Source organism: Cupriavidus necator N-1 (assembly GCF_000219215.1).
Taxonomy (GTDB): domain Bacteria; phylum Pseudomonadota; class Gammaproteobacteria; order Burkholderiales; family Burkholderiaceae; genus Cupriavidus; species Cupriavidus necator.
In genome coordinates, this window is sequence record NC_015726.1 from 1 (window position 1) to 110,596 (window position 110,596).

Below are 110,596 nucleotides of genomic sequence, written 5' to 3' on the forward strand. Positions count from 1 at the left end.
TACGGTAAGGATGGCCCGGATCGCGCGGCGTAGATGCTGCTTGTGGCGTGCCGGGGGAACCGCTTAATTGCGGCCGGGTACGATTACCAAAAAACAAACAATGCAAGATTTCTGGCAGGCGGCAGCAGCGCAATTAGAGCGCGAGCTGACGCCGCAACAGTTCAAAACGTGGATCAAGCCGCTGGCGCCCGTTGCGTTCGATGAAGAAACGCACGCGCTGCGCATTGCCGCGCCCAACCGTTTCAAGCTGGACTGGGTCAAGAGCCAGTTTTCGGGGCGCATCACCGCACTTGCCTGCGAGTACTGGGAAGCGCAGGTCAGCGTCCAGTTCGTGCTGGATCCCGCCGCGTCGGGCCGTGCCGCTGCCTATATGCAGCCGGCCCAGCCCGGCATGGACGGCCACGCAGCACCGGGTACGGGCATGGCCGGCTATCCCGGCGCCCAGCCGATGGGCGGCCAGGTCCCGTTTGCCATGCCCGGCCAGCCTGGCTATGGCGAGTACCCCACCCCAGCCGCGTACGGCATGGGCCAGCCGCAGTACGGCAATCCGGTCGGCATGCCCTCCGCAGCCCCGGTCCCGGCCGGCGCGCGTGCGCAGGCCCCAGGCATGGGCGGCCAGCACCCCGGCCAGCATCACCCGCAGCACGGCGCCGACATGGGCGAGATCGACGTGGTCCACATGGACCCCGCCGAGGCCAGCGCCCGCTCCTACCGCGTGCAGCCGCAGCAACCCCAGCAGCCGCACCCGTCCCATCAGCCCCACCAGCAGATGGGCGGCGCCACGCCGATGCCCGGCCACCAGCCCAGCGACACGGTGCATGAGCGCTCGCGCCTGAACCCGATCCTGACCTTTGACAACTTCGTCACTGGTAAAGCCAACCAGCTGGCTCGTGCCGCGGCCATCCAGGTGGCCAACAACCCGGGCAAGTCGTACAACCCGCTGTATCTCTATGGCGGCGTGGGCCTGGGCAAGACTCACCTGATCCACGCCATCGGCAACTACATGCTGCTGGAGAACCCGCGCGCGCGCATCCGCTACATCCACGCCGAGCAGTACGTCTCTGACGTGGTCAAGGCGTACCAGCGCAAGGCGTTCGACGAGTTCAAACGCTACTACCACTCGCTGGACCTGCTGCTGATCGACGATATCCAGTTCTTCTCCGGCAAGAACCGCACGCAGGAAGAGTTCTTCTATGCCTTCGAGGCCCTAATTGCCAACCGGGCGCAGGTGATCATCACCAGCGATACCTACCCCAAGGAAATCAGCGGCATCGACGACCGCCTGATCTCGCGCTTTGACTCGGGCCTGACCGTGGCCATCGAGCCGCCCGAGCTGGAAATGCGCGTGGCCATCCTGATGAAGAAGGCCGCCGCGGAAAGCGTCAACGTGCCCGAAGAGGTTGCCTTCTTCGTCGCCAAGCACCTGCGCTCAAACGTGCGTGAGCTGGAAGGCGCGTTGCGCAAGATCCTGGCGTTCAGCAACTTCCACGGCAAGGACATCACCATCGAAGTGACGCGCGAAGCGCTCAAGGATCTGCTGACCGTGCAGAACCGCCAGATCTCCGTGGAGAACATCCAGAAGACCTGCGCGGATTTCTACAACATCAAGGTCGCTGACATGTACTCGAAAAAGCGGCCTGCCAATATTGCACGGCCGCGCCAGATTGCGATGTACCTGGCCAAGGAGCTGACGCAGAAGAGCCTGCCCGAAATCGGCGAGCTCTTTGGCGGCCGCGACCACACCACCGTGCTGCACGCCGTGCGCAAGATCGCCGACGAACGCAGCAAGGACGCGCAGCTGAACCACGAGCTGCACGTGCTGGAGCAAACGCTCAAGGGCTGATGCATGGCCGATGCCCGGGGTACCCCCGGGAAGGCGTTTTGAAGGGTCGGCCCCTCGGGGCTGGCATACTGTAGGGTGCGCGCCACGGACATCCCGTGGCGCCTGGGGAATTAACGTCAGCGTCGCCGGGGCAAGTGTCCGGAAAATGGCCACTGATAAGGCTTTGCGGTGAGTCGGGACGGGATGGCAAGTGCGGTTTGCGCCAGCGTGGCTTTTTGGGCACAGCTGGCCCGCCGGCCGGTCCCGCCCCGCTTCACCGCAGCGGCTTATCCTTGGTACAATGGCACATTAACTCCTTGATTCCTAAGTGAATTTGGAGTTGTTTGCGTTCTGCGGTCGCCGATTACAAACGACGAAGGATAAATTCAATGCAATTGGTCAAAACCTCGCGAGACAACCTGCTGCGTCCGCTGCAAATCGTGAGCGGCATCGTGGAGCGCCGCCACACCCTCCCGATCCTGGCCAATCTGCTGATTCGCAAGTCCGGGTCCAACGTTTCCTTCCTCTCGACCGACATCGAGATCCAGATCACCACGCACGCCGAATGCGGCGTTGGCAGCGACAGCATTGCCACCACCGTGGCCGCGCGCAAGCTGCTGGACATCCTGCGCGCCATGCCTGACGGCGACGTGGCCCTGTCGCTCAACGACAAGCGCATGACCGTGCAATCCGGCAAGAGCCGCTTCGCACTGCAGACGCTGGCCGCAGAGGAATTCCCGACCGTTGCCGAAGCCAGCGAATTCAACGCCAGCGTCAGCCTGCCGCAGAAGACCTTCAAGCACCTGCTGGCGATGGTCCACTTCGCCATGGCGCAGCAGGACATCCGCTACTACCTGAACGGCATGCTGCTGGTGGTCGAAGGCAAGAAGGTCATGGCAGTCGCCACCGACGGCCACCGCCTGGCCTACTGCGGCGTTGAGCTGGAAACCGAAGCCGTCGGCGTGGGCGCGCGCCAGGAAGTCATCATCCCGCGCAAGACCATCCTGGAACTGCAGCGCCTGCTGGAAGACAACGACGATCCGGTGCAGGTGCAGCTGGCCGCCAACCAGGTCAAGTTCACGTTCGCCAATATCGAACTGATCTCCAAGCTGGTTGAAGGCAAGTTCCCCGACTTCCAGCGCGTGATTCCCAAGGGCTACAAGAATGCCTTCGCCATCGACCGCGTGCGGCTGCAGCAGGCGCTGCAACGCACCGCGATCCTGACGACCGACAAATTCAAGGGCGTGCGCTGCATCCTCGACACGCACATGCTCAAGATCAGCTCCACCAACGCCGACCAGGAAGAGGCGCAGGAAGAGCTGGAACTCGATTACTCGGGCGACGCGCTCGATATCGGCTTCAACGTGACCTACCTGCTTGACGTGCTTGCCAACCTGAAGAGCGAGCAGGTGCAGGTCAGCCTCGGCGACTCGAATTCGAGTGCGCTGATTACCGTGCCGGAAGACGACAACTTCAAGTACGTCGTCATGCCGATGCGCATCTGATGATCCGGTAACAGGACCAGACCAGACAAGAACCGGAGCAGCAAACGGCACGCAACGACACCTGGCCCAGGCCGGGACGTCCTGGGGATGACCATCCCGCAGCGGGGGCAGGATCGAAACGACGATCCGCCCCTTTTGCCGTTTTTAGTAACCCGCCATGCGGACCCTTTCGCGCCCCGCCGCTATGCCGGCCCGGCCCGAATTCCGCCATTGCCGTGAGTAGAAAGACATGACCGAACAGCAGAACCCGCAGCAGGAAAACACCTACGGAGCCTCTTCGATCCAGATTCTGGAAGGCCTGGAGGCGGTACGCAAGCGCCCGGGCATGTATATCGGTGATACCTCCGACGGCACCGGCCTGCACCACCTTGTCTTCGAGGTGCTGGACAACTCCATCGACGAAGCGCTGGCCGGCTACTGCACCGAGATCCAGGTCACCATCCACAGCGACAACTCGATCTCCATCGTCGACAACGGCCGCGGCATCCCGCCCCTGGTCAAGTTCGACGACAAGCACGAACCCAAGCGCAGCGCGGCGGAAATCGCCATGACCGAGCTGCACGCCGGCGGCAAGTTCAACCAGAACAGCTACAAGGTGTCCGGGGGCCTGCACGGCGTGGGCGTGTCCTGCGTGAACGCCCTGTCCAAGTGGCTGCGCCTGACCGTGCGCCGCGACGGCCAGGTCCACCTGATCGAATTCGCCAAGGGCGACGTACAGAACCGCATCGTCGAGACCGTGACCGGCCCCGACGGCCAGCCCGTTGAAGTCTCGCCGATGAAGATCATCGGCGCCACCGACAAGCGCGGCACCGAAGTGCACTTCCTGGCCGACGAAGAAATCTTCACCAACGTCGAGTTCCACTACGAGATCCTCTCCAAGCGCATCCGCGAGCTCTCGTTCCTGAACAACGGCGTGCACATCAAGCTGGTCGACCAGCGCACCGGCAAGGAGGAAGACTTTGCCTTCTCCGGCGGCGTGAAGGGTTTTGTCGAGTACATCAACCGCTCCAAGAGCGTGCTGCACCCCACCATCTTCTACGCCAACACCGAAAAAGACGGTATCGCCGTGGAAGTGGCCATGCAGTGGAACGACGGCTACAACGAGCAGGTGCTCTGCTTCACCAACAACATCCCGCAGCGGGATGGCGGCACCCACCTGACCGGCCTGCGCGCCGCGATGACCCGCGTCATCAACAAGTACATCGAAGAGAACGAAGTCGCCAAGAAAGCCAAGGTGGAAACCACCGGCGACGACATGCGCGAAGGCCTGTCCTGCGTGCTCTCCGTCAAGGTGCCCGAGCCCAAGTTCAGCTCGCAGACCAAGGACAAGCTGGTCTCTTCCGAAGTGCGCCTGCCGGTGGAAGAACTCGTCGGCAAGGCCCTGAGCGACTTCCTGCTGGAAACCCCGGGCGATGCCAAGATCATCTGCGGCAAGATCGTCGACGCCGCCCGCGCCCGCGAAGCCGCCCGCAAGGCCCGCGAAATGACGCGCCGCAAGGGCCTGATGGACGGCATGGGCCTGCCCGGCAAGCTGGCAGACTGCCAGGAAAAAGACCCCGCCCTGTCAGAACTCTTCCTGGTGGAGGGCGACTCCGCAGGCGGCTCCGCCAAGCAAGGCCGCGACCGTAAGTTCCAGGCCATCCTGCCCCTGAAGGGCAAGATCCTGAACGTAGAACGCGCCCGCTTCGACAAGATGCTGTCCAGCCAGGAAGTGCTGACCCTGATCACCGCACTGGGCACCGGCATCGGCAAGGACGACTACAACCTGGACAAGCTGCGCTACCACCGCATCATCATCATGACCGATGCTGATGTGGACGGCTCGCACATCCGCACCCTGTTGCTGACATTCTTCTACCGCCAGATGCCCGACATCATCGAGCGCGGCTACGTCTATATCGCGCAGCCGCCGCTGTACAAGATCAAGCACGGCAAGGAAGAGCGGTATATCAAGGATGATGTCGAGCTCAATGCCTACCTGCTGAAGCTGGCGATGGAGAAGGCTGTGCTGGTGCGGCCGGATGGGACTGAGATCAATGGGGATGCGCTGACTGAGTTGGCGCGGCAGTATCAGCTGACTGAGGGGGTGATTTCTCGCCTGTCACGGATTGTTGATACCGATGCCCTGCGTGCTATTGCTGATGGGGTGGCGCTGGATCTGGACAGCGCGGCTGCTGCTGAGGCGTCTGCTGTGGCGTTGAAGGCTAAGTTGGCTGAGATGCATGCCAAGACGTTGATTGGGGCGGCTGTTAATGATGATGGCACTGCTGATGTCTATGCGCAGTTTGATGAGAAGACGGATAAGCATCGGTTGATGATTGCGCGTCGTCATCATGGGAACGTGCGGTTGTCGCATCTGGATGCGGACTTCGTCCATGGTGCTGACTATGCTGCTCTCTCCAATGCGGCCAAGACTTTCCAGGGGCTGACTCCGGAAGGCACCAAGGTGCAGCGGGGCGAAGGCGAAAAGCTGCGTGATCAGACTGTCAATGACTTCCACGGGGCCATGCAATGGCTGCTGGCTGAGGCTGAGCGTGGGGTTTCTCGTCAGCGGTATAAGGGGCTGGGGGAGATGAATCCTGAGCAGTTGTTTGAGACGACGCTGGACGTTACTCAGCGCCGACTGCTGAAGGTGCAGATTGAGGATGCTATTGCGGCGGATCAGATCTTCACTACGCTGATGGGGGATGAGGTGGAGCCGCGTAGGAACTTTATTGAGAGTAATGCGCTGGTGGCGAGGAATATTGACGTCTGACATGTAGTGTGTAGATAGCGTCATAACCTGAGAAAAATGGACCCATAAGTTGAGAAATTTATGGGTCTTTTTTCATAATAGTCAAGATTTCCGGGTTACCCGTCGAAGCCCATCGCCACCGAAAGTTTTCCAAGAGGGGATGGGCAACTAAAACGAAAACAGAGAACGCTGAGAGCGGCGGTTGCATCTATATGGCATTGCCAAAACCAATCGGAAAGCAGCTGGAAGTGGTGTGCCTGCCGGCGACCGGGCAGCATGTCGTGCTCGGTACCGCGGGTAGCGGCGAGCCCTTGCGCGCATGATGCCTTGAGCGGTGTAGAACATATCGCTTGGAACTATTGGTTCAAAGGCATGCTCCTTTCGAATCCACATATCGGGTGTGTTGGCGACCCGCATTTTCTTCAGCTTGAAGGAGACGCGGTTGTAGACGTTGTTGCCGATGTACTTTTTCGTTCGTCAGGACCTCCCTCACCGTAGATCGACTCCAAGGCCGACCGAGCTCTGTCTCGATTCGCATGGCGTTCAGTCGTGCTGCGATTTCGTGCTCATTTAGCGACTCCTCGATGAACCACGAGTAAATGAGATTGACAGTACGTACCTCGCTCTCCGGGCCTGGCATCAGGATCACGCGGTCAGTCTGAAAACTCTTATGCTCTCCTCTTGCCAGTGGCCCTTTCATGACTCCGTGCTGGTCCGCGAGGACCGCTGCAGCCCATAGCCCGCTGGACCTCCTTGGCGAAACCCCATCTCGATAAGGCGGCACTGCCCGGCGAAGACCTTTGATGAGAGTTCGCGGCTGTACTCGCCAGCCATTGCGCGCTTCACGCCCTTGACGATGGTTGAGACGGTGGAGCCGTCGTTCTCGAACTGCTCGGCGCAATAGGCGACCTGGAAGCCAGCCCTCCGGCAGATGTACTCGTAGTACGCGCTTTCATCGGCGTCCTGAAAGCGGCCCCATCGACTCACGTCATAGACCAGAATGACCTGGAAATCCGCTGCGCCGGATTCGACGTCATGAATGAGGTTTTGGAGCGCCTGCCTGCCGTCTATGCGTAAGCCGCTTCCACGCGTCCATCTTTGCAACGCGATTCGTGACAGTCCGTCGTTTTTGCCGTTCTCGGTTGCGGGCGGCATACGCGGGGTGGAGCTCGCGGTACTCATGCCTATACTCCGGATGCGCCGCAGCCCAGTTGCGTTGGGCCTGCGCTTGGTACTCGCGGTAGTCGGCGTCGGTCGCTAGCCGCGCGCGGTGGCTGCCAACTGCCGCGCGGCCACAGCTGGAAACTGGCGTCGCCGATGCCCCCAAACCAGCGTTTTCCCCGTCCCGATACTGGAACAACCCGTTTCAGCGCCTCCCTTATTCGGATTCCGTTCGCTTCATAGAATTGCCCCGCAACTGTAGTACCGCGAGGGGCCAGGCTGGCCTCACTCAAATCCGGCTAGCCGCTTGGTCCGCATCGCGGGCCAGCGCGCAATGGGGGGCGATCATGGGGAAAAATGCACTTTTATGGGGAGTGGCGGCAACGCTGCTCACATTGACGGCACCGGCACATGCCGTTGCCGACTGGCAGGAACTGGGAGCGCAGTTCTATACCGGCAACGGTTTCAAGCAATACAGCAACAGCACCGACATGACCACCGGTGCGCCAACCGGCGCATCGACTCATCTCGATATCTTCCAGCTGAACTACAGCAACGGCTGGAAGTACGGTGCCACCTTCTTCTACTTCCAGAATGCCTTCGACCACGGCAACTACCGGATGTACACCCAGGGCTGGGAGTTCCTCAGCCTGAACAAGATCTTCGACGCGGACCTGTCCTTCGGCCCCATCAAGGAGATCCGGCTTGCGCCGGGCTGGCAGTTCGCCACATCCAAGGACTACTACGCCGGCACGCAGAACCAGGGCAATGCCGCCGACTACGGCGCCAAGATGGTCTATCCCGCCGTCGATACCCGGGACCTCTTCCTGGGCCTGGACTTCCCGCTCAAAGTCCCTGGCTTCGACTACCTCGGCGTGAGCGTCGGTGTCTACAAGGACTTCCAGCCCAAGACCCGCTACACGCTGCAGCCCTCCGTCAACTTGTACTACCGCTCGACCTTCTTTATCGGCCCGACCCGCTGGAAGGCCCAGGGTTACGCCCAATGGTACGGGGCGCGCAACGCGCGCGAGAACAGCAACTATGACGCCGTCGCCTACTTCACCACGCAGGATGCCCTGCTGCTCGACACCGGCCTGCTGCTGTGGGACCGCCCCGACCAGTTCTATGCCGGCGTGCAGTTGCAGTGGTCGCACAATACCTACGGCGTCAAGACGATAGAGGGCGTTTCCAAGGCCACCAACGAATTCTTCCCGCAGTTGATGTTTGAATGGATCTTCTGAACTGAACGGAGCGTAGCGCCATGCATTTGAATCGCCAAATCGGAAATTTCCCCCGCGTCCTGCGCGCCCTCGGCTTCTTCTATGCGATCTATGTGGCATGCCTGCCGCCAGCGCAGGCGCAGCCCACCCCCGCGCCCACGCAAGTCAAGATCGCGGCGGTGCTCGGCTCCGGCCCGGACGACCCCTGGAACGCGACCCTGATCTCGACCTGGAAGCAGCTGCGCGCGGCCAAGCCGCACGGGCTTGCCATCAATGATCCGGTCTACACCGAAGGCGTCTTCGGCAGCGCGGCGGAAGCGGCATTGCGCCTTTACGCGCGCAAGGGCTACGACATCATCTGGGCGCATGCCAACTATACCGATGAGGTACGCCGCATCCACGCGCAGTATCCCAACACGCTGTTCGTGCTCACCGGTGCGCCAAACGAGCCGATCGGCGCAAACGTCTATCTGCTCTACAACCGCATCTACGAGCCGTCCTACCTTGCCGGCATCGCTGCCGGAATGCTGACCAGGACCGGCGTGGTCGGCGCCGTCGCCGGCTTTCCGACGGAAGACACCAACGATGCCATCAACGCGTTCTTCGCCGGGGCCAGGAGCGTGCGTCCTGACGTGAAGCAGAAGGTGTCGTTCATCGCAAGCTGGTGGGATCCGCCTATGGCAACCGAAGCCATGAAGGCGCAGGTGGCCGGCGGTGTCGACCAGGAGTTCATGCTCAGCTCAACCTTCGATGTCTGCAAGCAGCAGAAGGTCACCTGCTATGGCGCCTACCGCGACTGGAGCCCGGTGGCGCCGCAGAACATCGCCACCAGCGCCCTGGGCAACTGGACACCGGGCTTCAAGTGGATCCTTGACGAATGGCACGCCAGCCGCGTTGGCGGCAAGCCGTTGGCCGGCAATATGAACAAGCGCTACTTCGGCATGGCCGAAGGCGGCGCGGAGCTGGCGCCGTTCCACGACTTTCCGATGCCGCCGCAGATTGCGGCGCGGATCAGCGAGACCCGCGCCAGAATCGAGGCACGGCAGCAGACGGTGGAGCTCGACGTCAGCAAGCCGGCCTCGTCAAAGTAGAGGGTGCCATGCAAGCCATCCCTCACTTGCGCGTGCGCAACCTGTCCAAGCGGTTCGGCAACTTCACCGCCCTTGGCGACGTCAGCATCGAGATCGCTCGCGGCGAGATGCACTGCCTGCTCGGCGAAAACGGCGCCGGCAAATCCACGCTGACCAGTTGCCTGTCGGGCTATCTCCAGGCCGATGCTGGCACCATCGAGGTCTACGGACAAGCGCTGGACATCCGCTCGCCCATGGACGCCCGCCGTGCCGGCATCGGCAAGGTGTTCCAGCACTTTGTGCTGGCCAATCCCCTGACGGTGGTCGAGAACGTGATCGCCGGCTCGCCGCAGCGCGGCTTTCTGCCGCGCACCGCGGCAACGCGTGCCCGGCTCCATGAGCGGTGCCGCAAGTACGGGCTGAGCCTCGATCTGGATTGCCCGGTCGGCGACCTCGACGTCGGGCAGCAGCAATGGGCCGAAATCCTGAAGTGCCTCAATACCGAGGTCGACCTGCTGATTCTGGACGAGCCGACCGCCGTGCTGACGCCGCAGGAATCCGTGCAGCTGTTCAGCGTGCTGCGGACCCTTACCGGCGAAGGGACGACGGTAGTGCTGATCACCCACAAGCTGGATGAAGTGCTGCAGTGTGACCGCGTGACCGTCATGCGCAAGGGGCGGGTGATCGATACCGTCGAAGCCGCGCGTTGTACCCGCGACGACCTGTCCACGCTGATGGTTGGCCACGCCACCTCCACGCCGCGCCGCGGCGCCTCCAGCCCGGGCGCGCCGCGCCTGGTGCTGGAAGGCCTGTCAGCCTCAGCCGGCCGGCGCCCCCTGCACGGCATCGACCTTACCGTGCACCGCGGCGAGATCGTCGGCATCGCCGGTGTCTCAGGCAACGGCCAGAAGGAACTGTTCGAGGTCATTGCCGGCGCGCGCCGCGCCACCGCCGGCCGCCTGCTGTGCGATGGCGTCGATCTCACCAACCACGACCCGGGCACTATCTCGCGGGCCGGCATCGGCCATATTCCGCAAGACCGTTTTGCCGAAGGCCTAGTCGGTGAACTCAGCGTTGCCGACAACCTGATGCTCGGGCGGCACCGCGATCCGGTGTTCAGCCGCCGCGGCTTCCTGTCGCGCAAGCGGGCCGAGGCGTTCGCGCAGGACTGCATCGACCGCTTTGCCATCAGCACCCGCTCGGTCCACACCAAGGCAGGCACCTTGTCGGGCGGAAATGCACAGAAGATCGTCATTGCGCGCGAGCTGTACCAGGCCTCGAAAGTCGTGCTGGCCAACCAGCCCACGCGCGGCGTTGACGTGGGCGTCATCGAAAGCATCTATCGCCTGCTGCTCGACAAGCGCAATGAGGGCTACGCGATCCTGCTCGCCTCCGATGAGCTCGACGACCTGTTCAACCTCTGCGACCGCATCGCCGTGATGTACGAAGGGCGCATTGCCGGCATCTTCGATGCCACGCAGGTAACCATTGCGCAGATCGGCCACCTGATGGCCGGGGGTGCGCACATTCCGCCGGCGCCAGCGCTGCAGCCGGCACCTTGCCTGAAGGATCTCCCATGAACGCCAGGTTAGGCCGGGCCTTGACGCTCGGCAGTCTGTTGTCTTTCCCCGCTGCTGGCCATGGGCGAACTGTCGCCACGCTGGCGGCGGGCACGCTCGTCGGCCTGTCGGTCTCGGCGCTGCTGCTGGTCGCCGGCGGGTATCCGCTGGGCGCCGCGCTGTCGTCGCTATGGTCCGGCGCCTTCGGCGGCTTCGCCGAAGGCCTTGATACCTTGCGCGATGCCACGCCGCTGTTCCTCGTCGCGCTGGCAACCATCGTCTCCTACCGTGCCCAGCTCTGGAACGTGGGGCAGGAAGGCCAGCTGGTACTCGGGGCCATCTTTTGCTACGGCGCCACCTTGCTGGCAGCCGGCCTGCCGCAGCCGCTGCCGTGGCTGCTGCCGCTCTGCGCCGGCGTCGCCGGGGGCGCGCTCTGGAGCACGCCCCCGGCCCTGGCCAGGGTGCGCTGGGGCGTGAACGAGATTGTCTCGACCATGATGTTCAACTACATCGCCGTGTTCCTGCTGATGTACCTGGTCGGCCATGTCTGGCCGGAATCGAGCGCCACGTACCTGCAGACGGCGCCGATCGGCGCGCCCGCCCATCTGCCTGCCTGGAATGCCGAGGGCACGCTGAACGCGCAGTTCCTGATTGCCGCCGTGGTCGCGCTGGCGCTTGCGGTGCTGTTTGGCAGGAGCGTGCTCGGCTTCGAGATCCTGTCATTCGGGCTGAACGCCAGGACCTCGGCGTTCAAGGGGATCGCCGCCGGGGCCACCTGCCTGAAGGTCTTCGCGATCAGCGGCGGCATTGCGGGATTGTGCGGGGCGGTGATGCTTCTCGGCACGCAGTGGCGGCTGGCGCCGGCAACGCTGGCGAGCGGCGTGGGCTACAGCGGCATCATGGTCGCCATGCTCGGGCGCCTGCATCCGGCCGGCGCCCTGCTGGCAGCGCTGCTGTTCGGCGCGCTCAATACCGGCAGTGCCGCGATGCAGCTCGAAGCGGGCGTGCCCAGCACCATGGCGCGCGTCATGCAGGCTGTGCTTCTTATCAGTTTTCTTCTGGCGCAAGCCATCAACCAGGCGCAACCGGCCAAGCGAGGGCGCGATGCATGATCTTCTTAACAACGCCGTGGCAGTTGGCCTGCTGGCGGCTGCCGTGCGGATGCTGACGCCGCTGCTGCTGGCTGCCGCGGGCGAGCTGGTTGCCGAGAAAGCGGGCATCATGAACCTGGGGGTCGAGGGCACTATGATGACCGGCTGTTTCGTCGCCTTCCTGGTGACGTTCCTGTCGGGGTCGCTGGCGCTCGGCATTGCGGCGGCGGTGCTGTCCGGCGCAGCCCTGGGCGGCCTGATGGCGTTCGCCACTGTGACGCTGCGCATCGAGCAGTTCATCATGGGGCTGGCCATCAACCTGCTCAGCTCGGCGTTGACGGCCTACGGCTTTCGCGCGCTGCTCAAGCAGGTCCCGGCGGAGCAAGCCGTGATCGAGCCGCTGTCCACGCTGCGCATTCCCGGGCTGGCGGACCTGCCCCTGGTCGGCGAGGCCTTGTTCAACCAGACCTGGATGACCTACCTGGCATACCTGATGGTGCCGGCCATTGCCTTGCTGCTGTATCGCACGCGCCTGGGCCTGGAGCTGCGCAGCCTGGGCGAGAACCCCAAGCTGCTCGATACCGCGGGACACAGCGTCGGGGTGCCGCGCTATGGCGCGGTGATCTTCGGCGGCGCCATGGCGGGGCTGGCCGGCGCGGCCCTGAGCGCCGGCTCGTCGATGCGCTTTGTCGAGGAAATGACCGCCGGGCGCGGCTGGATCGTGATTGTCATCGTGGTCGCGGCAAACTGGCGCGTCTGGCGCGTGCCACTGGTGACTGCCGTGTTTGCGCTGCTGCAGGCGGCACAACTGCAGGCGCAGGCGAACGGCGTGGCATTCCCCTACGAGATCCTGCTGGCATTGCCGTACATTGCCGCGGTGGGAATCATGATCGCGTTCAGAAGTTCATCGCGCATGCCCTCGGCATTGGGCGTCCCCTATCGCCGCCAGTAAATGGCCTGTGCGGCTCAGTGCCGGTGCGCCGGGACGCCGTGAGTGCGCCGGCGTCCCGCGCCATCAGCCGGCTGACGACGCGCTGCCGACGAGGTAGTAGCTGCAGGACTCGATCTTGCCGAACGAGTCGACCATCATGTCGATGAAGGCGCGCAGCTTGCGGTTCATGAAGCGCTGGCGCGGATACATGCAATAGACCGGCAGCGACGGCGCCTCCCAGTGCGGCAGGATGGGCTGGAGCGAGCCTGCCGCGACCTCGCCGTGCACGAAGAACTCGGGCAGCAGCGCGATGCCGTGGTGCCGCGCCGCCATCGTCTTGATCACCCACAGGTCGTTGCTCGATGCGGCGATATTGAGTTGCCCGAGCGACTGCCACGCCCCGTCGCCGGTGCGCAGCGCGATCTCGCCGCGTTGCTCGTCCTGCACCAGCAACTTGTGGCGGGCAAGGTCGGACGGCGTTGCCGGCGCGCCGTGGGTGCCGACGTACTCCTGGCTTGCGTACAGCCGGTAGGTCAGCCGCCCCAGCAGGCGCGCGGCCAGTTCGAGGTCGGTGCGCGGCACGGAGCAGACATAGCAGTCGATGTCGTTGCCGATGGCCGCCGACGAATCGCTGACCAGGTCGACATGGCAGACGACTTCCGGGTGGGTCTGCACATAGCGCCGCAGCACGTGATTGACGTACGAGGTGGACAGATGGCTGGTCGCGACAATCGAAAGATGGCCGCGCTCGCCGCCACCCAGCTCGCGCGCGGCGAGGCTGGCCTGCTCGAGCCCGGCCTGCAGTTCACCGAGCAGGCGCGTGCAGTTCGCGTAGAAGTCACGTGCCGCTTCGGTGGGCACCGGCTTGCCCGCCGTACGCACGAACAACTGGACGCCGAGCGCCGACTCCAGCCGCATCAGGTGGCGGCGCAGCGTCGCCTTCGGGACGCCGCTGGCATTCTCCGCCGAAGTCAGGCTGCCATGGCGCATCACCAGCGCGAAGGCTTCGACCATCTTCAGGTCGATCACGTTGGTGGCGCCGTCTCCGGCGGCCTGCAGGTCCAGCAGGAAGTTCATCTCACCCGGTCCGCGAGGTTGCCGCGCCACCGGCGATATACACGTGCAGCGCATGGATGCGCGTGAAGGCATCGGCCATCAGGTCGAGCAGCGCGCCAAGCTTGCGTCCGATCTGGCGCTGCGCGTGATAGGTGCAGTGGACCGGCAGCGCCGGCGCTTCCCATTCGGGCAGCACTACCTGCAGCATGCCGCCGTCGACCTCCGGCTGCGCGAAGAAGTCCGGCAGCACGGCGATGCCGTAGCCGTCGATGGCCATGGACTTCAGGATCCAGTAGTCATTGGTCGACGACGCCACCGGCACGAGGCAGGATTCCGTTACGCCGTCGCGCGACAACTGCAGCGCGATGGTCGGTGCGTGGCGCCGCAGGATCAGCGCCTTGTGGCGCGCCAGGTCCGCGGGCGCCGCCGGCGCGCCGTAGCGTGCGAGATAGCCGGCGCTGGCGAACAGGCGCAGGCGCAGGGTACCCAGCTGGCGAGAGGCCAGATGCGGCCCCAGCGGAGGCCTTGAGGTGACGTAGCAGTCGATGTCTCGCGAGATATCGGTCACCGGATCACTCACCAGCGTCAGCCGGCATACGATGTTCGGGTGCAGCTGCATATAGCGGCTGACCACATAGGTGACGAATGACGAACTCAGGTAGCTTGGCGTCGCAATGCAGAGCTCGCCGGAAATATCGCTTGAGAGGTTCTGCACCGCGGCCGCGGCGGCCTCGTACTCTGCCGAGACCGCATCAAGCATGCGCTGCGCACGCACGTAGAACTGCTGGCCGGCCTCGGTCGGCACCGTGCCGCGCGCGGACCGCAGCAACAGCTCGGCGCCCAGCGATTCTTCCAGGCGTGCGATCAGCCGCGACAGGGTGGCCTTCGGCACGCCGCTCTGCGCCTCGGCCGCCGACAGGCTGCCATAGCGCATCGCGAAGACAAAGGCTTCGATCAGCTTCAGGTCTGGCATCGTGGCGTCCGTTCGGGCCGGTGGCATTGCAGCGCATGGCGCCTGGGAAGACGCGCAGTGGGAATCCTGCCACTATTGTTTTTTCACTGCGCTGCAGCTATCCGTGATTTCCCGAGTCGTGGCCGCGGCCAGGGCCGGTGGCATCAGGAGGGGGCAGCGTACCTGTCCAGCTGCTGCAGCCATTCCCGCTTCAGGTGCTCCGGCACGAACGCCGCGCGCATGCCGTTGCCCGCGAGCCGGACGAGATCGTCGCGCTGCAGGTGGTAGGCGCGGGCAACGTCAATGTAGTTCGCCAGCAGGTCCTGGCCAATCATCATGGGGTCGTCGGAATTGAGCGTGACCGCAGCGCCACGCCGCCACATCTCGCGCAGCGGGTGTGCGGCCAGGTCGGGATAGCGCCCCGGTTCGACCGCAAGGCTCGACAGCGGGCACAGCGTCAGCGGAATCTGCCGCTGCACGAGCACGTCGATCAGCCGCGGGTCCTCGACCGCGCGAAGGCCATGGTCGATGCGTTCGAGCGGCAAGGCATCGAGCGCTTCCCAGATGGCTTCCGGATCTTCATCCCAGCCCAGGTGCGCGGTGGTGTGGAAGCCGAGCTCCCGTGCACGCAGGAACGCGTCACGATGCGTGGCCGGCGAGATGCCGACTTCCTGCCCGTCCATGCCGACCGCCACCACGCCCGCGCTGAGGCTGAAGGTGGCAAGGCTGTCGACCATGGCGCGCGCCTCGGCGGCAGACATGGTGCGGTCGATGTCGGCAATAAATGCGATCTCCACGCCATGCTGTTCGCGGCAGCGTTGCCGGCCGATCTGCAGGCCGGCAACCACCGCCTCCAGCGGGATGCCGCGCCGCTGGTGCTGGGCCAACGTGAACATGACCTCGCGGTAATGGATATTCTGGCGCCTGGCATCGGCGCCCAGGTCGAGTACGGCGTCGGCGAAGTCCTCGCTCGTGTTCAGCACCGAGCACACCGCGCCGAAATGGCCAAGGAACTCGTCGAGGTTGCTGAAGGCATGCGCGGCCCGCACCTGCGCAACGGTGTCATAGGGAAGCGCGATGCCGTTCCTGCGGCCAAGCATCAGCAGGCGTTCCGGCGCAATGGCGCCCTCAAGGTGCACATGAAGCTCTACCTTGGGCAGGGCATGGATGAAGTCGAGGCGCTTGTGATCGTCCATGATCGGAAAGGATAGTTGAGTATGCCGGTGCTGGCCGCACCGTGCCATGATGCCGCCATGCGGTGTTCGCCGCTGCGGAAAATAAAAAAGGTCCTTGCAGCAAGGACCAAGACCCAGCGACACAGCCTTGCGCACGGAGTTACGCAAGGCGTACCACAAGCCATGTTGCCCAGCTGTCCGTTGCGCTACAGCTGCGCCGCATGATGCGCGATATGGTCCCCGATGAAACTCATGATGAAGAAATAGCCGTGGTCGTAGCCCGGGTGCCGGCGCAGTTCGAGCGGCTGCCGGGCCTGCCGGCAGGCGTCTTCAAACGACGACGGATGCAGCTGGCTGGCCAGGAAGGGGTCATCCATGCCCTGGTCGACAAGAATGCCCTGCGGATACGGCGTGCTGGCGGCGGCCATCAGCTGCGACGCGTCATGGTCAGCCCAGGCCGCCACGTCGCCGCCGAAGTAGCCGGCAAACGCCTTGCGTCCCCACGGGCATTGCGTCGGTGCAGCGATCGGCGCCAGCGCGGACACCGAGCGGAACCGGCCGGGATGGCGCAAGGCCAGCATCAGCGCGCCATGCCCGCCCATGGAATGCCCCATGATGCCGATGCGGCCCCTGGCCACGGGCAAGGCGCTCTCGATCAGCTCGGGCAATTCCAGCGCAATGTAGCTCTCCATCCGGAAATGGCGCGACCATGGCGCGGTGACGGCATCGACATAGAAGCTGGCCGCCAGGCCGAAATCGCTGTCGGTCGAGGCCTGCTCGATGCCGGCGCCGCGCGGACTGGTGTCCGGGGCAATCAGCATCAGTCCATGCCGGGCGGCAAAGCGCTGAGCGCCCGCCTTGATAACGAAGGTCTCCTCGTTGCAGGTCAGCCCCGCAAGATAGATCAGCGCCGGCACCGGCCCGTGCGCCGCCGCGGGCGGCAGGTAGGCCGAGAACCGCATCGGCAGGCCGGTGGCGGCGCTGGTGTGCGAGTACAGTTGCTGGCGTCCGCCATGGCACATGTGCTCGGAAAGCAGTTCGATCATGGGCTTGCACTCCGTGAATGGGATATGTCGTCGGCGGTCGTAGGCGATCGCCGGCGCCTGCTCAGACATCGAGCACCAGCCGCGCCGTCAGGGCGCGCGAGCAGCACGGCATGACGACGTCGCCGGTCGCCTTCTCGGCCTCGGTCAGGTAGACGTCGCGATGGTCGGGCGTGCCTTCGAGCACGCGCGCCATGCAGGTGCCGCACACGCCCTGCTCGCACGACACCTCGATCTCGATGCCCTGGGCGTACAGTGCCTGCACGATGGACATGCCGGGCGGCACCATGCAGTGCACGCCGCGCCGCGCCGCGACGACTTCAAACGGCGCGTCGGCGCTGCCCTGGCCGGCAACATTGGCGGCGGCCTGGAAATACTCGTAATGGATCTGGGTGTCCGGCAGCACGCGGCGCGCCAGCTGCATGACGCCATCCATGAAGGCCGACGGGCCGCAGCTGTAGACATGCGTGGCGGGTGTCGCCTGCGCAATGGCGCCGCGCAAGGCGTCATGCGTCTGCTCGGGCGAGAGCCCGAAGTGATAGTGCACCTGACCGGCCTGCGACGCGTGCACCAGGCGCTCATGGAATGCCACATGGGCGGGTGAGCGCGCGAAGTAGTGCAGCGTGAACGGACGCCTTGCGGCCCTGAGCTGCAGCACCATGGCGAGCAGCGGCGTAATGCCGATGCCCGCGCCGAACAGCAGCGAAGGGCCGCCCTCAGCCAGCGCGAAGTGGTTGCGCGGCATGCCGATCGTCAGCACATCGCCTTCGCGCAGGTGGTCGTGAACGGCCAGCGATCCGCCCCGCGAGCCCGGCTCGCGCTTGATGCCGAGCAGGTAGCAGCCGGCCTCGTCAGGCCCGTTGCAAAGGGAGTACTGCCGTATCAGGGGCTTGCCGCCGCCACGGGCCGGCAAATGCAGGTCGATATGCGCGCCGGCGGCGAAGGCGGGCAGGGCGCCGCCATGCTCCGCGACAAGTTCAAGCGCAATAATGTCTTCGGCCACCGGATACTTCCGGCGGATAACGGTACGGATGGTGTCCATGACGGAATCGGCCTCCGGAGACTACAACGCAATGGCGAAGATGCCGGGCATGCCGATAAAGCCGTCCAGGCGCCGGACGCGCTCGATCCAGCGCCGCAGGGCCGGGTAGCTGTCGCGCGCGATGCCGCCTTCATGCGACAGCGCCACATAGGGAAAGCAGGCAATATCGGCGATCGTGGCGGACCCTCCCACCAGCCAGCCGCGCCCGGCGATCTCGGCTTCGGCAAGATGGTCGTCGATTCGGCGGAACAGCACATGCGCATCGCGCCGCGCGGTTTCCACGTCGAGCTGGTAGCCGAGCGCGTCATGCAGCCGCGCCGCGGAGGCCGTTCGCGTAATGTCGTCGGCGACTGCCAGCCAGCTCACGACCTGGCCGCGCGCTTCAGGATCCATGGGAAACCACGACAGGGTCTCGTCGTAGCGCGAGGCAAGATAGACCAGGATGGCCTGGGCGTCGCGCAGCCGGTAGTCGCCGTCTTCGATGACCGGCAACTGCCCGAAGGGATTGATCGCCAGGAACGCCTCAGACCTGTGCTCGCGGCCCGGATGGAAATCGACGGCCACGCTGGTGTAGGCAACGCCGAGCAAGTGCATCATCAGCCGTAGCTTGTAGCAGTTGCCGGACAGTTCGTAGTTGTAGAGTTTGATCATGGGGTAGGTCTCGGGTATGAGGGACGCTCAGGCGTGGACGCCGAAGCGCAGGCGCTTGTCCCGCAGCCAGCGGCGGTAGGCTATGGACATGGCATCCGCGCGCGCGGGCACCTCGGTGCGCGGATCGAGCGGCAGGCGCCTGGGCACCTGGCTCTCAAGGATGGGCTTGTCCTGCGCGAAGATCAGCTGCATGAACGAAATCATCTCGGCGTTGCTGCTGACGTCGTCGAAGTAGCCAAGCAGCGAGTACACCAGGCTGTGCTCCTCGTCCTGCGGCTGGACCTGCAGCAGGATGAAATCAACATCGCCCGGACGCGTGGGGCATGACTTGTAAAGCATCGTGGTGAACGGCTGCATCACGCGGTAGGTGTAGACGATGTCCAGGCCACCGTCCGCCGAGGGCGCCGCCCTGGGCTGCCAGAAGCGGCAATCCGTGGCCCACAGCTCGTCGGTGGCCTGGCGCCATTCGACCTTGTACTCGGCCACTGCGCTGTGCGGCTCCTTGCCAAGCCAGTCCGTATGCACATACGGAAAATGGGCCATGTCGAGAAAGTTCTCGACGATGCGCAGTCCCGAGGTGTGCACGCCGATGGCGCCGCAAGGGATGATCCGGCGGCCCGGCTGGTCGAACTCGTCGATGGCGAACAGCGGCCGGGTCGGGGTTTCGAACGCGATCCAGATGGTGGCGTACTGCTCCAGCACACGGATCTCTTCGGGCTGCGCGCTGGCGTCGTCGTGGCGCACCTGCGCGCGCAGCCCGCCGGCCATGTCGCGTGTGACGGCGATCGCCTGTCCCAGCACACAGGCCTGGAAAGTCTGCCCGGGCGCCACGGACGCGCTGGCGGCGGCGACCAGCCACTCCCCGGCCAGCGCCGGGTCAATGTACGGCTTCATCATCAGTTTCTCCGAAGGGGGCACCCGTATTACCGGCCGGGCGCGTCAGCACGCGTCTCGCAGGTGCCGTAGCGCACGTTGCGCGCGCGCAGCCAGCGGCGGTACGCACTGGAGGACGCATCCGCGCGCGCGGATGTCTCGACGCGCGGGTCCAGCGGCAGGCGCGCCGGCAGCTGGCTCTCCAGGATTGGCTTGTCCTGGCCGAAGATGGTCTGCTGGAAGTCGATCAGCTCGCTGTCTCCATGGGTCTCGTCGAACAGCAGCATCATCAGGTGCGCGCGGCTCTCGCATTCGGTCAGGGGCTGCACGAACAGCGCGATCACGTCGCGTGCCGGCGCGCACGCCGGGCTGGTCTTGTACAGCAGCGCGGCATACGGCTGCACGACCCGGTAGACGTAGTCGACATCGATGCCGGCCGCCGCAGTGGCCGCGGCCCTGGGCTGCCAGAACCTGCACTCGGTGGCCCAGAGTTCGTTGGCATCGTCGACCGCCACCCGGTACTCCTTCACTTCCGTATGGGGCTCCTGCCCGAGGATGCCGGTGTGCACGTAGGGGAAATGCCCCATGTCAAGGAAGTTCTCGATCATGCGCAGCCCCGAGGTCTTCACGCCGATGGCGCCGCAATCGACATGGCGGCGTTGTGCCTCGCCGTACTCGGGCCACGCGAACAATGCCTGCTGCGGCGCGCCCAGTGATACCCAGGTGAAGCCGTAGCAGTCCATGGCCCGGTATCGCGCGTGCGGGGCGATATCCGAAGCCGCCACCGGCTGGCCGTGCTCGCGCCAGATTGCGATCGGCTGGCCCAGCAGCATGGTCTTGCTGGCCGCGGCGGTCACGCGGCTGGCCGCGGAAACCACGAACCAGTCGTCGCGCAGGGCCGGGTCGATATTGTCCAGGGTCGGGCGGTTCATGGCCGGTTCTCCAGGCCCGCGGCCTCGACATAGGCGCGCCGGGGCTTGAAGGACCGTGCCGCGCGCAGGCGCTCGGCCACGCCGGGCGCCGCGGCACCCGGGCCCGACAGCACCAGATGGACCAGGGTGCGCTCTGGCGACATGGGGGTGAGATAGGCCAGCGTGGCATGGCCGTCGGCGTCGGTGGCGCCGACCACCGACGCACCGATGCCGCGGTAGCCGTAGGCCGGATGTTCGAGCAGCCGCTCGCGCACCGTCTGCGCCGCAGCTTCGACCACGAACGCGCGGCAATGCGCCGTGGCCGTGGCCGCGGCGGCGGGGACGGCCGGCGACCATGGCGCGGTCCCGAGCGTGGCCCAGACGAAGCCGCCTGCCTCATGCGTGCCGAACACCTTCGCACAGGCGTTGCGGGGCGGCGTCAGCGTGGGATTGGCCGGAATCAGCGTGCACTGGCCGCTCGCCTCGAAGCGCCAGCCGTGATAGGCGCAGGACAGGGTATCGTCGATGATCCGGCCCAGCGTAAAACGGGTCCCGCGATGCGGGCAACGGTTTTCCCAAGCATGGACCGTGCCGTCGGCAGAGCGCCAGAGCGCCAGTTCCTGTCCGTCGAGAAAGGCCTGGGTGATCTCGCCCTGCCGGATGTCGCCAGACACCGCCACCGGGAACCAGTGCGCGCTGGCTTCGAAATCGCTTCCAACCGTGGTATGCATGTTCGCCCCTTATTGCTTGTCGTTCAAACCAGGCGCCCGCAGGCGCCAACGGCGATGCATGACGTCTCGGTTCGCGCCTGGCAGCTTCTGGCAGCGCCTGGCTGCCGCGGCGGACGACCGTCTCATCGGTGGGTCTCCGAGCCCTGGCCGGCATGCTGCCGGGCCGGGCGCGGGAGACTTGCAGGCATTCTAGGAAGCGCGCCGCACCCGGATAAGGGGCGCAATAACCCGGTGCGTACCAGTTTTGAAACGGCCTTGCCGAGACAAAAAGAGCCCTCGCGAAGAGGGCTCCCTGGGCAGGCCGTGGCGCCGCGGAACGCGGCCTCAGTACAGGATCACGGAGCGGATCGACTCGCCGCGCTTCATCAGGTCGAAGCCCTCGTTGATCTGGTCCAGGCGCAGGGTATGCGTGATCAGGTCATCGATATTGAGCTTGCCTTCCATGTACCAGTCGACGATTTTCGGCACATCGGTGCGCCCGCGCGCGCCGCCGAAGCCCGAGCCTTTCCACTCGCGTCCGGTGACCAGCTGGAACGGCCGGGTGCTGATTTCCTGGCCGGCGGCGGCCACCCCGATGACGAACGACTGGCCCCAGCCCTTGTGCGTGCATTCCAGCGCCTGGCGCATCGTCAGGGTGTTGCCGATGCATTCGAATGAGTAGTCGGCGCCGCCGTCCGTCAGCTGGACGATATGGTCGACGACATTGCCGACCTGGTCGTCCAGCGGATTGACGAAATGCGTCATGCCGAACTTGCTGGCCAGCGGGACCCGGGCGGGATTGATGTCGACGCCGATGATCTTGTCGGCGCCGACCATCTTCGCGGCCTGGATCACGTTCAGGCCGATGCCGCCCAGGCCGAATACCACCACGCTGGCGCCGGCTTCGACCTTGGCCGAATAGACCACCGCGCCCACCCCAGTGGTGACGCCGCAGCCGATATAGCAGACCTTGTCGAACGGCGCGTCCTCGCGGATTTTGGCCACGGCGATCTCGGGCACGACGATGTAGTTCGCGAACGTCGACGTGCCCATGTAGTGGAAGATTGGCTTGCCGTCCAGCGAGAAACGCGAGGTCGCATCCGGCATCAGGCCCTTGCCCTGCGTGCCGCGGATCGCCTGGCACAGATTGGTCTTGCGCGACAGGCAGAACTTGCACTGGCGGCATTCCGGCGTATAGAGCGGAATCACATGGTCGCCCTCGCGCAAGCTGTTGACGCCGGGCCCGGTATCGACCACGATGCCTGCACCCTCATGGCCGAGGATGGCGGGAAAGATGCCTTCCGGATCAGCGCCGGACAGGGTGTAGTAATCGGTATGGCAAATGCCGGTGGCTTTGACTTCGATCAGCACCTCGCCGGCGCGCGGCCCGTCCAGGTCGACCTCTTCGATCGTCAACGGCTTGCCCGCTTCCCATGCAACTGCTGCCTTCACTTTCATGGACCACTCCTCCTGACTGCCCACACGCCCGGAGTGGGCGATGGATTCGCAGGGGATTCTAGGGCGCGGGCGTGCGGCGATTAAGGGGAATGGCGCGCACCTGCGTCCCAAAACTGGAACATGTACAGCGGGGGTGTGCCTGCTTGTCAGGCCGAAGTCAGCCGAACAGCCGCCATACGTCGCTATCTAACTGGGGGCCCCTATTGAGGATGGCGAGCGGGGGTTTACATGCACCTGACGGAGACGAAAGCAATGCTTGGTGACAGCGAACCCTGCCCGCAGAGCGTAGCGCGGGAGCACTTGGCCATGGTGCTCTTGGTCGATGACCAGTTTATGGTTGGCGAAGCGGTGCGGCGGGCGCTGGCAATGGCGGGCGATATCGACTTCCACTACTGTGCAGAGCCAGACGAAGCTGTCGCAGTCGCTGAGCGCACTAGACCCACCGTGATCCTTCAGGACCTGGTGATGCCCGGGGTTGACGGGCTCACGCTAGTACGGTGCTACCGCGCTAATCCCGCCACGCGCGACGTTCCGATCATCGTCCTTTCCACCAAGGAGGAGCCAGCTACGAAGAGCGCCGCCTTCGCCGCCGGCGCCAACGATTATCTGGTCAAACTGCCCGACAGCATCGAACTGGTGGCGCGCATCCGCTACCACTCACGCCCCTACCACAACCTACGACAGCGTGACGAGGCATTCCGCGCGCTGCGGCACAGCCAGCAGCAACTACTCGAATCCAATCTACAGCTAGAGCGGCTGTCCAACTCTGATGGCCTTACCGGTTTATCCAACCGGCGCTACTTCGACGAATATCTAGGCGTACCCAGCGACAACAAAGCCAGCTCGCGCTGCTGATGATCGATGTCGACTTCTTCAAGGCCTACAACGATACGTATGGCCATGTGGCAGGCGACCATGTGTTGCGCCGCGTGGCCGCTGTGATTCGTGAGAACTGCGTGCGTCCGGCGGACCTTCCCGCACGCTTCGGTGGTGAGGAGTTCGCCGTGATTCTGCCATCTACTTCACCGGGCCCCACCCGTTTGCTGGCGGAGAAGATTCGACGGTCGATCGAGAGCTTGGAAGTGCCGCACATCGGCTCGGCCGTAAGTTCCTTTGTCTCTCTAGTATCGGATGCGCGGTGCTGGTGCCGCGCCCCGACACGGTTTTAAGTCACCTGATAGAAGCAGCGGACGCCAGCCTTTACCAAGCTAAGGGCAGGCGTCGGGTTCCTTGGCAGCGATAGCCAAAATCAGCTCAAAATTCTTCTCATCTCCACCAATGCCGTGATGGATATGGCGATGGCAGGCAGGGCATATGGCCGCAACATAGCGCGGGTGATCAAGTCCTCCATCGGACACGCGTGTTGTGTGATGTGGTTCTAGATAAGCTGAGCCATCTTTTCGCTTGAACGGTGCTGGCTGCTGGCATGACTCGCAAATGCCTTCCGCACGCAGCAGTACGTAGTCCTTTACTCGCTTGCTGCGCCGATAGAGCTTTCGTAGTGCCGCCTTGCCCATTTCGTCGCTCGAATTGTGAATGGCCTCAATGGCGCGCTTGCGAGCCTCCTCCAAGCTGGTAGGCGCTGGATCATCCGTCGCCTCATCTTCGGGCAACGTGTTGCTCTCCTCGTCCAACAGCGCGACCGGAACCAGTTGAAAGACGATGATGTTTCTCTGCGCCCCTTTCCTATCGGGGCCACGGCGAATCGAGTGACCGCCGTAGGCATGCTCGCCCAGATATTCCTGTCCCTTGCCTTTCCCTAGCGCCTTGAAAAGGTGCAACGCTTGTCCGTTGGCGGCGTGCTCACGGATGGCAAGGTTGCCGCGTTTGAACTCCATATCGCCGACTTGCCCTTCTCCCGTGTACGAGAACATGCCTAGCTCGTCGCGGCCGTCAAAGTAGCCATACTGCTCGCCGCTTTCGCCGGTGAAGATGAAGACGGCTGGTACTTTGCTGGACGGAGCTATGCCGCTTTGGCGGCTTCCGCCAAAGCGATCGTGAATTTCCGTCTGCCGATGGTAGACGCGCCCTAGTGCGAACTTTGGAGGTTCGAACCCCGCGAACGGAGGGCTCCCGCCAGGGAGCCGGACAATGCTGAAGCCCAGGTTTTCAAGGTAAGCGTTTGTTTGCTCGCCGCCGCTAAAGCGTGACACGGGCACGCCTGTCGCCATCGATAGAATTTGCTTAGGCGGATACAGCTTTCCTTGATCGGAGATCGCGTAAAGCTGCGACTTCTTGATTTCCCAATCTTCCCATTTCTGCGTACCACGCAGCACCCGATCGAACTCGTCCAATGCCGACCTGATGGTCGCTTGCGTGACATTTGGAATGCGCAATTTTTCCCCCGCGACTGCGACGTCTCTACCGATGACTGCAATCAGAAATTTCTGATATTTTTGGTCATTATGTAGCGCACGACGCCTGCAAGCAATGGCTTGGAGGGCTTCTCGAATTGGAGGAGTCGGGGGCATGTCTGCTGGGCGACTGAACGGCCCAGGGGTTCTTCAGTGCTTGGCTGGTAGTGGAGTTCGTGGACGATCTCTATGCCGCAGGTTAGGAACACACTGATGCGGAAACCGTTTCGCTTACCGGGTACGGGTGACGCCGGCGAGTCGTGACATCAAATCCAGCCTATCCCATTCTCCACGTAACGAATCCTGCAGTTGGGTTCGTTCTGGCACAGCATATGCAGGCATGTACTTGGGCTTTGCCAATTGCGGCCGAAGGGAGCTTTGAGAATTGCAGCATTGGTCCGGAAGCTCTGTCGGCGGAGACTGGTCGCGTCACCAACACGATGGTCGACCAGGTTTGACAGCCTGACCCTTGTACACCGGACGAGGAGCGAAGCGGTATCCTCTCGTCTTTCGCCTATGTACGCCCCTATGGGCGGGCCGTGGCGGGGGAGCCTTCGCGCTCGCCGGTTCGTACATGCCGGTCTGTCAACCCTGCCTTGTGCTCGCCCACCCGGTTGACAGCGGATGGTGAGCCTCCATAACTCATGTACGGAGGTCGCAATGACTAGCACTACCCCAGCTCCCCAAGAGCCCACCCTCGCCCAAAAGCAAGCCCAACTAGCCGAGAACCTGGCCAAAATCGACCGCGCCCAGGCCCGCCGCCACGCCAAAGCCGCCCCACCCCCGCCCAGCAAAGCCGTCACCCTCGAGGACCACATCCTCGAAGCCACTGACGACATCCTGCGCGTCAGCGCCGGCCTTCAGTCCTTCCTGACTTTGTTGGAGCTGCAGAGCGACACCATCCCCCAAGGCATCGGCCTCCACGCCCTGCTTTTGCCGCTCAAGCAACAGCTGGTCGACACCGCTGACCGCCTGCAGGCATTGGTCTGACGAGGGAGAGCCTGCTTACCCGCCCAACGGATGAGCAGCGCTGAAAAGCAAACGGCGCGAGCCAACTGGTCTCGCGCCGCTCGCATTCTGGTGCGGTGGCATTCAAGTCACGGCGCTCACGTAGGCCTCGAACGCGCTGGCCTCCACCGGCGGACAGAAGTAGTGGCCTTGCCCGTAGTCGCAGCCGGCAGCCACCAGGATGTCGCGCTGCGACTCGGTCTCGACGCCCTCGGCAATCACGCGGATGCGCAGCGCATGCGCCATGCTGATGATGGCGCGGCACAAGGCCACGTCGTCCGGGCCCCGCGTCAGCGAGCGGACGAAGGACTGGTCGATCTTGATGTAGTCAATGTCCAGGCGCCGCAGGTACGACAAGGACGAGTAGCCAGTGCCGAAGTCGTCGAGCGCGATCTCGATGCCGGCCGCCTGGAAGCGGGAGAGCTGGTCCATGACATCGGCGTTCTGCTCCATCAGCGAGCCTTCGGTGATCTCGATGACGAGGCTGCCCACCGGCACGTTCCTGCGCTCGATCATGCTGGACCAGGACTCGGGCCCGCTCGCAGGCGCGCTGAACTCCACTGGTGATTTGTTGACCGAGATCTGGAAGCCATTGCCCAGCAGCACCTGCCAGCGCGCAAGCTGGTCCAGCGCTTCCGTCAGCACCCAGCGGCCGATGTCGATGATGAGGCCGGATTCCTCCGCAACGGCAATGAAATCGGCCGGGTGGATCGGCCCGCGCGCCGGATGGTCCCAGCGGATCAGGGCCTCGGCCTTGCAGACCTTGCCCGTGCGCAGATTGACAATGGGCTGGTAGTGCAGCGCGAACTGGCCGGACGCCAGCGCCGTGCGCAGGTCCTGCGTGATGCGCAGGCGCTCCCTCTCCGCATGCAGCAGCGCCTGGGTGAAGACCTTCCAGCGATTGCGGCCCTCCTCCTTGGCGGCAAACATCGCCTGGTCGGCGCACACCAGCAGGTCCTCGGCGTTGTCGGCGTCCTTGGGGTAGGTCGCCACGCCGATGCTGGCCGACACCACCACCAGCTCGCCGGCCAGGTGGTAAGGCGCGGCAATCCGCTCCAGGATGGCCTCGGCAATGCCCCCGGCAACGCCGGCATCGCCCACAGCGGACAGGATCACGGTGAACTCGTCGCCGGCCAGCCGCGCCACGGTATCCGACGCGCGCACCGATGCCGCAATACGCCGCGCCGCCTCCAGCAGCAACAGGTCGCCCTGGTCGTGGCCGAGGGTATCGTTCACCTCCTTGAAGCGATCCAGGTCGATGAACAGCAGCGCCAGCACATCCTGCGTGCCGCGCGAACGCTCGATCTCCTGCCTCAGCCGGTCGAAGAACAGGCGGCGGTTGGGCAGATCCGTGAGCGCATCGAAATTCGCCTGGTGCCGGATGACTTCCTCCGCCTGGCGTTTCTCGGTCATGTCATGGATCAGCGCAACGCGGCGGCGCTCGCCATACGCGTGGGCCAGGTAGGTATCCACGGTCAGGTAGGCGGGAAACTCGCTGCCGTCCTTGCGGCGGATCGAGAATTCGCCGCTCCATCTGCCCTTGGCTGCCACGGTGGCCCGCAGGCGCTCGACCAGCCCTGCCACATTGCCTGCCCCGCTGACGATATAGCCCGGGCGGCCCTTGACCTCCTTGGCTGTATAGCCGGTGGCGGCGGCAAAGGCCGGATTCACGTCGATGATGGTGCCATCGAGCGACGTCACCACCATGGCCTCGCTGCTGGACGAATAGACCAGCGAAGCCAGCCGCATCTCCTCCATATGGCGCTGTCGCTCCCCCATGGAGCGGCGCAGGCTGTAGTACAACAGGCCAAGCAGCAGCGTGGAAGCAATGGCACCGGCCAGGGCAACGCGGCGATAGACCTCGTAGGGCGCCAGCACCAGGCCGACCGACTCGCCCACCACGAAATTGAGCCCGAACTCCGGCAAACGGTAATAGCCGAAGACCCGCTCCACGCCTTCGGAGCCCGACACCGCCCGATAACTACCAGACTGGGGCGACCCGCTGGCGAGGTACGGCCTGTTGCTGACCGCCCTGGCCAGCGTGCCCTCCATGGCCGGCACGCGCGCAAGGACCTGGCCGGAAGTCTTGATGACCGACGCCACTTCGCCATCGCGGTTTGTGAACGACTGCGCAAAGCTGGCGAACTGCTCCGGACTGACCGAGACCACGATGACCCCGTCGAAGCTGCCCGCGCGCAGGATGGGGCGCGTGAACTGGATCGACCATTTGCGCGAGACCTTGCCCTTCACCGGGTCGCTGATGAACAGCATGTCGCGCCCGCCCGCGTTCTGATGGACCCGGAAATGCTCGCGCCCGCTCAGGTCGACCTTCTGGCCGGGCGCGGGCGGGGCGATGGACGAGTAGATGAGCAGGCCATGCTTGTCGATCACCGACACCTGGAACGACAGGTCCACCACCAAGTTCTCCCGCTCACGCACCATGTCGATGAATCCCGGCTGGCCGACCAGCCAACTGGCCCGCAGGTCGAGGAGGAACTCGGACAGCCGCAGGATGCTGGATCTCGAGTACGCGCCGAACGCCTGGGCCTGCGCCTGGGTACGCTCCGCGGCGTCGTGCAGCAAGCGGTCCCGCTCGCTCACGAGCTGAAACGCCGCGAACGCCCATGTTGCAATCAGCCACGCCGCCGCCGCCAGGTTCAACGGGGAAAAGACCTGGTGCAGGCGCTGCAGCGCCTTGCCATATCGGGTGGTCGAGCGTTCTGGCATCAAATGGGTATCGCAGCGCAGCGAAGAATCGACATCGATAGCAGGCTAGTCGAGGTCAGCGAACCCGACAAGCAGCAGCACTCCAGTCCCGTGCTCACCGCGCGGAGCCGGGCCGGCGTGTGCCGAAAGCGGCACGTCGTGATCATGCCCCGCTCGACTCGTGGGCACGTGGGCGACTATGTGCCATTCTGGCCTGATTGACGCCCCCCAAAAGGGGGCTAAGGCATTTTCGCCACAGACATTTCGGCGCCGCTGTCGGAGCCAGGGCGCATACGGCGATAGCCTGATGTCGCTGGCAGACGTGTTGCGCCAGAGGCTCGCTGGACCGCACGCGGCGCAAGTGGTCGAACTGTCGGAACTGGCGATTGCCGGCGCGGAAAAAAGTCTCGAGCAGATTGACGATTCCGGCGGCGGGGTGATGCCTGCCATCCTCGCGCTGGCGTCTGTCCATCTCGACGCATGCAAACAGACCGGCCCCGATCCGATGAAGCTCGCGGAGCAACTCTTCCGGCTGCAGGCAGAGGGAGGATGGGACACCTTCTAGGATGTCCTGCCAGCGTATGCAGAACCTCTGGGCGAGAGCGGGTTGCGTCGCTATCGTCAACTGGCTATCAGCAGCTACTGCCCGTCGCTGTAGATAGCGGTGCACGCAACGCGCGCTATGACGAAGCACTTGAAATCGTACGCGCTATCGGCAGTCTGCGGATAAAGCTGAGGGAGCGAGCGGAATTCAGCCGCGAGCTGGAGGAGATTCGCGAGACCTATCGCGCAAAACGCAACTTCAACAAGTTGCTCGCCACATTGTCTTGAGGGCCGGGCTGCGCAGGAGTCAATACTCCCTCAACACCCATCCACTAATAGCCGCGAAGTACTCACGGAGCCAGGCGTTATACCGAAGGTAGAGTGGTGTTCCAGCCCCGGCTCCGGCGACCTCCACGAATCCTGCCTTCCGGGCAATCCGCACCGCCCGCTGTACATGGAAATCGCTGGTCACCACCACAATGGGATCGGTGGCGGCGACGCCCTGCTCTTCAAGCAAGTGCCGGCTGAACATCAGGTTCTCCTCCGTGCTGGTACTGCGCCCTTCCCGGATGACCCTGTCTGCTGCGACACCGCGGGCGATCAGATACTCAGCCATGATGTCCGCTTCCCGGCACCGCAGCCCGAAATCCTGCCCGCCACTGACCGCGACCTTCGCCTGCGGCCACTGCTGAGCGTGCTTCAAGCCCTGATCCAGCCGCGCAACCAGCGTTGGCGAGGCGACGCAGTTTGGTGTGCCGGAGCCGAGGATGATGATGGCTTTTACGGGGGAGTTTCCTGGGATGGCGACTTCGGTGTTGTGGTGGATGTTGTAGAAGAAGACGGCCACTGTCGCCAGCCATAGGGCGAACGCGATCCATGCTGCTTGCCATAGTTGCTGGCGCCTGTGGCTGGCTGCTCGCCAGTGGGCTACGAGGGGCCACTGCCATGCAAGGAGCAGGAATGACGCGCCGATGCAACCTGGCAGGACGATGCCGAAGTTGAACAGGCCTATGGTCATTAAGGCGATGGCGTCGGCGAGAAGGACGGCACCGAATAGCGCCAGGGCGATGCGGCGCCAGCGCGCGCTTGTGTTCATTTCCTGCATTGCAGTCATTGAGTCGTTGGGAGAGCGCCGTGACGCGAAGCGATGCATGTGCTGACCTCGCGCGGCGACCAGCAACATGCGGCGCAAATTGTACCGGCGTCCGTGTGCGGAAGAAGGGCAACTTTAAGGATTGCCTTAGGGACGCGCGCACAAGAGTTCGATACATCTTGGTACTTGCCAGAGCTGTGCGTGGCGTCGGACTGGAGACCATGATGAGGCATTTCATCGCGATCGGAGTACTGTTTTTCACAGCTACGTCGGCCAATGCATGCCGACCGCCCTACCTGGAGTTCAGCGCTGTATTCGAGCCCGGCTCAGCCACGCTATCCGGTGCGGAGGTGAAGCGCCTTGCCGACTGGCGCATCAATTCCCGTCGGGCCTTTCCGGCCGGGTACACCGTCTACATGTACCTGCGTCAGAACGAAATCCTCGGTATTCCACGCCAGCTTGCCGAAGCGCGGCGCGTTCAATGACAGGCTTACTTGAACACCTCGGAATCAACAAGAAGGACATCGAGAGGCCAGAGGTACGTTCCACCGCGAGTGGGCATGTCGCTTCTGAAGTGGAGGGAAGGTTCTTCAATGAAGCAGGCATCTCAATCAACCCCCGTTGCCCGCACGTCTGCTGTGAGAGCTAAGGCTATGCAAAGGACTCTGACCTCGCGTTCACGCATCAAGTGGGTGGCGTGCGGCGTGCTTCTAGCGGTAACGGCAATCATCGCGATTGACGCCTGGCAGGCATGGAATTCACCCCAGCACTATCCATTTGGTGCAGAGGGGCCGGTGGCAAATCTCTGGGCGTACCAGACGCAGCGACACTACCTGATTGCAGCAGGACTTGCGCTAGCTGCCTGCTGCCTCGCGATAATGGGAATCTGGTTGCGCTACGCGTCGAGACGGCTTCGTTGGCTATGTGTTGCACCACTTCTCGCCATGGCGATGCTTACGGTCTATGAGTGGCTCATCGCGTTCGACTGAAAACTCCGACCACCGCATATATCACCAAGTAGAGCGAAGCCGTGCCTGCATGGAGTGAGCCCCAGCAATTGGATCCCACATAGGCTTCGCATTGAGTTCATTCCAACCCCACCGAAGCATGGCCCGAGGAGGGTTGGCACAAGCCAGGCCGATCACTACCATTGGCCGCCGGGTCACCGCCCTTCCCATGTTCTCGGATAACGCACCCGTCGCGTTCGCAGGTGCATCCGCCCCTAAAGTTTCCGCAATCGCTGCCGATACTGGTGTGGCGTGCCATTGCGCCTGTCGTTGGACATGGCCGGGCGCTTCAGGAAACACAGGTCGATGCACAACGAGAATAAGACAACGGTCGGCGCGTCACGACGCGCAATAGGGAAGGCAGCGAGGCCTGCTGCAAGCGGCGTGTGGCGATGGACCAGCCTTGCGGTTGCATGTTCGATGGTCACCGGATGTGCCACCGCTCCAGGCGCGTATCTGAAGGAAACGTTCGCCAGTGACGATCCTTGCTCAAACAATGCCCGCAATATCGGGATCGCAGCGGGTGTCATCGCCGGCGCGGTCCTGGGCAATGTCGTGTCTAGCAACAAGAAGGTCGGTACGCTGCTCGGCGCGGGTGTGGGTGCGGCGCTTGGCGGGCTGATCGGGGCGGACATGGACCGCCGCCGTTGCGAGTTGTCGCGCATTGCAAAGAAGCACGGGTTGGATGTCACTGTGGTCGACATCGCCGCGGACGGCAGTGCGTTGGCGCCTGCAACACGCGACCGCGAACAGGGCGGCCTCGGCATGTCTGTGTCGGTACGAGACGCTGGCACTGGCGGCAGTTCTCAGTTTGCTTCCGGATCCAGCGTGTTGGCGCCGGACGCCCGTGTCGCCTTCACGGAGATCGCCCAGCAGTACGCTTATGCGGCGCAGGCCAGGATGCTTGGCCCGAAATCCACGACACAAGAACGGCAGGCCGTTGAGGCACTGAAGTCGCGGCGCATCCTGCTGATCGGGAATACCGACGATACAGGCAGCTCCAGGCTGAACGCAGAGCTGTCGGAGCAGCGTGCGCGTGCCGTCGCTGCACTGTTCCGCGATGCGGGCGTGACGGAGTCGCAGCTCTACTATCAGGGCGCGGGTGAAACGATGCCGCTGGCGGACAACCGCGACGAGACGGGGCGGGCGAAGAATCGTCGTGTCGAGATCGTGGATGTGACCGACGAATCGGCCTTTGCAAAGTATCTTGCCGCTCGCAGACCCAACGTGGCGTTCTATCGCGAGTCTGCCGCTGACAGGACGCAATCCGGCAGGGACAGCGGTGAGGCGAATGGCGCCGCGCAGAAGAAATCGGCAACGACCGCCCGTGCCGGTGACCGGCCTAAAACACAGTCGCCCGTGCGTACCGCTTCCGCAGCGTCGCCGCGCCAAGGCGACGCGCGCAGCGATGCAGTGAAGGTACCGGCTGGCGACCGACCAGTCACGTCCGCTTCCGCTACTGCCTCGCCTGCCCCGGCGCAGAAGCAAGGCCCCGTGACACAGACACGTATCGTCAGCGCCCCGTCGATCGACTTCGGTGGCACGCCTTCCGGGCGCAGCGTGATGGTGCCAGATCTCGGCAAGCTTGATCGGCCCACTGGCTTTGCCTTGATCTCGTCCGCTGTAGCGGACACGCCGCTGGCCCGTTGCGACCAGGACCGGCCGCGTGAGGCGCGTGCCGTGAAATCGCTAAGCGACGACAAGGCCTATCGGACAGCCGATTACATGCCTGGCCTGTACAACACAATCTGGACCGATACCGTCAACGGCCATCTCGTGGCACTGAAAGGTGTAGCGGTGTTGCGCGATGGCGGTGCGCCGGCGCGCAGCCCTGAAGTGCTTGTATATCGCGACTACCACGATGCCGGGCAAGTCGCCGACTTGCGCACCGAGGCACAGGTGAATACCTATCGTGGCGACAAGGGCCTGCTCTACCGCGTCTTTGTCAACAAGGCGCCGCTGCAATGCCTCGATATCGTGATCCCGCACGCCACGCCGGACCAGGCGCGGGGGTCGTGGCTGCGCTACGACAAGGACGGCAATAGCTACTCTGCTGCATTCAGCCCGCGGATGGCAGGCGGCGGCAAGATCTGATCAACAACGAGAAAAGAATAATACGATGAGTCACTGGATCAACGAGAACCTTGCGGCGCTGAATTCTGCGCTCGCGCTTGCCGTGTTGCTGATTGTGTATCTCGGCAACAAGTTTCGGATCGACTTTGCATTGATGAACCTTTGGTACAGCTTGCCGTTGATCGGCAAGATCGCACGGCTGTCCCGCGACACCACACGCTTTGCCAAAGACAAGTCCTGGACGTTGTCCGAGCGCACGCTGTGCGATGACTACAAGCAGTTCATCCATTTCACCACTGAGGACGAGTTCAACAAGCGGCTAACCTATCTATCCAAGGCGCACGACCTGGGGCGCTCGCCGACGCCAGGATGGATGATGGGTCTGCTTTGCGTGCTGGTGCTTGCCGAAGGCCTGGGCTTCTCATACATGCTGGGCACGTGGATGGCAGGCGAAGGCGGCAGCGAAAACGCGCGCCAGTTGCTGATGTGGGCAATCGTGTTCGTACTGTGCGTCATCTTCGTGTTCGTGATGCACAGTGCCGGCCACCAGCTCTATCGCAGCAACCTGATCGCCAAGGCGGACTCGGAGTGGCGCGGCGAGGGGCAGCCGGGCAAGTTTGCCAGCCACAACATCAAGCTGAATGACCCGCAAGACAAGGATGACGCTGAGCCCGAGTACAAGCAAAGCGTGAATCGTGTCGGAACCAGCCGCAGCTATTTCATGGTGGGGGTGGCGGTGGTCATTATCGTGTTTGTGTCGATCGTTTCGACAGTGATGCGCGTCAAGCACCTGGAGACGGAGCGTACTGCACAAACCGCGTTGGTTGCGGAAGGGCCAGGTGCCGGCAATCCGTTTGACAAGCTTGGCCAAGCGCTGCCCGCAGAGCTTGCCCAGGAGCAGCAGAAGGCAGACGACCAGGCCAAGGCCGACGGCCACGCCGCCTATGCCGATGAAGGCCTCGCGGCCTTCCTGATGCTGGCGTTCATCTTTGCCATCACGCAGCTGGTCGGTATTGCCGGCGGCTACAAGTGGGGGTTCGCCGGGAAGGAAAGCAAGGCCGCTTATCGCGGTACGCGTGGGTTCTCTACCTATGACGACTACCTGGCCTTCTTTACGCCGCTGATGCAGGTGGCACAGTCGAAGCTGCAGACCCTGCAGCAAAAGATGAGCGAACGGCGCGCCAATGACGGGCTCCGGCTGGAACACGCCTTTGACGACTACCTGATGGAGGCGAGGGAGTCGCGCACGCGCGTAGCGGCTGCCCGCAATGTTTCGCAGGCAGACATCGCCCCCGCTGTGGAGAGCCTGCCCGCGACCGACACCGCGAGCGTGCTTGCGCGTATCGATGCGATGACGGCTGCCGGCCGAAAGGCGGATGCCGTTGCACTGCTGCAGAGCCTGCCGGACAGTGTGCGCAATGACGTCACGGCGCAGCTTGCCGAGCGCAAGGCAGCGCAGGAAGCAGCGCGGCTTGCCGCGGAACAAGCCCGCAAGGCCGAGGAAGAACAGGACAAGGAGGCTGAACGTGCGCGCCTGGAAGCCCTGCTCTGATATGGCAAGTACGCCTGCCGGCCGGCCCGTGTCAGACTGGCGAGCCGCCGGTTTCGGCAAGCGCTGCGCAGCGTGGTTGGCTGTGGCCACCACAATGCTCTGCGGGCCCGCGTTCGCCGCACCGGAAATACCCAGCTGCTACGTCGCCAATCAGCTCGGCTCGCCGACAGCGGCGCAGCGCGCGCTGTTTCTGATGATCGACCAGACCACCGCGCTGGACGACAAACTGGTTTCGGAGCTGGGCCGGCATCTGCAGGGCTTGCTGCGGCCGGGCACAACATTCCGCGTATACAGCTTCTCGGCCTATGCACAAGGGCGCTACTTGCAGCAGCGGGCCGCCGGAACGCTGGAGGCACCGCTGGTCGACCAGTCGCTGCGCGATGCCACCGCGGTCAAGACGCTGAAGAACTTCGATGCATGCCTGAAGTCGCAATATGCGTATGGCACGAAGCTGGTGGCTGAATCGGTGCGGGAAGCCCTGCAGGGCAGCAGCGAAGCGTTGGCCCGCTCCGACGTATTGGCAAGCATTGCTGCTGTATCCCAGGCGGTACGAGATACAGCAGCGCAGCAGAAGACGGTGCTAATCGTGTCGGACATGCTGGAGAACTCGTCGATCTCGAGTTTCTATAGCCAGGAACGTATGCGGCAGATCGACGCCGTGCAAGAGTTGCGCAAAGTCGAGAAGGCGAATGTGCGTGCTGACTTTGGTGGGGCTTCAGTCTATGTGATGGGCGCTGGGATTGTTCCGGAACCGAAGGGGGCGCGGAGTGCTGCTGCCTCGTATCGTTCGCCACAGAGCATCGAGGCCCTTAGAACGTTCTGGGATGGGTTCTTTGAGCGCAGCAATGCGAGGCTGGTTGGGTTCGGAGCGCCTGCGTTGCTTACACCAATACGTTAGTCCTCGTCCCAGGCCCGTCGTTCACGGCGGCGCCGGCCGTTGCCTGCCGAGCGCCGCACTTGGAATACAGCCAGCACCACCTCCTGTCATGGTGGCGTTCCCGCCTTACAACCCTTCAGCGTTCCTGCCCCTGCCGCAAAAACGGCGCCGCGGCGCAGGCGATCAGCAACAGGCCCGCCATGATGACCAGCCCATTGCGCGTACTGCCGGTCGCCTGTTCGATAATGCCCATCACCGACGGTCCGATGAATCCGCCCACCAGCCCGCAGGTATTGATGAGGGCCAGTCCGCCCGCCAGCGCCACGCCCTTCAGGCGAGACGACGGGAACAGGAAGACGATCGACTGCACCACGAAAAACATCAGCGCGGTCAGCGAGAAGCCGACGAGTGCCATCACCGGGCCTGCGAAGGCGGCAATCAGCAGGCCGCCTGCCATCACGACCAGCCCCAGGCAGAGCAGGCGGCGGCCGCGCCGTGGGGTGTTGGCATGCCGGGGCAGCCATGCGGCGCCAATGGCGGCGGCTATCCAGGGCAGGGAATTGAGCAGCCCGATTTCCACGGGCGTGAGCTTGCCGTACGTGCCGATGATGCCCGGCAGGAAGAAGATCACCGTGTAGATCGAGATCTGATGGCAGAAGTAGATGAAGATCGCCAGCCAGACCTGCGGATCACGCATGGCGCCCAGGAACGAGTGGCCACCTTTGCCGGCGCTGGCATCGGCGGCTTCCGCGGCCAGCCGGCTGCGGACTTCCAGCGCCTGGGCTGGCGTCAGCCATGGTGCGCTGTCCGGACCGTCGGGCAGCTTTTTCCAGACCACCGCGGCAAGGAACACAGCGGGCAGGCCTTCTAGCACGAACATCCATTGCCAGCCCTTGAAGCCCCAGAGGCCATCCATGCCCAGCAGGGCACCGCCCAACGGGCCGCTGACGATGTTGGCGATGCAGACGCCGAGCAGGAAGTAGCCCACCGCCCGCGCGCGATCCTCGCGGCCGAACCAGTACGTGAGATAGAGCATCACACCGGGAAACAGCCCCGCCTCGGCCGCGCCGAGCAGCACGCGCATGATGTAGAAGGAGGTCTCGCCCTGGACAAAGGACATCGCCGCGGACAGCAGGCCCCACGTCACCATGATGCGTGTGATCCAGAAGCGCGCCCCGACCCGATGCATGATCAGGTTGCTCGGGATTTCCAGCAAGGCATAGCTGAGGAAGAACAGACCCGCGCCCAGCCCGTAGGCCGCGGCCGAGATGTTCAGGTCGACAGCGATGTGGGTCTTTGCGAGGGCAATGTTGGTGCGATCGAGAAAGCTGATCACATAGGACAGCACCAGCAAGGGCATGAGCTTGCGGAACAGTAGTGCGGTCAGCGGGCGGTCTGTCGGCGCGGCCAGCGGCGGCGCGCCTGAGGCGGGTACGGTCTGCATGTGCGTAGTCTCCATCGGCGGATATGGCGCCACGCCCTGGGGCCGCGCGTCAGCCGTTCTGCCTGGTTGATGTGTTCAGTGGTCGATGGTTGGGCGGGGCCGGGCCGTGGCGGCCCCGCCTGCTCAGAACGCGGTGCCTGCCGCGCCCTTGAGGTCCAGGATGTCGCGGGCTTCGTCCGGCGTGGCCACGTCGATGTTCAGGGCTTCGAGCACGGTCCGGATGCGCGTGACCTGCTCGGCGCTCGATGCCGCCAGCTGGCCCGGACCGATCCAGAGTGAGTCCTCCAGGCCAACGCGCACATTGGCGCCCATTGCCGCGCCGATAGTCGCCAGCGGAATCTGGCTGCGGCCGGCGCCGAGGATCGACCAGCGGAACTGATCGCCGAACAGGCGCCGGGCGGTGCGGTGCATGTGCATCAGGTCCTCGGGATCGGGGCCAATGCCGCCCAGGATGCCGAAGACGGTTTGGATGAACACCGGGCCACTGACCAGGCCGCGGTCAAGGAAGTGCCGCAGGTTGTACAGATGGCTGATGTCATAGCACTCGAATTCGAATCGCGTGCCGTTGGCATTGCCGATGCGCAGGATGTTCTCGATGTCTTGGTAGGTGTTCTTGAAGATCAGGTTGCGGCTGTTCTCCAGGTGTTCGCGCTCCCAGTGGTGTTGGAATTCCTTGAAGCGGTCGAGCATCGGGAACAGGCCGAAGTTCATCGAGCCCATGTTCAGGGAGGCCAGCTCCGGCTTGAAGGTCGTGGCCGGCAACATGCGCTCTTCCACCGTCATGTGCGGGCTGCCGCCGGTGGTGATATTGATCACGGCGTCGGTCTCGGCGCTGATCCTGGCGAGGAACGGCCGAAACAGCTCCGGGTCCTGCGACGGGCGTCCGTCCTTCGGGTCGCGGGCGTGCAGGTGCAGGATGGCGGCCCCTGCGCGCGCCGCGTCGATGGCGGCTGTTGCGATCTCGTCGGCAGTCACCGGCAGGTGGGGCGACATGCTGGGCGTGTGGATGGCGCCGGTCGGGGCGCAGGTGATGATGGCTTTGGCTCGCTTGGCCATGGTGATTCCTTTGTCGGGTGTTGTCGGACTGCGGGCCGCGGATATCCGGCGGCCCCCGGAATGCGCAGGTCGCGCTAGCTGAGCGCCTGGGTCAGGCCGTCCACGACCATTTCCTGGCCGTGCACATTGGCCGCCTGGTCGCTGCAGAGAAAGCGCACCATGTTGGCGATGTCGCGCATCGTCACCATGCGGTGCAGTGCCGCCTGCGACGTGTAGTCGCGCGTGACTTCCTCAAGCGGCTTGCCGAGCGCCTCTGCCTTTGCGGCAATGACCGCGCGAATACGCGGGCCATCGACCGCACCGGGCAGCACCGTGTTGACACGGATGCCATCCACGCCCAGTTCAAGCGCCAGCGATTTGGTAAAGCCCACCACGGCCCATTTCGATGCGGAGTAGGCGGAACGGCCCGGCATGCCGAGATGCCCGGCAGCGGAGGACAGGTTGACGATCGACGGCGAGCGCCCCTGCCGCAGGCGCGGCACCGCGGCGCGGGCGCACAGGAACTGGCCGGTGATGTTGACGGCAAGAGTGCGCTCCCAGTCGGCCAGGGACAGGGATTCGACACCGCCGGTCGGGCCGGCAACCCCGGCATTGTTGACGAGCACATCCAGGCCGCCAAAGGCGCAATCCACCGCCTGGAACAGTGCCTCGACGTCGGCTTCCTTCGACACGTCGGCCCTGACTGCCACCACGCCGGGCAACTCGGCACAGACACGTTCAAGACTGTCGCCAGCCACGTCGCAAACCGCGGCGCGGGCGCCCGCCTCCACAAAAGCCCGTGTGATCTCCAGGCCAATTCCGTCCGCGCCGGCGGTCACCAGTACACGTTTGCCGGCGAGCGATTCATCCTTCCACATGATTCCAATCCTCTTGGGAACAGGCGGATGCCTGCCTTCCGGACGAAGATTAAAACTGTGATCACAGATCAAATATAGAGAATAACCCTATGTGCTATGCTTCGCGGCATGACCCTGAATGACCTTGTGACGCCCCTTGTCCGCCAGACGCTCAGCCGCGACGTCTACACGCAGCTGCGAGACCTGCTGATCAGCGGCCAGATGATGCCGGGAGAGCAGATTTCCCTGCGCAACATTGCTGCCGCGCTGAACGTCAGCGTCATGCCGGTGCGGGAAGCGGTGCATCGCCTGGTTGCCGAGCAGGCACTTGAGCTCACGCCAAACCGTGCACTGCGGGTACCGAGGATGAGCGTCAGCCAGTTCGAGGAGATCACAAAGATCCGGATTCAACTGGAGGGACTCGCCACCGCGACTGCGGCAGAGCGCATCACCGATGAGGAACTAAAGCAGGTACAGGCACTGCACCGCCGGTTTGCCGACGAGATGTCGAAGCGCAGTCCCGACGGCGCGGATGTCATCGCCGCGAACCAGGCCTTTCACTTCGCTGTCTATGCCGCGGCGCGCATGCCGATCCTGCTGCAGATGATCGAGTCGCAGTGGCTGCGCATTGGCCCGATCCTGAACCACGACCTCCGCTCCGGATCGCGCCGCGTGGAAGAGCGCGTCGCGGTCAAGCATCACGACAATCTGATCGAAGCCCTGCGCAGGCATGACAGCGCGGCTGCATGCGCGGCGCTGCGCGGGGATATCGAGAGCGCGGCGGCCTATATTGTCTCGGCAGGGGTACTGGTCAATACGGACAGGACCGAGGATGCGGCGGTCACGTTGGTGCCCGTGAAGCGGGCCGCGAAGGCGGGGCGTGCAGGGGTGAAGGGCTGATCAGTGCGGCAGACTTGAAGAAGGTCACGGCATTCAATGAGTGGGCTGACATCGATGCCGATATAAAGCGAGCCATCAGGCTCACGGGCATGGGCGGGCCTGTCAGTTTTTATGTGCAGGGCAGGTAAAGACGCTGAACCCGGGCCTGTAGGTCGATTCACGGACTGTCCCAATCGCCCGCAGCGGACTTATCGTCTTCCGACACAAATAGCCGAATGCCTGCACGATTCAGGAGCTTTGGTAGCCCTTCGAGGGCCCGGCTTCATCGACGAGGGCGGTCATGGCCACGCCCAACGCCACAGCAATCTTCTCGATATTGCAGATCGAGATGTTGCGTTCGCCGCGCTCCACCGAGCTGATGTAGTTGACGTGAAGGTCGGCCGCTTCCGCAACCTTCTCTTGCGTAAAACCTTTGTCTTTGCGGATGCGCCGCATATTGGCGGCAAATAGCATCTGCGCCCCACACTTTTGCGTTTGGTTCCCCATGGCGGAAGTTTTTCCGACCCGGGCATTCAGTACCACACACTTTGAGTTTGGTTTGTGGTAACGTTGCCATTGTAGGCAAACGCAAAGTGTGTTTTTTGCGTATCTTAGGCAAAACCAGGGAAGCCATGGGCAAGCGGAGACGTGCTCAACTCTGGCGCACGCCGCTTGTTGTTGCGCGACGGCGGCCCGGAGCGTGCGCCCTGTATCCGCTCGCTTCGCCGTGAAGTGAACCTTCCAGGAGGCAACGACGATGATCCAACCTCTCATCACCGCCGAACAACGCGAGCAGCTGCTCGCAAACGGCCACGCATATGCAACCGGAAAGGCCAGGGATCCACTGCCCGTGGTGCGGCTGTTTACCCCCGATGCGCATGCGACCTGGCTACTGGCCGCGCTCGACCCGGCCGATGGTGACACCGCCTACGGTCTGTGCGACGTGGGTATCGGCATGCCCGAACTGGGCCATGTGAAGCTGTCCGACCTGGCATCCATCGTTGGGCCGCTCAAGAGGCCGATTCTTCGTGACCGGTACTTCCGGCCAACGCGGTCGTTAGGCGAGTACGCCCGGCTGGCACAGTCCAGTGGCTCGATCGTCGATTGATCGAGTGGGCAATCTGCAGAACCCCGTTGTTCGCGTCAATGCGATGCGGCATGCCGCATTTGGGGTCAGACGACCGCGGCTTGCTGGAACGCGAGCGGCGGTCAATTTCCATGTCATAGGAGCACCAGCGTAGCGGCTCATATAGGTCGCGCTTCACCTAGGAGAGAGACATGAACCCGTCAGGGAAAGGGCTGAGCCATGGACTCAAGGCGCGTCACGTCACGATGGTTTCGATTGCAGGCGTCATCGGCGCCGGACTGTTTGTAGGCTCCGGGCGAGCTATCGCCGAGGCCGGCCCGGCCGCGCTGCTGGCCTATGCCATGTCTGGGCTGCTGGTGGTGCTGGTCATGCGCATGCTGGGCGAGATGGCTGTGGCACAGCCGGATACCGGATCGTTTTCGACCTACGCGGACGGCGCCATCGGACATTGGGCCGGTTTCACGATTGGCTGGCTGTACTGGTGGTTCTGGGTCCTCGTGATCCCGATTGAAGCGACTGCGGCGGCGGCCATTCTGAGCGCCTGGTTGCCCGCCGTACCCCAGTGGACGTTTGCGCTGGCGATCACGCTCGCGCTGACCGGCACCAATCTGTTCTCGGTCAGGAACTATGGTGAGTTCGAATTCTGGTTCGCGCTCATCAAGGTGGTCGCCATCGTGGCGTTCATTGCCGTTGGCGGTCTGGCGGTGCTGGGTTTGCTTCCGGGGGCTCAGGTATCGGGCGTGGCGCGGCTGGTTGACTATGGCGGGTTCATGCCGAATGACGCACATGCTGTCATCGCTGTCGTCCTGACAACGATGTTCGCATTCATGGGGGCGGAGATCGTCACCATTGCGGCGGCCGAAGCGGAACACCCGGCCCGGCAAATCGTGCGCGCGACGCGCTCGGTGGTGTGGCGCATTTCGCTGTTCTACCTGGGCTCGATCTTCATTGTTGTTGCACTGGTGCCGTGGAATGACCCGCTGCTCGTCACCCATGGGGCGTACCAGCGCGCGCTGGAGATCCTCGGCGTGCCGCACGCCAAGGCGATCGTCGACGTCATCGTTCTGACAGCGGTAATGAGCTGCCTGAACTCGGCGCTCTACACCGCCTCGCGCATGCTGTTCTCGCTGTCGACGCGGGGCGATGCCCCGAGCGGCCTAAGCCGGACTGCCGCGTGTGGCACACCGCGCGCCGCGGTACTGGTGTCCACCGCATTCGCTTTCGTGTGCGTGCTGGCGAACTACCTTATGCCAGAACGTGTCTTCGCCTTCCTGCTGGCTACCTCTGGCGCCGTGGCGCTTCTGGTCTACCTCGTGATAGCGGTATCGCAGCTGCGCATGCGCGCAGTACTGGAACGACGCGCGGCAGAGCTGCCGCTGCGTATGTGGGGCTACCCGTGGTTGACGTGGTCGGTCATCGTGGTGATTCTCGGTGTCCTCGCGGCGATGGTCTGGCATCCCGCCCATCGCATGGAAATTCTCGCGACAGCGACGCTGCTTGCCGGCGTGCTGGCTGGTGCCTGGCTAAATTCGCGTAACCGAAGCGCAGACGGGCAAGCACTGGCGATGGATGATCTGTGAACAGGTACGTTCGGTCGACGCGGTGGTTACGTGAGTACACAAGTCTGGCGTGGGTCAATGGCTCGAAAGTCGACTGAGCGGACCGCTGAGCGAACCGGATCGCCCATTGTGGCGGGCCCGCCAGACCCACACGAAGCCGGGCTCTGACCGACGGTGTACATACCACTATGCAAAGAGACCTGAACATGAATCCACAACAGGAACCCCATGTGAATCCCCTGAGCGTACCGGGCGGCGTCTTACCCGCACCGGCGCGCACGCTGGCTGCTCGCGACTACAAGACCTTGGGTCTTGCCGCCCTCGGCGGCACGCTCGAATTCTATGACTTCGTCATCTACGTCTTCTTCGTCACGGTGCTGGGCGCGCTATTCTTCCCGCCCAACATGCCTGATTGGCTGCGACAACTGCAGGCGTTCGGCATTTTCGCCGCCGGCTATCTGGCACGCCCGCTGGGCGGCATCGTGATCGCCCACTTTGGTGACCGGCTTGGCCGCAAGCGCATGTTCACGCTTTCGATCTTGCTGATGGCAGCGCCCACGCTGATGATCGGCCTGTTGCCCACCTACGCCAGCATCGGCGTCGCGGCGCCACTGTTGCTGCTGGCGATGCGCGTGCTGCAGGGCGCGGCCATTGGGGGCGAGATGCCCGGTGCCTGGGTGTTTGTCGGCGAACACGTGCCGAGCCGGCACTACGGTCTCGGCATCGGGACGCTGACCTCGGGCATCACGGGCGGCATCCTGCTGGGTTCGCTCGTTGCGGTCGCCATCAATCGACACTACACGCCTGAACAGGTGAGTGATTTCGCCTGGCGCATTCCCTTCCTCCTGGGCGGCGTGTTCGGACTGGTGTCGGTGTACCTGCGCCGGTTTCTGCACGAGACCCCCGTGTTCCGCGAGCTGGCTGACCGCAGCAATCTGGCGCGCGAACTGCCGATCCGCACCGTGCTGCGCGAGCACCGCTCGGCCAGTCTGTTCGTCGCACTGCTGACCTGGGTACTTTCGACCTCCATCGTCGTGGTGGTGCTTTACACGCCAGCCTACCTGCAGAAGATCCACCACATACCCGCTGCGCTCGCGCTCGAGACCAATGCGTTCGCCACCCTCACGCTGACCATCGGCTGCGTGATTGTCGGCTGGGCATGCGACCGCATCGGCACCCGTGCCGTCATGCTGATCGGCTGGGGCGGACTTCTCATGACCGCCTACCTCTTCTACGGCAGCCTGCCCGGCACGCCTGGCACGCTGTTCTGGCACTACGGACTGCTGGGTCTGTTCGTCGGCACCATCGCCACCGTGCCGATTGCCGGCGTGCGCGCCTTTCCGGCACCAGTGCGGTTCACCGGTCTCTCGTTTGCCTACAACATGTCTTACGCAGTTTTTGGCGGCCTCACGCCGATGATTCTCACGCTGTGGCTGCAGCACGACACCATGGCGCCGGCCCACTATGTGGCAGTGCTGGCCGCTGTCGGATCCTTGCTTGCGTTCTGGCCCCTCGCCAGGCGCGGCCATGCCATGCGCAATGGCGTGGCCAGCACGGCTGGCCACGTCAGTCGATAACGAAGGAGCAACGAAATGAATACGACGGAAAACACGCCACCAGTACGCCTGCTGACTCCCGCCGAGCTGGCTGTCTGCATCAAGGTGTTCCGCGACGCCCGGCAATGGACTCAAGAGCAGTTGGCCGTGATCGCCGGGCTCAACGTGCGAACCGTTCAGCGCGTCGAACAAGGCTGGCCGGCCGATGCCGACACCTGCCGGGCGCTGGCCAGCGCGTTCGATTTCCTGGACATCGACGCGCTCAACAAGCCATTCGCGATTCCACCGGAAGACGAACTCAAGGCTGCGCAGGAACAGTTCGACCTCGAGCACGTCACCTTCGCGGCGATTCCGCTGACCACGGGTAAGCAGTTGGCCGAGCTGGCGCAGACCAGCACGATGGACATGTCGGAGCTGGCCTTCGAGATGGGCGGCGAAGCGGACAAACGCTTCGCCGCACTGATGGAATATTTCCGCAACTACCGCGATGCCCTGGACGCCTATACCGAAGCAGAGAAGCGCGAGGCGGCTGACACGATGCAAGCCAACATCGATGTGCTCAAGACGCTTGGCGTTTCGCTCTGCTATGCCGAGCGCCAAGTGCTGCTGAAGGGAAGCTCGGACCCGGACAGGCCAATGCCAGCTAACGTCCTGTACGTGATCGGGTTTCCGCTCGGCAAGGAACCCAAGCTGTTCGCCACGCCAACTTCCGTTGATATCCGTCTGTAGGCTAAAGGGGGCGTTGTTGCATAAATCCGGGCGTCTTGTCGACCGTGATGGTGGACTCGATGGCATCCAGCTTGTGCCTGGCGGCCAGTTTCCAGCGGCCGCCGTCCAGCATCCGGTCGACCACGGCAATCGCGGGCCGCGGCCAGGTTCGTTCGAGCAGTGGCAGCACGGCCTGGCCGATGCAGCCAAGGCCGACGATGACGATTTGTTCGATCACGCAGACCCTTCCGCCCGTAAGCGGCGACGGGCGGCCCGGGGCGCGGCAAGGCGGCCGCGCCAGCGCAGGACTGCCCTCGCATCGCTTTATCAATTCTGATCAGAATCGCTCAATCTAGCGAAGGCAATACTATCGCCGGGCGCCGCGGTTGCCAACTGCGGAGCCGGGGGGACGTGACCTGCTGGTCAGCCGAGCAGGCGCCAGGCCAACCGCGCAGCCACGCGCGCGCCCTGGTGGTCGCGGTCGTACTGCGGGTTGTACTCGGCCAGGTCGGCCACGCGCAGCTTGCCGCTGCGGCGGGCAAGCATGGCCACTTCCTCCACAACCGGCAACGGCACGCCATAGGCGGCGGGTGCCGACACGCCCGGCATCACGGCCGCGGGTAGCGCGTCGAGGTCGATGGTCAGGTACACGTGGTCCGTGGCATCGATGCGCGCCGCCAGTTCCGCGAGGCGCGATGCCAGGTGGCGCTCCTGCATGTCCACGTCTTCCACGTAGCAGACACCCAGCGCATCGGCGCGGCCGAAGAGCGCCGGCGTGTTGCTGAGGCGGCTGACGCCCAGGCAGACATAGTCGAACGGCTGCCCGCGCTCGGCGCAGGCGTTGGCGATCTGGTCGAACGGCGTGCCGGAGCTGGCGGGCCGGCTGGTGCGCAGGTCGAAGTGGGCGTCGATATTGATGATGAGCACGCGTCCGCCATCGTCCTGCACATCGAGGTGCGCGCGCAGGCCTTGCCACGTGCCCCAGGCCACTTCATGGCCGCCGCCCAGCACCAGCGGCAGCCCGCCGCGCGCCAGCACGTCGCGCACGGTGCCCGCCAGCGCCAGCTGGGCCGATTCCAGGTCGCCGTCGTCACAGCTGACATTGCCGGCGTCGTACAGCGCGGGCAGCCCGTGCGCCGGCACGTTGGCCAGCGCCTGGCGGATGGCGTCGGGGCCGTGCGCGGCACCAGGGCGGCCCTGGTTGCGCAGCACGCCGGCGTCGCAACGGAAGCCGAGCAACACCGTGGCGCCGCCGAGACGCGTTACGTCTGCTGTTTCCAGCGTTTGCACGATGCGGAACAGGCGCGTGGTGTCGCCACGCTCACCGTCGTCGACACGGCCCTGCCAGAGGTTCTGGGTCCCAGCCATCGTCACGCCCGCGTCAGCACGGCCTGCAGGAAGCCGCGCGTGCGTTCCTGCGTCGGCGCCGAGAAGATGACCGACGGCGGCCCGGCCTCGATGATGCCGCCACCATCCATGACGACGACCACATCGGCCACTTCGCGGGCGAAGCCCATTTCATGGGTGACCACGACCATGGTCATGCCTTCGGCGGCCAGCACCTTCATCACCTGCAGCACTTCGCCCACCAGCTCGGGGTCGAGCGCGGAGGTCGGCTCGTCGAACAGCATCACGCGCGGCTCCATGGCCAGCGCACGGGCAATGGCCACGCGCTGCTTCTGGCCGCCGGACAGGCTGGCGGGCATGGCGTGGGCCTTGTGCGCAAGGCCGACTTTCTCAAGCAGGCCCATCGCCTTGCGCTCGGCTTCCTCGCGCGAGGCGCCGCGCAGCATGCGGGGACCGACCGTGACGTTGTGCAGCACCGACAGGTGCGGGAACAGGTTGAACGACTGGAACACCATGCCCACTTCGGTGCGCAGCTGGTTCAGCTCGTGCTCGCCGATCAGCTGGCCGTCGGTCACCAGGCGCTTGCCGACGATGTCGATGGTGCCGGCCTCGGGTTGTTCCAGGCCGTTGCAGCAGCGCAGGAAGGTGCTCTTGCCCGAGCCGCTGGGGCCGATCACAACCACGACCTGCGACGGCTCCACATCGAAGTCGATGCCGCGCAAGACGGTATGGCCGCCGAACGATTTGCCCAGGTTCCGGATCCGGATGATTGCGGAATCGCTCATTGCACCATGCCTCCCATGCGCAGCCGTTGTTCGGCGCGCCGCAGGATCAGCCCAGCCGCGCTCGTCAGGATCAGATAAACCAGCGCGATCGCCAGATAGACTTCCAGCGACCGGTACGACACGCTGATGATCTTCTGGCCCTCGTGCATCAGGTCGGCAATGGTCAGCAGCGACACCAGTGCCGAGTTCTTGATGAGGGCGATGAACTCGTTGCCCAGCGGCGGAATCATCCGCACGATGGCCTGCGGCAGGATCACCGCGCGCATGGCCTGGCCGGAAGACATGCCGATCGAGCGGGCGGCTTCCATCTGGCCCTTGTCCACGGACTGGATGGCGCCGCGCACGATCTCCGACACATACGCGCCGGAATAGATGCCCAGCCCGATCACGCCGCACACAAAGGCGGGCAGCAGGATGTTGAACTGCGGCAGCCCGAAGAACAGCAGGAACAGCTGCACCAGCAGCGGCGTGCCGCGGATGAAGGTCACGTAGGCCGTGCAGATGCTGTAGATGACGCGGCGATTCGGGTCCAGCCGGCCGATGCCGACCAAGAGGCCCATGACGCAGCCCAGCACCAGCGCGCAGGCCGTCACCTCCACGGTGATGACGGCGCCGTGGAGGATGTCATGCCAGCCGGCAAAGACAGGAGAAAAATCCAATTCCATGATGATGATCCGCGCGGCTTACTTGGCGGCCGTGCCGAACCATTTCTGGGTCAGCTTGGCATAGGTGCCATCGGCCTTCACCTTGGCGAGTGCGGCATTGAGGGCACGGGTCAGCTCGGGCGTGTCCTTGCGCACGGCCATGCCGTATTCCTCGGTGGTCAGCGGCTGCTCCACCATGCGCAGGCCGCCGCGCGTCTTGACGTATTGCATCGCGGCCGGCTTGCCGGTCACGGCGGCATCGGCACGGCCGATCTCGACCAGGTTGAACATTTCCTGGTTCTTCTCGACTTCCACACGCTGCACTTGCGGGTACGTGTCACGCAGGAAGCTAACCGACTTGGTGCCCACCTGCACGCTGACCTTCTTGCCGTTCAGGTCGGCCGGGGCGTGGACGGTGGTGTTGCCGCTCTTGACCAGCGCTACCAGGCCGCCGGTGTAGTACGGCTCGGTGAAGTCCACCACCTTGCTGCGCTCGGGGGTGATGTAGATGCCGGACACTGCCATGTCGAAGCGGCGCGAGACCAGCCCCGGGATCAGGCCCTTGAAGTCGATGTCGGTCCATTCGACCCGCTTGCCCATTGTCTTGGCCATGGCCTCCACCAGCTCCACGTCAAAGCCGGTGCGCTTGCCGTTCTCGATAAATTCCATCGGCGGGAAGGTGGCGTCGGTGGCCACGCGCAGCACGGCATTGTCCTGCGCGTGCGCGGCGGTGCCGAGGGTCAGGGCGGTCAGGGTTGCCAGGCCGGCCATCAGGCATTTGCGACGAAGGTTCATGGAAGTCTCCTATTCTCGGGAACGAGGGATCTGCCGTCGCATGGGTGTGCCGACGGCGGCGGTAACGATTTGCTTGGTATTCAGTAAGACTGCAGCCGGGCGGAAATCCGCATCGCCGCTGCCACGGTCATGTCGATCAGCGCGGTCTCGCGCCCTTGCCGCCGCGTGGCCGGCACCATCAGCGTGATGGAGCCCAGCGCATCGGCCTTGCTGCGCCGCGAGAAGAGCGGCGCGCTCACGCCCCACACGCCCGGATCCACCTCGCCCTCACTGACGGCGTAGCCGGTCTCGCGAATGGCGGTCAGCTCGGCCAGCAGCCGTTCGGCTTCGCCTGGCTCGCACTGGGCCCGGACCAGGCGCTCGCGCGCTTCATCGCGCATGAATGCAAGCAGCGACTTGGCCGACGCACCGGCGCGCAGCGGCACGCCGCGGCCTTTCTCGAATGAGCAGCGCAGCGACTGGCGGCTCTCCACCATCTCCAGGCACACCGCGTGATCCTTGACGGCGACGACCAGGCCTACGCTTTCATCGGACTGCTGCGCCAGCAGCTGCATGTCGGGCAAGGCTTCGCGCGCCAGGTGCGAGGCCATGTCAAAGCCAAGCGCCAGTTGCAGGCTGATCGGGCCCGGCGCGTATTCGCCGTCGGACTCCAGCACAAAGCCCCAGCGCTTGAGCATCATCAGCTGCCGGTAGAGCGTGCTCTTGGGCAGGCTGGTCTTGGCAACCAGCTCGCGCACCGTGATTGGCGCGCCGTGCTGCGCCAGCGCCGCCAGCACGAACAGCACGCGATCGGCACCGCCCGCGGGCTGGCCGGGTTTGGCAGGCGTGGGTGTCGCGGGCTTCACGGCGGTGGGGTTGTCGACGGCATTCAACATAGGGCCCAAGAATAGGACCTGATTCCCAGAAATCAAAACCTAGAGTCCCGGAAAATGGGAATGAAGGACTAGGGATAACCCTTGATGACTGGCAATTTGATCGGCCAAGTGCGTGGGGCGCCGCTGCGCCGCGATCAGTAGATGCCTGGCAGCATCCGCCAGGTCCGGTCGCAGTACGACGCGTACTCGTCGCCAAACTGGTCGCGCAGCAGCGCTTCTTCCGCCCGGATGCGCGCCAGCAGCACTGGCACCATCAGCAGCGTGAGCAACACGCCCACGCCGGAGCGGAACGCCAGTACCCATCCCAGCGAACTGACCAGGAAGCCGAGGTAGCTCGGATGCCGGATCACGCTATAGATCCCGGTGGTCACCAGCGTATGACCCGGCTGGATTGCCACCAGCCCGCTGAAGCGCCGCCCCAGCACAAACACCGGCCACAGCCGCAGCACGCCGCCGCCGGCAAACAGCGCCACGCCGATCCAGCGCATGGTGTCGCCATCGAGCGTCCAGAAGCCGATGCGGTCGGTAAAGGGCGGCAGGTACGCCGCCAGCAGCCCGAGCACGCCAAAGACTGCCAACACCCAGCGGTTGCCGCGGTCCTCGCGCATGCCGCTGCTGATGTTGCCGCCGGAGAAGAGTGCAGCGACGGACAGGGCGAACAGGACCAGGGTCAGGGCCACGCGCGCCGGGTGCGCGAAAAAGGGGGCGATGCCGCCCCAACCTGCGATGGCGATGGCCAGGTAGGCGAGCGTGCCGGCGAGCGTGGCAATCGCCATGCCGGGAGTCGGGCGCATGGGGAACCTCCGTTGAGACGGTGGATGCACAAGCGAAGGGTAAGCCTCAGGCGGCCCGGGTGTCGAGGGCGGCCGGGTCGTGATTAAATCTGCGTTTTGCGCCGGCGTATGCCGGGGCGCAGTGAACCGCTTTCGTCACAACACCATGCCCCTGATCGACATCAAGAACCTCCAGCAAGCCGCCCAAGACTTCGGCAAGGCCCGCAACTGGGGCAAGTACCACAGCCCCAAGAACCTCGCGATGGCGCTGAGCGTGGAGGTGTCCGAGCTGGTCGAGATCTTCCAGTGGCAGACCGACGCGGAATCGCGCGCCATCATGTCCACTGACGAGCGCGACCATGTGGAGCAGGAACTTGCCGATATCACCATCTACCTGGCGCAACTGGTGACGGCACTGGGCGTGGACCTAGACGCGGCGATCCGCGCCAAGATGGAGATGAACGCCAGGAAGTACCCGCTGCCGGAATGAGGCGCCCGGCGATGGTGTGAGCTCACGACAATGGCCGGCTCCCCGCCAGGACGCACAACAGCAGCACTCCGTTCAAAGCGAGCAGTCCGCTCACCACAAGCACGATGGGCGGCGCATCCCGTGTCCGCTCGCGCAGGCGGGTGACCCCCGGCAGCCACTCGCCGCGCGTACGCCGGGACCAGCAGGCGACGCCCGCGCTGCACATGCCCAGCCACGCCAGCGTGCCCAGCGATGTCCAGCCGCGTGGTTGCGGCGCCAGCGTCGGACGGATGGACGCCTGCTGGGGCGTCGGGCCGGAGGCTCTCTGGATCAATACAGGGGGCGCTTGAATCCCCGGTTCGGCTAACGGCTCTGCCGATGGCGGAGCTGGAAGCTGCTCCGCCGCTGATTGAGTCGCTTGAGGTGGCGCGACCGCTGGCCGCGAGGCATCGACCGTGACTGCAGCTTGCTTGTTCCTCGACACCTCCCGCGCCCGCGCCGCCGGCGGCGTTGGTTGCGGCGCGGCAGCCTGCGGGGGTGGCTTCTTGCCTGGGTGCCGGCGCCAGCTGGCAAAGACCCTGTCCAGGCATGTCACCGACGTGCAGGCGTCCCGGCGCTCCCGCCAGGCGGCGATGTCCCTTCCATGGATCGCGCCGGCGCGTAGCAGGCGCTGCTGGTCCGCATGGATGCGCTCGTGCTCGCGCTGAAGCATCGCGTGATCGCAGATCAGGTCGGCGGCGTGCGGCACTGACTGCAGGCAGGACGTGCCGGCGGCGAGCGGATCGTTGCAGCGGGAAGGACGCAGCGTGGTCTTGCAGGCAATATCCGAAGCCTGCGCACTGGCAGCCAGCAGAAGACCGAACGCGATGCACGCGGCCAGACGGCCCGAAAGCCTTGTCATCCTGTCACCCCGTGATGGTGGGGATCGTCCGGCGCTGAAGCGGGCGCCGATGGACTTCTATTCTGGTACGGCGCTAGCAATCTACAGTTCGATATCCCACAGAACTACGCAGCGAACTTTGGGCGCGGTCTCGGATGCGTGGCCGAGGCCACAAAGCTGGAAAGCTGCGGAGATTCCTCCCGTACCTTGGATCTGACAACGGCAGCCTGCCGCTGTACCCGTTTGTCAGGTCGCGACCAGGCTCACAACCCAACCCGCCGCATAGAGCCCCAGCCCGAACACCGCATGCGTCACCAGGCTGTGCGCCCGTGCCACATTTGGCCGTGGCGTGCGGCTCGCGGCGATGCCGGCACCCATTGCCGGCTGCATCAGCAGGAACGGTGCCGCCACACTGCCGATGCCGACGATCAACGCGGGTGCCAGCGTCGGATGACGCGCCCAGTCGAGTCCCCATAGCCCCAGCAGGATGGCCGCGAACACGATGCCGGTCAGGTAATGCGCGATCCAGCCGATGCCGCGCTCGCGGTGCACCGGTGGCGATGCCGCGATGGGATGGTGGCAAAGGCGTCCTCGCGGCAGCCACGCGAGCCAGCGGCCTACCAGTCCATAGTCCAGCGCAGGAACGCCCAGCAGCCGCTTGCGCAGGATGACCCAGGCGTCCATCACCAGCGTTGCACCGGTGCCGATCACGATTGCATTGAACAGGAGCGCCATCGCTGTATCAGGCATGGGCAGTCTCCCCGGCCCTCTGTGATGAAGCCGAAGCCCTGGCGGTGATCATCCAGCAAGCAGCGGTGTAGCGCACGGTTGCGCCATGAACGTAAGTCTCGAATGCCGCACGAACGGTTTCGATGACGCTGGCGCGTGTGCTTGCATCAGCCTCGCGCAGGGCCAGGCCGACGGGACCCAGGCGGGACAGGTAGTCCACCAGCGCAGGCTCCGGCAGCGTGCAGGCGAGGTCGACCGGCTGGACATCGATCCCGGTCCAGCCGCCCTCTTCCAGGATGGCCTGCACGCGCTGGCGGTCGCCGAAGGCGAACTGTCCCGGCGCACCCGGCTGCCGCGGCGGCAGGTTGGACAGCAACGGCGCGGCCGCGCGCTCGGCGGTGGTCATGAACGGATTCTCTGCGGCGCTGCGCCAGGCGATGCAATGGAGCGTGGCATCCGGTGTTGCGGCCTGGCGCAGGTTGGCAAAGGCCCGCACCGGATCACTGAAGAACATCACGCCCAGGCGCGACACGATGCTGTCGAAGCTTGCTGGCGCGAAGGCGTAGTCCTGCGCGTCGGCGCGAATGAAGCTGGCGGTCGAGCCGTCGTGCTGCGCGCGTGCCCGTGCAGCGGCGAGCATCGGCTCGGAAATATCGATGCCGGTGCACCTGCCCTGTGTGCCGAGCTTACGCGCCAGCGCGATCGTAGTGCTGCCGGTGCCGCAGCCGACATCGAGCACATGCTGCGCCGAGGTCTTGCCGACCGCATCGACAAGCAGGCCTTCCAGCGGCCGGAACATGTCGTCGAGCACCGCCTGCTCCGCGACCCAGGCATGGCCGGACGGGCCGTTCCACAGTGCGGGCTGGTCGCCGCCGTTGCTGCTGGTCTGTTGTTGCTCACCCATGGTCATATCCCCTTGCACGCCGTCCTGGCATGGAAACTACACTGTGCCAGTTCAAGTCGACTTAAGGTCAAGCGGTGACAAGCCTGGATATTGCGGAAGTGGCCCGGCAGGCAGGCGTGCCGGCCTCGACGCTGCGGTACTACGAGGAAAAGGGGCTGATCGCCTCCATCGGCCGGCGCGGCATGCGTCGCGTTTTCGATGCCGGCGTGCTGGAGCGGCTGGCGCTGATCGCACTGGGGCGTGCCGCCGGTTTCTCGCTGGATGACATCGCGCAGATGTTCTCGCCACAGGGCCAGCCGAAAATCGACCGGCAGGTGCTGGCGGCCAAGGCGGATGAGCTGGACCGGACCATCCGCAAGCTGACTGCGATGCGCGACGGACTGCGGCATGCGTCGGTTTGCCCGGCGCCAAGCCATATGGAGTGCCCGACGTTCCAGCGGATCCTGCGGGCGGCGGCGTCGGGGGCGATTGGTGGGAGGAAGCATGCCCACGGGCTTCCAACGGACTGACGTAAGCGTTTCGAATGGCCCCTTTCTTGGGCTCTGCGGAGTCTGGCGGGGCCATTCTCCGCAGGATTTGCGGAGATTAGCTAGGATGGAGCCAGTCTCACCCCAACCTGAACTGCCCCACCGCCCCCGCCAGGCTCCCGGCCTGCGTCTGCAGCGCCGCCGCCGCAGCTGTGGATTGCTCAACCAGCGCCGCATTCTGCTGCACCATCTGGTCCAGCTGGCTCACCGCCATATTCACCTCTTGAATACCGCGGGTCTGTTCCATCGCTGCGTGAGTGATCTCGGAAATAATGCCGGTCACCCTGGAGACGTTGCTGACGATCTCGCTCATGGTGTCGCCGGCGCGGCGGACCTGGCCGGAGCCGGAGCTGACACTGCCCACGGTGGATTCGATCAGGGTCTTGATCTCCGTGGCGGCCTGGGCGCTGCGCTGGGCCAGGGCGCGCACTTCGAGCTGGCAGACTGGCTGACGGTGATGGCCACGCACAGGGCCACGATCCGCGCACGGATGGTAGTGAACATCAGGGGAGATCCGTATACGGAGCGGGTGCGCCCGACTTGAGGCAGGCAGGCGAAAGCCGGTCGAATGTGATCAGGTTGACGACACAACGCGCCAATTGGTGCGCGATAGTGCCCTCGGGCGGCTCGGGAATGCGCACTGGTGGATCTGAAATTCGTAACGTGAATGCACGCAGGAGTGGGTTTCGGCGTGATCAGACGCCTCATCCGATGCGTTGCAATACAAGCGGCGTTGCAACGCAGCGGTGATTGCCGATGCGGGCGCTCATGAGCGTGATGGCAGCCGCAGCAGAACGCTTGCCGCAGCGCATCCGACAGTGGCTCCGGCGAGAATACATCTGTCATCAAGCCTTGCTGATCTGTCATGCAGACAAGCTAACGACTTTTTCACAACGTATTACAAAGACTTACAGCCGTTATGCGATTAGCAACATATCCTCCGATCAACTCACAAATAAACCAAACGGAGAGCCTACTGTGTCAGTCCTTTCGTTGACTTCCGCGCCGCTGCGCGTGCTTGCCCTGAGCGGTGCCCTGGCGCTGGCCGCCTGCGGCGGTGGTGGTGGTGGCGGCGATGATGGTGGCGGGCAGGGCACCCTCAAGGTCTCGATGACCGATGCGCCGGCCTGTGGCTTCAACAATGTCTTCGTGACCGTCAACAAGGTGCGCGTGCACAGCAGCGCCAGCGCCGAGGCGAGCGCCGGGGGCTGGGTCGATATCGACGTCGTGCCCGCGCGCAAGATCGACCTGCTGTCGCTGACCAACGGCGTGCTGACGGTACTGGGCCAGACCGCGCTGCCTGCCGGCAACTACCAGCAGGTGCGCCTGGTGCTCGATGCCAACCGTGGCGGCGGCGCCGGTGCGCTGGCCAACTCGGTGGTGCCCGTCGGCGGCACTGAGCAGGCGCTGGACACGCCCAGCGCGGTGCAGTCGGGCATCAAGATCAACCGGCCGTTCACCGTGGCAAAGGGTACGCTGACCGACCTGGTGCTGGACTTTGACGCGTGCAAGTCGGTGGTCACGCGCGGCAATGGCACCTTTGGCCTGAAGCCGGTGGTGACGGCGATCCCGACGATCGTCAGCGGTGAAGTGAACGGCGTGGTCAGCGGGGCACCGGGTGCGCGCGTGTATGCCGAGCGCAACGGCGTGGTGGTGAAGGCGACGGTGGCGGACGCCAACGGCAACTTCAAGCTGTCGCCGATCGAGCAGAGCAGCACGGCCGGCCCGGTTGACGTGGTGGTGGTGCCGGGTTCTGCCAATGGCAAGGCGGCGGGCATTGTGCGCGGCGTGCCGGTGGTGGTGGGCACGCCCACGGCGATCTCGACCGCGGCGGCGCCGATGTCGCTGCCGGCGTCGACCTATCGCCGGGCTTCGGGTACGGTCACGCCGGCTTCGGCGGAAGCGACCCTGCGCGCGCTGCAACTGGTCAGTGGCGGCAATTTCGAGATTGCGGCGACGGCTGCCGCCAGCGATACCGGCGCCTACAGCATGTTTGCAACCGAACCGGCACTGCCGGTGGCCGCGCCGGTGATCGGCACCTACCAGGCCGCGCTGCCGATTCCGCTGCAGGCGGACGGCGCCGCCGCGGGCAAGTACAGCGTGCAGGCCACCAGCGCCACGGGTACGGTGCAGACCAAGCCGACGGACGTGAACGTCGCCGACGCCGTGGTGAATTTCTCGTTCTGATTCCGGGGGACCGGGAACGAAGCCGGAAGAGGGCCTGGCCCTCTTCCGGCTTTTTTTGTTGGCCAGGGGCCCGGTTGCGCCGCCACCGTCTGGCGCAGTTTCCCGCTAGACTGCCAGTCTCGCGTTTCGGGAGATCGCGCCATGGCAGCACGCACCGCGGCGAAGGCCGCATCCAAGCCTGCAGCAACGTCTGAGGCCACATCCAGGGCCAGGTCACGCAAGGCCGCCACGTCCGCCGAGCCGGTGCGGGTTGGCATCGGTGGCTGGAATTTCGCCCCGTGGCGTGACAACTTCTATCCCGCCGGCTTGGCACAGGCACGTGAGCTGGCCTATGCCAGCCGCCACCTCAGCGCGATTGAAATCAACAGCACCTACCACGGCACGCAGAAGCGCACCTCGTTCGCCAAATGGCGCGACGAGACGCCGGATGATTTCGTGTTCGCGGTGAAGGCCTCGCGGTTTGCCACCAACCGGCGCGTGCTGGCCGAGTCCGGTGAATCGATCGAACGCTTTATCGACAGCGGCATTGCCGAGCTTGGCCGCAAGCTGGGTCCGGTGGTGTGGCAGTTCGCGCCGACCAAGCAGTTCGATGCGGAAGACTTCGAGGCCTTCCTGCAGCTGCTGCCGGACTCGGTGGAAGGCGTGAAGCTGCGCCACGTGCTGGAGGTGCGGCACGACAGCTTCCAGGCGCCGGACTACCTCAAGCTCGCGCGCAAATACAAGGCCGCCACGGTCTTTACCGATTCGCCCAAGTTTCCGTCGATGGCGGATCTCACTGCAGACTTTGTCTATGCTCGGCTGATGGCCAGCAGCGAGAAGCTGAAGGCCGGCTACGCGCCCAGGGACCTGGATGCGTGGGCCGAACGGGTGTGCACGTGGGCGCAGGGCCACCAGCCAGCCGACCTGCCGACGGTGGAAGACCGCAAGCCCGCCGCGCGCAAGCGCGAAGTCTTCGTCTTCTTTATCAACGGCGCCAAGGAACGCGCACCGGCCGCGGCGCAGGCGCTGCTGGAGCGGCTGGACTGGACGCCGCCGGCCGATGACTGACGGATCGACATCCCTGGATCGCTATAATCGCGCATGAACTCGACCCCCGCCCAGCCGCAAGCCGGCACCGCTTTTTCCACCCTGCCGCTGTCGCCCACCATGCTCGCCACGCTGGCGCAGCTTGGCTATGACGAAATGACGCCGATCCAGGCGGCCAGCCTGCCAATCACATTGGCGGGCCAGGACCTGGTGGCGCAGGCGAAGACCGGCAGCGGCAAGACCGCCGCCTTCGGGCTGGCGCTGCTGCACCGGCTCGATCCGCGCCGCTTCGACGTGCAGGCGATGGTGCTTTGCCCCACGCGCGAACTGGCCGACCAGGTCACGCAGGAAATCCGCCGCCTGGCGCGCGCCGAAGAGAACATCAAGGTGCTGACGCTGTGCGGCGGCTCGCCGATGCGGCCGCAGGTCGACAGCCTGATTCATGGCGCACATATCGTGGTGGGCACGCCCGGACGCATCCTGGATCACATCGACCGCGGCAGCCTGGACCTGTCCGGCATCAACACGCTGGTGCTGGACGAGGCCGACCGCATGCTCGACATGGGCTTCTTCGACGACATCGCCTATGTGGCCAGCCGTTGCCCGAAGGACCGACAGACGCTGCTGTTCTCTGCCACGTATCCGCCCGGCATCGACAAGCTCAGCCACCGCTTCCTGCGCAACCCGCAGTCGGTCAAGCTGGAGGCTACGCATGACAACAGCACCATCCGCCAGCGCTTCTATGAAGTCGAGGAAGGCGAGCGCCTGAACGCAGTGGGGCGCCTGCTGGACCACTTCCGGCCGGTCAGCACGCTGGCGTTCTGCAATACCAAGGCGCGCTGCCGCGAGCTGGTGGAACTGCTGCGCGCGCAGGGCTACCAGGCGCTGGCGCTGCACGGCGAGCTGGAGCAGCGCGAGCGCGACCAGGTGCTGGTGCAGTTTGCCAACCGCAGCTGCTCGGTGCTGGTGGCCACCGACGTGGCCGCGCGCGGGCTGGATATCGCGCAGCTCGAGGCGGTGATCAATGTCGAGATCACGCCCGATCCTGAAGTCCACGTGCACCGCATCGGCCGCACTGGCCGCGCCGACCAGGAAGGCTGGGCCTTCAGCCTGGTCAGCATGGACGAGATGGGCCGCGTGGGCAACCTGGAGCAGCACCACGGCGGCGAATTCGAATGGCACCCGCTGGCCGACCTGAGGCCCGCCAGCAACGAACGCCTGCTGCCGCCGATGGTGACCTTGCAGATGCTGGGCGGCCGCAAGGAGAAGATCCGCCCCGGCGATATCCTGGGCGCGCTGACCGGCGATGCCGGCTTCACCAAGGAGCAGATCGGCAAGATCAATGTGCTGGAGATGTCGACCTATATCGCGGTGGAGCGCAGCATCGGGCGCGAGGCGGTGAAGCGGCTCAATGCCGGCAAGGTCAAGGGCAAGAAGGTGAAGGTGCGGATGCTGACGGAGTGAAAGACGGGCCCCATGCGGGGCCCGTTCTGCTTTTACCCCACGACCACCACATACCCCTCCTGCGGCGCCCCGCTCCCCGCCGCCAGCCGCGCGATCCGTGCCTGCGCGGCTTCGAACCCCCGTTCCTCCACCAGCGCCAGCCAGCGATTGGCCGGATCGCGCGCCTGGTCGATAAAGCGGCGCTGTGCCGCGTTAAAGCGCCGGTTAACTTCCTGCGGTCCCCAATCGGCATTGCGCTTGCGGATCTGCACCGGCGCGAAATAGAACTCGGGCCTGGGCCCGGGCAGGTGCAGGTCGCGCAGGAAGCCGGTGTTCTGCGCCGAGCCCGCAAAGCAGTCGTACACCAGGCTGTCACCGAAATGCGCATGCACGCGCGCGCGCAGCGATTCATCGCCGGAGAAGTCGACATAGAGCGTGGGCTCGTCCACCGGCACCGATGCCAGTTCGTCATAGGTGACGGTGCTGTCGTAGCAGCCCAGATCTTCGACAAAGGCGCGGTTGCGGGCGGAGGTCAGCCCGGTCAGCGTGATGCCGTCGAAGTCGCGCAGGCAGAAGGCGGTGCCGTACGCGGTCTTGCTCGACGCGCTCGACACCACCAGCCGTTGCGCACCGAAGAAATGATTGTCCTGCAGGAAGTCGGCCAGCATGAACGAAGTGATGAACAGCGGCCGGTACAGCATCTGGTAGTGCTCCAGTTCCGGCGCATAAGCGGCGTCGTTCTGCACGCGGGTGTACTGGTTGTAGGCCGAGGTCAGCTTTGCGCGGTGCTCGGCGGCATCGTAGAAGCCGCGTGCGGTCACGCGCTCGGGTTGCATGCGGATATGGCTGGCGATGGGGAAATAACCGTAGAAGCGCTCGCCGGCCGCGATGCCGTCAACGCCGGACGCCACCACATCGGCAAAGCCCCACACCGGCATATGGCCCCACTGTGGCTGGCCGGTGGGAAAGAAATCCCAGTACTGCATGGCTTCGCCGAAGGCGGCGTAGGTGATGTTGTTGGTGGTCAGGGCAAAGCGGTCCAGGCGCAGCAGCACTTCGCCGGGCGCGGCGCTGGCGGGTTCTTGCGCGGCTTCCAGCCGGCTTTCGTTTAGGGCATCCTTGCGGCTGAACAGCCGCGTGATGGCAAGGGTCGGTTCAGTTGCTGCCATGTCTTCTCCTGGTTCGCGGCCCGTCCGTCCGGCGTGCAATGTTCGCCATGACTTCCGTGAGGCCGATGCCAAGAATCTATCGCCGCGCCAACGCCGCTGGGTTCGGAAACGAAGCGCCCGCCGCCGGCGACCTGAAACGGCCCGCCACGCCGCGCAGCAAGCCGCTCAAGCGCCCTTCGCAGCAGCGCGCGCACTTCACCGTCAACGCCATCTACGACGCCTTTGTTCGGATCTGGCGCCGCGATGGCTGGGACGGCGTGACCACGCGCGCGGTGGCGCTTGAGGCCGGGTTCTCGGTCGGCGCGCTGTATGAGTACTTTCCCAGCAAGGAAGCGCTGGCGTCGGGCTATGTGCGCCACATGGTCGAGACCATGCTGGCGCGCATCGACACCGAGGTCACGCAGCGGAAGAATGCCGACTGGCGCACGCGCGTGCGGCGGCTGGTGGCCATCGCCTGCGGTGCGGACGACGAGGCCACGGGCATCGTCTTCGATGCCGATATCATCGGCCTGGAGCCGCGCATCGCCGAGCCCAAGCACCACCGGCGCGTGTTCGAAGAGTTCTGCGAGGCCTGGCGCCGGGCGCTGTGCGCTTGTCCCGACTTGCCTACGGCCCCGGATGCCGCGAAGGTGCAGGCACTGGTGCTGGCGGTCTGGGGGGCGCGCCGCTATCGGCTGCTGCTGCAGGGCGCGGCGCTGCAGCCGGCGCAATGGGTGGCCGAAATGCAGGCGCTGTGCCTGGCGGCACTGGACGAAAAAGCGACCGATGCGCAACCCTGAGCCCGCGGCTGCCATGCGGGCGTCACAACCTTGCTTACAAAGATTCGCGTAAGTCACCCTGTAACGGCGGGCGTTACTTTGCTACTCTGATTGCATTGGCACCTAAGCAGGCACCGCCAGCCGCATTGCATTGTCGACGGAAAAGGAGTTGGTGATGAAAACCGCACGCCAGGTTCTGGAGTCCAAGCCGAGTCAGGCCATTTACAGCGTCCCGCCCACGGCGACCGTCTATGCCGCGCTGCAGCTGATGGCGGAGAAAGGCATCGGCGCGCTGCTGGTGATCGAGCATGGCGCGATCCAGGGGATCGTGAGCGAGCGCGACTACGCGCGCAAGGTGATCCTGATGCAGCGCACCTCGCGCGAGACGCTGGTGCGCGACATCATGACCAACGCGGTGATCTACGTCGGCGCCAGCCAGACCACCGACGAATGCATGGCATTGATGACCCGGCACCGGCTGCGCCACCTGCCGGTGATGGAGGGCGAGGAGCTGATCGGCATGCTGTCGATCGGCGACCTGGTGAAGGACATCATCTCCGAGCAGCAGTTCATCATCGAGCAGCTGGAGCATTACATCACTGGCGGCGGGCGTTAGGCCTGTCGTGTTCGGGGGCCAGGTCGCACGGGATGCGCCCGCCCCGTCCACTAGCCCAGCGTGCCGAACTTCACCCCGTGCGCCGCCAGGTAGCGCCGGTACGCACCTGCCAGCTTGTCCGCCGGCTGCGGCACCTCGACGCCGGTGCGCAACGGCAGGCGGCGCGGCTGCTGCGATTCCACGATCTGCTTGTCCTGCAGGAAGATGGTGTCCTGGAATTCGCGCAGGCTGGCGTCGTCATCCTCCGTCACCAGTGACATCACGAACCACACGCGGCTCGATTCCTCGTCCCGCGGGCCGATAAACAGCGCGATGGCGCCGCGATGGTTGTCGCCAAGGTCGGGCACCTTGGTCAGGATCGCGGCATAGGGCGCGACCACGCGGTATTCATACTCGACCATGGCTCCGCCGGCGGCGCTGGCGTGCGCGCGCGGCTGCCAGGCGCGGCAGCCGATGGTGCGCAGCGCGTCGGGCTTGCGCGCATCGCCGATGGCTTCCACTTCATAGGGCGGCACTTCGGTGTGCGCCGGGTCGCCCAGGTAGCCGTCGTGGACATAGCCGAAGTGCGCCATGTCGAGGAAGTTCTCCACCAGCCGTGGTGCCGAGGTGGCAACGTCGTAGGGGCCGCAGACCACGTGGCGGCATTCGGCGTCGTCGTACTCGGGGAAGGGCGGCAGTTCGGGCACGGCCTCGGTGCCGTCGCCGCCAAGACGCACCCATAACAGCCCGTAGCCCTCGCGCACCGCGTGCGTGGTGGCGCAGGCGCGCGGGGCGGGCACCAGTTCCGGGTGGGCGGGATAGCGCGTGCAGCGCCCGCCGGATGCAAAGCGCCAGCCGTGATAGCCGCAATGCAGCAGGCCGTCGCGCACGGCGCCCAGCGTGAAAGCCGCGCCGCGGTGCGGGCAGCGGTCGTCCCAGGCGTGCCAGCCGTCGGCGTTGCGCCACAGCACCAGCGCGCGGCCAAAGAGCCGGGCTGGGAAGGGGCCGTCACCGCGAGCCTGTTCGATCGCCAGCACGGGGTGCCACTGGCCCAGTTCGGGCCCGGCCGCATCGGGGGCCTGACCTGTTGCTTGTCGTGGGGTCTCGGTCATGACGAAATCTTACCTTCGATAGCGGTGATGTGATCTTGCATCGACTGTGGTGCCCTGATCGTGTCGCTAAAGTGATGTTTCAGTCGCCTTGCGTCGCAAGCGCGATATTTGCTGGCCGCATATAATTATGCGTTCGCTGAATTAGGCCTCCGCGATGGCGTCACGCCCCTCTCACGCGGTTCCTGGCCGATATTCCCTGCATTTGACGTTGCTTTCACCGCACACCGCTGCGGTCTCGTGCCTGCCCATGTCTTCCCCCTCTTCTGCCGCATCCGCCCGGGACACCACGCCGGCCCTGCCCGCCCACGACCATCGCGCCGTGATGCGGGTGATCGGCGGCATCGTGCTGTGCATCCTGCTGGCCGCGCTCGACCAGACCGTGGTGATCCCGGCGGTGCCGGCGATCGCCAATGACCTGAACGGCTTCAGCCACCTGTCGTGGATCGTGACGGCGTACCTGATCGTGTCGACGGTGACCACGCCGCTGTATGGCAAGCTGTCGGACAGTTTTGGCCGGCGGCGCCTGCTGATGGTGGCGATCATGCTGTTTATCGGCGCCTCGGTGGCATGCGCGCTGGCGCAGACGCTGGGCCAGCTGATCATGTTCCGCGCGCTGCAGGGCGTGGGCGGCGGCGGGCTGATGTCGCTGGCGCAGGCGGCCATTGCCGATGTGGTGGCGCCGCGCCAGCGCGGGCGCTACCAGGGCTACCTAGCCACGGTGTGGGCGGTGGCGTCGATCGCCGGGCCGCTGGTGGGCGGCTGGGTCTCTGACCATATGTCGTGGCGCTGGCTGTTCTGGGTCAACGTGCCGCTGGGCCTGCTGGCGATGTTGATGTGCTACCGCGGGCTGGCCATGCTGCCGCCGCGTGGCGGGCGTGCGCGCGTGGACTGGGCCGGGGGCGCTGCTGCTGGCGGTGGCCATCGTCGCCTTCCTGCTGGCGATGAGCTGGGGCGGCGACGTCTACGACTGGCTCTCGCCAGAGCTGGGCGCCCTGCTCCTGGCCGCCGTGGCCGCCGTGGTCCTGCTGACCTGGCAGGAGCGCCGCGCCGCGGACCCGATGCTGCCGCCGCGCCTGTTTGCCAACCGTGCCTATGTGATGGGCGTGGCCGCCTCGGCGCTGGCCGCGCTCGATATCTTCCTGTGCATCTTTGCCCTGCCCCTGCACTTCCAGCTGGTGCGTGGCGCCGATGCATCGACCTCCGGCCTGCTGGTGATGCCGTTCCTGCTGGCCACCGTGGCGGGCAACTTTATCGTCGCGTGGTTGGCGCCCCGCGTGGGCCGCATGCGCGGCATCCTGACGGGCGGCTATATCGCTGCCGCGCTGGGGCTGATCGTGCTGGCGCTGGTGACCCCCGCGATGCCGTTGGCCGTGGTGCTGGCGGCGATGACGCTGGCCGGCGTGGGCCTGGGCATGACCATGGTGTCGACGCTGATCAGTGTGCAGAACGTGCTCGAGCGCCGCGATACCGGCGCCGGCACCGGCGCGCTGCTGGTGCTGCGCTCCCTAGGCAGTGCGATCGGTGGGGCGCTGGCTGGTACGTTGCTGACGCTGGAATTCCGCCATGCGCTGGCGGCATCGGGGGTCACGCAGGCGCTGGACCTGGGCGCGCTGCGCCACGGCAGCGAGGCCTTTGCGCAACTGTCGCCGTCCGTGCGCGCGGTGCTGGCGGGCGGCGTGGAGTCGGGCTTCCACCTGATCTTTGCCGCGGGCGCGGCGGCGGCGGTGCTGGCACTGCTGATCGTGCGCCGCATGCCGGACCTGGAGCTGCGCGGCAGCGTCACCGAACACGCCGCCACGCTGGCGATGGATTGAGCCGGCCTGCCGGAAAGCCGCTACCGGCGTAGACTATGGCGTACCCGATACAGCGAGCCGCCTTCCGGAGCCCCATCGCCATGACTCGTCGTTTCCCCTCGTCCGCCACACTCCGACAACTGCGCCCGGCCGCCCTCGCCGGCGCGCTGGCGCTGGCCGCAGCCGGCGCCGCGCTATTGCCGCACCCTGCCCGCGCCGCCGACAAGCCGGCCGCCGCGCCTGCACCGCAGGCAACAGGCGCCTGCCCGGCGTCGCTCAACTTCAAGTTCCCGCGCCTGCAGGATGAAGCCCCGCAAAACCTCTGCCAGTACGCGGGCAAGGTCGTGCTGGTGGTCAACACCGCCAGCTACTGCGGCTTCACGCCCCAGTACGAAGGGCTGGAGGCGCTCTACAGCAAGTACCGTGACCGCGGCCTGGTCGTGCTGGGCTTCCCGTCGAACGATTTCTCGCAGGAGCCCGGCTCGGAGAAGCAGATCGCGGACTTCTGCTACAACACCTACGGCGTCAAGTTCCCGATGCTGGGCAAGTCGCACGTGCGCGGCAGCGAGGCCAACCCGATGTACGCGCTGCTGGCGAAGGAAACCGGCACCGCGCCCAAGTGGAACTTCTACAAATACCTGATCGGCCGCAACGGCCAGGTGGTGGGCAGCTACAACAGCAAGACCACGCCTGACGACAAGAAGTTCGTCGCCAAGATCGAAGAACTGCTGGCCAGCCCGCGCTGACGCGCGCGACGCCCGGCCGGGGTGTACACGCCTGACGACAGTCCGGCCGCTGGGGGGCGCGTGTTCCCTCCCCCATTGATTTGCATCAAGTTTGCAATGGGATTCGCTGAGTAACGTCGCCGCTTGCGACGAGCGGAGCGAGGCAATGGGAATCACGTTGTACGACGCGGACGGGCACACCTGCCTGATGTTCACCGACCTGGTCGAGGAAGCGCATGGCGAAGCGGTGCAGACCAACCAGTTCCTGGTCGTCGACCACGGGCATGGCGCGCTGATCGATCCCGGCGGGCAGATGACCTACAGCGAGCTGTATCTCACCATCAGCCGCTACTTTCCGCCCAAGCAACTCGACTACGTGCTGGCTTCGCATGCCGATCCGGACATCGTCGCATCGGTCGGACGCTGGCTGACGGGCTCTGACTGCCGCATCTTGATTTCCAGCGTGTGGGCGCGCTTCCTTCCGCATTTCTGCCAGGCCGGTAAGACGGCCGGGCGCATCGTGACGATTCCCGATGCGGGCATGCATATCCCGCTCGGGCACAGCTCCCTGGTCGCGGTGCCAGCGCACTTCCTGCATTCCGAAGGCAATTTCCAGTTCTACGATCCGATCAGCAAGATCCTGTTCTCGGGCGATCTCGGCGCGGCCATGACAGGCGCCAAAGCGGCCGGCACCACGGTGACGGATTTCGATGCGCATACTCGCCTGATGCTGCCGTTCCACCAGCGCTACATGAGCGGCAGCCGCGCGTGCCGGCTGTGGGCAGCCATGGCGCGGTCGATGGATATCGAATGGATCGTGCCGCAGCACGGGCCGTCGTTTCGCGGCAAGCACATGGTGGCGCGCTTTATTGACTGGATCGACGCGCTGGCGTGCGGGCTGGACCTGCTGACGCAGGACCACTATCGCGTGCCCGCACCCGCCATGCGCTGATCAGTCGCGCACGAGCCCTTCGGCGCGCATGGCTTCCTGCACCGCCGGCCGCGCGGCGATGCGCGACAGGTAGTCCTGTAGCGTGGGGTATGCCGTCAGCGGCATCATCAGCATGCGGGCCCAGCCGAGGATGGTGAAGCAGTAGGCGTCGGCCACGGTAAAGGTGTCGCCGGTCAGGTACTGGCGGCCCTGCAGGTGCTTGTCGAGCTCAGCAAAGCGCAGTTGCAGCTTGGCCTTGCAGGCCTCTACCGTACTCTGCGCGGTTTCCTTGTGCCACAGCCACGGGCTGAAGACCTTGTGCAGTTCCGTTGAGACCAGCGTGATCCAGCCGGTGGCTTCCAGCCGCTCGCGCGTGCCGGCGGCGGGCAGCAGCGCGCGTTCGGGCACCAGGTCGGCGATGTATTGCAGCAGCGATGCCGCCTCGGTATGGCGCGAGCCGTCGTCGAGCTGCAGCAGCGGCACGTAGCCGCGCGGGTTGATGGTGTAGTAGTCGTCGGTGCCGTTTTCAGGCACGGCCAGCTTGTGGTGGAGCAGGTCGACTTTGGCCAGCGTGACCGGCAGGCCGGCTTCGCGCAGGGCGATATGGACGGCCATCGAGCAGACGCCCGGAGTGTAGTAGAGCTTCATTGCGATCCTGTAGTGGTTGCCTGGCCGCCACGCCATGCGGCGGCCGTGCAGGCAGTCTAGGATCGCCCCCCTTATGCAGCAATGCGCGTCCTTGCGGACGCGCATTGCAGATTTGCACAGGGCTCAGTTTGCGCTCAGTTTGCGCTCGAATGCGCTCAGTCGAGCAGCTTTGCCAGCGCCGGCGGCAGGCCGGCATTGGGCTTGCGCGGCGGCCGCGCGAAGCTGCCCTGCGTGGCGCTGCCGGCGCGCAGGGCCACCAGCGATTCGCAATGCCGCACCGCGCTCGACACGCCATCCACCACCGGCACCGGGATGCGCCCTTGCAGCGAGCGTGCCAGTCCCGCCAGCGGCGCGCCGGCGACGATGATCACGTCGGCGCCGTCCTGCTCGATGGCTTGCAGGGCCAGTTGTTCCAGCCGCGCGGCATGGTCTTCCTGTACGCTGCCGATATCGCGCAGGGGCTCCTGCAGCGAACGCACGCTGGCCAGCCGCGACGACAGGCCGTTGGCCGCTACGCATTCGCGGTACCACGCCTGGATGCGGTGCGAGATCGCGATGATGGAGAAGCGCTGCCCCAGCAGGCAGGCGCTGGCCAGCGCGGCTTCGGTCATGCCGACGACAGGGACGTCGAACAGCTCTTTCAGGCCGGCCAGGCCGGGGTCGCCGAACGCGGCGACCACCAGGCCGTCGAACTGGCCGGCGTGTTCCGCGGCGGCGCAGGCGGTGGCATAGCCGCCGACCAGCGCCTCGAAGCGGGTTTCGATATAGGCCACGCCGAAGGCCGCGGTGGCCATCTGCAGCGTGGTGGTGGCGGCGGCGGTGCGCCGCGCTTCCGCCTCGATCAGCGCCGTGACGGATTCGCTGATATTGGGATTGACGATCAGGAGTTTCATGGTCGGAGTAGGTTGGCTGCAGGCTTGGCGATCAGCCCAGCATCGGCGCGCCCGCCGGCAGGAACTGCCCGCGGCCGGCCTGGGGTTCCTGGTACTGGCCATCGCGCACCAGCATCTCGCCGCGCGAGAAGCAATGCACCGGCCAGCCGGTCACTTCGATACCTTCGTACGGCGTGTAGTCCACCGCGTGGTGCAGCGCGCTGTTGCGGATCTGCACGCGCTTGTTCGGGTCCCACAGCACGATGTCCGCATCCGCGCCGATGGCGATGGTGCCCTTGCGCGGATACAGGCCATACAGCCGTGCCGGCCGCCACGAGGTCAGCTCGACAAACTGGTGCAGCGACAGCTTGCCGCGCGCCACGCCGTCGAACAGCAGCGGCAGGCGCGTCTCGATGCCCGGCACGCCGTTGGGGATATGCTCGAACGAAGGCCGTTCGCCGCCCGGCTGCTTGCCTTGCGGGTCGTCATAGCGGAACGGTGCATGGTCTGACGAGAACACGCTGAACACGCCATTGGTCAGCGCGCGCCAGACCGCGGCCTGGTTCTCCGGGTCGCGCGGCGGCGGGCTGCACACGCACTTGGCGCCTTCGTAGCCGTCGTCGCCGGGCAGGGCCATGTCGTCTGCGGTCAGGTACAGGTACTGCGGGCAGGTCTCGGCCAGGATCTGCAGCCCCCTGCCCTGTGCCCAGCGGATCTGCTCGATCGCTTCCTTGCCCGAGACATGCACGATCAGGATCGGCACGTCGACCAGTTCGGCAAAGGTGATGGCGCGGTGCGTGGCCTCGCGCTCCACCGCGGCGGGCCGTGCCAGGCCGTGGAAGCGCGGTGCGATGCGCCCTTCCCCGACCAGCTTGTCGGTCAGCCACGAGATGCAGTCGGCGTTCTCGGCATGCACCATCACCAGCGCGCCGTTCTGTTTGGCGACGTCCAGCACCGACAGCATTTCGCGGTCGGACAGCTTCAGGTCGTCATAGGTCATGTAGACCTTGAACGAGCTGTAGCCCTTGCGGATCAGCGTCGGCAGTTCATCGGCCAGCACCGCCGGCGTGGGGTCGGCCACGATCAGGTGGAAGGCGTAGTCGATCACCGCGCGGCCTTCGGCGCGGCGATGGTAGTCCGCCACGGCAGCCTTGAGCGATGCACCCTTTTCCTGCGCGGCAAACGGGATCACGGTGGTGGTGCCGCCGCACACCGCGGCACGCGTGCCGGTGAAGAAGTCGTCGGCCATGCGCAGGCCGTCGGGCATGGGCTGGTCGAGGTGGCAATGGCCATCGACGCCGCCGGGCAGCGCCAGCAGGCCATCGGCATCGATCTCGCGCGCGGCTTGTGGCAGTGCGTGGCCGAGCGCGACGATCTGCCCGTTGCGCACGCCGATATCGCAGCGGAAGCGGTCAGAGGCAGTGACCACGTCCGCGCGCCGGATCACCAGGTCGAGGCTGTCGTGAGCGGACATCGGCTTACTCCACTTCGCGGAACAGGCGGCCCCAGCCGCGCAGCTCGCGCGTGTCCACTCCGCACAGGCGCAGCGACTTCCACACCACGGTGGAGATGGTGTCGTACAGCGGAATGCCGGTTTCGGCTTCAAGTTCTTCGGCCAGGTGCGCGGCGCGCAGGTTGGTGCAGAAGGTGGTGATGGCCTGCGGCTGGTGCTGGGCCAGGCCGCGCACCATCTCGCGGATGGTGTCTTCCTCGACCTCGGCGAAGCTGTAGTTCACATGCAGGTCCAGGTGGCTCTCGGCCACGCAGTTGAAGCCGCTGCGCTCGTAGTTGGCGATGATGCGCTGCTGCACATCGTCCAGGTACGGCGTGGCCAGGCCGAAGTTGCGCGCGCCGGTCTTTTCCAGGATCTCGTTGAGCGCCAGCACCGAGGTGGTGGCCGGGATGCCGGTGGCTTCGGTGATCTGCTTGCACAGCGCTTCATCCTTGTCGAAGCCGAGCCAGCCGGAAGACGTGCCGTTCCAGGCGATGACATCGACGCGCGCATCGGCCAGCAGGCTGGCGGCGGCCAGGATCTTGTCCAGGTTGAACTGGCCCAGGGCCTGGTCGCGCAGCGAGATCTCGGTCACGGTGAAGCGCGAGAAATGCGCGCTGACGTTGGGCAGGCCGCTGACCATGGCGCTGGTGATCGGTTCGAGCGCCGTGTTGGAAGACGGGGTCAGCATGCCGAGGCGGATTTGCTTGGTCATTTCAGTCATTCTCAGGAGTGAGCGGGCGCCGTCCGCCTGGATATGCCGGGGGCGGCGCCGCTTCGGTTGTTTATTGTTCGGGTTTGTCGTTGAAGGCGAGGGCGGTGCCGGGTACGCCCTGGCTGCTGCGCGCCAGTTCCAGTTCCTTGCGCAGTGCAGCCTGGCGCGCGGCGTCGGGCTTGACCGACTTGCCGGCCTGCAGCGCGGGCAGCACGTAGTCATTGACCATGCGCCGGTACAGGTCGAGGTACGCCGCATCGCGCAGGCCGCCTTGCGTGGACATGATGCTGTTCATCACGATCACCGCGTTCTGCTTCGGCAGCACCGTGATGAACTGGCCCTTGTAGCCCATCGCGCTGAATTCGCGCTCACTCTGCACGATGTTGTTGACCCAGCAGTAGAAGCCATAGTCCTTCGCCGGACCCGCAGGCGTGGTCATGCGTGCGACCCACGAGGCCGGCACGATCTGCTGCCCGTTCCAGCGACCTTCGTTCAGCATCAGCATGCCGAGCTTGGCCATGTCGATGGAGCGCAGCCGCAGGCCCCAGCCGCCCGATACCGCGCCCTTGCCGTCGGCGCCGTCCCAGCGGTAGTGGCTCATGCCGAGCGGGCCGAACAGGCGCGCCTTGGCGTACTGGTCTTCGGGCTGCCCGGCGGCCTGCGTGACGGTGGCGCCGACCAGCACGGGATTGACGTCGATATAGTCGAACTCGGCGCCGGCCTTGGTGCGCACCGCGGCGGTCGCCGCCACGCGCAGGCGGTCCGGCACGCCGTAGTAGAGCGTGTCGGTGCCTTCCACCAGCTTGTACGACAGGCCGCTGGACATCGACATCAGGTGGCGCAGCTGGATCGCCTGCTTGTCTGCCAGTGCCGGGGCGAGGTCGGGGCGCGCTGCCGCCAGGCGCTGCGCGGGTGTGTCTTCGGCGCTCAGCTTGCCGTCGCCGACCAGCGTGCCGACCAGCAGGGCGCTGATGAACTTGGTGACGGAATACAGCTCGTGGTTGTAGTCGCGCGACAGGCCGTCGCCATAGCGCTCGAACACCAGCTTGCCGTCCTTGATGACGAGCAGGCTGCGTACGTCGAGCTTGTCGCGGCGGATCCATTCGGACAGTGCGACGAGTTTTGCCGAATCGACGCCGACGGCTTCGGGTTGTGCGGTCGGCAGTCCATCACCGGCAGGTGCCGATGGCGCTGCCGGCGCGGCGTGCGCCTGCGCTGCGCCCAGCACGAGCAGGGCGGCTGCCAGCATACGTGGGAAGCGGTTCATGACATGTCTCCTCCACCGCTGCGCCGGTAGCGGCCGGCGCAGCGTGTGTGGTTTGCCTTGCATGAGGCAATGTTTGAGTGTGGGTCCTTGGGTACCGCAGCGGATCAGACCGGGATCTTGGTCTCGTAGTCGATCGCGGTGGAAGCGAACAACAGACCCACGCCGGCTGCCGCGAAGAACATCAGCGCCAGGAAGTAGGAGCCCGTGGCCTGCACGATCAGGCCAACGATGATCGGCACGCTGATGCCGGCGATATTGCCGCCCAGGTTCATCAGGCCGCCCAGGAAGCCAATCTTGTTGCGGGTGGCCAGCATCGACGGCACGGACCAGAACAGGCCGCACCAGCGCAGGAAGAAGAGGGTGGAGGAGAGCAGCGCCACCACGGCCACTGCGTCGGTGACATAGGCCACCGAAAAGATCGACACGGTGGCGACCACGGCCGCAATGCCGAACAGCGTGCGCATCACCACGTTGGGGCGGCCGCCGGCTTCCTTCCACTTGTCGGCGATCCAGCCGCCGACGAGTTCGCCGACGAAGCCGCTCATGAAGATGATGAAGCTTGCGCCGCCCATCGTCTTGAGGTCAAAGCCGCGGGCCTTGCTCAGGTAGGTCGGCATCCAGGTGAGCAGGCCGTAGAAGACGGCGTTGAAGCACATCCAGCTGATGGCCATGCACCACACCGAGCGGTACTTGAAGAAGTCGAGCGAACGGCCGGACAGGTTGGCCGGCTCGGCGCTGTGCTCGCGTGCTTGTGCTTCCTCGATGTGGCGCGCTTCGAGTTCATTGACGCCGCTGTGTTCGCGCGGCGAATTGCGGATGTACCACCACGCCACGAAGCCGGCGAGCACGGTGCCGACGCCGGCCACCACGAACGACATGCGCCACGAGCCGAGCTCGCTGATCAGCCCGGCAATGATGAGGGAGCCGAGCGCTGCGCCCAGCGGCGCGCCGCCGTCAAGCAGCGTGGCGCCGCGACCGCGTTCGTTCTGCGTCATCCAGATGGCGTTGAGCTTGCCGCCGGCCGGGTAGATCGGCGCTTCGGAGGCGCCCAGCCCGAGCCGGGTGATCAGCAGCGAGGTGGCGTTGGTGCAGACCGCCGCGATCGCCTGGAAGAAGCCCCAGAACACGGTGGCGCAGGCAATCACGATGCGCGGCTTGTACTTGTCGGCCAGCATGCCGCCCGGGATCTGCATGAAGGCGTAAGTCCAGAAGAAGGAGCTGAGGATCAGCCCCTGCATGGCGGGACTGAGGTCGAACTCCTTGGCGATCAGTGGCATGGCCACCGACAGCGAGGCGCGGTCAATGTAATTGATCGCGACGAGGAACAGCATCATCAAAAAAATCTTCCAGCGCACCGAGGTCTTGGCCTCTGTGATCACTGTCGCCCGGCTTGTCGTCTCCATGACGGCGTCTCCTGTTTTAGTCCTTGGGTGAGGCAGTTCTGTTGGCGTTTTGCGCAACAGGTCGGAGTATAGGATACGTAATCTGTAATTACAACGCGTGTAAGTCATTGATTTTGCGATATTGCGCATGCACAATTTTGGTATGTGGTAGCCTTGTCGTGGTGCATTTCCCCATTCTGGTGACGTCTGTGACACAAACGCTTTCCCAAACCACGCGCCTGCGCACGCTCGGCATGTCGGCCGAAATCGCCGCCCGGCTGCGCACCATGATCGAAGAGGGCGAACTGCCGCCCGGCGCGAGGATCGATGAACGGGCCTTCTGCGAGACCTTCGATGTCTCCAAGACGCCTCTGCGCGAGGCGCTGAAGGTGCTGGTGTCCGAGGGGCTGGTGCTGCACCGGCAGTACATCGGCTACCGCGTGGCGCCGCTGGACCTGGAGGAGTTGCGCGCCACCTTCGAGACCCTGCACGGGCTGGAGGCGCTGGCGGGCGAACTGGCCGCGCAGCGCCTGGGCGTGGCGGCCATGGCCAAGCTGGAGCGGCGCCATCTGGCCATGATCGATGCGCATGCCGCCGGCCGGCGCACCGACTATTTCCGCATCAACCAGGAAATCCACCAGCTGATCATCGACGGCGCCGCCAATCCGGTGCTGGCCGGCGTCTATGCCGCGCTGATGAGCAAGGTGCACCGTGCGCGCGGTGCGGCCAATGCCGATACCATCCGCTGGCAGGAGTCGCATGAGGAACACGAGGCCATTATGGCCGCGCTGCGCGAACCCGGCCGGCCGCGCCTGGCGCAGGTGTTGCGCGCCCACTCCGAGAACACCGCCAAGGAAGTCCTGAGCGTGGTGGCGCAGACCCTGGCCGAAGCCGGCGCAACCGGCGCATCTGGCGCCGCGCTCAAGAAATCCGCCTGAACAACCCCTGAAGACAACGACGACGATGAAACTGGTTCGAGTAGGCAACCCCGGCGCCGAGCGCCCGGGCATGATCGATGCGCAAGGCCGCGTGCGCGACCTGTCCGGCGTGGTGGCCGATATCGGCGCGGCGCAGCTGGCGCCGGCGGCGCTGGCGCAGTTGGCGCAGGTGGACCCCGCGTCGCTCCCGGTGATCGAGGGCGCACGCTATGGCGTGCCCTGGAGCGGAGTCGGCAAGATCGTGGCGATCGGCCTGAACTATGCCGACCACGCCGCCGAGGCCGGCATGCCGCTGCCGGCCGAGCCGATCGTGTTCCTGAAGGCCAACAGCTCGCTGAATGGTCCCGACGACGCGGTGATGCTGCCGTTCGGCTCGGAGAAGACCGACTGGGAAGTAGAGCTGGGCGTGGTCATCGGCAGCACCGCGCGCAATGTCTCGCGCGAAGCGGCGCTGAACCACGTGGCCGGCTACTGCGTGGTCAATGACGTGTCGGAGCGCGAGTTCCAGATCGAGCGCGGCGGCACCTGGGACAAGGGCAAGGGCTGCGACACCTTCTGCCCGGCCGGCCCGTGGCTGGTGACGCGCGACGAAGTGCCGGACCCGCAGGCGCTGGGCCTGTGGCTGGAGGTCAACGGCGAGCGCGTGCAGAAGGGCAGCACCGCCACCATGGTCTTCGACGTGGCCACCGTGGTCAGCTATGTCAGCCGCTTCATGACGCTGCTGCCGGGCGACCTGATCGCGACCGGCACGCCGCCGGGCGTGGGCATGGGCTTCAAGCCGCCGCGCTTCCTGAAGGCCGGCGACACCATGCGCCTGGGCGTGGACGGGCTGGGCGAGCAGACGCAGCAGGTGGTGCCCTACGGCGAGCGCTGAGGGCAGGGCCGTGGCAGCGCGTCACCCTTCGGGGTGACGCATGCCGGCAGCGCTGCTGCGGGCAAATACACCATCCGCAATGGTTCCCCAGCGATACGCTTTCACACAAAGCGTTGGGTTTCCATACAAAGCGTACGATTAGGGCAACAGTTCCGGTGCCGAAACAGGCCCGATTACATGGTTTTACAGGTAAACGCACACTTAGCGTTTCGCTGGCGTTTTCTGCGTGAAATACTGGTTATACAGGTTTCGCCAGAGAGCAAAACACCATGTCTGAGCACGCCCCCGAAATCGAGTCCTACCTCGGCACCACCCTCACGGCGTCCCCCGCGTCGCCACTCAAGCACCGGTACTGCGCGCTGGCCGACACCCTGGACAGCCGCGCTGAACTCGAGGTCATCCGGCGCAATATCCACCAGCATCCCGAACTGGCCTTCGACGAGGTCCGCACCTCAGGCCTGGTCGCCAGCCTGCTGGAGGCGTGGGGCTATACGGTCACGCGCGGCGTGGGCGGCACCGGGGTGGTGGGCACCCTGCGCTGCGGCGACAGCGGGCACAGCGTGGGCATCCGCGCCGACATGGACGCCTTGCCGATCCACGAGCGCACCGCACTGCCATACGCCAGCGTCAATGCCGGCCGCATGCACGCATGTGGCCACGACGGCCATACCGCGATCCTGCTCGGCGCGGCAAAGCAACTGGCGCGCACGCGCAACTTTGATGGCACCGTGCACCTGATTTTCCAGCCGGCCGAGGAAATCGGCGCGGGCGGCGGCGCCGAGCGCATGCTGGCCGACGGGCTGTTCGAGCGCTTTCCCTGCGATGCGATCTTCGGGCTGCACAACCATCCGGGGGTGGAGCAGGGCAGTTTCCTGTTCCGCTCGGGCCCCTTCATGGCGGCGTGCGACACGGTCACCATCACCATCCGCGGCAAGGGCGGCCACGCCGCGCGCCCGCACCAGTCGGTCGATCCGATCCTGGTGGCAGGCAGCCTGGTGATGGCACTGCAGTCGGTGGTGGCGCGCTATGTCGACCCGAACGAGACCGCAGTGGTGACGATCGGCACGCTGCACGCCGGCCACGCGCCTAATGTGATCCCGGACAATGCGCGCATGGAGATCAGCGTGCGCTCGTTCAACCCCGAGGTGCGCGCATCGGTGGAGAACCGCATCCGCCAGCTGGCCACCTCGCACGCGGAGGGCTACGGCGCGGTGGCCGAAGTCGACTACGTGCGCGGCTACCCGGTGCTGGTCAACAGCGAGCGCGAGACCGAGTTCGCGCGCCAGGTGGCCGAGGAGCTGGTCGGCGCCGACAAGGTGGTGGACCAGGCCGCGCGCATCGCCGGCAGCGAGGACTTTGCCTACTTCCTGCAGCAGCGCCCGGGCTGCTTCGTGCGGCTGGGCAACGGCGCCAACCAGCCGCTGCTGCACAACGCCGGCTACGACTTCAACGACGATAACCTGACCGTCGGCGCGGCCTACTGGACGCGGCTGGTGGAGCGCTACCTGAAGCGCTGACCGGCCCGGCGCCCCGCTCAGCGGAAGAACGCACTTGGCGGCACGCCGAACTGCCGCCTGAACATGGTCGCAAACGCGCTCGGGCTGTCGTAGCCCAGGTCCAGCGCCACATCCACCACCTTGCTGCCGGCAGCCAGCTTCTCCAGCGCCGCCAGCAGGCGCGCCTGCTGGCGCCATTGCCCGAAGGTCATCCCGGTTTCACGCGCAAAGCGGCGCTGGATGGTCTTGGGGTCCACCTCCAGCCGTGAACCCCAGTCCGCCAGCGTCAGCGCCGTATCGGGCGCGCCGGTGATGGCATCGCAGATCTGCCGCAGGCTGCCATCGGCCGGGCGCGGCAGGTGCAGCGGCAGCGACGGCACCAGCATCACTTCATCGAGCAACAGCCGCATCAGCCGCGCGTCGCGCGTGTCGGGGGCGTAGGGCAGGGGGATGTCGATCGCCGCCAGGATCAGCTCGCGCAGCAGCGCTGAGATGCCCAGGACGGTGCAGCGCTGCGGCAGGTCGGGCGCGGCATCGGGGCGGATATAGGCGGTGCGCATCTGCACCCGGCCGACCATGCGGATCCAGTGCGTGGTGCCGCCCGGCATCCACATGCCGCGCGTGGGCGGCACGATCCACTGGCCTTCGGCGGTGGCCACCACCATCACGCCGTGCACTGCATGGATCAGCTGCGCGTGCGGATGCTGGTGCGGGTTGGTCACGTGGCCGGGCAGGTAGTCGGCGGCCATGGCGGTGACGGGCAGGGGGCTGCGGTCGAAGCGGACGTAGGGCGGGGGCTCGGCGTAGGTGTCGGCCAGCGCCAGCGTCTCGGGCGTGGGGGCGGGGGGCGCATGCTGGTCGCGGCGGCGGGCCGCGCCGGAAGCAGAAAGGGGGCGAGGGGCGCGCGGCATGTCCTTTTCTCCAAGGTTACGGACCTATTCTCGCAGGACAGGCGCCGGGGCGCCAGCTAGCATCGGTGCTAAATTCCATCCAGGCCGGCGCCCCCGCTGGCCGCTTTCCGTCTGTCGAGAGCCGCCAATGAGCACAACCATCGACTCCGCGCCTGCTGGCGCGACACCATCCGCGACATCCCCCCAGGCCGAACGCACCGGTTTCCGCGTGCTGTCGGCGATCAGCTTCGCCCACTTCCTCAACGACATGATCCAGTCGTTGATCCTGGCGATCTATCCGATGCTCAAGGGGGGCTTCAACCTGAGCTTCACCCAGATCGGCCTGCTGACCATGACCTACCAGGTCACGGCGTCGCTGCTGCAGCCGGTGGTGGGCCTGTACACCGACAAGCATCCCAAGCCGCATTCGCTGGCCATCGCCATGGCGTTCACGCTGGCGGGCCTGCTGCTGCTGTCGGTGGCGCCGACCTACGGCGTGCTGCTGGTGGCCGCCGCGCTGGTCGGCACGGGGTCGTCGATCTTCCACCCTGAGTCGTCGCGCGTGGCGCGCATGGCCTCTGGCGGCCAGCACGGGCTGGCGCAGTCGATCTTCCAGGTCGGCGGCAACGGCGGCAGCGCCATGGGGCCGCTGCTGGCCGCGCTGATCGTGCACCAGCAGGCCAGCCTGGCTTGGTTCTCGCTGGCGGCGCTGGTGGGCATGGTGGTGCTGTGGCGCATCGGCGGCTGGTATGCGCGCCAGCTGGCGCAGGGCGCGCGCAAGCGCAAGGCCGCGGGCGCGGTGGCCAGCCCGGTGCCCACGCGCGTGGTGGTGCGAGCCATGGTGGTGCTGATGGTGCTGGTGTTCTCCAAGTACTTCTACATGGCCAGCCTGACCTCTTACTACACCTTCTACCTGATGGAGCGCTTCGGGCTGGCGCGCCAGGACGCGCAGCTGCACCTGTTCATGTTCCTGGCCGCGGTGGCGGCGGGCACCATCCTGGGCGGCCCGATCGGCGACCGCATCGGCCGCAAGCGCGTGATCTGGGCGTCGATCCTGGGCGTGGCGCCGTTCACCCTGATGCTGCCGCACGTGGGCCTGTTCTGGACCACGGTGCTGACCTTCATCATCGGCTTTATCCTGGCCTCGGCGTTCTCGGCGATCCTGGTGTTCGCGCAGGAGCTGATTCCCGGCAAGGTGGGCATGGTGTCGGGCCTGTTCTTCGGCTTTGCCTTCGGCATGGGTGGCATCGGCGCCGCGGTGCTGGGGGGCATGGCCGATACGCACGGCATCCGCGCGGTGTACGAGTACTGCGCCTACCTGCCGCTGCTGGGCCTGCTGACGGTCTTCCTGCCCGACCTGCGCGAGCGTCCGCAGCGGGCCTGACGCTCAGGCCGGTTCGTTGCCTTCGCCGCCACCGCCCAGTGGCGGCTCGAACATGCGCAGCCAGCGGCGCAGCAGCGCGGCCAGCTGCGCGCGCTCGGCCGCGGTCAGGTCCGCCAGCAGGCGGTGCTCATTGGCCACGTGCAGTTCCAGCGCGCGGTCGACGCGTTCGCGTCCGGCCTCGGTCAGTTCCACCAGCAGCCCGCGCCGGTCTTCCGGATTGGGCTGGCGCCGCACCAGCCCGGCCCGCTCCAGGTGGTCGAGCCGGTTGGTCATGGTGCCCGAAGTGATCATCAACGAACCGATCAGCGCGCCCGGCGACAGCGCATACGGCGGCCCCGCGCGCCGCAGCGTCGCCAGCACATCGAATTCCCACGGCTGCAGGCCGGTTTCTCCAAGCGCGGCTTCAATGGCGCGGCTGGTATGGCGGTTGAGCCGTCCCAGCCGGCCGATCACGCCCATCGGCGAGGCATCCAGGTCCGGGCGCTCGCGCGCCCATTGGGCGAGAATGCCGTCGACGTGGTCAGGCGTGTCTTCGGGTTTGCGGCGGGTAGTCATCGAGGAGCAGGCGTGCGGATACGCGGGTGGCAGGAACACCGAAGTATCTTGACATCAAACAATCGGCTTCGTAAAGTTGATTTATCTTGATATCAAGAAACTTGAAATGAAGACGACTGCATCCTCCATCCGGACCGCTCCCGGTGGCGTGACCGTCAGGGACATCCTGCTGACCGGGCTGGCCCCGGGCATCTGGGGCAGCACCTACCTGGTCACCAGCCAGTGGCTGCCGCCGGGGCAGCCGTTGCTCTCAGGCGTGATCCGGGCCCTGCCGGCCGGGCTGGCGATGCTCGCCTTCGGTCGGCAACTGCCGCGCGGCAGCTGGTGGTGGCGCGCGGCGGTGCTGGGCGTGCTCAATATCGGCTTCTTCCAGGCCATGCTGTTTATCGCCGCGTACCGGCTGCCGGGCGGCGTGGCGGCCACGGTCGGCGCGATCCAGCCGCTGATCGTGGTGGTGCTGGCGTGGGCCTGGCTCGGTGCGCGCCCGCGGTCGGCCGCCTGGATGGCCGGCGTGGGCGGGCTGCTGGGCGTGGCGCTGCTGGTGCTGGGCCCGGCCGCGCGGCTCGACGCCATCGGCGTGGCGGCGGCAGCGGCCGGGGCGGTATCGATGGCGGTGGGCACGGTGCTGACGCGGCACTGGCGCCCGCCGGTCTCGCCGCTGGTGCTGACGGCATGGCAGCTGTGCGCGGGCGGGCTGTTCCTGCTGCCGTTCGCACTGGTACTGGAACCGCTGCCCGGGCATTTCACGCTGGCCAACTGGCTTGGCTATGCGTGGCTGAGCATTGTCGGGGCCGGCTTCAGCTATGCGCTGTGGTTCCGCGGGGTCGGACGCATGCCGTCGTCCGCGGTGGCGGCGCTGGGGCTGCTGAGCCCGGTCAGTGCCACCGTGCTCGGCTTCCTGGTGCTGGGCCAGGCCTTGACGGCGATGCAGGCCGCCGGCGCGCTGCTGGTGCTGGGCAGCGTGTGGCTGGGCCAGCGCGCGGCGACGCCCGTCGCGGTGGCGCGCACGCAGCCGGCCTGATCCGATTGCGTCAGCGGCTGCTGCCGGGCGGCGTTTTGCGGCATCATGGCGGGCATGAAGTCTGCCGTGCCCCCGTCCCCGCCATCCATTCAAGCCGCGTCAGCACCGTCTGCCACGCCTGCCTGCGAGCGCTGCCTGGCGCTCGCCGCCGACCCGCGCCGGCGCGAGCCGCCGTCCTGCCTGGCGCTGCGTGGCACGGTGCCGCTGGTGAGCCAGAGCGCCGCCGGCGTGCCGTTCAGCATGCTTTCCTTTACCTGCCGCGACTGCGGCACGGTATGGCGGCTGTATGACCGGGCCAATGAACTCTTTGTCTCGTGGGTGCCGGAACGCCCGCTGGTGCGCTGAGCGCGCAGGTTTCGATCGGCTAAGATAGCGACTGCTCCGCGCCAGGCCGTCAATCCGCTGCCGCGCCCGGCGCCTTCCTGTCGAAATCTCTCCCGCATTTCCATCATGGCCTTCCCCTTCCGCTCGTCCCTGCTGGCCGCCCTGTGCGTGACCAGCGGTACTGCCGCACTGCCTGCCGCCGCTGCCGACGCCTATCCCAGCCGCCCGATCCGCCTGATCGTCGCCTACCCGACCGGCGGCATCAGCGACACCGTGGCGCGCGCGCTCGGCGAGCGGCTGTCGGCGCAGATGGGCACTTCGGTGGTGGTCGAGAACAAGGCCGGCGCGGGCGGCAGCATCGGCATCGATGCCGTCGCCAAGGCTGCGCCGGACGGCTACACGCTGGGCTTTGCCGCCACCAGCCCGCTGACGCTCAACCCGCATGTCGGGCGCGTCAACTACGATCCGCAGAAGGACGTGGCGCCGGTGATGAGCGTGATGTACTCGCCGGTGCTGGTGGTGGCCACCTCCGGCTTCAGCGGCAAGAGCTTTGCCGACGTGGTCGGCCAGGCCAGCGCCAAGCCGGGCTCGGTGCGCTGGGCAACGTCGGGCCTGGGCACGGTCGGCCATGTGGTGCTGGAACAGATCAAGCAGAAGTCGAAGGCCGATATCACGCTGATCCCGTACAAGGGCGCGGGCCAGCAGATGAATGACGCGCTCGGCGGCCAGTTCGAGGTGATGAGCACCAACGCCAGCCCGGTGCTGACCCAGCATATGCAGGCCGGCCGCCTGCGCGCGCTGGCGGTGGGTGCGCCCAGGCGCCTGGAGAGCCTGCCCTCGGTGCCGACGCTGGCCGAGCTGGGCTACCCCAAGGCCAACCTGACCTCGACCTTCGGCATCTTCGCGCCGGGCAAGACGCCCGCGGCCATCATCAGCCGCCTGAACGCCGAACTGAACAAGGCGCTGGCCGAGCCGGAAGTCCATGAACGCCTGCTCAAGGGCGGCGAGGTGCCGACCGGCGGCACGCCGGCGCAGTTTGCCAAGGCCATCCGCGAAGAGTCCGCGGAGAATGCCCGCATCGTCAAGGAAGCGGGCATCAAGGCCGATTGAGGCTTAGAACCCGTTTCATTCTGAAACGGGTTCTAAGCCGCATCCAGTCGGCTGCCCAGTCCATACACCGACGACAGCCGCACGCCGTTGTGCGGCCACAGCGCCAGCTTGGTTCGCACGCGCGACAGGTGGCTGTCCACGGTGCGCGAGGCCGGGTCCATGTGGTAGCGCCAGACCTGGTCGGCCATGGTCTGGCGCAGCACCAGCGAACCCAGGTTGCGGAACAGCAGCACCGCCAGGTCGAATTCCTTGGGGGCCAGCAGCACCGGCTTGCCCTGGACCCACACGCGCCGCTCCGCGGTGGCAAAGCGGAATACGCCGTGCTCCAGGTCGCATTCGTCGCGCGTCGGCCTGGCGCGGCGCAACAGCGCCAGCACGCGCGCGGCCAGCTCGGCCGTGCGCAGCGGCTTGGGCACGTAGCTGTCGGCGCCCTGCGCAAAGCAGGCCGCGACGAAGGCTTCTTCGTTGGAGGTGCCGGTCAGAATTACGGGCATCTCGTTGCCGAGCGTGCGGCGCACCCATGCCAGCACTTCCAGGGCCGGGATCCCCGGCGCATCGCAATCGAGCATCAGCAGATCGAACGACCTGCCGCGCAGCGCGCCGATCATGGTGCGTCCGCTGAGATAGCGCGCGCACTGGTGCCCGTTCAGGCGAAGGGTCTGTTCGATGCTGACGGCGAGGGTCGGGTCCGCCTGCAGCGCGGCGATGTTCACGAGAGTGGCTCCTGCGCGGGCGCATCGGAATGCGCCGATGGATGGACAGAGCATGGCACTGCGGTCCCGCTCGGCACGCAGCGAAGCCCATGGTAGGAGCGGCCCGCTGAGGCGAGAAGTAAAAGATTGTTGAAAGTCGAGATTGAGGTCTTTCCTATTCGTGCGGAAGGCAACGCGGTCTTAATTGTCCCGCTGGTGTTCTGTTAGCGCCGCGCGGCTGGCGCTGCTGTGCGCGCAGCGCGTGGTGGCGGGCCATAGCGGCGTGCTGGTGCCGCTGCAGTCGATGGGCGAAGCCGCCTCGCCGGCCGGCTGGTACCTGTGGCTGCGGCGCCGGCCGCGCGCATGAAAAAAGGCACCCCGAAAGGTGCCTTTGCGCCAGACTGATCAGACAACGATCAGAAGATGTGGCGGATACCTGCGCCCAGGCCGAGCTGGTTGTCCCTGCCCGGCAGTTGGGTCTTCGCGCCGCCGGTCACCTTGTTGTAGTCCACGGTGCCGTAGACCTGGGTACGCTTGGACAGCGAGTACTCGGCCAGCAGAACGCCGGTGTAGCGGTTGCCGCTGACATCGGCCAGACCGTTGGTGTTCTTGATGTGATCACCATAGAACACGCCGGTCAGCGCCAGAGCCGGAGTGGCCTGGTAGGTCGCGCCGATGTAGCCGATGTTGTCCTTACGCGGGCTTGCCGTGTAATTGCCACCAGCCGGGATCGGATTTGCGCTGTTCGCCGGCGTGAAGAAAGCGGCGTCGATCAGGCCGGTCTTATCCTTGCCACCGATGTAGCCGAGGAAAACCTTGGCCGGGCCAAAGGCGTACTTACCGGCGGCACCCCACATTTGCTGCTTGTTGCCGTTCGTGTCACGGAATTCCTGGTACACGCCGCCAATACCCCACGGGCCGGATTCGTATGCAGCGCGGGCGCCAAAATACGGTGCGTTGCCATTGGGCGGGTTGGTCTGTGCGTGCGTGAAGCTGCCAGGCTTCTCGCCGAAGCCATAGCTGGCGCCAACGTTCAGGCCACCGAACTTGCCCGAGTAGCTGATCACGTTGTCGCTGCGGAACTGCGTCAGGAAGAAGGGCCAGGCGTTCTGGTCGTAGTTGCCGATGGTCAGCGGATCGTAGTCACCGAAGAAATTAAAGCCTTCGGTGTACTGGCGGCCCAGCTTGATGGCGCCGAAATCGCCGCTCAGGCCAACATATGCCTGACGACCGAACAGGCGACCGCCTTGGTTGGCCTTGCCGGTATCCGGATCAAAGCCGTTTTCCAGTTGGAAGATGGCCTTCAGGTTGTTGCCCAGGGACTCGCTGCCTTTCAGGCCCCAGCGGCTGTTGGTGACCGCGCCGTTGCTCAGCTGGGTCTGGCTGTGGTTCTGGGCGTCGGAATTGGTGGTGAAGCGAATGCTCTGGTCAACGATACCGTACAGGGTAACGGACGACTGGGCGAACGCCGAACCTGCCAACAGGCTGCCGGCTGCGAGGACGATGGCCGATTTCTTCATGGTGCTCCTTTTCTGTCTTGTACTGTTCTCTCCGCCGGATCACGGCGTGGACGAGGTCTACGTATCTTGTAGACGCCGCGAAAATTTAACAAAACGTAAGCTACAAGGACACAAAACTCCGCCAAGCTGCGCTTTCAAGCAGGATTTTGGTGCAAATCCGTTGTCTCGCCGCTACAGAATTCCGAATTGGGGCATTTTGGCAGCGCTGGCAAGCTGGCCTGCACACTGGGCTGGCGGGGAATCACGAAAGGGAGAACGGAGGCCGGCCGACCCCGGCGCGCAAGCGGCGCCGCGGTCGGCGGAAAGACGGGAAGTGCGGGAAAACCGAAGGAGGAGGAATGAATCCGGCAGCGCCGGATCCGTCCTCAGTTCTGCGGGATCTCGATCTTGACCTCGAGCACCTCGAGGTTGTCCTGGCGTTCCAGGCTGACGCGCAGGTCCTGGTCGCCGATCTTGACGTACTTGGAGATCACCGCCACCAGCTCGCGCTGCAGCGCGGGCAGGTAGTCGGCGGGCGCGGAATGGCCGGTGCGCTCGTGCGCCAGGATGATCTGCAGCCGCTCCTTGGCGACCGACGCGGACTTCTTCTTCTCTCCCAGCAGGAAGGAAAGGATCGACATGGGGTGAGCCCTCCTTGACCGTTACTTGTTGCCGAAGATGCGGGAGAGCAGACCCGGCTTCTGGTAGTCGGTGAAACGCATCGGCTTGTCCTTGCCGAGGAAGCGGTCCACCACGTCGCCATAGGCGTCGGCCACGTCGCTGCCTTCCAGGTGGATGGCGGGCGTGCCCTGGTTCGAGGCGTGCAGCACGGCTTCAGACTCCGGCACCACGCCGATCAGCTTGATGCGCAGGATTTCCTGGATGTCGGTCAGCGACAGCATTTCGCCGCCATGCACGCGCTTGGGGTTGTAGCGGGTGATCAGCAGGTGTTCCTTGATCGGGTCGCCGCCTTCGCTGGCGCGCTTGGTCTTGGACGCCAGGATGCCCAGGATGCGGTCCGAATCGCGCACCGACGACACTTCCGGGTTGGTCACGATCAGCGCCTCGTCGGCGAAGTACATCGCCATCAGCGCGCCCGACTCGATGCCGGCGGGCGAGTCGCAGATGATGAATTCGAAATCCATCTCGATCAGGCCGTTGATGACCTTCTCGACGCCGTCGCGCGTGAGCGCATCCTTGTCGCGCGTCTGCGAGGCCGGCAGGATGAACAGGTTCTCGCACTTCTTGTCCTTGATCAGCGCCTGGCGCAGGTTGGCTTCGCCCTGCACCACGTTGATCAGGTCGTACACCACGCGGCGCTCGCAACCCATGATCAGGTCAAGGTTGCGCAGGCCGACGTCGAAGTCGATCACGGCAGTCTTGTGGCCGCGCAGGGCCAGGCCGGCGGCAAAGCTGGCGCTGGTGGTGGTCTTGCCGACGCCTCCCTTGCCGGAGGTCACAACGATGATTTTTGCCATGGCTCTTTGGTCCAGTAATAAGTTGAAGCTTGCGCTCTCTGCAATTCGGTCCCGAGGGCTGCGCGGTTACTTGAGCCGCAGCGCTTCGAGAATCAGTTTTTCATCGGCCAGGCGCACCTGGGCGGTCTTGCCGAGCACATCGGCCGGAAGCGTCTGCTCCGCGGTCCGGTAGATGCCGGCGATGGAAATCAGTTCAGGCTCCATGCACGTGCTGAAAATGCGCGCGCCGGTGTTGCCCTTGACGCCCGCCAGCGCACGGCCGCGCAGCGGGGCATAGATATGGATGTTGCCTTCGGCAATCACCTCGGCGCCGTAGCTGACCACGTCCAGGATGACCACGTCGCCCTGCGCGTAGACCTGCTGGCCCGAGCGCAGCGGCTTGTCGATCAGCATGGTCTGGGTCTGGCGGATGGCAGCGGCCACGGCGGCGTCGGTGGTGGCCTGCGCGGCGGCGCGGATGGATTCCTCGCGCGCGACCTGTTCGGCGGCGGCCTGTTCCGCCGCGGCTGCGGCCCTGGCCTCGGCGGCGCGGTCGGTGGCGCGATCGGCGCCACTGCCGCGGCGGGCCTGGCTGTCCAGCAGCGGCAGGCCGAAGCGCTCGGCCCACTCGCGCTGGCCGGGGCGGGCCACCACGCCGATGGCGCGGGCCTTGAGCGTGGCCAGCGTCTCGATCACGGTGCCAAGCGCGACTTCGCTGTCATCTTCCAGCGCACGCAGGTCCAGCGCGATCACGTCATTGGAAAAGAAGTCGGGGGTGGCTTCAAAGCGGGAGAGGAGGTCATCCCGCAGCGCAGCCATGTCGGCGGTCTGGAGGGCGAGAAGGAGGGCGTCTACGTTGCCACTGCGCAGCTCGAAGCGTGGCGATTTCTTCTGGGACATAGCCGGGTGACCGTGGAAATGCCACATTCTAACGTCGTATCTGTCGCGAACTGTAACAATTGGATCGATATGTACAGCAGGTGGCGCGTGGGTTCCATATGCGCGTGCACGGCACACCGTAGCGCCGGGTAAGTGCGGCCAGCGTGGTTTGCCGCGCGGGGCAACGCGCATCAAGTCCGGCGCAGCGTAAAGGCTTGTTACGATTGCGCCATCTGATCAGCGGAGTTTTCCATGGGCGCCATCGTCAATTGCGTGGCCTACCGGCAGGGCAAGCGGCTCAGCACGGTGGGCATGGCGGAGATCCGCACAGTGCTGGACGTGCCGGGCACCTTTGTCTGGCTGGGCTTGCATGAGCCTGACCTCGCGCTGCTGCGCCAGGCCCAGCAGGCGTTCGGCCTGCACGACCTGGCGGTGGAGGATGCGCTCGATGCGCACCAGCGCCCCAAGCTCGAGTCCTACGGCGATTCGGTCTTCGTGGTGCTCAACACGGCGCAACTGGTGGAAGATGAAGTCGTGGTCGGCGAGACCCATCTCTTTGTCGGCCCCAACTATGTGGTTTCGGTGCGCCACGGTGTCAGCAGCACCTATGCGCCCGTGCGCGAGCGCTGCGAGCAGGACCCACACGGCCTGGCCAATGGCCCGGGCTATGTGCTGTACGCGCTGATGGACTTTATCGTCGACCACTACATGCCCATCGTCACGCGCCTGGAAGACACCTTCGAGGCGCTGGAGGAGGGCATCTTCCGCGACGAGTTCGACCGCAAGGCGATCGAGCGCCTGTACCAGATCAAGCGCCAGGTGCTGCGCCTGCGCAATGCGGTCAGCCCGGTGGAAGACATGTGCGGCCAGCTGATCCGGCTGCACGAAGACCTGGTGCCGAAGGAGCTGCGCGCCTATTTCCGCGACATCGAAGACCACGCCAGCCGGCTGGTGCGCACCCTCGACGTGGTGCGCGAAATGCTGACCACCGCCGTGCAGGTCAACCTGGCGCTGGTCACCGTGGGCCAGAACGAGGTGGTCAAGCGCCTGGCTGGCTGGGGCGCGATCCTGGCGATCCCGACCGTGATCTTCAGCCTGTACGGCATGAACTTCGATTTCATGCCTGAGCTGAAAGTCCCCTTCGCCTACCCGGCCGTGATCGGCGTGACCGCGGTCGCCTGCGGGGGACTGTGGCGGCGGCTGCATCGGGCCGGGTGGATCTGAATACCTGTTTTTATCTGCGCGATGAATGATCGTGGCAGATATTGTGGCTGATTGATTATTCGCATGGATATTCCGGCGATACCGCGCCTGCCTACCGGCGCGGTGCCCTGACTCCTACACTGGAATCAGGAAGGCGCTGTACCCGGAGTCCGCCATGTCGATTGCCCGCCCCCCGATTGCCGCCTTGCTCGCCGGCGCCACCGCCACATGGCTGTTGTGCATGCAGCCGGCAGCCTCCGCACCGCAGCCGCCTGCCCCCGCGCAGGCCCAGACCCGCGACGCGGTCACCGCGTATGAAGCGGGCAACTTCGATCAGGCCCTGCGCGGCTTTGCCGACGCGGCCCGGCAGGGCAACCGTCTGGCCCAATTCAACTACGCAATGATGCTGCTGCGCGGCGAGGGCACCGCCGCCCGCCCGCAGGAGGCGTTGGTCTGGCTGAAAAAAGCGGCCGACAGCCAGATGACGCATGCCCAGTACACCTGGGGCGACCTTTATGAGCGCGGCGAACTGGTGCCGAAGTCACTGGAGGAAGCCAACCGCTGGTATGCGCTGGCCGCACAGGGTGGGCATGTGCAGGCACAGATGGCGCTGGCGACGAATTACTTCACTGGCCGGGGCGTGCCGCGCGACTACGGACAGGCGTTCACGTGGTACAGCCGCGCGGCCAGTGCCGGCGACGGCGGTGCGCAATACATCGTCGGCAGCTTCTACGAGCACGGCGAGCCCGGGGTGGTCGACCGGGATCTCGAGCAGGCCAAGATCTGGTATGCGCGCTCAGCCGCGCACGGCGATCCGGGCGCGCTGGCGAAGTTGCGGTCGTTGCTGGAGGAGTCGGTGCGGGGAAGGGCAGCGAGGTAGCGCAGCGGGCTGACTGTGCCCGGAAGCGTTAACCATGTCCTCGCACGCCTGTCACCTGTGTCCGCCGCCCCCGCCTTCCTCATCATGCAGATGCTCGATGATCGCCGCCACCCGGTCGCCCAGGTATTTGTTGGCCGAAATCTCCAGCGCCCGCATCATCTCCGTCTCCGCCATCACCAGCGCCAGCGGGCGGATGCGCCACAGGATCTCCACCAGCCGCGGCACGTCCTGCGGCGGCGGCAGCTTGCCAACGCCGAAGCGGTCCAGTTCGCGCACCACGGTAGCGACGATATGGTCCGATACCGCCTGGAAATGCCCGCGCGACTGGGCGATGATCTCCAGCACGTCTTCCAGCGCAAAGCCCGCCTGGGCGATCTCCGCGCCCGCGGCCAGCGCGCGCGGGCTGCGCGCGAGATAGCCCAGGCCGTCCGGTTCCAGCAGCCCCAGTGAGATCGCCTTGGCCAGGGCCGGGCGCGAGATCGCGCGGCCGAACAGCCGCGCCAGCGCCAGGTAGGAGTAGTGCCGCGGCGTCTCGTTGGTCCACGGGCTGTTGATGGCGGTCTCCAGCCCCAGGATCGAGCGCAGGTCGTGTCCTTCGACGATGGCCTTGAGCAGCTCGGTGATATTGGCCAGCGTGTAGCCACGCGCCAGCAGGTGGTGGATCAGCTTGAGCCGCCCCAGGTGCGCCTGCGTGTAGATGCCCACGCGCCCGCGCCGCAGCGGCGGATCAATCAGGCCGCGGTCCTGGTAGGAGCGCACGTTGCGCACCGTGGTGCCGGCCACGCGCGCCAGCTCGTCGATGGTGTATTCCGGGGCGGGCGGCGTGGTGTCGGACGCCTGGCTGGTCGGGGACGAGGGGTGGCGGCGCCGGATCAGTGTCATGCGAAAAATTCTAACCGAGGAATGCGGCAGGCAAAGGTGGCGGCCGGTTTTGCCGATAATGAGGGCATTGCCGCCCCACCCTCAACGGTCCGCCCTCCATGCATATCCGCTGGCTCGAAGACTTCGTCTGCCTGGCCCAGGCCGGCAGCCTGGCGCGCGCCGCCGAACTGCGCAACGTGACCCCGCCCGCGTTTGGCCGGCGCATGCAAGCGCTTGAGGTCTGGGCCGGCGCTCCGCTGATCGACCGCAGCGCGTTCCCGGTGCGGCTGACCGCCGAAGGGCGCCAGTTTCTGGAAGCCGCGCAGAGCGCCTTGCGCACGCTGGACGAGACCCGCCTGGCGCTGCGCGCCGCACACCGCGCCGACGCCAGCACGGTCACCATCGCCACCGGCAAGACCCTGGCGCGCTCGATGGTGCCGGCGTGGCTGGCGGGCCTGCGCGAGGCGCTGCGGCACGATCCCGCGGCGGCCGGCTTCCGCACACGGCTGTCGACCTTCCCGATGCACGACGCGCTGGCCATGTTTTCCGAGGGCGATGCCGACTTCCTGCTTTGCTACAGCCCGCCGGACTTGCCGGTGATGCTGGATGACGCGCGCTACCAGTTCCACCTGGCCGGCGTGGAGCGGCTGGTGTGTGTGAGCGCCGCCGATGCGCGCGGCGCGCCGCTGCACCGGCTGGCGACCGGCAAAGCTGCGGCGAAGCCGGTTCCGATGATCGCCTACGCCGAGACCCTGACACTTGGCCGCATGGTCAACCAGGAGATCGCGCGCCGCAAGCTGGCGCCGCGGCTGGACGTGATCGCGGTCAGCGACTTTGCCGAGTCGGTGCACGAGATGGTGCGCCAGCGCATGGGCCTGGCCTGGCTGCCGGCACGGCTGATTGCCGACGACCTGCACGCCGGGCGCCTGGTGCGCGCCATCGGCGGCGTACGCAGCGATGATGGCGGCGACCTGGCGCTCGATATCCGCCTGTACCGCCCGCGCGCGCCGATGCGCCCGCTGGCCGAGGCCTTCTGGCAGGCGGCGGTGCGGGCACCGCGCTGATGCGCCTTCGGCCACCATTGCCGAATCGGCAACCCCCCTTGCCAAAGCTGCACGCCGGGCCGGTTGCGCGCTCACTACCATCGCTCCACAACAACCATTCCGGGACCCCCAGAGCCAAGACCATGAAGACCATCCTGCGCGCGGCCGCTGCCGCACTCTGCCTTGCCGCTTCCGCCGGCGCCGTTGCCTCCGCCTGGCCCGCCAAGCCGATCACGCTGGTGGTGGGCTACACCGCCGGCGGCAGCGTCGACCTGGTGGCCCGGACCATCGCCCCGGAACTGGGCAAGCGCTTGGGCCAGAGCGTGGTGATCGAGAACCTGGGCGGCGCCGGCGGCACCATCGGCGCGGCCAAGGTGGTCAAGGCCGAGGCCGACGGCTACACCCTGCTGATGGGCTCGGGCAGTGAAGTGTCGATCGCCCGCCTGACCAACCCCGCCGTGCGTTATGACGGCGAGAAGGACCTGGCGCCGGTGACCTTCGTCGGCACCCAGCCGATGGTGCTGGTCGGCAAGCCCGGCCTGGCCGCCAGGAATGCGGCCGAGCTGATCGCGCTGGCCAAGGCCCAGCCGGGCAAGCTGGCGTATGCCTCGTCGGGCGTGGGCACGCCGCTGAACCTGGCCGGCGAGCTGATCAAGCAGCAGGGCAAGGTCAATATCACGCACGTGCCGTACAAGGGCGCGTCGGCCATGGCCACCGACCTGCTCGGCGGCCAGATCGACCTGGCGGTGATGGTGCTGTCGTCGGCGCTGCCGCATATCCAGGCCGGCCGCGTGCAGGCCTACGGCGTGACCAACGCCAAGCGCTCGCCGGTGGCGCCGAACGTGCCCGCGCTGGCCGAGACGCCCGCGCTCAAGGGCGTCGACATGGGCGTGTGGTTCGGACTGATGGGCCCGGCCAAGCTGCCGCAAGCGGTGGTGGAGCGCCTGAACACCGAGATGCAGGCCGTGCTGGCCATGCCGGATGTGAAGAAGAAGCTGGCAGAAGCCGGCGTGGAAGTGGCGCCGGCCAATCCGGCGCAGTTCGGCAGCTTTATCAAGCGCGAGACGGGGCGCTATCGCACCATCGTGCAGACGGCTGGCATTCACGAGTAAGAGCTGGAGCGGGCGGCGCTGGCAAGATCCCGCCGCCCATCCTCAACCTGATCCCCAGAACACGACCCGGCGGCACCGACCCGCCAGGCACCCTGAACGCACCGATTCCCATGACCCAGCCCACCGCACCGATCGACGCCTACCCCGTCGATGTCGCATTCCCCGACATCCGCGCCTACGCCGCCGGCAACACCCGCATCCCTTATCTGTTCACCTTCGACAGCGGCCAGCCTGGCCCGCACGTGATGGTCAACGCGCTGACCCACGGCAACGAGGTCTGCGGCGCCATCGCCGTCAAGGCGCTGCTGGACCACGGCCTGCGCCCGCGCCGCGGCCGGCTGACGCTGGCGTTTGCCAACGTTGACGCGTACCACCGCTTCGATGCCGCCAGGCCCGACGCATCGCGCTTTGTCGACCAGGATTTCAACCGCGTATGGACCGCCAGGGTGCTGGATGACGCCAGCCTGGATTCATCGGAGCTGCGCCGCGCTCGCGCCATGCGCCCGGTGATCGATACCGTCGACCTGCTGCTGGACCTGCATTCGATGCACGAGAAAAGCCGGCCGCTGATCGTCTCCGGCCCGCTCGACAAGGGCATCGCCCTGGCGCGCGCGCTGGGCGCGCCGGCCGATGTGATCGTCGACGAAGGCCACCCCGAAGGCCGCCGCATGCGCGACTACGATGGCTTTGGCGATGCCGCCAGCGCGCGCAATGCACTGCTGATCGAATGCGGCCAGCACTGGGAGCCCGCCGCCGTGACCGTGGCGCAGGACAGCACCGCGCGCTTCCTGCTGCATGCCGGCGTGATCGATGCAAGCGACTTGCCCGCGGGCTGGCTGCAACCGCTGCCCGCCACGCAGCGTGTGGTGCGCGTGACCGAGCCGGTGGTGGCCACCAGCATGGATTTCCGCTTTGCCGGCCCCTATACCGGGCTGGAGACCTTTACCGAGGCCGGGACCGTAATCGGCTGGCGCGACGGCGAGCCGGTAGTGACGCCGTATCCGGATTGCGTGCTGGTGATGCCGTCGCTGCGCCAGTTGCGCCCGGGCGTGACCGTGGTGCGCCTGGGCCGGCTGGAGCGCTGATGCGGGTACGCTGGGCCGGGCGCGGCTGCGCCCGGCAAGAGGCTGCGCAGAGCGGCATGGTCCGGCCCTCCTTCGGTTGACTGCAGACAGGCTAGGCCGCCGGGGCGGCCGTGCCCGCCGGCGGCGGGGGCGGCGGCAGCATGCCGGGGAACAGCTGTTCGACCAGTTCATCCAGCTTGGACGACGGCTGCACGAAGTTGCTCAGGTTGAGCCCGCCCGCGCTGCGGTTGGCGTTATAAATGGCCTTGCCGACACGGTCGCCGTTGCGGAACACGGTGATATCCGCGCTGTTCAGGTACGCAGTCCAGTACCAGGCGCTGCGCGCCGTGTACAGCGCCACCACCGGGCACGCCGCGATCGAGGTCTGCGCCTGCAGCACCTTCACCTCGAAATTGCGCCTCCGCAGCGATGAGAGAAAACTCTCGACAAAGTCATTGCCCGTGACCGGATTCACCACCACGCACAGCAGCGTGCCGTTGGCGCCGTAGTTGCCCAGCGGGCCGCCGCCAGCCGGCACCTGGAACGCGACAAGGGGATCGGTGCGGTCGGGCCGGTCGACCGGGGTCACTGCCTGGTAGGTCGAGCAAGCGGTGATCAGCAGGCCAAGGCCTGCGGCCAGCAGAGTTTTGTACATGGATGTCCTGTGTGGCTGGGGCGGGCTGCCCTGCAAGACACAGTGGCCACCGCATACCTTCACACTGTAGGCGCCGGTACGCCGATCCAATCGTCCAAACAGAAGCGCAAAACGGCCGCTTCTGCGCCGGGGTGGCGGCTCAGCCGCCCGCGCCGCCGCCTTGCGCCAGCCGGCCCACCAGGACCAGGCAAAGCCCGGCAAGGCAGACCCCGATGACTACGACCTGCAGCCGCGTGACGGGTCTGCCGCCAAACAGCGTCTGGCTGAGCCAGGCGGGCGAAACCACGCCGACGATGGTGGCAACCATGATCAGGATGGCTAGGACGGACAGAACGGATTGCATGGCGGGACTCCGGAATCTAGGACAAGCGCGATCAGTTGGCGCCGCCGCGCAGCAGGCAGTCGCGCAGCAGCGGTGCGCCATCCGCCAGCCCGGCGCCGTTGCATTCCAGCGCGACCTTCTGGCCGCGCCGCACCATGGTGGCTCGGGCTTCCACCTCGCACACCCGCCCTGCCGGGCCGCAGATCTGGCGTTGCAGCAGCAGTGCGCGCACATTCACGCCGGGATCGTTGGTGCGGATATCGACAAAGACCTGGTTGCCCTCGCGGCGAATGCCGCTGGCGACGCCTTCGACGATCAGGTACTGGCCCAGGTAGCGGGTGTCGGCTTCCTTGGGGTTGCCGCGGTAGTCATTCAGCAGCGTGTCGGCCTGGAGCTGCGGCAGCCGGTCCGCGGGGCGCTCCGGGTCGATGCTGATCGGGTCGAGCGTGCCATCGCGCGGCACCCCGCGCACGACGCTTGCCGGCACCGCGCTGGCTTCGGCCTGCGCCTCGGGTGCGGCACCGCCGACATCGTCGCGGCGGTCATTGCCGGCAAACCACAACATGCCAAGGACAGCCACGGCGACGATGGCAATAAGGATTTGCTGGGTACGGTTCAACATCGGAAGGTCCTGCGTCAGTGAATGCGGAAGGCGGAACGGGATTATGCGCCCTGCCTGCCGCAAAAGCGCTCAATCGCCGCCACGGCATGGTCGACGCCGCGCTCGGCGGCCATCGCGCGGCCCAGCGTGGCGGCCCGTTCGCGCGTGGCCGATTGCTCCGCGAAGGCGATCATCGACGCCAGCCGCGGCGCGTCGATCTTGTGCCCGGCGACATAGCGCGGCGCCACGCCCAGTGCCGCCAGCCGGCCCGCCCAGAAAAACTGGTCGCCCGCAAACGGCAGCACGATCGATGGGGCGCCCGCTGCCACGGCTGCATGCGTGGTGCCCGCACCGCCATGATGGATTGCCGCCGACACGCGCGGCAACAGCCAGTCATGCGGGGTGGCGCCTACCACGTGGAAGCTGGATGGCAACGCCGCCACGTCGATGCCGCTCCAGCCCGGATAGAACAGCGCGCGCCGGCCATCGACCGCCTGCACCAGCGCCGTCACCACCTTGTCCCGGTCAAAGCCCGCCATGCTGCCAAAGCCGATATACAGCGGCGCCTCGCCGGCCGCCAGGAAGTCGCGCAGCGGCGCGTCCGGTTGCCAGTCCGGCTGCGGCGGCATGGTCCACGCGCCGCTCACCAGCCAGTCGTCATGCCAGTCATGCGGACGCGGCACCAGCTGCGGCGAGATCGCGTACAGCGTCGGAAAGTCCGCCCACATCGCCTTGCGCGCTGACGCGCCGAACAGCCTGGAGCGCGCAGCATTGGTCGCGGTACGGAACATGCGCCACAGCACGAAGTTGATCACGTGGTGGCTGGCGCGATTAGCCCACCCCGGCATCCTGAACGGCGGGAGCAGCGCGGACGGAAAGGCCCGCGTCGGCGAGATCGGGAACATGCCCGCGCCGATCACCGGCTTGCCCAACTGCTCGCCCACCGACAGCGCCACATACGCCGTCAGCCCCGAGAACACGATGCCATCGGCAGCGCGCGCGGCTTCCGCCAGTTGTGCCATCCATGCCTCGGTGTTGTCCTCGGCAATGCGCGCGAATGCCCGCGTGGCCTCGGCGACGTTGCCGCCTTCGGTCATCAGCTTGTGCAGCGCGCCGCCGGGAGCCAGCGTCTGCTGGATATCGCCCGCCATCGGCGCAAAGGCCAGGCCGTGCTCTGCCGCGAGCGTGGCTGCCGAGCGTTCGCCCAGCATCAGCACGTCGTGGCCGGCGGCGCGCAGGCCGAGGCCCAGCGCGACCATGGGGCGGCAGTCGCCCTGGGTACCGAAGGTGATGAGGGTCAGGCGCATGGCGGGAGAGGCGCCGAAGGGCCCGGCGCCGGCATGTCAGCGAGTAGCCTGCAGTTTACTTGTACCGGCGCCTTCCGCGCCGCGACATGGGGCCGCGGCTGCGGGTATCACTTGCCGATGCAGAAACGCGTAAAGATCGTCCCCAGCAGATCATCGCTGGTGAACTCACCCGTAATGCTGTTCAGGCAATCCTGCGCCAGCCGCAGCTCTTCGGCAAACAGGTCCAGCGCCTGCGCCTGGTGCTCGGCCTGCTCCGCGGCGATATCCAGGTGCGATTGCGCATTCCGCAGCGCCGTCAGGTGCCGTTCGCGCGCCAGGAAGTTGCCTTCATTGCCTGACTGCCAGCCCACCAGCCGCAGTAGTTCACGACGCAGCAGTTCAATGCCGGCCCCGGTGCGCGCCGAGATCCAGATCTCGGTCGGGTTGGGGCCGTTGGCCGCAACCACATGCGGGCGGTTGCCGCCGAAGACGACATCGCCAACCGCGGGGGCCTTGTCGATCTTGTTGACGATGCGCACGATCGGCGAGCCCGGCGGCAGCTGGCCGCTGAGCTGGTCGTCGATGGCGTCGTCGGTCTCGGACAGGCCGTGGCGCAGGTAGTCGGTGGCGTCGACCAGGTGCAGCACGATATCGGCGCGGCGGATGGCGTCCCAGGTGCGTTCGATGCCGATGCGCTCGACTTCGTCGGCGGCGTGCTCGCGCAGGCCGGCGGTGTCGATGATATGCAGTGGGATGCCGTCGATCTGGATGGTCTCGCGCACGCGGTCGCGCGTGGTGCCGGCGATGGGCGTGACGATGGCCAGCTCCGCGCCGGCCAGCGCGTTCAGCAGCGACGACTTGCCCACGTTGGGCTGGCCCGCCAGCACCACCGACAGGCCCTCGCGCAGCAGCGCGCCCTGGCGCGCCTGCGCCAGCACGCCGCCAAGTTCGGTGCGGATGGTGGCAAGCTGGCCGCGGGCGTCGGACTGCTCCAGGAAATCGATCTCTTCCTCGGGGAAGTCCAGAGTGGCTTCCACCAGCATGCGCAGGTGGATGACCTTATCCACAAGCTGGCGGATGGCGTTGGAGAATTCGCCCTCCATCGAACGCGCCGCTGAGCGCGCCGCGGCCTCGGTGCTGGCTTCGATCAGGTCGGCCACGGCCTCGGCCTGGGCCAGGTCGAGCTTGTCGTTGAGGAAGGCGCGCCGCGTGAACTCGCCGGGCTCCGCCAGGCGCAGGCCGATGCCGTCGCCCGCCTGCAGGCAGCGCGTCAGCAGCATCTGCATCACCACCGGGCCGCCGTGGCCCTGCAGCTCGAGCACTTCCTCGCCGGTATAGGAATTGGGCGCCGGGAAATACAGCGCCAGGCCGTGGTCGATGACTTTGCCATGGCCATCGAGGAACGGCAGGTAGGTGGCATGGCGCGGCTTCAGCGCCTGGCCGCAGACGGCGCGCATCACCGGGCCGACATTGGGGCCCGACACGCGCACCACGCCGATGCCGCCGCGTCCGGGCGCGGTGGCGATGGCGGCAATGGGAACCTGGGGAGCAGTCATGGCGGTATTGTCGCAGATCGGGTGCAGTTGGCGTGGCACGCGGTGGGCAGGCCGCCATGGCGGGCGGGGTGGTCAGCTGGCGCCGGGCAGCGGCTGCGGCGGCGCCTCGTCCGGCATTGCCTGCGCCTGCAGGCAGTCGGCCAGCAGCCGGCGCGCGACGATGCCGTCGACAAAGCGGCCAAGCTTCGCCTGCCGTTTGACCAGCTTGCGATGCAGGTCCTTGCTGTAGCGGGATGGCAGCACCGGCGCGAACGCCTCGATCACATAGCGCAGTCGCTTGCCGGCGATGCGCAGTTCATGCACCGCGCGAGGATTGCCGCGGCGTGCAGCCTTTGCCAGCGCGCGCAGGCGCTTGCGGCCGCGGCGCACGCGCTTGCGCGCAAGGGGCCCGAGGCGGCCACCGTCACTGCGGGCGCGGGCGGCCAGATGGTCCAGGTGCGCCAGGTCGCGATGCAGCGCGGGCAGTGGCCAGTCACGGTAGCCGGCCAGGGCCGACAGCATGGTTTGCCGTGCGGTGTCGCGGCGCTCACGGGCGGTGTCGGCGATGGCCGACAGCACGGTATCGTCCGGTTCCAGCTTGCGTGCCGGGGCAATGGTTTCGGCCAGGAACACGTCCCAGTCGCGCACATCGCTGGTGGCGCGCGCCAGCATGCGCAGGTCATGCTTCCAGCGATCACGCTCCTGCCGCGGCAACGACGGCCCCAGGGCCCAGAGCACCGCGCGCGCGTGGCGTACCGCCACGCGCAGCGCGTGCAGGTCTTCGGCCTCGTCGCGGTGCAGCAACTGGGCCAGGCTTGCTTCCATGCGCGCCAGGCTTGCCTGCGTCAGCGCGGCAAAGGCGGCGGCGGGCCGCGTCTTGCGGTGCAGTGTGGGGGGATGGGCGTCGGCGATCATGGCGGGCTGCATGCGCTCAGGCGCGCATGCGGGTCGCGGATGCTTCCAGTGTAGGCGACAGCACGCCGGCCCGCTTCGGCGCGGCGTAAAAGGCGCATGGATGGTTGACAGCCCGGTGCCTTCACGCTGCAATGCGCACATCCCGGTGATGCAGTGACCCGACAAGGAACAGCCATGACCACCGAACAGGAACGGCTTTTGCTGCGCGACACCATCGAGGCGGGCTTCCGCCAGACCGCCTTCGTCAACGACGTCGGCATCTCGCTGGCGGACTGTGGGCCAGGCTGGTGCGAATCCACGCTGGCCATTACGCCGCGCCACCTGCAGCATGGCGGCATCGTCCATGCGGGCGTGCAGGCCACCATGGCGGACCACACCGCGGGCGCGGCGGCATCCACCATCCTGGAGGCAGGCCAGCACGTGGTCACCGCGGAGTTCAAGATCAACCTGCTCAGGGCCGTGCGCAGCGAACGGCTGCGCTGCCGTGCCGATGTGCTCAAGTCCGGCCGCGCGATCATCGTGGTGGAGGCGGATGTCTTTGCCGATGTCCACGGTGAATCCGTGCTGGTCAGCCGCCTGAACGCCACCATGAGCGTGCTGGATCTGGCCTGAGCGCCCTCCCACCCTTGAAAGGAAGCGACCCATGATCGACCACACCGGCGTAAGCGTCAGCGACTACGGCAAGAGCCGCGCCTTCTACCAGGCGGCGCTGGGCGCCATCGGCTATGTGCTGGACAAGGAATTCTCGGCGAGCGTCACCGGCAGCACCGACGTGGCCGGCTTCGGCCCGCCGGGGCAACCCGACTTCTGGATCCACCGCGGCACGCCCAACCAGCCGCCGCTGCACGTGGCCTTCCGCGTGGACAGCCGCGAGACCGTCGATGCCTTCTATCGCGCGGCGCTGGCCGCGGGCGGGCGCGACAACGGCGCGCCGGGCATCCGCGCGCACTACCATTCCGACTACTACGGCGCCTTCGTGCTGGACCCGGACGGGCACAACATCGAAGCGGTCTGCCACAAGCCTGCGTAGGGCCTCAGCGTGTCGCGACGATGAACAGGCGCGGGAACGGCAGCAGCACCGACCCGTCCGGCAGCGCCGGGTACGCCTTGGCAATCTCGGCTTCGTAGCGCGCCAGGTAGGCGGCGCGCTCGGCCTCGTCCAGCGGCTGCAGGAAGGGGCGCAGGCCGCTGCCCTTGAACCACTCGACCACCGCGGCCGGGCCGCCCGCCAGCGGATGGTGGTACGTGGTCAGCCATACATCCACGCGCTGGCACAGCGGGCGCAGCAGCTCGTAGTACCACTGCGCCGGGGCGCGCTCGGCGCGGGCCTTGCTGGCGCCGGCGAGCTTTTCGGCCCACGGGCCATCCGCCGCCACCTGGCGCATCAGCCGGTGCGCGGGTTCTTCCAGGTTGTCCGGCATCTGCACGGCCAGCGTGCCGCCGGGAGCGAGCCTGGATACCAGTGCCGGGAACAGGCTGGCGTGGTCAGGCAGCCACTGCAGCACGGCATTGGCCAGGATCACGTCATAGGGCCCGGCCTCGTCCCAGGCGCCGATGTCGGCCACGCGGAACTGCACGTCGGGCAGGCGCTTGCGCGCCGCGTCGACCATGTCCTGCGAGCTGTCCAGCCCGGTCACCGACGCCCCCGCATAGCGCGCCAGCAGCACCTCGGTGGAATTGCCCGGCCCGCAGCCGATATCCACCGCGCTGCGCGCGGTCTGATTGGGGATGGCAGCCACCAGGTCGCGGACCGGGCGGGTGCGTTCGTCTTCGAAGGCGACGTATTGGTGGGCGGACCAGCTCATGGGGATCTCCTGACGCTTAGGGCAGGCCAGTAGGATACGCCTGCCGCTGGCGGTTCGCTGGGCTGTCAGCCCGCCCTTTTCCCATTACCCCAGCTTCTTCTTCAGCAGCTCATTCACCTGCGCCGGATTGGCCTTGCCCTTGGTGGCCTTCATCGCCTGTCCGACCAGCGCATTGAACGCCTTCTCCTTGCCCGCGCGGAATTCCTCGACCGACTTGGCGTTGGCCGCCAGCACGTCGTCGATGATCTTCTCCAGCTCGCCGCTGTCCGACATCTGCTTCAGCCCCTTGGCCGCGATGATGGCATCGGCATCGCCGCCATGCTCGCCGGCCCACATCGCCGGGAACACATCCTTCTTGGCCGTGTTGTTCGACACCGTGCCGTCCGCAATGCGCGTCAGCAGCTTCGCCAGTTGCGCCGGCGTGACCGGCGCGGCATCGATGGCGATGCCTTCGCGGTTGAGCTGCGAGGCCACGTCGCCCATCAGCCAGTTGGCCGCGGGCTTGGCGTTGGCGGCACCGGCGTCGGCCACCACGGCCTCGTAGTAGGCGGCGAAGGCCTTGGTGGCGGTCAGCGTGGTGGCGTCATACGCCGACAGACCGTACTGCGAGACAAAGCGCGCCTGCATCGCGGCCGGCAATTCGGGCAGTTCGCCGCGCACGCGGTCCACCCAGCCGGCATCGATTTCCAGCGGCATCAGGTCCGGATCGGGGAAGTAGCGGTAGTCGTGCGCGTCTTCCTTGGTGCGCATCGCGCGGGTCTCGCCGGTATCCGGGTCGAACAGCACGGTGGCCTGCTGGATCTTGCGGCCGTCCTCGATCTCGGCGATCTGCCACTGCACTTCGTACTCGATGGCCTGCTGCAGGAAGCGGAACGAGTTCAGGTTCTTGATCTCGCGCCGGGTGCCGAATTCCTTCTGGCCGAGCGGGCGCACCGACACGTTGGCGTCGCAGCGGAAGCTGCCTTCCTGCATGTTGCCATCGCAGATGCCCAGCCACACCACCAGCGAGTGCAGCGTCTTGGCATAGGCCACGGCTTCGGCGGCGCTGCGCATGTCAGGCTCGGTGACGATTTCCAGCAGCGGGGTGCCGGCGCGGTTCAGGTCGATGCCGGTCATGCCGGCAAAGTCTTCGTGCAGGGACTTGCCCGCGTCTTCTTCCAGGTGGGCGCGGGTCAGGTTGACGGTCTTCTCGTAGAACTCGCCCTTCTTGCCTTCGACCTGGATGCTGATGGTGCCGCCCTGTACCACTGGGATCTCATACTGGCTGATCTGGTAGCCCTTGGGCAGATCGGGGTAGAAGTAGTTCTTGCGCGCAAAGATGCTGCGCGGCGCGATGGTGGCGCCGATCGCCAGGCCGAACTGGATGGCGCGCTCGACCGCGCCCTTGTTGAGCACCGGCAGCACGCCCGGCAGCGCCAGGTCCACCGGCGAGGCCTGCGTGTTGGCCTCGGCCCCGAAGGCGGTGGAGGTGCCGGAAAAAATCTTGGAGGCCGTCGAAAGCTGAGCGTGCGTTTCGAGGCCGATCACCACTTCCCATTGCATGGCGGTATTCCTGTTCGGTTCTTTCGGTTCTGTCTGTTGCGGTGGAGCGGCGGCGCCGCTCGGGGGTTCAGTCTGGTCTTGCCCCGGTCCTCAAGGGTCGGGGCTGGCAAGCCATGAGTCGAGTTGGGCCAGCGCGGCCACGCGGGCAACCGCATCGCCGCCGACGGTGACGCCCTGGGTCTTGCGCATGCCTGCCGGCACGTCGCCGCGCATATGCAGCTCGCTGGTGCCGTCAAAGCCGTGGTAGGCGCCCGGGTAGATCTCCAGCCGGAAGCGCGCGCCCGGCTGGCGCGCCAGCACCGCGCTCTGCAGCATGGCGCAGCGGGTGGCGGGCGTCCAGTCGTCGGCGCCGCCGATCATCAGCAGCATCGGCGCGCGCAGGCGGTAGTTGTGCTGCTGCACCGCGCGCTTGCAGCCCGGGTAGAACGCCACGGCGCGCTCCACTTGGGGCGTGCCGGCCGGCCACGGGCGGCTGGCATCGACGGTGGCCAGCACCGCCTGCGCGCCATTGGACCAGCCCAGCAGCACGATGCGCGCGGTGTCGACCGCCGGCTGCTGCGCCACCCAGCGCAGTGCGGCCAGCGCATCGGCGCGGCGCGTGCGGTCGTCGATGCCGCGCGTGTCGATGGGGTCGGAGCAGATGCCGTGGGGCCTGCCGCGCGCGCTGAAGCTGTCGGGCATCAGCACGGCATAGCCGCGCTCGGTCAGCCAGTGTGCGTATTCGCGGTAGCGTTGCTGCAGCATTCCGGAAACGTCCGCCTTGTCGGTTCCCGCGGCGCCCGCCGCGCTCGCGCGCGAGGGGCGCGCGGACAGCAGGCCGCCGCAGCCGTGCAATGCCACTACCACGGGCAGTGCGCGCTGGCTGGTGCCTTCGCGCGGCAGGAACCAGTAGGCAGTCAGCGCGGGCGTGGCCGCATCGCCGCGCAGCTCGACGCGCTGCGCGGGCACGGATGCGGTTGCCGCAGACCCTGGCGCGGCCCGGCTCACCGCATTCGGCGCCAGCACGCCGGCAGGCGTCAGCGGCGCCGGCTGTGCCAGCGCGGGGGCGGGCAGGTCCGGTGTATGCGCGGATGCGCCGGCCAGCCATGCGCCCAGCCCCAGTGCCACCACGGCGCGCAGCACCGCCACCGCCGGGCGGGCGGCGCACAGTGAGCGTTGCGGGGTGGCGGGTGCGTGGGTCATGACTGGCTTCGGTGGCTTCAGCGCGTGCGGGCGCAGGCGCCGCTGCCCGGCTCGAACATCACGGGCCAGGCTTCTTCGTAGATGCCGGGGGTGCAGCGCTGCTGGCAATTGGCGTGCGCCAGCGTGACGCGGCGCGGGTCCTGCCAGACCATCAGCTTGCAGCCGCTGCCGTCATTGGCGCGCAGCTCGATATGCGGCTTCTTCTGGACCTGGCGGAAGTCCGCCAGGTTGAAGCTGCACGAGCCGCGCTTGCCTACCCACAGCTTCCACGACAGCTGCTGCACGCTGTTGTTCGACACGCGCAGCTGGGCGTCTTCGCGGAAGCCGTCTTCCTCGGTGCGGCGGCAGTCGCCGGCCAGGTCGATGTCGCGGCTGGCGATCGGAGCCGGGGGCGCGGGCCGTCCCAGCCCGCCCGGCAGCGGGATGCAGCCGGCCACCGCCGCGGCGAGCGCGGCCGCGGCCATCAGGCGCAGGGTCAGCGAGGAGCGTGCGGTCATGTTCATGCCTTGCCCGGACGGCGCAGGTGCCAGTCGGTCGCCTGCTGGAACGCGTGCGCGGTCTGCAGCAGGCGTGCTTCGTCGAAGTAGTTGCCGATCAGCTGCAGGCCCACCGGCATGCCGGCTTCGCCGAAGCCGCACGGCACGCTCATGCCGGGCAGGCCGGCCAGGCTGGTGGACAGCGTGAAGATGTCGGCCAGGTACATCTGCACCGGGTCCGAGGTCTTCTCGCCCAGCTTCCACGCCACCGTCGGCGCCACCGGCCCCATGATCACGTCGCACTGGGCGAAGGCGCGCTGGAAGTCGTCGGCGATGATGCGGCGGATCTTCTGCGCCTGCAGGTAGTAGGCGTCGTAGTAGCCGTGCGACAGCACATAGGTGCCGACCATGATGCGGCGCTTGACCTCGGCGCCGAAGCCTTCGGCGCGGCTCTTCTTGTACATGTCGAGCAGGTCGCGGTATTCGGCCGCGCGGTGGCCGTAGCGCACGCCGTCAAAGCGCGACAGGTTGGAAGAGGCCTCGGCCGGCGCGATCACGTAGTACACCGGGATCGACAGCTCGGTCTTGGGCAGCGTCACCTCGACCAGCGTGGCGCCCAGCTTTTCATACTCGGCCAGCGCGGCGCGCACGGCCTGCTCGACGTCGGCCGACAGGCCCTTGCCGAAGTATTCCTTCGGCAGGCCGATGCGCAGCCCGGCCAGCGGGCGCTCGGCGGTGGCGCCGGCGAGCGGCTGGCCCAGCAGCCGGGTGTAGTCCTCGTCCACGCCGCCCTGCGCGGGCGTGATGCTGGTGGAGTCCCTGGGGTCGAAGCCGGCCATGGCGTTGAGCAGCAGCGCGCAGTCTTCGGCGCTATGGGCCATCGGGCCGGCCTGATCCAGCGACGAGGCGAAGGCGATCATGCCGTAGCGCGACACGCGGCCGTAGGTCGGCTTGATGCCGGTGATACCCGAGAACGACGCCGGCTGGCGGATCGAGCCGCCGGTGTCGGTGCCGGTGGCGGCGGGGGCCAGGCCCGCAGCGACTGCTGCGGCCGAGCCGCCCGACGAGCCGCCGGGCACGCGGCTGGTGTCCCACGGGTTGCGCACCGGGCCGAAATGCGAGTTCTCGTTGGACGAGCCCATCGCGAACTCGTCCATATTGGTCTTGCCCAGCGTGACCATGCCGGCCGCGCCCATGCGCTCGACCACGGTGGCGTCGAACGGGCTTTCATAGTTGCCCAGCATCTTCGAGCCGGCGGTGGCACGCCAGCCACGCGTGACGAACACGTCCTTGTGCGCGATCGGCACGCCGGTCAGCGGCGCGGCCTCGCCGCGGGCGCGGCGTTCATCGGCGGCGCGCGCCTGGGCCAGGGTGCGCTCGGCATCGACGTGGATAAAGGCGTTGAGCGCGGCGGCCTGCTCGATGCGGGCCAGGTACTCGCGCGCGAGTTCCTCGGCGGAGACGGAGCGCGCGGCCAGCGCATCGGCAAGCTGGCGCAGGGAGGTCACGGAATCAGCGGAAAAGGGCATGACAGTCGGTTGGCATCAGGGGTAGCGTACTGGCGGGTGGCCGGCGGCGGACAGGCATGCACGGGTGCGTCGGGTCCGGGCCGGGCGGCGGTCATTCGATGACCTTGGGCACCAGGTACAGGCCGTCTTCGGTGGCCGGCGCGGGGCGCTGGTAGTCGGCCCGGCGGTCGGATTCGGTGACCACGTCCTCGCGCAGGCGCTGGACCATGTCGCGCACGGCAGACAGCGGGTGGGCCAGCGGCTCGATGCCGGTGGTGTCGACCGCCTGCATCTGCTCGACCAGCGAGAAAAAGTTGTTCAGCTGCGCAAGCGTCTGGGCGGCCTCGTCATCGCTGGTTTCGATGCGGGCCAGGTGGGCGATGCGCTTGACGTCGGATAGAGCGAGGGCCATGGCGTGGTGGTTCGGATGCTCGGATGCGGGGGGCGCGGGCTGCGCCGGCGGCTGGCTCATGGGGCGGCTGAGTCGCACGGCCCGTGGCCTGACCGGGGGCGCCGGAGTGGCGCCCCGGAGTCGTCGGAATTACAGGTATTTTCAGGCCGTAAACGCCCGAAGCAGCAGGAATTATAAGGTATCATTGCGAGTTACCGACCCTTGGCAACGCCCACGTCACATGGCCGCAAAGCGGCCGTTGGCCGGCACGCCTGCGCCTGGCATCCACAGGCGCCCGAAGGGCGAACCTGGGTCCTCTGATTAGGCCTCTGCAACCGGCCAGCGCATGTCGCATGTCAACGACATTGTGCGCCGGTGCCTGCACATTTCCGCGAACTTTTCCGCGGGGTCTAATCAAAGGTTCCCGTAGTGCCGGCGCGCACAGTGCGCCGGCGGTGCCGTTCCCAATCCCATCCCGGCCCGGGCAGGCCCCGTGCCGGACGGCGGGCGGACCGGGAAGCCGGGAACCATTCCGTATTCAACACAACGTATTTCGTGGCCGGACCGCCCGCGGTGCCGGCCGCTTCGCCTACCCGCGAACACCACCACAGACAGGATTCCTGATGTTCGGATTTCTCCGCAGCTACTTCTCCAACGACCTGGCGATCGACCTCGGCACCGCCAATACGCTGATCTACATGCGCGACAAGGGCATCGTGCTGGACGAGCCCTCGGTCGTCGCGATCCGCCAGGAAGGCGGCCCCAACGCCAAGAAAACCATCACGGCGGTGGGCAAGGAAGCCAAGCAGATGCTGGGCAAGGTGCCGGGCAATATCGAGGCGATCCGCCCGATGAAGGACGGCGTGATCGCCGACTTCACCGTCACCGAGCAGATGCTCAAGCAATTCATCAAGATGGTGCACGACAGCAAGCTGCTGCGTCCGAGCCCGCGCATCATCATCTGCGTGCCGTGCGGCTCGACCCAGGTCGAGCGCCGCGCCATCCGCGAATCGGCGCTGGGCGCCGGCGCCAGCCAGGTGTACCTGATCGAGGAGCCGATGTCGGCCGCGATCGGCGCCGGCCTGCCGGTGTCGGAGCCGTCGGGCTCGATGGTGGTGGATATCGGCGGCGGCACCACCGAGGTGGGCATCATCTCGCTGGGCGGCATGGTCTACAAGGGTTCGGTGCGCGTGGGCGGCGACAAGTTCGACGAGGCCATCGTCAACTACATCCGCCGCAACTACGGCATGCTGATCGGCGAACAGACCGCCGAAGCCATCAAGAAGGAAATCGGCTCGGCCTTCCCGGGCTCCGAGGTCCGCGAGATGGAAGTCAAGGGCCGCAACCTGTCCGAAGGCATCCCGCGCGCCTTCACGGTGTCTTCCAACGAAATCCTGGAAGCCCTGACCGATCCGCTCAACCAGATCGTGTCGGCGGTGAAGATCGCGCTGGAACAGACCCCGCCCGAACTGGGCGCCGACATCGCCGAGCGCGGCATGATGCTGACCGGCGGCGGCGCGCTGCTGCGCGACCTGGACCGCCTGCTGGCCGAAGAAACCGGCCTGCCGGTGCTGGTGGCCGAAGACCCGCTGACCTGCGTGGTGCGCGGCTCCGGCATGGCGCTGGAACGCATGGACAAGCTCGGCAGCATCTTCTCCTACGAGTAAGAAGGACGCTCACGTGGCGATGCGCGGCCTGCCGGATCCAGCGATCAGGGCGGTGTCGCGGCGCCTCATCCGCCGGGGCCAGGCCCCGGCAGCTCCCGCCGCCCGACTGTGCCGCTCCCGTCCCCGCAAGGGCCTCGGGCGCGGCACGGCGGGCGGCGGGGCGTTTCCGCGTGGGCTCCGGCCTTTGTTCGGGTAAATGGATTACTCCCCTCCGCCGCTCTTCAAGCAAGGCACCTCGGCAGTCGCCAGGCTGGTCCTGTACGTGACCATCGCGCTGGCGCTGCTGGTGGTCGATGCCCGTTTCGACGCGCTCAGCGTGGGCCGCCAGGTTGCCGCCACCGTGCTGATGCCGGTCGAACGCCTGGTGCTGACGCCGCGCGACGCGCTGCGCACGATGTTCGACTACGCGCAGTCGTCGGCGATGCTCGCCACCGAGAACCGCGAACTGCGCCAGAACGCCGTGCAGCAGGCCCAGGCCGCGGTGCGCCAGGCGCAGCTTGAGTCCGAGAACAACCAGCTGCGCAAGCTGCTCGGGCTGGCGCAGCAGTCGGCCACGCCGGTGACGGCCGCCGAGATCCTGTATGACGCGCGCGATCCCTACAGCCAGCGCATCGTGATCGACAAGGGCAGCCAGCACGGCCTGCGTGCCGGCTACCCGGTGATCGACGAGCGCGGCGTGGTGGGGCAGGTCACGCGCGTGTCGCCGTTCCAGTCCGAGGTGACGCTGCTGACCGACAAGGACCAAGCCATCCCCGTGCAGGTGGTGCGCAACGGCCTGCGCAGCGTGGCCTTCGGCGGCGCGCGCGCGGGCCAGCTGGACCTGCGCTTCATGGCCGCCGCCGCCGACCTGCAGCAGGGCGACCTGCTGGTGACCTCTGGCCTGGACGGCACCTACCCGCCGGGCCTGCCGGTGGCAAAGATCATCCATATCGAGCGCAAGGCCGATACCGCGTTCTCGCGCGTGTACTGCGAGCCGGTGGCCGGCGTGCGCGCGCACCGCCAGCTGCTGGTGGTGCGCTACGACGCGGCCATCCCCGCGCGCGAAACGGTCGAGGCCAAGCCGGAGGCGCCGGTCAGGGGCGCCAAGTCCGCCGCGGCGCGCGCAGCCGCCGACAGCGCGGCGGCTGCCAAGGCCGCGCCCGCCAAGGAGGCACCACGGTGACCAATCCCCAATACCTGCTGCGGCCGGTCAATCCCGCCTTTATCGCCTTCAGCTTCGTGCTGGCGTTCCTGTTCAACCTGATGCCCTGGGGCACCACGCTGTGGGTCCCCGACATGGTGGCGCTGGTGCTGGTGTTCTGGAACATCCACCAGCCGCGCAAGGTGGGCATGGGCGTGGCCTTCCTGCTGGGCCTGCTGATGGACGTGCACGATGCCCGGCTGCTGGGCGAGCACGCGCTGGCCTACACCCTGCTGGCCTACTTTGCTATCACCATCCACCGCCGCGTGCTGTGGTTCACCGTCTATACCCAGGCGCTGCACGTGCTGCCGCTGCTGTTCATCGTGCATGCGGTGCCGGTGCTGATCCGGCTGGCCATGGGCGCGCCGCTGCCGGGCTGGCCACTGTTGCTGGCGCCGGCGATCGAGGCGCTGCTGTGGCCGCTGGCCACCAGCCTGCTGCTGGCGCCGCAGCGCCGTTCGAGCGATGTCGACGAGACGCGTCCGATCTGACGCCGCACGCATCTGACCGCACCTAAACGCTCATCCCTGGCCTACGCAGTACCATGACCGAAATCCGCAACGTCGAACTGGAAATCGGCCGCTTCCGCATCCGCGTGGCGGCTGCGGCCCTGTTCACGGTGATCTGCTTTGGCCTGCTGTTCACGCGCTTCCTGTGGCTGCAGTGGTACAAGCATGACCAGTACTCGGCCAAGGCCGAGGACAACCGCATCTCGGTGGCGCCGATCGAGCCCAACCGCGGCATCATCATGGACCGCAACGGGCTCGTGCTGGCGCGCAATTATTCGGCGTACACGCTGGAGATCACGCCGTCCAAGCTGACCGATACGCTGGACAACACCATCGAGAGCCTGTCCGGGCTGGTGGATATCCAGCCGCGCGACCGGCGCCGCTTCAAGCGGCTGATGGAAGAGTCGCGCAGCTTTGAAAGCCTGCCGATCCGCAGCCAGCTGACCGACGAGGAAGTGGCACGCTTTTCCGCGCAGCGCTTCCGCTTCCCGGGCGTGGACGTGCGCGCGCGGCTGTTCCGCCAGTACCCGCTGGGCGAGTCGGCCTCGCACGTGATCGGCTACCTGGGCCGGATCTCGCAGCGCGACCAGGAGCGCATCGAGGCCATGGACGAGGCCAACGATGCCGAGGGCGCCAAGTACGATCCGCGCAAGGATGCCGACAACTACAAGGGCACCAACTACATCGGCAAGATCGGCCTGGAGCAGAGCTACGAGAGCGAGCTGCACGGACTGACCGGTTTCGAGGAAGTGGAAGTGAGCGCGGGCGGGCGCCCCATCCGCACGCTTTCGACCTCACCCGCCACGCCCGGCAACAACCTGATCCTGTCGCTCGACATCCGCCTGCAGCAGCTGGCCGAGGCGCTCTACGGCGACCGCCGCGGCGCGCTGGTAGCGATCGAGCCGGCCACCGGCGACATCCTGGCCTTTGTCTCCAAGCCGACCTACGACCCCAATCTGTTCGTCGAAGGCATCGACACCAATACCTGGAATGAGCTCAACAACTCGCCCGACAAGCCGCTCCTGAACCGGCCCCTCAGGGGCACCTACCCGCCCGGCTCGACCTACAAGCCGTTCATGGCGCTGGCGGCGCTGACCACCGGCAAGCGCACCGCGGCCTGGGGCATGCACGATCCCGGCTTCTTCACGCTGGGCAACCATACCTTCCGCGACGACAAGCCGGGCGGCCACGGCTGGGTCGACATGCACAGCTCGATTGTGCAATCGTGCGACACCTACTACTACGCGCTGGCGCGCGACATGGGCGTCAACGGCATCCATGACTTCATGAAGCCGCTCGGCTTCGGCCAGATCACCGGCATCGACATCGAGGGCGAAAGCCGCGGCATCCTGCCGTCGACCGACTGGAAGCGCCGCGCGTACCGCAAGCCCGAGCAGCAGAAGTGGTACGACGGCGAGACCATCTCGCTGGGCATCGGGCAGGGCTACAACAGCTTCACCATCCTGCAGCTGGCGCAGGCCACCTCGGTCATCGTCAACAACGGCAGCGTGATGAAGCCCCACCTGGTCAAGGCCGTGGAAGACGCGGTCACGCGCAAGCGCACGCTGACGGTGCCAAAGGAAAGCTATCGCATTCCGCTCAAGCAGGCCGATATCGACGTGATCAAGCGCGCCATGGTGGCGGTGACGCACTCCGGCACGGCCGCGCGCGTGTTCGCCGGTGCGGCCTATGAATCGGCGGGCAAGACCGGCACCGCGCAGACCTACAGCCTGGGCAAGGGCGAGAAGTACAACCACCACGCGCTGGACGAGCGCAAGCGCGACCACTCGCTGTACACGGCCTTCGCGCCAGCGGACAACCCGAGGATCGCGATTGCGCTGATCGTCGAGAACGCCGGCTTCGGCGCCGCGGTGGCCGCGCCGATCGCGCGCAAGGTGATGGACTACTACCTGACCGGCAAATGGCCGGCAGAGCTGGAAGCCATCGCTCCGCCGGAAGCCGAGCGCATGGCGGGCCGCCCGCCGGTGGCCACGCCGAGCGTGTTTACCACCGGCCAGACTGCCAGCATCGCCAGCGCTACCGTGATGTCGGGCGGTAGCGCACCGGCCAGCGGCGCGGCCGCCAGCGCGGTGGCCGCGGCCTCGGGCGCGCACGCCGCGGCGTCTGACGCGATCGCGGCGGCACTGGACCCGGCCGCGATCGCACCGGCCTCGGCCGTGCAGACGCTGGATGAACGCATGCTGCAGGCGCTGGGCCACAGCAAGCCGAAGGTGCCGCCGGCTTCCGTGCCGGTCGTGCCGGCCAAGGCGCCCGCGCCCAAACCACGCGTCAAGCCCGTGGCTGCCAAGGCAGCCAGCGGTGCCGACGCCACTCGCTGAAGGAGACGCGCATGGATCGACGCCGCGTCCTGTCCCTGATCAAGACCGCGCTGACCGGTTTTGACAAACCACTCTCGCTGATCGTCTTCCTGCTGTTCGCCACCGGCATCGTGGCGCTGTACTCGGCCGCCATCGACATGCCGGGCCGGGTCGAGGACCAGCTGCGCAATATCCTGCTGTCTTATGTGGTGATGATGGTGATCGCCTACCTGCCCACGCAGACGCTGATGCGGGTGGCGGTGCCGATCTACACGGTCGGGGTGGCGCTGCTGATCGCGGTCGCCATGTTCGGGCTGATCCGCAAGGGCGCGCGCCGCTGGCTCTATGTCGGCATGGTGATCCAGCCGTCCGAGATCATGAAGATCTCGATGCCGCTGATGCTGGCGTGGTACTTCCAGAAGCGCGAGGGCGTGGTCAAGTGGTTCGACTTCGTGGTGGCGCTGGTGCTGCTGCTGATCCCGGTCGGCCTGATCGCCAAGCAACCCGACCTGGGCACGGCGCTGCTGGTGATGGCCGCGGGCGTGTACGTGATCTACTTCGCGGGCCTGTCGTGGAAGCTGATCCTGCCGCTGCTGGGGCTGCTGGTGGTGGCGGTCACGCTGCTGATCACGTTCCAGAACGATATGTGCGCGCCGGGCGTGAACTGGCCGGTGCTGCACGACTACCAGCAGCACCGCATCTGCACGCTGCTGGACCCTACCAGCGATCCGCTGGGCAAGGGCTTCCACACCATCCAGTCGATCATCGCCATCGGCTCCGGCGGGGTCGAGGGCAAGGGCTGGCTCAAGGGCACGCAGACGCACCTGGAGTTCATTCCGGAAAAGCACACCGACTTTATTTTCGCCGTGTACTCGGAAGAGTTCGGCCTGATCGGCAATGCGGTGCTGCTGGTGCTGTATCTGCTGTTGATCTTCCGCGGCCTGTTTATCGCGGCCAATGCGCCGACGCTGTTCTCGCGGCTGCTGGCGGGATCGATCACGCTGATCTTCTTCACCTATGCCTTCGTCAACATGGGCATGGTCAGCGGCATCCTGCCGGTGGTGGGCGTGCCGCTGCCGCTGATGAGCTATGGCGGCACCGCGCTGGTGACGCTGGGCGCGGGCATCGGCATTCTGATGAGTATTTCGCGGCAGAAGCGGCTGATCCAGACGTAGCGCAGCCGGCCCCCTTTGCTAAACTGCCACCCACTTTACCTCTACCGGTCCACGCCCCATGAACGCCCAAGACGTTGCCGCCTACCTGCAGAGCCACCCCGA

General features: G+C 66.1%; 104 protein-coding genes and 4 pseudogenes (1 of these 108 cut by a window edge). 51 read left to right on the plus strand and 57 right to left on the minus strand.

Annotated elements, in window-relative coordinates; translation table 11 throughout:
• Positions 1-100 precede the first annotated feature (100 nt).
• The 3 genes from dnaA (at position 101) to gyrB (ending at position 6,082) form a co-directional block, all read left to right on the plus strand.
• A complete protein-coding gene (gene dnaA, locus CNE_RS00005; protein ID WP_013955101.1) occupies positions 101-1,843 on the plus strand; it encodes a chromosomal replication initiator protein DnaA in 1,743 nt (580 codons plus the stop codon).
• Positions 1,844-2,211: 368 nt separating this feature from the next.
• Entirely contained in the window at positions 2,212-3,327 is a 1,116-nt protein-coding gene (dnaN, locus tag CNE_RS00010) for a DNA polymerase III subunit beta (RefSeq protein ID WP_013955102.1), read from the plus strand.
• Positions 3,328-3,556: 229 nt separating this feature from the next.
• On the plus strand, positions 3,557-6,082 hold the full coding sequence (gyrB, locus tag CNE_RS00015; protein WP_013955103.1) for a DNA topoisomerase (ATP-hydrolyzing) subunit B: 2,526 nt from the start codon (positions 3,557-3,559) through the stop codon (positions 6,080-6,082).
• 276 nt (positions 6,083-6,358) lie between these two features.
• Here gyrB and CNE_RS00020 read toward each other — a convergent pair.
• Positions 6,359-7,144, minus strand: a pseudogene (locus CNE_RS00020) (recombinase family protein); the annotation flags it as partial.
• A gap of 473 nt (positions 7,145-7,617) precedes the next feature.
• Between CNE_RS00020 and CNE_RS00025 the strand changes: the two are divergent.
• The 5 genes from CNE_RS00025 to CNE_RS00045 are packed head-to-tail and all read left to right on the plus strand — an operon-like array spanning position 7,618 to position 13,114.
• The gene (locus CNE_RS00025) at positions 7,618-8,463 is read left to right on the plus strand and encodes a hypothetical protein (RefSeq protein ID WP_041227655.1); all 846 of its coding nucleotides are present in this window, start codon (positions 7,618-7,620) and stop codon (positions 8,461-8,463) included.
• Positions 8,464-8,483: 20 nt separating this feature from the next.
• Positions 8,484-9,533, plus strand: coding sequence for a BMP family protein (locus CNE_RS00030; RefSeq protein WP_013955106.1), 1,050 nt, complete (start codon positions 8,484-8,486; stop codon positions 9,531-9,533).
• Between the two features lie 8 nt (positions 9,534-9,541).
• Entirely contained in the window at positions 9,542-11,092 is a 1,551-nt protein-coding gene (locus tag CNE_RS00035) for an ABC transporter ATP-binding protein (protein WP_013955107.1), read from the plus strand.
• Positions 11,089-12,183 (plus strand): ABC transporter permease, encoded by a 1,095-nt coding sequence (locus CNE_RS00040; RefSeq protein WP_013955108.1) that lies wholly within the window; start codon positions 11,089-11,091, stop codon positions 12,181-12,183. The genes CNE_RS00035 and CNE_RS00040 overlap by 4 nt, the downstream gene beginning before the upstream one ends.
• Positions 12,176-13,114, plus strand: coding sequence for an ABC transporter permease (locus tag CNE_RS00045; protein ID WP_013955109.1), 939 nt, complete (start codon positions 12,176-12,178; stop codon positions 13,112-13,114). Before CNE_RS00040 ends, CNE_RS00045 begins: the two co-directional genes overlap by 8 nt.
• A gap of 63 nt (positions 13,115-13,177) precedes the next feature.
• On the opposite strand, the gene CNE_RS00050 is transcribed toward CNE_RS00045, so the two are convergent.
• The 10 genes from CNE_RS00050 to CNE_RS00095 all read right to left on the minus strand — a co-directional run bounded on the left by CNE_RS00050 (position 13,178) and on the right by CNE_RS00095 (position 22,964).
• Positions 13,178-14,170 (minus strand): LysR family transcriptional regulator, encoded by a 993-nt coding sequence (locus CNE_RS00050; RefSeq protein WP_013955110.1) that lies wholly within the window; start codon positions 14,168-14,170, stop codon positions 13,178-13,180.
• Position 14,171: 1 nt separating this feature from the next.
• Entirely contained in the window at positions 14,172-15,122 is a 951-nt protein-coding gene (locus tag CNE_RS00055) for a LysR family transcriptional regulator (protein ID WP_049800535.1), read from the minus strand.
• Positions 15,123-15,265: 143 nt separating this feature from the next.
• Positions 15,266-16,297 carry an adenosine deaminase gene (gene add, locus CNE_RS00060; protein ID WP_041227656.1) on the minus strand — a complete coding sequence of 344 codons (1,032 nt, stop codon included), beginning with the start codon at positions 16,295-16,297 and terminating at the stop codon, positions 15,266-15,268.
• Between the two features lie 185 nt (positions 16,298-16,482).
• Positions 16,483-17,322, minus strand: a complete 840-nt coding sequence (gene fghA, locus CNE_RS00065) for an S-formylglutathione hydrolase (protein WP_013955113.1) — start codon at positions 17,320-17,322, stop codon at positions 16,483-16,485.
• Positions 17,323-17,383: 61 nt separating this feature from the next.
• Positions 17,384-18,361, minus strand: a complete 978-nt coding sequence (locus CNE_RS00070) for a PDR/VanB family oxidoreductase (protein WP_013955114.1) — start codon at positions 18,359-18,361, stop codon at positions 17,384-17,386.
• Positions 18,362-18,382: 21 nt separating this feature from the next.
• Positions 18,383-19,012: a glutathione S-transferase family protein gene (locus CNE_RS00075; protein WP_013955115.1), complete on the minus strand. Its 630-nt coding sequence runs from the start codon at positions 19,010-19,012 to the stop codon at positions 18,383-18,385.
• A gap of 27 nt (positions 19,013-19,039) precedes the next feature.
• On the minus strand, positions 19,040-19,909 hold the full coding sequence (locus CNE_RS00080; RefSeq protein ID WP_013955116.1) for a hypothetical protein: 870 nt from the start codon (positions 19,907-19,909) through the stop codon (positions 19,040-19,042).
• Between the two features lie 26 nt (positions 19,910-19,935).
• The gene (locus CNE_RS00085; RefSeq protein ID WP_013955117.1) at positions 19,936-20,817 is read right to left on the minus strand and encodes an aromatic ring-hydroxylating oxygenase subunit alpha; all 882 of its coding nucleotides are present in this window, start codon (positions 20,815-20,817) and stop codon (positions 19,936-19,938) included.
• Positions 20,814-21,527: a Rieske (2Fe-2S) protein gene (locus CNE_RS38600; RefSeq protein WP_013955118.1), complete on the minus strand. Its 714-nt coding sequence runs from the start codon at positions 21,525-21,527 to the stop codon at positions 20,814-20,816. Before CNE_RS38600 ends, CNE_RS00085 begins: the two co-directional genes overlap by 4 nt.
• Before the next feature lie 324 nt (positions 21,528-21,851).
• Entirely contained in the window at positions 21,852-22,964 is a 1,113-nt protein-coding gene (locus CNE_RS00095; protein ID WP_013955119.1) for an S-(hydroxymethyl)glutathione dehydrogenase/class III alcohol dehydrogenase, read from the minus strand.
• A 252-nt stretch (positions 22,965-23,216) separates the two neighbouring features.
• On the opposite strand from CNE_RS00095, the pseudogene CNE_RS00100 reads away from it, so the two are divergent.
• Positions 23,217-24,207: pseudogene (locus CNE_RS00100) on the plus strand (diguanylate cyclase).
• Here CNE_RS00100 and CNE_RS41950 read toward each other — a convergent pair.
• Complete coding sequence (locus CNE_RS41950) at positions 24,173-25,435, minus strand: HNH endonuclease (protein ID WP_013955120.1); 1,263 nt, start codon at positions 25,433-25,435, stop codon at positions 24,173-24,175. The pseudogene CNE_RS00100 and the gene CNE_RS41950 sit on opposite strands and share 35 nt — an antisense overlap.
• Positions 25,436-25,978: 543 nt before the next feature.
• On the opposite strand from CNE_RS41950, the gene CNE_RS00110 reads away from it, so the two are divergent.
• Positions 25,979-26,308, plus strand: coding sequence for a DUF1484 domain-containing protein (locus CNE_RS00110; RefSeq protein WP_013955121.1), 330 nt, complete (start codon positions 25,979-25,981; stop codon positions 26,306-26,308).
• A 102-nt stretch (positions 26,309-26,410) separates the two neighbouring features.
• Here the strand turns inward: CNE_RS00110 and CNE_RS00115 are convergent, their stop codons facing one another.
• Complete coding sequence (locus tag CNE_RS00115) at positions 26,411-29,053, minus strand: bifunctional diguanylate cyclase/phosphodiesterase (protein WP_013955122.1); 2,643 nt, start codon at positions 29,051-29,053, stop codon at positions 26,411-26,413.
• A 286-nt stretch (positions 29,054-29,339) separates the two neighbouring features.
• On the opposite strand from CNE_RS00115, the gene CNE_RS41955 reads away from it, so the two are divergent.
• A complete protein-coding gene (locus tag CNE_RS41955) occupies positions 29,340-29,597 on the plus strand; it encodes a hypothetical protein (protein WP_041227662.1) in 258 nt (85 codons plus the stop codon).
• 285 nt (positions 29,598-29,882) lie between these two features.
• Here CNE_RS41955 and CNE_RS00130 read toward each other — a convergent pair whose 3' ends face one another.
• Positions 29,883-30,671 carry a YdcF family protein gene (locus CNE_RS00130; RefSeq protein WP_041228260.1) on the minus strand — a complete coding sequence of 263 codons (789 nt, stop codon included), beginning with the start codon at positions 30,669-30,671 and terminating at the stop codon, positions 29,883-29,885.
• A gap of 218 nt (positions 30,672-30,889) precedes the next feature.
• Here CNE_RS00130 and CNE_RS00135 point away from each other — a divergent pair, with 218 nt between their 5' ends.
• The 4 genes from CNE_RS00135 (at position 30,890) to CNE_RS00150 (ending at position 36,198) form a co-directional block, all read left to right on the plus strand.
• Positions 30,890-31,153 carry a hypothetical protein gene (locus CNE_RS00135; protein WP_148271554.1) on the plus strand — a complete coding sequence of 88 codons (264 nt, stop codon included), beginning with the start codon at positions 30,890-30,892 and terminating at the stop codon, positions 31,151-31,153.
• Positions 31,154-31,981: 828 nt separating this feature from the next.
• Positions 31,982-33,769 (plus strand): OmpA family protein, encoded by a 1,788-nt coding sequence (locus CNE_RS00140; protein WP_013955126.1) that lies wholly within the window; start codon positions 31,982-31,984, stop codon positions 33,767-33,769.
• Positions 33,770-33,794: 25 nt separating this feature from the next.
• Entirely contained in the window at positions 33,795-35,300 is a 1,506-nt protein-coding gene (locus tag CNE_RS00145) for a hypothetical protein (protein WP_013955127.1), read from the plus strand.
• Positions 35,275-36,198: a hypothetical protein gene (locus CNE_RS00150; RefSeq protein ID WP_238553025.1), complete on the plus strand. Its 924-nt coding sequence runs from the start codon at positions 35,275-35,277 to the stop codon at positions 36,196-36,198. The genes CNE_RS00145 and CNE_RS00150 overlap by 26 nt, the downstream gene beginning before the upstream one ends.
• A 115-nt stretch (positions 36,199-36,313) precedes the next feature.
• Here the strand turns inward: CNE_RS00150 and CNE_RS00155 are convergent, their stop codons facing one another.
• The 3 genes from CNE_RS00155 to CNE_RS00165 all read right to left on the minus strand — a co-directional run bounded on the left by CNE_RS00155 (position 36,314) and on the right by CNE_RS00165 (position 39,534).
• Complete coding sequence (locus CNE_RS00155) at positions 36,314-37,621, minus strand: MFS transporter (RefSeq protein ID WP_013955129.1); 1,308 nt, start codon at positions 37,619-37,621, stop codon at positions 36,314-36,316.
• A gap of 123 nt (positions 37,622-37,744) precedes the next feature.
• Positions 37,745-38,677 (minus strand): BKACE family enzyme, encoded by a 933-nt coding sequence (locus tag CNE_RS00160; protein ID WP_013955130.1) that lies wholly within the window; start codon positions 38,675-38,677, stop codon positions 37,745-37,747.
• 74 nt (positions 38,678-38,751) lie between these two features.
• The gene (locus CNE_RS00165) at positions 38,752-39,534 is read right to left on the minus strand and encodes an SDR family oxidoreductase (RefSeq protein WP_013955131.1); all 783 of its coding nucleotides are present in this window, start codon (positions 39,532-39,534) and stop codon (positions 38,752-38,754) included.
• A gap of 96 nt (positions 39,535-39,630) precedes the next feature.
• Here CNE_RS00165 and CNE_RS00170 point away from each other — a divergent pair, with 96 nt between their 5' ends.
• A complete protein-coding gene (locus CNE_RS00170) occupies positions 39,631-40,413 on the plus strand; it encodes a GntR family transcriptional regulator (protein WP_013955132.1) in 783 nt (260 codons plus the stop codon).
• A gap of 228 nt (positions 40,414-40,641) precedes the next feature.
• On the opposite strand, the gene CNE_RS00175 is transcribed toward CNE_RS00170, so the two are convergent.
• Positions 40,642-40,866, minus strand: coding sequence for a helix-turn-helix domain-containing protein (locus CNE_RS00175; RefSeq protein WP_013955134.1), 225 nt, complete (start codon positions 40,864-40,866; stop codon positions 40,642-40,644).
• A gap of 283 nt (positions 40,867-41,149) precedes the next feature.
• Between CNE_RS00175 and CNE_RS00180 the strand changes: the two genes are divergently transcribed.
• The 4 genes from CNE_RS00180 to CNE_RS00195 all read left to right on the plus strand — a co-directional run bounded on the left by CNE_RS00180 (position 41,150) and on the right by CNE_RS00195 (position 45,323).
• Positions 41,150-41,500 carry a DUF2958 domain-containing protein gene (locus CNE_RS00180; RefSeq protein ID WP_013955135.1) on the plus strand — a complete coding sequence of 117 codons (351 nt, stop codon included), beginning with the start codon at positions 41,150-41,152 and terminating at the stop codon, positions 41,498-41,500.
• Between the two features lie 170 nt (positions 41,501-41,670).
• Complete coding sequence (gene gabP / locus CNE_RS00185; RefSeq protein WP_013955136.1) at positions 41,671-43,059, plus strand: GABA permease; 1,389 nt, start codon at positions 41,671-41,673, stop codon at positions 43,057-43,059.
• Positions 43,060-43,244: 185 nt separating this feature from the next.
• Positions 43,245-44,615, plus strand: a complete 1,371-nt coding sequence (locus tag CNE_RS00190; RefSeq protein ID WP_049800536.1) for an MFS transporter — start codon at positions 43,245-43,247, stop codon at positions 44,613-44,615.
• Between the two features lie 15 nt (positions 44,616-44,630).
• Complete coding sequence (locus CNE_RS00195) at positions 44,631-45,323, plus strand: helix-turn-helix domain-containing protein (protein WP_013955138.1); 693 nt, start codon at positions 44,631-44,633, stop codon at positions 45,321-45,323.
• Position 45,324: 1 nt separating this feature from the next.
• Here CNE_RS00195 and CNE_RS00200 read toward each other — a convergent pair whose 3' ends face one another.
• The 7 genes from CNE_RS00200 to CNE_RS00230 all read right to left on the minus strand — a co-directional run bounded on the left by CNE_RS00200 (position 45,325) and on the right by CNE_RS00230 (position 50,542).
• Positions 45,325-45,540: a saccharopine dehydrogenase NADP-binding domain-containing protein gene (locus CNE_RS00200; RefSeq protein WP_013955139.1), complete on the minus strand. Its 216-nt coding sequence runs from the start codon at positions 45,538-45,540 to the stop codon at positions 45,325-45,327.
• Positions 45,541-45,725: 185 nt separating this feature from the next.
• Positions 45,726-46,670, minus strand: a complete 945-nt coding sequence (gene hutG, locus CNE_RS00205; protein ID WP_013955140.1) for a formimidoylglutamase — start codon at positions 46,668-46,670, stop codon at positions 45,726-45,728.
• 2 nt (positions 46,671-46,672) lie between these two features.
• A complete protein-coding gene (locus CNE_RS00210) occupies positions 46,673-47,434 on the minus strand; it encodes an amino acid ABC transporter ATP-binding protein (protein ID WP_013955141.1) in 762 nt (253 codons plus the stop codon).
• Positions 47,431-48,099, minus strand: a complete 669-nt coding sequence (locus CNE_RS00215; RefSeq protein WP_013955142.1) for an amino acid ABC transporter permease — start codon at positions 48,097-48,099, stop codon at positions 47,431-47,433. Before CNE_RS00215 ends, CNE_RS00210 begins: the two co-directional genes overlap by 4 nt.
• Positions 48,100-48,117: 18 nt before the next feature.
• The gene (locus CNE_RS00220; RefSeq protein WP_013955143.1) at positions 48,118-48,873 is read right to left on the minus strand and encodes a glutamine ABC transporter substrate-binding protein; all 756 of its coding nucleotides are present in this window, start codon (positions 48,871-48,873) and stop codon (positions 48,118-48,120) included.
• An 80-nt stretch (positions 48,874-48,953) separates the two neighbouring features.
• A complete protein-coding gene (locus tag CNE_RS00225; RefSeq protein WP_013955144.1) occupies positions 48,954-49,748 on the minus strand; it encodes an IclR family transcriptional regulator in 795 nt (264 codons plus the stop codon).
• Between the two features lie 134 nt (positions 49,749-49,882).
• Positions 49,883-50,542: a methyltransferase family protein gene (locus tag CNE_RS00230; protein WP_013955145.1), complete on the minus strand. Its 660-nt coding sequence runs from the start codon at positions 50,540-50,542 to the stop codon at positions 49,883-49,885.
• 145 nt (positions 50,543-50,687) lie between these two features.
• On the opposite strand from CNE_RS00230, the gene CNE_RS00235 reads away from it, so the two are divergent.
• Positions 50,688-51,011: a nucleotide pyrophosphohydrolase gene (locus CNE_RS00235; RefSeq protein ID WP_013955146.1), complete on the plus strand. Its 324-nt coding sequence runs from the start codon at positions 50,688-50,690 to the stop codon at positions 51,009-51,011.
• Positions 51,012-51,033: 22 nt separating this feature from the next.
• On the opposite strand, the gene CNE_RS00240 is transcribed toward CNE_RS00235, so the two are convergent.
• From CNE_RS00240 to CNE_RS00250, 3 genes are all read right to left on the minus strand, one after another.
• A complete protein-coding gene (locus CNE_RS00240) occupies positions 51,034-51,891 on the minus strand; it encodes a hypothetical protein (RefSeq protein ID WP_013955147.1) in 858 nt (285 codons plus the stop codon).
• Positions 51,892-52,116: 225 nt separating this feature from the next.
• A complete protein-coding gene (locus CNE_RS00245; RefSeq protein WP_013955148.1) occupies positions 52,117-52,620 on the minus strand; it encodes a DUF2938 domain-containing protein in 504 nt (167 codons plus the stop codon).
• The gene (locus CNE_RS00250; RefSeq protein ID WP_013955149.1) at positions 52,613-53,503 is read right to left on the minus strand and encodes a class I SAM-dependent methyltransferase; all 891 of its coding nucleotides are present in this window, start codon (positions 53,501-53,503) and stop codon (positions 52,613-52,615) included. The genes CNE_RS00245 and CNE_RS00250 overlap by 8 nt, the downstream gene beginning before the upstream one ends.
• A gap of 74 nt (positions 53,504-53,577) precedes the next feature.
• On the opposite strand from CNE_RS00250, the gene CNE_RS00255 reads away from it, so the two are divergent.
• Positions 53,578-54,012: a helix-turn-helix domain-containing protein gene (locus tag CNE_RS00255; protein WP_013955150.1), complete on the plus strand. Its 435-nt coding sequence runs from the start codon at positions 53,578-53,580 to the stop codon at positions 54,010-54,012.
• 97 nt (positions 54,013-54,109) lie between these two features.
• Here CNE_RS00255 and CNE_RS00260 read toward each other — a convergent pair.
• Positions 54,110-54,463: pseudogene (locus CNE_RS00260) on the minus strand (methyl-accepting chemotaxis protein); the annotation flags it as partial.
• 545 nt (positions 54,464-55,008) lie between these two features.
• Here CNE_RS00260 and CNE_RS00265 point away from each other — a divergent pair.
• From CNE_RS00265 to dbpA, 3 genes are all read left to right on the plus strand, one after another.
• Entirely contained in the window at positions 55,009-56,217 is a 1,209-nt protein-coding gene (locus CNE_RS00265; RefSeq protein ID WP_013955152.1) for a DUF4382 domain-containing protein, read from the plus strand.
• 141 nt (positions 56,218-56,358) lie between these two features.
• Positions 56,359-57,264 (plus strand): DUF72 domain-containing protein, encoded by a 906-nt coding sequence (locus CNE_RS00270; RefSeq protein ID WP_013955153.1) that lies wholly within the window; start codon positions 56,359-56,361, stop codon positions 57,262-57,264.
• 33 nt (positions 57,265-57,297) lie between these two features.
• Complete coding sequence (gene dbpA, locus CNE_RS00275) at positions 57,298-58,707, plus strand: ATP-dependent RNA helicase DbpA (protein WP_013955154.1); 1,410 nt, start codon at positions 57,298-57,300, stop codon at positions 58,705-58,707.
• A 32-nt stretch (positions 58,708-58,739) separates the two neighbouring features.
• On the opposite strand, the gene CNE_RS00280 is transcribed toward dbpA, so the two are convergent.
• On the minus strand, positions 58,740-59,855 hold the full coding sequence (locus CNE_RS00280; RefSeq protein WP_013955155.1) for a DUF2855 family protein: 1,116 nt from the start codon (positions 59,853-59,855) through the stop codon (positions 58,740-58,742).
• Between the two features lie 65 nt (positions 59,856-59,920).
• Between CNE_RS00280 and CNE_RS00285 the strand changes: the two genes are divergently transcribed.
• Both CNE_RS00285 and CNE_RS00290 read left to right on the plus strand, forming a co-directional pair.
• Positions 59,921-60,634 carry a TetR/AcrR family transcriptional regulator gene (locus CNE_RS00285; RefSeq protein WP_013955156.1) on the plus strand — a complete coding sequence of 238 codons (714 nt, stop codon included), beginning with the start codon at positions 59,921-59,923 and terminating at the stop codon, positions 60,632-60,634.
• A gap of 154 nt (positions 60,635-60,788) precedes the next feature.
• On the plus strand, positions 60,789-61,229 hold the full coding sequence (locus CNE_RS00290; RefSeq protein ID WP_013955157.1) for a CBS domain-containing protein: 441 nt from the start codon (positions 60,789-60,791) through the stop codon (positions 61,227-61,229).
• 50 nt (positions 61,230-61,279) lie between these two features.
• Here CNE_RS00290 and CNE_RS00295 read toward each other — a convergent pair whose 3' ends face one another.
• Positions 61,280-62,320 (minus strand): aromatic ring-hydroxylating oxygenase subunit alpha, encoded by a 1,041-nt coding sequence (locus CNE_RS00295; RefSeq protein ID WP_013955158.1) that lies wholly within the window; start codon positions 62,318-62,320, stop codon positions 61,280-61,282.
• Positions 62,321-62,642: 322 nt separating this feature from the next.
• Between CNE_RS00295 and CNE_RS00300 the strand changes: the two are divergent.
• The 3 genes and pseudogenes from CNE_RS00300 to CNE_RS00310 all read left to right on the plus strand — a co-directional run bounded on the left by CNE_RS00300 (position 62,643) and on the right by CNE_RS00310 (position 65,790).
• Positions 62,643-64,134, plus strand: a pseudogene (locus tag CNE_RS00300) (MDR family MFS transporter).
• 80 nt (positions 64,135-64,214) lie between these two features.
• On the plus strand, positions 64,215-64,859 hold the full coding sequence (locus CNE_RS00305) for a glutathione peroxidase (protein WP_013955160.1): 645 nt from the start codon (positions 64,215-64,217) through the stop codon (positions 64,857-64,859).
• 145 nt (positions 64,860-65,004) lie between these two features.
• Positions 65,005-65,790, plus strand: coding sequence for an oxygen-binding di-iron domain-containing protein (locus CNE_RS00310; RefSeq protein ID WP_013955161.1), 786 nt, complete (start codon positions 65,005-65,007; stop codon positions 65,788-65,790).
• Here the strand turns inward: CNE_RS00310 and gstA are convergent, their stop codons facing one another.
• The 6 genes from gstA to CNE_RS00340 all read right to left on the minus strand — a co-directional run bounded on the left by gstA (position 65,791) and on the right by CNE_RS00340 (position 72,166).
• Entirely contained in the window at positions 65,791-66,417 is a 627-nt protein-coding gene (gene gstA / locus CNE_RS00315; protein ID WP_013955162.1) for a glutathione transferase GstA, read from the minus strand. It lies immediately after the preceding gene.
• A 155-nt stretch (positions 66,418-66,572) separates the two neighbouring features.
• The gene (locus tag CNE_RS00320) at positions 66,573-67,310 is read right to left on the minus strand and encodes an aspartate/glutamate racemase family protein (RefSeq protein WP_013955163.1); all 738 of its coding nucleotides are present in this window, start codon (positions 67,308-67,310) and stop codon (positions 66,573-66,575) included.
• 31 nt (positions 67,311-67,341) lie between these two features.
• On the minus strand, positions 67,342-68,763 hold the full coding sequence (hydA, locus tag CNE_RS00325) for a dihydropyrimidinase (RefSeq protein WP_013955164.1): 1,422 nt from the start codon (positions 68,761-68,763) through the stop codon (positions 67,342-67,344).
• A gap of 4 nt (positions 68,764-68,767) precedes the next feature.
• On the minus strand, positions 68,768-69,496 hold the full coding sequence (locus tag CNE_RS00330; protein WP_041227670.1) for a maleate cis-trans isomerase family protein: 729 nt from the start codon (positions 69,494-69,496) through the stop codon (positions 68,768-68,770).
• Between the two features lie 70 nt (positions 69,497-69,566).
• Positions 69,567-70,763 carry a serine hydrolase domain-containing protein gene (locus CNE_RS00335; RefSeq protein ID WP_013955166.1) on the minus strand — a complete coding sequence of 399 codons (1,197 nt, stop codon included), beginning with the start codon at positions 70,761-70,763 and terminating at the stop codon, positions 69,567-69,569.
• Between the two features lie 104 nt (positions 70,764-70,867).
• Entirely contained in the window at positions 70,868-72,166 is a 1,299-nt protein-coding gene (locus tag CNE_RS00340; protein WP_013955167.1) for an MFS transporter, read from the minus strand.
• Between the two features lie 188 nt (positions 72,167-72,354).
• Between CNE_RS00340 and CNE_RS00345 the strand changes: the two genes are divergently transcribed.
• The 3 genes from CNE_RS00345 (at position 72,355) to CNE_RS00355 (ending at position 75,474) form a co-directional block, all read left to right on the plus strand.
• Positions 72,355-73,083, plus strand: a complete 729-nt coding sequence (locus CNE_RS00345; RefSeq protein ID WP_193351031.1) for a GntR family transcriptional regulator — start codon at positions 72,355-72,357, stop codon at positions 73,081-73,083.
• 25 nt (positions 73,084-73,108) lie between these two features.
• On the plus strand, positions 73,109-73,957 hold the full coding sequence (locus CNE_RS00350) for a fumarylacetoacetate hydrolase family protein (protein ID WP_013955169.1): 849 nt from the start codon (positions 73,109-73,111) through the stop codon (positions 73,955-73,957).
• Positions 73,958-74,226: 269 nt separating this feature from the next.
• A complete protein-coding gene (locus CNE_RS00355; RefSeq protein ID WP_013955170.1) occupies positions 74,227-75,474 on the plus strand; it encodes a M20 aminoacylase family protein in 1,248 nt (415 codons plus the stop codon).
• 17 nt (positions 75,475-75,491) lie between these two features.
• Here CNE_RS00355 and CNE_RS00360 read toward each other — a convergent pair whose 3' ends face one another.
• The gene (locus tag CNE_RS00360) at positions 75,492-76,364 is read right to left on the minus strand and encodes an AraC family transcriptional regulator (protein WP_013955172.1); all 873 of its coding nucleotides are present in this window, start codon (positions 76,362-76,364) and stop codon (positions 75,492-75,494) included.
• Between the two features lie 127 nt (positions 76,365-76,491).
• On the opposite strand from CNE_RS00360, the gene CNE_RS00365 reads away from it, so the two are divergent.
• Positions 76,492-77,727: an MFS transporter gene (locus CNE_RS00365; protein ID WP_041227674.1), complete on the plus strand. Its 1,236-nt coding sequence runs from the start codon at positions 76,492-76,494 to the stop codon at positions 77,725-77,727.
• A 3-nt stretch (positions 77,728-77,730) separates the two neighbouring features.
• Here CNE_RS00365 and CNE_RS00370 read toward each other — a convergent pair whose 3' ends face one another.
• Positions 77,731-78,282, minus strand: coding sequence for a MarR family winged helix-turn-helix transcriptional regulator (locus CNE_RS00370; RefSeq protein ID WP_013955173.1), 552 nt, complete (start codon positions 78,280-78,282; stop codon positions 77,731-77,733).
• A 106-nt stretch (positions 78,283-78,388) separates the two neighbouring features.
• On the opposite strand from CNE_RS00370, the gene CNE_RS00375 reads away from it, so the two are divergent.
• From CNE_RS00375 to CNE_RS00385, 3 genes are all read left to right on the plus strand, one after another.
• Complete coding sequence (locus CNE_RS00375) at positions 78,389-79,303, plus strand: EamA family transporter (RefSeq protein WP_013955174.1); 915 nt, start codon at positions 78,389-78,391, stop codon at positions 79,301-79,303.
• 45 nt (positions 79,304-79,348) lie between these two features.
• Positions 79,349-79,648, plus strand: coding sequence for a hypothetical protein (locus tag CNE_RS00380; protein WP_013955175.1), 300 nt, complete (start codon positions 79,349-79,351; stop codon positions 79,646-79,648).
• A 105-nt stretch (positions 79,649-79,753) separates the two neighbouring features.
• Positions 79,754-80,737, plus strand: coding sequence for a Bug family tripartite tricarboxylate transporter substrate binding protein (locus tag CNE_RS00385; RefSeq protein WP_013955176.1), 984 nt, complete (start codon positions 79,754-79,756; stop codon positions 80,735-80,737).
• A gap of 32 nt (positions 80,738-80,769) precedes the next feature.
• On the opposite strand, the gene CNE_RS00390 is transcribed toward CNE_RS00385, so the two are convergent.
• Entirely contained in the window at positions 80,770-81,450 is a 681-nt protein-coding gene (locus tag CNE_RS00390; RefSeq protein WP_041227676.1) for a response regulator transcription factor, read from the minus strand.
• Between the two features lie 184 nt (positions 81,451-81,634).
• Between CNE_RS00390 and CNE_RS40910 the strand changes: the two genes are divergently transcribed.
• Complete coding sequence (locus CNE_RS40910) at positions 81,635-81,796, plus strand: hypothetical protein (RefSeq protein WP_013955178.1); 162 nt, start codon at positions 81,635-81,637, stop codon at positions 81,794-81,796.
• A 49-nt stretch (positions 81,797-81,845) separates the two neighbouring features.
• On the opposite strand, the gene CNE_RS00395 is transcribed toward CNE_RS40910, so the two are convergent.
• From CNE_RS00395 to minC, 4 genes are all read right to left on the minus strand, one after another.
• Positions 81,846-82,949: a porin gene (locus CNE_RS00395; protein WP_013955179.1), complete on the minus strand. Its 1,104-nt coding sequence runs from the start codon at positions 82,947-82,949 to the stop codon at positions 81,846-81,848.
• A gap of 365 nt (positions 82,950-83,314) precedes the next feature.
• Complete coding sequence (gene minE / locus CNE_RS00400) at positions 83,315-83,569, minus strand: cell division topological specificity factor MinE (RefSeq protein ID WP_010811451.1); 255 nt, start codon at positions 83,567-83,569, stop codon at positions 83,315-83,317.
• Positions 83,570-83,590: 21 nt separating this feature from the next.
• Complete coding sequence (gene minD / locus CNE_RS00405; protein ID WP_013955180.1) at positions 83,591-84,406, minus strand: septum site-determining protein MinD; 816 nt, start codon at positions 84,404-84,406, stop codon at positions 83,591-83,593.
• Between the two features lie 66 nt (positions 84,407-84,472).
• On the minus strand, positions 84,473-85,285 hold the full coding sequence (gene minC / locus CNE_RS00410) for a septum site-determining protein MinC (protein ID WP_041227678.1): 813 nt from the start codon (positions 85,283-85,285) through the stop codon (positions 84,473-84,475).
• A 231-nt stretch (positions 85,286-85,516) separates the two neighbouring features.
• Between minC and CNE_RS00415 the strand changes: the two genes are divergently transcribed.
• Both CNE_RS00415 and CNE_RS00420 read left to right on the plus strand, forming a co-directional pair.
• Entirely contained in the window at positions 85,517-86,488 is a 972-nt protein-coding gene (locus CNE_RS00415) for a magnesium and cobalt transport protein CorA (RefSeq protein ID WP_013955182.1), read from the plus strand.
• A 154-nt stretch (positions 86,489-86,642) separates the two neighbouring features.
• Positions 86,643-87,347 (plus strand): tetratricopeptide repeat protein, encoded by a 705-nt coding sequence (locus CNE_RS00420; protein WP_013955183.1) that lies wholly within the window; start codon positions 86,643-86,645, stop codon positions 87,345-87,347.
• Positions 87,348-87,398: 51 nt separating this feature from the next.
• Here CNE_RS00420 and CNE_RS00425 read toward each other — a convergent pair whose 3' ends face one another.
• Entirely contained in the window at positions 87,399-88,229 is an 831-nt protein-coding gene (locus CNE_RS00425; RefSeq protein ID WP_013955184.1) for a MerR family transcriptional regulator, read from the minus strand.
• A gap of 98 nt (positions 88,230-88,327) precedes the next feature.
• On the opposite strand from CNE_RS00425, the gene CNE_RS00430 reads away from it, so the two are divergent.
• From CNE_RS00430 to CNE_RS00440, 3 genes are all read left to right on the plus strand, one after another.
• Positions 88,328-89,272: a LysR family transcriptional regulator gene (locus CNE_RS00430; RefSeq protein WP_013955185.1), complete on the plus strand. Its 945-nt coding sequence runs from the start codon at positions 88,328-88,330 to the stop codon at positions 89,270-89,272.
• A gap of 122 nt (positions 89,273-89,394) precedes the next feature.
• Complete coding sequence (locus CNE_RS00435; protein WP_013955186.1) at positions 89,395-90,363, plus strand: Bug family tripartite tricarboxylate transporter substrate binding protein; 969 nt, start codon at positions 89,395-89,397, stop codon at positions 90,361-90,363.
• Positions 90,364-90,473: 110 nt separating this feature from the next.
• Positions 90,474-91,448: a M14 family metallopeptidase gene (locus CNE_RS00440; RefSeq protein ID WP_013955187.1), complete on the plus strand. Its 975-nt coding sequence runs from the start codon at positions 90,474-90,476 to the stop codon at positions 91,446-91,448.
• Positions 91,449-91,539: 91 nt separating this feature from the next.
• On the opposite strand, the gene CNE_RS00445 is transcribed toward CNE_RS00440, so the two are convergent.
• The 6 genes from CNE_RS00445 to CNE_RS00470 all read right to left on the minus strand — a co-directional run bounded on the left by CNE_RS00445 (position 91,540) and on the right by CNE_RS00470 (position 96,741).
• On the minus strand, positions 91,540-92,082 hold the full coding sequence (locus CNE_RS00445) for an Sbal_3080 family lipoprotein (protein ID WP_013955188.1): 543 nt from the start codon (positions 92,080-92,082) through the stop codon (positions 91,540-91,542).
• A 139-nt stretch (positions 92,083-92,221) separates the two neighbouring features.
• A complete protein-coding gene (locus tag CNE_RS00450) occupies positions 92,222-92,425 on the minus strand; it encodes a hypothetical protein (protein ID WP_013955189.1) in 204 nt (67 codons plus the stop codon).
• Positions 92,426-92,456: 31 nt separating this feature from the next.
• Complete coding sequence (locus CNE_RS00455; protein WP_013955190.1) at positions 92,457-93,026, minus strand: OB-fold putative lipoprotein; 570 nt, start codon at positions 93,024-93,026, stop codon at positions 92,457-92,459.
• Positions 93,027-93,067: 41 nt separating this feature from the next.
• Complete coding sequence (locus tag CNE_RS00460) at positions 93,068-94,312, minus strand: glycosyltransferase (protein ID WP_013955191.1); 1,245 nt, start codon at positions 94,310-94,312, stop codon at positions 93,068-93,070.
• A gap of 107 nt (positions 94,313-94,419) precedes the next feature.
• Positions 94,420-95,847, minus strand: a complete 1,428-nt coding sequence (mnmE, locus tag CNE_RS00465) for a tRNA uridine-5-carboxymethylaminomethyl(34) synthesis GTPase MnmE (RefSeq protein WP_013955192.1) — start codon at positions 95,845-95,847, stop codon at positions 94,420-94,422.
• Between the two features lie 72 nt (positions 95,848-95,919).
• Positions 95,920-96,741: a CHAD domain-containing protein gene (locus CNE_RS00470; protein ID WP_041228265.1), complete on the minus strand. Its 822-nt coding sequence runs from the start codon at positions 96,739-96,741 to the stop codon at positions 95,920-95,922.
• Positions 96,742-96,915: 174 nt separating this feature from the next.
• Between CNE_RS00470 and CNE_RS00475 the strand changes: the two genes are divergently transcribed.
• Together CNE_RS00475 and CNE_RS00480 are read left to right on the plus strand one after the other, a co-directional pair.
• Positions 96,916-97,353, plus strand: coding sequence for a PaaI family thioesterase (locus CNE_RS00475; protein WP_013955194.1), 438 nt, complete (start codon positions 96,916-96,918; stop codon positions 97,351-97,353).
• Positions 97,354-97,384: 31 nt separating this feature from the next.
• Positions 97,385-97,771 carry a VOC family protein gene (locus CNE_RS00480; RefSeq protein ID WP_013955195.1) on the plus strand — a complete coding sequence of 129 codons (387 nt, stop codon included), beginning with the start codon at positions 97,385-97,387 and terminating at the stop codon, positions 97,769-97,771.
• A gap of 4 nt (positions 97,772-97,775) precedes the next feature.
• On the opposite strand, the gene tam is transcribed toward CNE_RS00480, so the two are convergent.
• The 6 genes from tam to gatC form a co-directional block, all read right to left on the minus strand.
• On the minus strand, positions 97,776-98,546 hold the full coding sequence (tam, locus tag CNE_RS00485) for a trans-aconitate 2-methyltransferase (RefSeq protein ID WP_013955196.1): 771 nt from the start codon (positions 98,544-98,546) through the stop codon (positions 97,776-97,778).
• Positions 98,547-98,630: 84 nt separating this feature from the next.
• On the minus strand, positions 98,631-100,088 hold the full coding sequence (gene gatB / locus CNE_RS00490; protein WP_013955197.1) for an Asp-tRNA(Asn)/Glu-tRNA(Gln) amidotransferase subunit GatB: 1,458 nt from the start codon (positions 100,086-100,088) through the stop codon (positions 98,631-98,633).
• Between the two features lie 90 nt (positions 100,089-100,178).
• Positions 100,179-101,270: a dienelactone hydrolase family protein gene (locus tag CNE_RS00495; protein WP_013955198.1), complete on the minus strand. Its 1,092-nt coding sequence runs from the start codon at positions 101,268-101,270 to the stop codon at positions 100,179-100,181.
• Positions 101,271-101,287: 17 nt separating this feature from the next.
• Positions 101,288-101,773 carry a hypothetical protein gene (locus tag CNE_RS00500; RefSeq protein ID WP_013955199.1) on the minus strand — a complete coding sequence of 162 codons (486 nt, stop codon included), beginning with the start codon at positions 101,771-101,773 and terminating at the stop codon, positions 101,288-101,290.
• Positions 101,770-103,275 carry an Asp-tRNA(Asn)/Glu-tRNA(Gln) amidotransferase subunit GatA gene (gene gatA / locus CNE_RS00505; protein ID WP_013955200.1) on the minus strand — a complete coding sequence of 502 codons (1,506 nt, stop codon included), beginning with the start codon at positions 103,273-103,275 and terminating at the stop codon, positions 101,770-101,772. The genes CNE_RS00500 and gatA overlap by 4 nt, the downstream gene beginning before the upstream one ends.
• A gap of 91 nt (positions 103,276-103,366) precedes the next feature.
• Positions 103,367-103,666, minus strand: coding sequence for an Asp-tRNA(Asn)/Glu-tRNA(Gln) amidotransferase subunit GatC (gene gatC / locus CNE_RS00510; RefSeq protein WP_035819367.1), 300 nt, complete (start codon positions 103,664-103,666; stop codon positions 103,367-103,369).
• A 602-nt stretch (positions 103,667-104,268) separates the two neighbouring features.
• Between gatC and CNE_RS00515 the strand changes: the two genes are divergently transcribed.
• From CNE_RS00515 to CNE_RS00540, 6 genes are all read left to right on the plus strand, one after another.
• The gene (locus tag CNE_RS00515; protein WP_008648066.1) at positions 104,269-105,312 is read left to right on the plus strand and encodes a rod shape-determining protein; all 1,044 of its coding nucleotides are present in this window, start codon (positions 104,269-104,271) and stop codon (positions 105,310-105,312) included.
• Positions 105,313-105,508: 196 nt separating this feature from the next.
• Positions 105,509-106,474, plus strand: coding sequence for a rod shape-determining protein MreC (mreC, locus tag CNE_RS00520; RefSeq protein ID WP_013955202.1), 966 nt, complete (start codon positions 105,509-105,511; stop codon positions 106,472-106,474).
• Entirely contained in the window at positions 106,471-106,983 is a 513-nt protein-coding gene (mreD, locus tag CNE_RS00525; protein WP_013955203.1) for a rod shape-determining protein MreD, read from the plus strand. Before mreC ends, mreD begins: the two co-directional genes overlap by 4 nt.
• 53 nt (positions 106,984-107,036) lie before the next feature.
• On the plus strand, positions 107,037-109,340 hold the full coding sequence (gene mrdA, locus CNE_RS00530) for a penicillin-binding protein 2 (RefSeq protein ID WP_013955204.1): 2,304 nt from the start codon (positions 107,037-107,039) through the stop codon (positions 109,338-109,340).
• Positions 109,341-109,351: 11 nt separating this feature from the next.
• The gene (gene rodA, locus CNE_RS00535; protein ID WP_013955205.1) at positions 109,352-110,494 is read left to right on the plus strand and encodes a rod shape-determining protein RodA; all 1,143 of its coding nucleotides are present in this window, start codon (positions 109,352-109,354) and stop codon (positions 110,492-110,494) included.
• A 58-nt stretch (positions 110,495-110,552) separates the two neighbouring features.
• Positions 110,553-110,596 carry the 5' end (the start) of a DUF484 family protein gene (locus CNE_RS00540; protein WP_010811484.1) on the plus strand. It continues 643 nt past the right edge of the window, so 44 of the gene's 687 nt are visible here — the first part of the coding sequence; it begins with the start codon at positions 110,553-110,555; its stop codon lies beyond the right edge, outside the window.

What these genes read in the sequence shown, in the direction of transcription:
- CNE_RS00190 (WP_049800536.1), top strand. Translation starts at nt 43,245, where the DNA reads ATGAATCCACAACAGGAACCCCATGTGAATCCCCTGAGCGTACCGGGC.
- CNE_RS00285 (WP_013955156.1), top strand. Translation starts at nt 59,921, where the DNA reads ATGCCAAGAATCTATCGCCGCGCCAACGCCGCTGGGTTCGGAAACGAA.
- CNE_RS00180 (WP_013955135.1), top strand. Translation starts at nt 41,150, where the DNA reads ATGATCCAACCTCTCATCACCGCCGAACAACGCGAGCAGCTGCTCGCA.
- gyrB (WP_013955103.1), top strand. Translation starts at nt 3,557, where the DNA reads ATGACCGAACAGCAGAACCCGCAGCAGGAAAACACCTACGGAGCCTCT.
- CNE_RS00195 (WP_013955138.1), top strand. Translation starts at nt 44,631, where the DNA reads ATGAATACGACGGAAAACACGCCACCAGTACGCCTGCTGACTCCCGCC.
- gatA (WP_013955200.1), bottom strand. Translation starts at nt 103,275, where the DNA reads ATGCCCTTTTCCGCTGATTCCGTGACCTCCCTGCGCCAGCTTGCCGAT.
- rodA (WP_013955205.1), top strand. Translation starts at nt 109,352, where the DNA reads ATGGATCGACGCCGCGTCCTGTCCCTGATCAAGACCGCGCTGACCGGT.
- CNE_RS00030 (WP_013955106.1), top strand. Translation starts at nt 8,484, where the DNA reads ATGCATTTGAATCGCCAAATCGGAAATTTCCCCCGCGTCCTGCGCGCC.
- CNE_RS00460 (WP_013955191.1), bottom strand. Translation starts at nt 94,312, where the DNA reads ATGCGCCTGACCCTCATCACCTTCGGTACCCAGGGCGACTGCCGCCCC.
- CNE_RS00240 (WP_013955147.1), bottom strand. Translation starts at nt 51,891, where the DNA reads ATGACAAGGCTTTCGGGCCGTCTGGCCGCGTGCATCGCGTTCGGTCTT.
- CNE_RS00290 (WP_013955157.1), top strand. Translation starts at nt 60,789, where the DNA reads ATGAAAACCGCACGCCAGGTTCTGGAGTCCAAGCCGAGTCAGGCCATT.
- CNE_RS00080 (WP_013955116.1), bottom strand. Translation starts at nt 19,909, where the DNA reads ATGATGAAGCCGTACATTGACCCGGCGCTGGCCGGGGAGTGGCTGGTC.
- CNE_RS00320 (WP_013955163.1), bottom strand. Translation starts at nt 67,310, where the DNA reads ATGAAACTCCTGATCGTCAATCCCAATATCAGCGAATCCGTCACGGCG.
- CNE_RS00295 (WP_013955158.1), bottom strand. Translation starts at nt 62,320, where the DNA reads ATGACCGAGACCCCACGACAAGCAACAGGTCAGGCCCCCGATGCGGCC.
- CNE_RS00370 (WP_013955173.1), bottom strand. Translation starts at nt 78,282, where the DNA reads ATGACTACCCGCCGCAAACCCGAAGACACGCCTGACCACGTCGACGGC.
- CNE_RS00140 (WP_013955126.1), top strand. Translation starts at nt 31,982, where the DNA reads ATGCACAACGAGAATAAGACAACGGTCGGCGCGTCACGACGCGCAATA.
- CNE_RS00470 (WP_041228265.1), bottom strand. Translation starts at nt 96,741, where the DNA reads ATGATCGCCGACGCCCATCCCCCCACACTGCACCGCAAGACGCGGCCC.
- CNE_RS00450 (WP_013955189.1), bottom strand. Translation starts at nt 92,425, where the DNA reads ATGCAATCCGTTCTGTCCGTCCTAGCCATCCTGATCATGGTTGCCACC.
- CNE_RS00310 (WP_013955161.1), top strand. Translation starts at nt 65,005, where the DNA reads ATGGGAATCACGTTGTACGACGCGGACGGGCACACCTGCCTGATGTTC.
- CNE_RS00515 (WP_008648066.1), top strand. Translation starts at nt 104,269, where the DNA reads ATGTTCGGATTTCTCCGCAGCTACTTCTCCAACGACCTGGCGATCGAC.
- CNE_RS00425 (WP_013955184.1), bottom strand. Translation starts at nt 88,229, where the DNA reads ATGACACTGATCCGGCGCCGCCACCCCTCGTCCCCGACCAGCCAGGCG.
- minC (WP_041227678.1), bottom strand. Translation starts at nt 85,285, where the DNA reads ATGTCCCAGAAGAAATCGCCACGCTTCGAGCTGCGCAGTGGCAACGTA.
- CNE_RS41955 (WP_041227662.1), top strand. Translation starts at nt 29,340, where the DNA reads ATGTCGCTGGCAGACGTGTTGCGCCAGAGGCTCGCTGGACCGCACGCG.
- CNE_RS00165 (WP_013955131.1), bottom strand. Translation starts at nt 39,534, where the DNA reads ATGTGGAAGGATGAATCGCTCGCCGGCAAACGTGTACTGGTGACCGCC.
- CNE_RS00075 (WP_013955115.1), bottom strand. Translation starts at nt 19,012, where the DNA reads ATGATCAAACTCTACAACTACGAACTGTCCGGCAACTGCTACAAGCTA.
- CNE_RS00375 (WP_013955174.1), top strand. Translation starts at nt 78,389, where the DNA reads ATGAAGACGACTGCATCCTCCATCCGGACCGCTCCCGGTGGCGTGACC.
- fghA (WP_013955113.1), bottom strand. Translation starts at nt 17,322, where the DNA reads ATGATCGAACTGCTTTCCGAGCACATGTGCCATGGCGGACGCCAGCAA.
- gstA (WP_013955162.1), bottom strand. Translation starts at nt 66,417, where the DNA reads ATGAAGCTCTACTACACTCCGGGCGTCTGCTCGATGGCCGTCCATATC.
- CNE_RS00130 (WP_041228260.1), bottom strand. Translation starts at nt 30,671, where the DNA reads ATGAACACAAGCGCGCGCTGGCGCCGCATCGCCCTGGCGCTATTCGGT.
- CNE_RS00220 (WP_013955143.1), bottom strand. Translation starts at nt 48,873, where the DNA reads ATGAACCTTCGTCGCAAATGCCTGATGGCCGGCCTGGCAACCCTGACC.
- CNE_RS00385 (WP_013955176.1), top strand. Translation starts at nt 79,754, where the DNA reads ATGGCCTTCCCCTTCCGCTCGTCCCTGCTGGCCGCCCTGTGCGTGACC.
- CNE_RS00350 (WP_013955169.1), top strand. Translation starts at nt 73,109, where the DNA reads ATGAAACTGGTTCGAGTAGGCAACCCCGGCGCCGAGCGCCCGGGCATG.
- CNE_RS00475 (WP_013955194.1), top strand. Translation starts at nt 96,916, where the DNA reads ATGACCACCGAACAGGAACGGCTTTTGCTGCGCGACACCATCGAGGCG.
- CNE_RS00230 (WP_013955145.1), bottom strand. Translation starts at nt 50,542, where the DNA reads ATGCGCCCGACTCCCGGCATGGCGATTGCCACGCTCGCCGGCACGCTC.
- gatC (WP_035819367.1), bottom strand. Translation starts at nt 103,666, where the DNA reads ATGGCCCTCGCTCTATCCGACGTCAAGCGCATCGCCCACCTGGCCCGC.
- CNE_RS00445 (WP_013955188.1), bottom strand. Translation starts at nt 92,082, where the DNA reads ATGTACAAAACTCTGCTGGCCGCAGGCCTTGGCCTGCTGATCACCGCT.
- gabP (WP_013955136.1), top strand. Translation starts at nt 41,671, where the DNA reads ATGAACCCGTCAGGGAAAGGGCTGAGCCATGGACTCAAGGCGCGTCAC.
- CNE_RS00305 (WP_013955160.1), top strand. Translation starts at nt 64,215, where the DNA reads ATGACTCGTCGTTTCCCCTCGTCCGCCACACTCCGACAACTGCGCCCG.
- CNE_RS00435 (WP_013955186.1), top strand. Translation starts at nt 89,395, where the DNA reads ATGAAGACCATCCTGCGCGCGGCCGCTGCCGCACTCTGCCTTGCCGCT.
- CNE_RS00110 (WP_013955121.1), top strand. Translation starts at nt 25,979, where the DNA reads ATGACTAGCACTACCCCAGCTCCCCAAGAGCCCACCCTCGCCCAAAAG.
- CNE_RS00050 (WP_013955110.1), bottom strand. Translation starts at nt 14,170, where the DNA reads ATGAACTTCCTGCTGGACCTGCAGGCCGCCGGAGACGGCGCCACCAAC.
- CNE_RS00365 (WP_041227674.1), top strand. Translation starts at nt 76,492, where the DNA reads ATGAGCACAACCATCGACTCCGCGCCTGCTGGCGCGACACCATCCGCG.
- dnaN (WP_013955102.1), top strand. Translation starts at nt 2,212, where the DNA reads ATGCAATTGGTCAAAACCTCGCGAGACAACCTGCTGCGTCCGCTGCAA.
- CNE_RS00495 (WP_013955198.1), bottom strand. Translation starts at nt 101,270, where the DNA reads ATGACCCACGCACCCGCCACCCCGCAACGCTCACTGTGCGCCGCCCGC.
- hydA (WP_013955164.1), bottom strand. Translation starts at nt 68,763, where the DNA reads ATGTCCGCTCACGACAGCCTCGACCTGGTGATCCGGCGCGCGGACGTG.
- CNE_RS00335 (WP_013955166.1), bottom strand. Translation starts at nt 70,763, where the DNA reads ATGAACCGCTTCCCACGTATGCTGGCAGCCGCCCTGCTCGTGCTGGGC.
- CNE_RS00360 (WP_013955172.1), bottom strand. Translation starts at nt 76,364, where the DNA reads ATGCCGCGCGCCCCTCGCCCCCTTTCTGCTTCCGGCGCGGCCCGCCGC.
- CNE_RS00045 (WP_013955109.1), top strand. Translation starts at nt 12,176, where the DNA reads ATGCATGATCTTCTTAACAACGCCGTGGCAGTTGGCCTGCTGGCGGCT.
- dbpA (WP_013955154.1), top strand. Translation starts at nt 57,298, where the DNA reads ATGAACTCGACCCCCGCCCAGCCGCAAGCCGGCACCGCTTTTTCCACC.
- CNE_RS00270 (WP_013955153.1), top strand. Translation starts at nt 56,359, where the DNA reads ATGGCAGCACGCACCGCGGCGAAGGCCGCATCCAAGCCTGCAGCAACG.
- CNE_RS00170 (WP_013955132.1), top strand. Translation starts at nt 39,631, where the DNA reads ATGCTTCGCGGCATGACCCTGAATGACCTTGTGACGCCCCTTGTCCGC.
- minE (WP_010811451.1), bottom strand. Translation starts at nt 83,569, where the DNA reads ATGTCGATCCTTTCCTTCCTGCTGGGAGAGAAGAAGAAGTCCGCGTCG.
- CNE_RS00480 (WP_013955195.1), top strand. Translation starts at nt 97,385, where the DNA reads ATGATCGACCACACCGGCGTAAGCGTCAGCGACTACGGCAAGAGCCGC.
- CNE_RS00415 (WP_013955182.1), top strand. Translation starts at nt 85,517, where the DNA reads ATGGGCGCCATCGTCAATTGCGTGGCCTACCGGCAGGGCAAGCGGCTC.
- CNE_RS00235 (WP_013955146.1), top strand. Translation starts at nt 50,688, where the DNA reads ATGCCCCTGATCGACATCAAGAACCTCCAGCAAGCCGCCCAAGACTTC.
- CNE_RS00250 (WP_013955149.1), bottom strand. Translation starts at nt 53,503, where the DNA reads ATGGGTGAGCAACAACAGACCAGCAGCAACGGCGGCGACCAGCCCGCA.
- CNE_RS00085 (WP_013955117.1), bottom strand. Translation starts at nt 20,817, where the DNA reads ATGAACCGCCCGACCCTGGACAATATCGACCCGGCCCTGCGCGACGAC.
- CNE_RS00380 (WP_013955175.1), top strand. Translation starts at nt 79,349, where the DNA reads ATGGCGGGCATGAAGTCTGCCGTGCCCCCGTCCCCGCCATCCATTCAA.
- CNE_RS00070 (WP_013955114.1), bottom strand. Translation starts at nt 18,361, where the DNA reads ATGGACACCATCCGTACCGTTATCCGCCGGAAGTATCCGGTGGCCGAA.
- CNE_RS00245 (WP_013955148.1), bottom strand. Translation starts at nt 52,620, where the DNA reads ATGCCTGATACAGCGATGGCGCTCCTGTTCAATGCAATCGTGATCGGC.
- CNE_RS00215 (WP_013955142.1), bottom strand. Translation starts at nt 48,099, where the DNA reads ATGGAATTGGATTTTTCTCCTGTCTTTGCCGGCTGGCATGACATCCTC.
- CNE_RS00155 (WP_013955129.1), bottom strand. Translation starts at nt 37,621, where the DNA reads ATGCAGACCGTACCCGCCTCAGGCGCGCCGCCGCTGGCCGCGCCGACA.
- mnmE (WP_013955192.1), bottom strand. Translation starts at nt 95,847, where the DNA reads ATGACTGCTCCCCAGGTTCCCATTGCCGCCATCGCCACCGCGCCCGGA.
- CNE_RS00095 (WP_013955119.1), bottom strand. Translation starts at nt 22,964, where the DNA reads ATGAAAGTGAAGGCAGCAGTTGCATGGGAAGCGGGCAAGCCGTTGACG.
- CNE_RS00210 (WP_013955141.1), bottom strand. Translation starts at nt 47,434, where the DNA reads ATGAGCGATTCCGCAATCATCCGGATCCGGAACCTGGGCAAATCGTTC.
- add (WP_041227656.1), bottom strand. Translation starts at nt 16,297, where the DNA reads ATGGACGATCACAAGCGCCTCGACTTCATCCATGCCCTGCCCAAGGTA.
- CNE_RS00395 (WP_013955179.1), bottom strand. Translation starts at nt 82,949, where the DNA reads ATGAAGAAATCGGCCATCGTCCTCGCAGCCGGCAGCCTGTTGGCAGGT.
- CNE_RS00500 (WP_013955199.1), bottom strand. Translation starts at nt 101,773, where the DNA reads ATGAACATGACCGCACGCTCCTCGCTGACCCTGCGCCTGATGGCCGCG.
- CNE_RS00430 (WP_013955185.1), top strand. Translation starts at nt 88,328, where the DNA reads ATGCATATCCGCTGGCTCGAAGACTTCGTCTGCCTGGCCCAGGCCGGC.
- CNE_RS00160 (WP_013955130.1), bottom strand. Translation starts at nt 38,677, where the DNA reads ATGGCCAAGCGAGCCAAAGCCATCATCACCTGCGCCCCGACCGGCGCC.
- CNE_RS00455 (WP_013955190.1), bottom strand. Translation starts at nt 93,026, where the DNA reads ATGTTGAACCGTACCCAGCAAATCCTTATTGCCATCGTCGCCGTGGCT.
- CNE_RS00055 (WP_049800535.1), bottom strand. Translation starts at nt 15,122, where the DNA reads ATGCCAGACCTGAAGCTGATCGAAGCCTTTGTCTTCGCGATGCGCTAT.
- CNE_RS00135 (WP_148271554.1), top strand. Translation starts at nt 30,890, where the DNA reads ATGATGAGGCATTTCATCGCGATCGGAGTACTGTTTTTCACAGCTACG.
- CNE_RS00440 (WP_013955187.1), top strand. Translation starts at nt 90,474, where the DNA reads ATGACCCAGCCCACCGCACCGATCGACGCCTACCCCGTCGATGTCGCA.
- CNE_RS00330 (WP_041227670.1), bottom strand. Translation starts at nt 69,496, where the DNA reads ATGACCAAGCAAATCCGCCTCGGCATGCTGACCCCGTCTTCCAACACG.
- gatB (WP_013955197.1), bottom strand. Translation starts at nt 100,088, where the DNA reads ATGCAATGGGAAGTGGTGATCGGCCTCGAAACGCACGCTCAGCTTTCG.
- CNE_RS00420 (WP_013955183.1), top strand. Translation starts at nt 86,643, where the DNA reads ATGTCGATTGCCCGCCCCCCGATTGCCGCCTTGCTCGCCGGCGCCACC.
- mrdA (WP_013955204.1), top strand. Translation starts at nt 107,037, where the DNA reads ATGACCGAAATCCGCAACGTCGAACTGGAAATCGGCCGCTTCCGCATC.
- tam (WP_013955196.1), bottom strand. Translation starts at nt 98,546, where the DNA reads ATGAGCTGGTCCGCCCACCAATACGTCGCCTTCGAAGACGAACGCACC.
- mreC (WP_013955202.1), top strand. Translation starts at nt 105,509, where the DNA reads ATGGATTACTCCCCTCCGCCGCTCTTCAAGCAAGGCACCTCGGCAGTC.
- dnaA (WP_013955101.1), top strand. Translation starts at nt 101, where the DNA reads ATGCAAGATTTCTGGCAGGCGGCAGCAGCGCAATTAGAGCGCGAGCTG.
- CNE_RS00175 (WP_013955134.1), bottom strand. Translation starts at nt 40,866, where the DNA reads ATGCTATTTGCCGCCAATATGCGGCGCATCCGCAAAGACAAAGGTTTT.
- hutG (WP_013955140.1), bottom strand. Translation starts at nt 46,670, where the DNA reads ATGGCTGGGACCCAGAACCTCTGGCAGGGCCGTGTCGACGACGGTGAG.
- CNE_RS00040 (WP_013955108.1), top strand. Translation starts at nt 11,089, where the DNA reads ATGAACGCCAGGTTAGGCCGGGCCTTGACGCTCGGCAGTCTGTTGTCT.
- CNE_RS00035 (WP_013955107.1), top strand. Translation starts at nt 9,542, where the DNA reads ATGCAAGCCATCCCTCACTTGCGCGTGCGCAACCTGTCCAAGCGGTTC.
- CNE_RS38600 (WP_013955118.1), bottom strand. Translation starts at nt 21,527, where the DNA reads ATGCATACCACGGTTGGAAGCGATTTCGAAGCCAGCGCGCACTGGTTC.
- CNE_RS00340 (WP_013955167.1), bottom strand. Translation starts at nt 72,166, where the DNA reads ATGGAGACGACAAGCCGGGCGACAGTGATCACAGAGGCCAAGACCTCG.
- CNE_RS00225 (WP_013955144.1), bottom strand. Translation starts at nt 49,748, where the DNA reads ATGTTGAATGCCGTCGACAACCCCACCGCCGTGAAGCCCGCGACACCC.
- CNE_RS00355 (WP_013955170.1), top strand. Translation starts at nt 74,227, where the DNA reads ATGTCTGAGCACGCCCCCGAAATCGAGTCCTACCTCGGCACCACCCTC.
- CNE_RS00145 (WP_013955127.1), top strand. Translation starts at nt 33,795, where the DNA reads ATGAGTCACTGGATCAACGAGAACCTTGCGGCGCTGAATTCTGCGCTC.
- CNE_RS41950 (WP_013955120.1), bottom strand. Translation starts at nt 25,435, where the DNA reads ATGCCCCCGACTCCTCCAATTCGAGAAGCCCTCCAAGCCATTGCTTGC.
- CNE_RS00115 (WP_013955122.1), bottom strand. Translation starts at nt 29,053, where the DNA reads ATGCCAGAACGCTCGACCACCCGATATGGCAAGGCGCTGCAGCGCCTG.
- CNE_RS00280 (WP_013955155.1), bottom strand. Translation starts at nt 59,855, where the DNA reads ATGGCAGCAACTGAACCGACCCTTGCCATCACGCGGCTGTTCAGCCGC.
- minD (WP_013955180.1), bottom strand. Translation starts at nt 84,406, where the DNA reads ATGGCAAAAATCATCGTTGTGACCTCCGGCAAGGGAGGCGTCGGCAAG.